The organism is Paenibacillus sp. FJAT-26967 (genome assembly GCF_001541095.1).
Lineage (GTDB): Bacteria > Bacillota > Bacilli > Paenibacillales > NBRC-103111 > Paenibacillus_F.
This window is the reverse complement of the sequence record NZ_LMXH01000006.1, coordinates 57,672-173,014: the sequence shown is the minus strand read 5'-3', so window position 1 is coordinate 173,014 and position 115,343 is coordinate 57,672. Positions and strand designations below refer to the sequence as shown.

Annotated in this window: 102 protein-coding genes and 1 tRNA gene (2 of these 103 cut by a window edge); 68 read left to right on the top strand and 35 right to left on the bottom strand. The window is 51.2% G+C overall.

Annotated elements, in window-relative coordinates; genetic code table 11:
• From AR333_RS19965 to AR333_RS19955, 3 genes are all read left to right on the top strand, one after another.
• A protein-coding gene (locus AR333_RS19965) for a LacI family DNA-binding transcriptional regulator (protein ID WP_068777136.1) crosses the window boundary here: on the top strand, positions 1 to 772 show its 3' portion. It extends 203 nt beyond the left edge of the window; only the last 772 of its 975 coding nucleotides appear in the window; its start codon lies off the left edge, out of view; the stop codon is at positions 770 to 772.
• A gap of 332 nt (positions 773 to 1,104) precedes the next feature.
• The gene (locus AR333_RS19960) at positions 1,105 to 1,677 is read left to right on the top strand and encodes a TetR/AcrR family transcriptional regulator (RefSeq protein ID WP_068777135.1); all 573 of its coding nucleotides are present in this window, start codon (positions 1,105 to 1,107) and stop codon (positions 1,675 to 1,677) included.
• A 76-nt stretch (positions 1,678 to 1,753) separates the two neighbouring features.
• Positions 1,754 to 3,985 (top strand): YhgE/Pip domain-containing protein, encoded by a 2,232-nt coding sequence (locus AR333_RS19955; RefSeq protein WP_068777134.1) that lies wholly within the window; start codon positions 1,754 to 1,756, stop codon positions 3,983 to 3,985.
• A gap of 137 nt (positions 3,986 to 4,122) precedes the next feature.
• On the opposite strand, the gene AR333_RS25660 is transcribed toward AR333_RS19955, so the two are convergent.
• Positions 4,123 to 7,428 carry a S8 family serine peptidase gene (locus tag AR333_RS25660; protein WP_068777133.1) on the bottom strand — a complete coding sequence of 1,102 codons (3,306 nt, stop codon included), beginning with the start codon at positions 7,426 to 7,428 and terminating at the stop codon, positions 4,123 to 4,125.
• Between the two features lie 366 nt (positions 7,429 to 7,794).
• Between AR333_RS25660 and AR333_RS19945 the strand changes: the two genes are divergently transcribed.
• Positions 7,795 to 8,670, top strand: a complete 876-nt coding sequence (locus tag AR333_RS19945; RefSeq protein WP_068777132.1) for a helix-turn-helix domain-containing protein — start codon at positions 7,795 to 7,797, stop codon at positions 8,668 to 8,670.
• Positions 8,671 to 8,835: 165 nt separating this feature from the next.
• Positions 8,836 to 9,324 (top strand): DinB family protein, encoded by a 489-nt coding sequence (locus tag AR333_RS19940; RefSeq protein ID WP_068777231.1) that lies wholly within the window; start codon positions 8,836 to 8,838, stop codon positions 9,322 to 9,324.
• A 101-nt stretch (positions 9,325 to 9,425) separates the two neighbouring features.
• Here AR333_RS19940 and AR333_RS19935 read toward each other — a convergent pair whose 3' ends face one another.
• Entirely contained in the window at positions 9,426 to 11,006 is a 1,581-nt protein-coding gene (locus AR333_RS19935) for a M4 family metallopeptidase (RefSeq protein WP_068777131.1), read from the bottom strand.
• Between the two features lie 360 nt (positions 11,007 to 11,366).
• On the opposite strand from AR333_RS19935, the gene AR333_RS19930 reads away from it, so the two are divergent.
• On the top strand, positions 11,367 to 12,266 hold the full coding sequence (locus tag AR333_RS19930) for an aldo/keto reductase (RefSeq protein ID WP_068777130.1): 900 nt from the start codon (positions 11,367 to 11,369) through the stop codon (positions 12,264 to 12,266).
• 90 nt (positions 12,267 to 12,356) lie between these two features.
• On the opposite strand, the gene AR333_RS19925 is transcribed toward AR333_RS19930, so the two are convergent.
• A complete protein-coding gene (locus AR333_RS19925; RefSeq protein WP_068777129.1) occupies positions 12,357 to 12,764 on the bottom strand; it encodes a hypothetical protein in 408 nt (135 codons plus the stop codon).
• Between the two features lie 240 nt (positions 12,765 to 13,004).
• Between AR333_RS19925 and AR333_RS19920 the strand changes: the two genes are divergently transcribed.
• From AR333_RS19920 to AR333_RS19900, 5 genes are all read left to right on the top strand, one after another.
• Positions 13,005 to 13,967, top strand: coding sequence for a DUF4097 family beta strand repeat-containing protein (locus AR333_RS19920; RefSeq protein ID WP_068777128.1), 963 nt, complete (start codon positions 13,005 to 13,007; stop codon positions 13,965 to 13,967).
• Positions 13,968 to 14,180: 213 nt separating this feature from the next.
• Entirely contained in the window at positions 14,181 to 14,462 is a 282-nt protein-coding gene (locus AR333_RS19915) for a GNAT family N-acetyltransferase (protein ID WP_068777127.1), read from the top strand.
• A 397-nt stretch (positions 14,463 to 14,859) separates the two neighbouring features.
• Entirely contained in the window at positions 14,860 to 16,617 is a 1,758-nt protein-coding gene (locus tag AR333_RS19905) for a glycosyl hydrolase family 18 protein (protein ID WP_068777125.1), read from the top strand.
• A 348-nt stretch (positions 16,618 to 16,965) separates the two neighbouring features.
• Complete coding sequence (locus tag AR333_RS25480) at positions 16,966 to 17,643, top strand: hypothetical protein (RefSeq protein WP_253735917.1); 678 nt, start codon at positions 16,966 to 16,968, stop codon at positions 17,641 to 17,643.
• Positions 17,609 to 18,937, top strand: coding sequence for a glycerophosphodiester phosphodiesterase family protein (locus AR333_RS19900; protein WP_253735916.1), 1,329 nt, complete (start codon positions 17,609 to 17,611; stop codon positions 18,935 to 18,937). The genes AR333_RS25480 and AR333_RS19900 overlap by 35 nt, the downstream gene beginning before the upstream one ends.
• A gap of 155 nt (positions 18,938 to 19,092) precedes the next feature.
• Here AR333_RS19900 and AR333_RS19895 read toward each other — a convergent pair whose 3' ends face one another.
• Positions 19,093 to 20,202, bottom strand: coding sequence for a VanZ family protein (locus AR333_RS19895; RefSeq protein WP_068777124.1), 1,110 nt, complete (start codon positions 20,200 to 20,202; stop codon positions 19,093 to 19,095).
• A gap of 231 nt (positions 20,203 to 20,433) precedes the next feature.
• Between AR333_RS19895 and larB the strand changes: the two genes are divergently transcribed.
• From larB to AR333_RS19865, 6 genes are all read left to right on the top strand, one after another.
• Positions 20,434 to 21,201: a nickel pincer cofactor biosynthesis protein LarB gene (larB, locus tag AR333_RS19890; RefSeq protein WP_068777123.1), complete on the top strand. Its 768-nt coding sequence runs from the start codon at positions 20,434 to 20,436 to the stop codon at positions 21,199 to 21,201.
• 26 nt (positions 21,202 to 21,227) lie between these two features.
• Positions 21,228 to 22,247, top strand: coding sequence for a LarC family nickel insertion protein (gene larC, locus AR333_RS19885; protein WP_084783867.1), 1,020 nt, complete (start codon positions 21,228 to 21,230; stop codon positions 22,245 to 22,247).
• 205 nt (positions 22,248 to 22,452) lie between these two features.
• Complete coding sequence (locus tag AR333_RS19880; protein ID WP_068777122.1) at positions 22,453 to 22,833, top strand: hypothetical protein; 381 nt, start codon at positions 22,453 to 22,455, stop codon at positions 22,831 to 22,833.
• A 325-nt stretch (positions 22,834 to 23,158) separates the two neighbouring features.
• Positions 23,159 to 23,653 carry a cation:proton antiporter regulatory subunit gene (locus tag AR333_RS19875; protein WP_068777121.1) on the top strand — a complete coding sequence of 165 codons (495 nt, stop codon included), beginning with the start codon at positions 23,159 to 23,161 and terminating at the stop codon, positions 23,651 to 23,653.
• Positions 23,654 to 23,657: 4 nt separating this feature from the next.
• Entirely contained in the window at positions 23,658 to 24,893 is a 1,236-nt protein-coding gene (locus tag AR333_RS19870; RefSeq protein WP_068777120.1) for a cation:proton antiporter, read from the top strand.
• An 81-nt stretch (positions 24,894 to 24,974) separates the two neighbouring features.
• Entirely contained in the window at positions 24,975 to 25,922 is a 948-nt protein-coding gene (locus tag AR333_RS19865; RefSeq protein ID WP_068777119.1) for a YitT family protein, read from the top strand.
• Positions 25,923 to 26,107: 185 nt separating this feature from the next.
• Here the strand turns inward: AR333_RS19865 and larC (AR333_RS19860) are convergent, their stop codons facing one another.
• From larC (AR333_RS19860) to AR333_RS19845, 4 genes are all read right to left on the bottom strand, one after another.
• Complete coding sequence (gene larC, locus AR333_RS19860; protein ID WP_068777118.1) at positions 26,108 to 26,596, bottom strand: nickel insertion protein; 489 nt, start codon at positions 26,594 to 26,596, stop codon at positions 26,108 to 26,110.
• A 400-nt stretch (positions 26,597 to 26,996) separates the two neighbouring features.
• Positions 26,997 to 27,845, bottom strand: a complete 849-nt coding sequence (locus tag AR333_RS19855) for a sugar phosphate isomerase/epimerase (protein WP_068777117.1) — start codon at positions 27,843 to 27,845, stop codon at positions 26,997 to 26,999.
• Positions 27,846 to 28,085: 240 nt separating this feature from the next.
• Positions 28,086 to 28,943, bottom strand: a complete 858-nt coding sequence (locus AR333_RS19850) for an AraC family transcriptional regulator (RefSeq protein ID WP_068777116.1) — start codon at positions 28,941 to 28,943, stop codon at positions 28,086 to 28,088.
• A 117-nt stretch (positions 28,944 to 29,060) separates the two neighbouring features.
• Positions 29,061 to 30,212 carry a Gfo/Idh/MocA family protein gene (locus tag AR333_RS19845; RefSeq protein ID WP_068777115.1) on the bottom strand — a complete coding sequence of 384 codons (1,152 nt, stop codon included), beginning with the start codon at positions 30,210 to 30,212 and terminating at the stop codon, positions 29,061 to 29,063.
• A gap of 262 nt (positions 30,213 to 30,474) precedes the next feature.
• Here AR333_RS19845 and larE point away from each other — a divergent pair, with 262 nt between their 5' ends.
• Positions 30,475 to 31,338, top strand: a complete 864-nt coding sequence (gene larE / locus AR333_RS19840) for an ATP-dependent sacrificial sulfur transferase LarE (RefSeq protein WP_068777114.1) — start codon at positions 30,475 to 30,477, stop codon at positions 31,336 to 31,338.
• Positions 31,335 to 32,345 carry a HoxN/HupN/NixA family nickel/cobalt transporter gene (locus AR333_RS19835; protein ID WP_068777113.1) on the top strand — a complete coding sequence of 337 codons (1,011 nt, stop codon included), beginning with the start codon at positions 31,335 to 31,337 and terminating at the stop codon, positions 32,343 to 32,345. Before larE ends, AR333_RS19835 begins: the two co-directional genes overlap by 4 nt.
• Before the next feature lie 282 nt (positions 32,346 to 32,627).
• On the opposite strand, the gene AR333_RS19830 is transcribed toward AR333_RS19835, so the two are convergent.
• Positions 32,628 to 33,623, bottom strand: a complete 996-nt coding sequence (locus AR333_RS19830) for a peptidoglycan-binding protein (RefSeq protein WP_068777112.1) — start codon at positions 33,621 to 33,623, stop codon at positions 32,628 to 32,630.
• A 212-nt stretch (positions 33,624 to 33,835) separates the two neighbouring features.
• Positions 33,836 to 34,867 carry a YrpD family protein gene (locus AR333_RS19825; protein ID WP_253735925.1) on the bottom strand — a complete coding sequence of 344 codons (1,032 nt, stop codon included), beginning with the start codon at positions 34,865 to 34,867 and terminating at the stop codon, positions 33,836 to 33,838.
• Between the two features lie 318 nt (positions 34,868 to 35,185).
• Here AR333_RS19825 and AR333_RS19820 point away from each other — a divergent pair, with 318 nt between their 5' ends.
• Positions 35,186 to 36,469 (top strand): serine/threonine-protein kinase, encoded by a 1,284-nt coding sequence (locus tag AR333_RS19820; RefSeq protein WP_068777110.1) that lies wholly within the window; start codon positions 35,186 to 35,188, stop codon positions 36,467 to 36,469.
• Positions 36,470 to 36,657: 188 nt separating this feature from the next.
• Here the strand turns inward: AR333_RS19820 and AR333_RS19815 are convergent, their stop codons facing one another.
• Positions 36,658 to 38,712: a VWA domain-containing protein gene (locus AR333_RS19815; protein WP_068777109.1), complete on the bottom strand. Its 2,055-nt coding sequence runs from the start codon at positions 38,710 to 38,712 to the stop codon at positions 36,658 to 36,660.
• A 427-nt stretch (positions 38,713 to 39,139) separates the two neighbouring features.
• On the opposite strand from AR333_RS19815, the gene AR333_RS19810 reads away from it, so the two are divergent.
• The 19 genes from AR333_RS19810 (at position 39,140) to AR333_RS19715 (ending at position 60,090) form a co-directional block, all read left to right on the top strand.
• Positions 39,140 to 41,308, top strand: a complete 2,169-nt coding sequence (locus AR333_RS19810) for a transcriptional regulator (RefSeq protein ID WP_068777230.1) — start codon at positions 39,140 to 39,142, stop codon at positions 41,306 to 41,308.
• A 119-nt stretch (positions 41,309 to 41,427) separates the two neighbouring features.
• Positions 41,428 to 41,853 carry a membrane-associated protease 1 gene (locus AR333_RS19805; RefSeq protein WP_068777108.1) on the top strand — a complete coding sequence of 142 codons (426 nt, stop codon included), beginning with the start codon at positions 41,428 to 41,430 and terminating at the stop codon, positions 41,851 to 41,853.
• A 97-nt stretch (positions 41,854 to 41,950) separates the two neighbouring features.
• Complete coding sequence (locus tag AR333_RS19800) at positions 41,951 to 42,376, top strand: J domain-containing protein (RefSeq protein WP_068777107.1); 426 nt, start codon at positions 41,951 to 41,953, stop codon at positions 42,374 to 42,376.
• A 195-nt stretch (positions 42,377 to 42,571) separates the two neighbouring features.
• A complete protein-coding gene (locus AR333_RS19795; protein WP_068777106.1) occupies positions 42,572 to 43,123 on the top strand; it encodes an FHA domain-containing protein in 552 nt (183 codons plus the stop codon).
• Positions 43,124 to 43,192: 69 nt separating this feature from the next.
• Entirely contained in the window at positions 43,193 to 43,726 is a 534-nt protein-coding gene (locus tag AR333_RS19790) for an FHA domain-containing protein (protein ID WP_068777105.1), read from the top strand.
• Positions 43,726 to 44,577, top strand: coding sequence for a PP2C family serine/threonine-protein phosphatase (locus AR333_RS19785; protein ID WP_156430968.1), 852 nt, complete (start codon positions 43,726 to 43,728; stop codon positions 44,575 to 44,577). The genes AR333_RS19790 and AR333_RS19785 overlap by 1 nt, the downstream gene beginning before the upstream one ends.
• 47 nt (positions 44,578 to 44,624) lie before the next feature.
• Complete coding sequence (locus tag AR333_RS19780) at positions 44,625 to 46,421, top strand: PP2C family serine/threonine-protein phosphatase (protein ID WP_068777104.1); 1,797 nt, start codon at positions 44,625 to 44,627, stop codon at positions 46,419 to 46,421.
• Positions 46,418 to 47,731: a normocyte-binding protein gene (locus AR333_RS19775; RefSeq protein WP_068777103.1), complete on the top strand. Its 1,314-nt coding sequence runs from the start codon at positions 46,418 to 46,420 to the stop codon at positions 47,729 to 47,731. The genes AR333_RS19780 and AR333_RS19775 overlap by 4 nt, the downstream gene beginning before the upstream one ends.
• On the top strand, positions 47,722 to 48,417 hold the full coding sequence (locus tag AR333_RS19770; RefSeq protein ID WP_172798904.1) for an iron-dependent peroxidase: 696 nt from the start codon (positions 47,722 to 47,724) through the stop codon (positions 48,415 to 48,417). The genes AR333_RS19775 and AR333_RS19770 overlap by 10 nt, the downstream gene beginning before the upstream one ends.
• A 22-nt stretch (positions 48,418 to 48,439) precedes the next feature.
• The gene (locus tag AR333_RS19765; protein ID WP_068777101.1) at positions 48,440 to 51,091 is read left to right on the top strand and encodes a molecular chaperone; all 2,652 of its coding nucleotides are present in this window, start codon (positions 48,440 to 48,442) and stop codon (positions 51,089 to 51,091) included.
• 45 nt (positions 51,092 to 51,136) lie between these two features.
• Entirely contained in the window at positions 51,137 to 51,913 is a 777-nt protein-coding gene (locus AR333_RS19760; RefSeq protein WP_068777100.1) for a DNA and RNA helicase, read from the top strand.
• Positions 51,914 to 51,937: 24 nt separating this feature from the next.
• Complete coding sequence (locus AR333_RS19755) at positions 51,938 to 52,537, top strand: hypothetical protein (protein WP_068777099.1); 600 nt, start codon at positions 51,938 to 51,940, stop codon at positions 52,535 to 52,537.
• Positions 52,534 to 53,940: a phage baseplate assembly protein V gene (locus AR333_RS19750; RefSeq protein ID WP_068777098.1), complete on the top strand. Its 1,407-nt coding sequence runs from the start codon at positions 52,534 to 52,536 to the stop codon at positions 53,938 to 53,940. Before AR333_RS19755 ends, AR333_RS19750 begins: the two co-directional genes overlap by 4 nt.
• Positions 53,937 to 54,569 carry a hypothetical protein gene (locus AR333_RS19745; protein ID WP_068777097.1) on the top strand — a complete coding sequence of 211 codons (633 nt, stop codon included), beginning with the start codon at positions 53,937 to 53,939 and terminating at the stop codon, positions 54,567 to 54,569. Before AR333_RS19750 ends, AR333_RS19745 begins: the two co-directional genes overlap by 4 nt.
• Positions 54,566 to 55,126: a hypothetical protein gene (locus AR333_RS19740; protein WP_068777096.1), complete on the top strand. Its 561-nt coding sequence runs from the start codon at positions 54,566 to 54,568 to the stop codon at positions 55,124 to 55,126. Before AR333_RS19745 ends, AR333_RS19740 begins: the two co-directional genes overlap by 4 nt.
• A gap of 29 nt (positions 55,127 to 55,155) precedes the next feature.
• Positions 55,156 to 55,692 carry a hypothetical protein gene (locus AR333_RS19735; protein ID WP_068777095.1) on the top strand — a complete coding sequence of 179 codons (537 nt, stop codon included), beginning with the start codon at positions 55,156 to 55,158 and terminating at the stop codon, positions 55,690 to 55,692.
• 41 nt (positions 55,693 to 55,733) lie between these two features.
• A complete protein-coding gene (locus tag AR333_RS19730) occupies positions 55,734 to 56,147 on the top strand; it encodes a DUF4280 domain-containing protein (RefSeq protein WP_068777094.1) in 414 nt (137 codons plus the stop codon).
• Positions 56,148 to 56,809: 662 nt separating this feature from the next.
• Positions 56,810 to 59,560 carry a hypothetical protein gene (locus tag AR333_RS19720; RefSeq protein WP_068777092.1) on the top strand — a complete coding sequence of 917 codons (2,751 nt, stop codon included), beginning with the start codon at positions 56,810 to 56,812 and terminating at the stop codon, positions 59,558 to 59,560.
• A gap of 8 nt (positions 59,561 to 59,568) precedes the next feature.
• Positions 59,569 to 60,090 (top strand): hypothetical protein, encoded by a 522-nt coding sequence (locus tag AR333_RS19715; protein ID WP_068777228.1) that lies wholly within the window; start codon positions 59,569 to 59,571, stop codon positions 60,088 to 60,090.
• A gap of 799 nt (positions 60,091 to 60,889) precedes the next feature.
• Here AR333_RS19715 and nfi read toward each other — a convergent pair.
• On the bottom strand, positions 60,890 to 61,564 hold the full coding sequence (nfi, locus tag AR333_RS19705) for a deoxyribonuclease V (RefSeq protein WP_068777090.1): 675 nt from the start codon (positions 61,562 to 61,564) through the stop codon (positions 60,890 to 60,892).
• Positions 61,565 to 61,752: 188 nt separating this feature from the next.
• On the opposite strand from nfi, the gene AR333_RS19700 reads away from it, so the two are divergent.
• The 8 genes from AR333_RS19700 to AR333_RS19675 all read left to right on the top strand — a co-directional run bounded on the left by AR333_RS19700 (position 61,753) and on the right by AR333_RS19675 (position 68,433).
• The gene (locus tag AR333_RS19700; RefSeq protein ID WP_068777089.1) at positions 61,753 to 62,187 is read left to right on the top strand and encodes a hypothetical protein; all 435 of its coding nucleotides are present in this window, start codon (positions 61,753 to 61,755) and stop codon (positions 62,185 to 62,187) included.
• Positions 62,188 to 62,624: 437 nt separating this feature from the next.
• Positions 62,625 to 64,613, top strand: a complete 1,989-nt coding sequence (locus tag AR333_RS19695; RefSeq protein WP_253735915.1) for a methyl-accepting chemotaxis protein — start codon at positions 62,625 to 62,627, stop codon at positions 64,611 to 64,613.
• Positions 64,614 to 64,835: 222 nt separating this feature from the next.
• Entirely contained in the window at positions 64,836 to 65,627 is a 792-nt protein-coding gene (locus tag AR333_RS19690; RefSeq protein WP_068777088.1) for a formate/nitrite transporter family protein, read from the top strand.
• 272 nt (positions 65,628 to 65,899) lie between these two features.
• The gene (locus AR333_RS25060) at positions 65,900 to 66,073 is read left to right on the top strand and encodes a hypothetical protein (protein ID WP_166542077.1); all 174 of its coding nucleotides are present in this window, start codon (positions 65,900 to 65,902) and stop codon (positions 66,071 to 66,073) included.
• A gap of 289 nt (positions 66,074 to 66,362) precedes the next feature.
• A complete protein-coding gene (locus AR333_RS19685; RefSeq protein WP_068777087.1) occupies positions 66,363 to 66,842 on the top strand; it encodes a hypothetical protein in 480 nt (159 codons plus the stop codon).
• Between the two features lie 296 nt (positions 66,843 to 67,138).
• Entirely contained in the window at positions 67,139 to 67,735 is a 597-nt protein-coding gene (locus AR333_RS19680; protein ID WP_068777086.1) for a DedA family protein, read from the top strand.
• A gap of 74 nt (positions 67,736 to 67,809) precedes the next feature.
• The gene (locus AR333_RS25655) at positions 67,810 to 67,944 is read left to right on the top strand and encodes a hypothetical protein (protein ID WP_301336131.1); all 135 of its coding nucleotides are present in this window, start codon (positions 67,810 to 67,812) and stop codon (positions 67,942 to 67,944) included.
• A 186-nt stretch (positions 67,945 to 68,130) separates the two neighbouring features.
• Positions 68,131 to 68,433 (top strand): hypothetical protein, encoded by a 303-nt coding sequence (locus AR333_RS19675; RefSeq protein ID WP_068777085.1) that lies wholly within the window; start codon positions 68,131 to 68,133, stop codon positions 68,431 to 68,433.
• A gap of 93 nt (positions 68,434 to 68,526) precedes the next feature.
• Here AR333_RS19675 and AR333_RS19670 read toward each other — a convergent pair whose 3' ends face one another.
• The gene (locus tag AR333_RS19670; RefSeq protein WP_068777084.1) at positions 68,527 to 68,823 is read right to left on the bottom strand and encodes a hypothetical protein; all 297 of its coding nucleotides are present in this window, start codon (positions 68,821 to 68,823) and stop codon (positions 68,527 to 68,529) included.
• 18 nt (positions 68,824 to 68,841) lie between these two features.
• Positions 68,842 to 68,964 carry a hypothetical protein gene (locus AR333_RS25650; protein WP_301336130.1) on the bottom strand — a complete coding sequence of 41 codons (123 nt, stop codon included), beginning with the start codon at positions 68,962 to 68,964 and terminating at the stop codon, positions 68,842 to 68,844.
• Positions 68,965 to 69,185: 221 nt separating this feature from the next.
• Between AR333_RS25650 and AR333_RS19665 the strand changes: the two genes are divergently transcribed.
• The 8 genes from AR333_RS19665 (at position 69,186) to AR333_RS19630 (ending at position 80,633) form a co-directional block, all read left to right on the top strand.
• Complete coding sequence (locus AR333_RS19665; RefSeq protein WP_068777083.1) at positions 69,186 to 69,656, top strand: ferritin-like domain-containing protein; 471 nt, start codon at positions 69,186 to 69,188, stop codon at positions 69,654 to 69,656.
• Between the two features lie 476 nt (positions 69,657 to 70,132).
• Positions 70,133 to 71,953 (top strand): sensor histidine kinase, encoded by a 1,821-nt coding sequence (locus AR333_RS19660; RefSeq protein WP_068777082.1) that lies wholly within the window; start codon positions 70,133 to 70,135, stop codon positions 71,951 to 71,953.
• Positions 71,919 to 73,547 (top strand): response regulator, encoded by a 1,629-nt coding sequence (locus tag AR333_RS19655; protein WP_068777081.1) that lies wholly within the window; start codon positions 71,919 to 71,921, stop codon positions 73,545 to 73,547. Before AR333_RS19660 ends, AR333_RS19655 begins: the two co-directional genes overlap by 35 nt.
• A gap of 179 nt (positions 73,548 to 73,726) precedes the next feature.
• Complete coding sequence (locus tag AR333_RS19650; protein WP_068777080.1) at positions 73,727 to 75,088, top strand: carbohydrate ABC transporter substrate-binding protein; 1,362 nt, start codon at positions 73,727 to 73,729, stop codon at positions 75,086 to 75,088.
• 72 nt (positions 75,089 to 75,160) lie between these two features.
• Complete coding sequence (locus AR333_RS19645) at positions 75,161 to 76,057, top strand: carbohydrate ABC transporter permease (protein WP_068777079.1); 897 nt, start codon at positions 75,161 to 75,163, stop codon at positions 76,055 to 76,057.
• Positions 76,058 to 76,070: 13 nt separating this feature from the next.
• A complete protein-coding gene (locus tag AR333_RS19640; protein WP_068777078.1) occupies positions 76,071 to 76,907 on the top strand; it encodes a carbohydrate ABC transporter permease in 837 nt (278 codons plus the stop codon).
• 9 nt (positions 76,908 to 76,916) lie between these two features.
• Positions 76,917 to 78,884: a beta-galactosidase family protein gene (locus AR333_RS19635; RefSeq protein ID WP_068777077.1), complete on the top strand. Its 1,968-nt coding sequence runs from the start codon at positions 76,917 to 76,919 to the stop codon at positions 78,882 to 78,884.
• 255 nt (positions 78,885 to 79,139) lie between these two features.
• Positions 79,140 to 80,633, top strand: coding sequence for an arylsulfatase (locus AR333_RS19630; protein WP_068777076.1), 1,494 nt, complete (start codon positions 79,140 to 79,142; stop codon positions 80,631 to 80,633).
• A gap of 184 nt (positions 80,634 to 80,817) precedes the next feature.
• Here the strand turns inward: AR333_RS19630 and AR333_RS19625 are convergent, their stop codons facing one another.
• Together AR333_RS19625 and AR333_RS24375 are read right to left on the bottom strand one after the other, a co-directional pair.
• A complete protein-coding gene (locus AR333_RS19625; RefSeq protein WP_068777075.1) occupies positions 80,818 to 81,246 on the bottom strand; it encodes a DUF4183 domain-containing protein in 429 nt (142 codons plus the stop codon).
• Positions 81,247 to 81,274: 28 nt separating this feature from the next.
• Positions 81,275 to 81,595 (bottom strand): DUF4183 domain-containing protein, encoded by a 321-nt coding sequence (locus AR333_RS24375; RefSeq protein ID WP_253735924.1) that lies wholly within the window; start codon positions 81,593 to 81,595, stop codon positions 81,275 to 81,277.
• Between the two features lie 263 nt (positions 81,596 to 81,858).
• On the opposite strand from AR333_RS24375, the gene AR333_RS19620 reads away from it, so the two are divergent.
• Complete coding sequence (locus AR333_RS19620) at positions 81,859 to 82,410, top strand: DNA-3-methyladenine glycosylase (protein WP_068777074.1); 552 nt, start codon at positions 81,859 to 81,861, stop codon at positions 82,408 to 82,410.
• A 265-nt stretch (positions 82,411 to 82,675) separates the two neighbouring features.
• Here AR333_RS19620 and AR333_RS19615 read toward each other — a convergent pair whose 3' ends face one another.
• A complete protein-coding gene (locus AR333_RS19615) occupies positions 82,676 to 83,971 on the bottom strand; it encodes an NCS2 family permease (RefSeq protein WP_068777073.1) in 1,296 nt (431 codons plus the stop codon).
• Between the two features lie 304 nt (positions 83,972 to 84,275).
• Between AR333_RS19615 and AR333_RS19610 the strand changes: the two genes are divergently transcribed.
• From AR333_RS19610 to AR333_RS24770, 4 genes are all read left to right on the top strand, one after another.
• Positions 84,276 to 85,082, top strand: coding sequence for a Cof-type HAD-IIB family hydrolase (locus AR333_RS19610; protein WP_068777072.1), 807 nt, complete (start codon positions 84,276 to 84,278; stop codon positions 85,080 to 85,082).
• 119 nt (positions 85,083 to 85,201) lie between these two features.
• Entirely contained in the window at positions 85,202 to 85,801 is a 600-nt protein-coding gene (locus AR333_RS19605; protein ID WP_068777071.1) for a YdcF family protein, read from the top strand.
• A 63-nt stretch (positions 85,802 to 85,864) separates the two neighbouring features.
• Positions 85,865 to 87,031, top strand: coding sequence for an ROK family transcriptional regulator (locus AR333_RS19600; RefSeq protein WP_068777070.1), 1,167 nt, complete (start codon positions 85,865 to 85,867; stop codon positions 87,029 to 87,031).
• 8 nt (positions 87,032 to 87,039) lie between these two features.
• Positions 87,040 to 87,207 (top strand): hypothetical protein, encoded by a 168-nt coding sequence (locus AR333_RS24770; RefSeq protein ID WP_156430967.1) that lies wholly within the window; start codon positions 87,040 to 87,042, stop codon positions 87,205 to 87,207.
• Between the two features lie 20 nt (positions 87,208 to 87,227).
• Here the strand turns inward: AR333_RS24770 and AR333_RS19595 are convergent, their stop codons facing one another.
• The 7 genes from AR333_RS19595 to AR333_RS19565 all read right to left on the bottom strand — a co-directional run bounded on the left by AR333_RS19595 (position 87,228) and on the right by AR333_RS19565 (position 96,520).
• Complete coding sequence (locus AR333_RS19595) at positions 87,228 to 87,671, bottom strand: hypothetical protein (RefSeq protein WP_068777069.1); 444 nt, start codon at positions 87,669 to 87,671, stop codon at positions 87,228 to 87,230.
• A 302-nt stretch (positions 87,672 to 87,973) separates the two neighbouring features.
• The gene (locus AR333_RS19590) at positions 87,974 to 89,734 is read right to left on the bottom strand and encodes a glycoside hydrolase family 36 protein (protein ID WP_084783863.1); all 1,761 of its coding nucleotides are present in this window, start codon (positions 89,732 to 89,734) and stop codon (positions 87,974 to 87,976) included.
• A 171-nt stretch (positions 89,735 to 89,905) separates the two neighbouring features.
• Positions 89,906 to 90,733 carry a carbohydrate ABC transporter permease gene (locus AR333_RS19585; RefSeq protein ID WP_068777068.1) on the bottom strand — a complete coding sequence of 276 codons (828 nt, stop codon included), beginning with the start codon at positions 90,731 to 90,733 and terminating at the stop codon, positions 89,906 to 89,908.
• Between the two features lie 13 nt (positions 90,734 to 90,746).
• The gene (locus AR333_RS19580; protein WP_068777067.1) at positions 90,747 to 91,628 is read right to left on the bottom strand and encodes a carbohydrate ABC transporter permease; all 882 of its coding nucleotides are present in this window, start codon (positions 91,626 to 91,628) and stop codon (positions 90,747 to 90,749) included.
• Between the two features lie 62 nt (positions 91,629 to 91,690).
• Positions 91,691 to 93,004: an ABC transporter substrate-binding protein gene (locus tag AR333_RS19575; RefSeq protein ID WP_068777066.1), complete on the bottom strand. Its 1,314-nt coding sequence runs from the start codon at positions 93,002 to 93,004 to the stop codon at positions 91,691 to 91,693.
• Positions 93,005 to 93,102: 98 nt separating this feature from the next.
• Positions 93,103 to 94,704 (bottom strand): response regulator, encoded by a 1,602-nt coding sequence (locus AR333_RS19570; protein WP_068777065.1) that lies wholly within the window; start codon positions 94,702 to 94,704, stop codon positions 93,103 to 93,105.
• Positions 94,697 to 96,520 (bottom strand): sensor histidine kinase, encoded by a 1,824-nt coding sequence (locus tag AR333_RS19565; protein WP_068777064.1) that lies wholly within the window; start codon positions 96,518 to 96,520, stop codon positions 94,697 to 94,699. Before AR333_RS19565 ends, AR333_RS19570 begins: the two co-directional genes overlap by 8 nt.
• A 339-nt stretch (positions 96,521 to 96,859) precedes the next feature.
• Between AR333_RS19565 and AR333_RS19560 the strand changes: the two genes are divergently transcribed.
• Together AR333_RS19560 and AR333_RS19555 are read left to right on the top strand one after the other, a co-directional pair.
• Entirely contained in the window at positions 96,860 to 97,816 is a 957-nt protein-coding gene (locus AR333_RS19560; RefSeq protein WP_068777063.1) for an alpha/beta hydrolase, read from the top strand.
• A gap of 30 nt (positions 97,817 to 97,846) precedes the next feature.
• Positions 97,847 to 99,115 carry a cytochrome P450 gene (locus AR333_RS19555; RefSeq protein WP_253735914.1) on the top strand — a complete coding sequence of 423 codons (1,269 nt, stop codon included), beginning with the start codon at positions 97,847 to 97,849 and terminating at the stop codon, positions 99,113 to 99,115.
• 223 nt (positions 99,116 to 99,338) lie between these two features.
• Here the strand turns inward: AR333_RS19555 and AR333_RS19550 are convergent, their stop codons facing one another.
• Together AR333_RS19550 and AR333_RS19545 are read right to left on the bottom strand one after the other, a co-directional pair.
• Entirely contained in the window at positions 99,339 to 99,545 is a 207-nt protein-coding gene (locus tag AR333_RS19550) for a cold-shock protein (RefSeq protein ID WP_068777062.1), read from the bottom strand.
• Between the two features lie 126 nt (positions 99,546 to 99,671).
• Positions 99,672 to 99,872, bottom strand: coding sequence for a cold-shock protein (locus AR333_RS19545; RefSeq protein ID WP_068777061.1), 201 nt, complete (start codon positions 99,870 to 99,872; stop codon positions 99,672 to 99,674).
• Positions 99,873 to 100,591: 719 nt separating this feature from the next.
• Here AR333_RS19545 and AR333_RS19535 point away from each other — a divergent pair.
• Together AR333_RS19535 and AR333_RS19530 are read left to right on the top strand one after the other, a co-directional pair.
• The gene (locus tag AR333_RS19535) at positions 100,592 to 101,584 is read left to right on the top strand and encodes a metallophosphoesterase (RefSeq protein WP_068777059.1); all 993 of its coding nucleotides are present in this window, start codon (positions 100,592 to 100,594) and stop codon (positions 101,582 to 101,584) included.
• Between the two features lie 204 nt (positions 101,585 to 101,788).
• Positions 101,789 to 102,115, top strand: a complete 327-nt coding sequence (locus AR333_RS19530; protein ID WP_068777058.1) for a multidrug efflux SMR transporter — start codon at positions 101,789 to 101,791, stop codon at positions 102,113 to 102,115.
• A gap of 383 nt (positions 102,116 to 102,498) precedes the next feature.
• On the opposite strand, the gene AR333_RS19525 is transcribed toward AR333_RS19530, so the two are convergent.
• The 4 genes from AR333_RS19525 to AR333_RS19510 all read right to left on the bottom strand — a co-directional run bounded on the left by AR333_RS19525 (position 102,499) and on the right by AR333_RS19510 (position 106,978).
• Positions 102,499 to 103,980, bottom strand: a complete 1,482-nt coding sequence (locus AR333_RS19525) for a basic amino acid/polyamine antiporter (protein ID WP_068777057.1) — start codon at positions 103,978 to 103,980, stop codon at positions 102,499 to 102,501.
• A 202-nt stretch (positions 103,981 to 104,182) separates the two neighbouring features.
• On the bottom strand, positions 104,183 to 105,082 hold the full coding sequence (locus AR333_RS19520) for an SDR family oxidoreductase (RefSeq protein WP_068777056.1): 900 nt from the start codon (positions 105,080 to 105,082) through the stop codon (positions 104,183 to 104,185).
• A gap of 101 nt (positions 105,083 to 105,183) precedes the next feature.
• On the bottom strand, positions 105,184 to 105,834 hold the full coding sequence (locus AR333_RS19515; protein WP_068777055.1) for an NUDIX domain-containing protein: 651 nt from the start codon (positions 105,832 to 105,834) through the stop codon (positions 105,184 to 105,186).
• Between the two features lie 112 nt (positions 105,835 to 105,946).
• Complete coding sequence (locus AR333_RS19510) at positions 105,947 to 106,978, bottom strand: radical SAM protein (protein ID WP_084783857.1); 1,032 nt, start codon at positions 106,976 to 106,978, stop codon at positions 105,947 to 105,949.
• 256 nt (positions 106,979 to 107,234) lie between these two features.
• Here AR333_RS19510 and AR333_RS19505 point away from each other — a divergent pair.
• Positions 107,235 to 107,306: transfer RNA gene (locus AR333_RS19505), tRNA-Thr, on the top strand.
• Positions 107,307 to 107,423: 117 nt separating this feature from the next.
• Here AR333_RS19505 and AR333_RS19500 read toward each other — a convergent pair.
• From AR333_RS19500 to AR333_RS19490, 3 genes are all read right to left on the bottom strand, one after another.
• On the bottom strand, positions 107,424 to 108,074 hold the full coding sequence (locus tag AR333_RS19500; protein ID WP_068777054.1) for a hypothetical protein: 651 nt from the start codon (positions 108,072 to 108,074) through the stop codon (positions 107,424 to 107,426).
• A 265-nt stretch (positions 108,075 to 108,339) separates the two neighbouring features.
• Entirely contained in the window at positions 108,340 to 109,557 is a 1,218-nt protein-coding gene (locus AR333_RS19495) for a thioredoxin domain-containing protein (RefSeq protein WP_068777053.1), read from the bottom strand.
• Positions 109,558 to 109,866: 309 nt separating this feature from the next.
• Complete coding sequence (locus AR333_RS19490; protein WP_172798909.1) at positions 109,867 to 110,433, bottom strand: cysteine hydrolase family protein; 567 nt, start codon at positions 110,431 to 110,433, stop codon at positions 109,867 to 109,869.
• A gap of 195 nt (positions 110,434 to 110,628) precedes the next feature.
• Here AR333_RS19490 and AR333_RS19485 point away from each other — a divergent pair, with 195 nt between their 5' ends.
• From AR333_RS19485 to AR333_RS19475, 3 genes are all read left to right on the top strand, one after another.
• On the top strand, positions 110,629 to 111,075 hold the full coding sequence (locus AR333_RS19485) for an Lrp/AsnC family transcriptional regulator (protein ID WP_068777051.1): 447 nt from the start codon (positions 110,629 to 110,631) through the stop codon (positions 111,073 to 111,075).
• Positions 111,076 to 111,208: 133 nt separating this feature from the next.
• Positions 111,209 to 111,688: a glutathione peroxidase gene (locus tag AR333_RS19480; RefSeq protein WP_068777050.1), complete on the top strand. Its 480-nt coding sequence runs from the start codon at positions 111,209 to 111,211 to the stop codon at positions 111,686 to 111,688.
• A gap of 54 nt (positions 111,689 to 111,742) precedes the next feature.
• Positions 111,743 to 112,201, top strand: a complete 459-nt coding sequence (locus AR333_RS19475; RefSeq protein ID WP_068777049.1) for a MarR family winged helix-turn-helix transcriptional regulator — start codon at positions 111,743 to 111,745, stop codon at positions 112,199 to 112,201.
• 231 nt (positions 112,202 to 112,432) lie between these two features.
• Here AR333_RS19475 and AR333_RS19470 read toward each other — a convergent pair whose 3' ends face one another.
• Both AR333_RS19470 and AR333_RS19465 read right to left on the bottom strand, forming a co-directional pair.
• On the bottom strand, positions 112,433 to 114,019 hold the full coding sequence (locus AR333_RS19470; RefSeq protein ID WP_068777048.1) for an S-layer homology domain-containing protein: 1,587 nt from the start codon (positions 114,017 to 114,019) through the stop codon (positions 112,433 to 112,435).
• Between the two features lie 290 nt (positions 114,020 to 114,309).
• Positions 114,310 to 115,343, bottom strand: partial view of a nucleobase:cation symporter-2 family protein gene (locus AR333_RS19465; protein WP_068777047.1) — the 3' portion only. The gene runs 289 nt beyond the window's last position; only the last 1,034 of its 1,323 coding nucleotides appear in the window; its start codon lies off the right edge, out of view — the gene reads right to left on this strand; it ends in the stop codon at positions 114,310 to 114,312.

Below are 115,343 nucleotides of genomic sequence, written 5' to 3'. Positions count from 1 at the left end.
TTTTAGCGGCCCGTTCTATGGTCTGCTGCTGCAGGGTATTAAAGAAGGGCTGGACCGTGAAGGCTATGAGCTTATCGTGTGCAGTGGAGAGCAGTCTCATCGTTTCCTTCCGGAGAGGATGATTGACGGCGCTATCGTGCTGGACGCGGCCTTCTCCGATAAGGAACTGCTGCAGCATGCGGACCGGGGGCATAAGATTGTCGTCCTGGACCGGGAACTGGTTCACCCGAATATTAATCAGGTGCTGCTGGATAACAAAGCGGGAGCGACACTGGCGGCCGAACATGCGCTGGATCTTGGCTATCGCAAACTGTATGTCGTAACGGGGCCGCAAGCTTCCTATGACGCCAACAAGCGTCTGCAGGCCGTCAAGCAGGTAATGGACCGGGTCCCGGATGCCGAATATACGGAAATCGAGGGCAACTTCAGTAAATCTTCCGGCGAGAAAGCGGCAGAACGCATCTTGCAGGAATACAAGGAGCCGTCAGCTGTATTGTGCCTTAACGATGAGATGGCTATCGGCGTGTATAATACGGTCATGCAGTCAGAGTACCGGATCGGAGAGCATATCCACATCATCGGCTTTGATAATATTGAATTGTCCGCTTACATGACCCCGCGCCTGGCTACGATTGATTACTCCAAGCACAAGTGGGGGGCCCTGGCTGCCGAACAGCTGCTGAAGATTATCTCCGGCGAAGCCGTAGAGAATGAACGAATCTATGTCACGCTGGTCCCTGGAGAGTCTATTCAGCTTAGAGAAAGGCCGTGAGGATGATTGTGCGGGGCAAGCAAAGGAAGAGAAGGAGCCGCTAATCCAGAGTGATTAGTCGGCTTTTTTGGTTAATCGGATGATCATCAGGAGGGTTTCCGGGGATGTTAAACTTAATAACCGGCTTGCTAATCGCTGTCCTCATAACAATAGCCGCAGAAGATTCAAGCCCGATCGAGCGAGCTTAATTTATAAATGCGATCCAGTTTCGTTTTCTGTATGAAATGTCATTGCATTCGAGTCTTGCAAAAAAGAAATGAGCATGATAGAATAACTTCAGCTTAGAAAATGACCAAATGAACATTTTAGTCATATCGTATTGGGGTGATGAAATGGCAGTTGACCGTCGTGAACTTATTATAGAAGCGGCGTCAAAATCTTTTGCTCTATTCGGGTACAAAGCGACTACAATGGATCAGATTGCCAAAATCGCCAATGTAGGCAAAGGAACCATTTATACTTATTTTATCAACAAGGAAGAATTGTTCCAGGAAATCATGAACCGGCTCATTCAGGAGCTGAAGCATGTGGCCGAAGAGGCTTTGGATCCGAAGCTGCGCTTTTTTGAGAATTTGGGCAGAGTGCTGGATCGAATATTGGATTTTCAGGAAGAGCACGAACTGGCTATCAAGCTTTCCCAAGAGGTCAAAGAGATCAGTACGCAAATGGCGCATGAAGGGATTCAGCAGATAGAGAAGGCGATTGTCGGTTACATTCAGCAGCAGGTTCAGTATGCGGTTGATAAAGGCGAAATCAAGCCCTGCAATCCCGAAATTACAGCGTACGTGATGCTGAAGCTGTTTATAGCATTGACCTCGGACTGGAGAAATACGCATGAACGGCTGGATAAAAAGCAAGTGGCTGAATTGCTCCGGTTTTATTTACAAGAAGGGTTGGCTCCATAAGCGCTGGCCTTTTTTTACGCAAGAAAATGACCGTTTGACGAAAACAGTCAATTAGTAAATTATAGGAGTGGGAAAGATGAAGAAGGGTACTAGACAAAGACAATTCGGGAGTGAATTGGCTTCGATTGTGCGCAACCGCAAGGTGCTGATCCCCGTTATTGCGGTATTGATGGTTCCCGTATTGTACACCGCCATGTTTCTGGTGGCTTTCTGGGACCCTTACGCCAAGATGGCCGAGTTACCGGTAGCGATTGTCAATGCGGATAAAGGCACGGAGTTTAATGGAAAGACGCTGCATATCGGCGATGAATTTGTTCAAAAGCTTAAGGAAGACCCGCAGTTCCGCTGGGAATTCGTATCCAAGGATGTAGCGGCTGCCGGAATGGCGGACAAGAAATATTACATGACGATTGAAATACCGGAGGATTTCTCGGAGAAGACGACAACTTTAACCTCTGACAATCCGACTGCGGCGCGGTTCACCTATCTGCCGAATGAGAGCTTCAACTTCCTGGCTTCCCAAATCGGGGGGACAGCTGTAGAGAAAATGAAGGAATCTCTGAATAAGAACATTACGGAAACCTATGCCCGTACCGTCTTCGATCAAGTCGAGGAGCTGACCGATGGTATCGGCAAAGCTAGCGACGGGGCCGGCAAGCTGGCTGAAGGAACCTCTACAGCTAAAGACGGCGCTATTAAAATCGAAGAAAACCTCGGCAATCTCGTTAACGGCACGTTAACCTTAAAAGAAGGCGCCGTGAAGCTGGAAGCCGGCGGTGCGAAGCTGGATGAAGGCGCCGCGAAGCTTAACAGCGGAGCAAGCAGTCTGGCGGGCGGCTTAGCGCAGCTGCAAGAAGCCCAGAAGCAGCTCGGTTCGGGCGCTGCGGATCTGGGCACGGGCGCCGCATCGCTGGGAACCGGCGCGCAGAACTTAAGCAGCGGCCTCACCCAGCTGGCAGACGGCAGCGGCAAGCTGACCGCCAGCTCCGGGCAGGCTTCGCAGGCCTCCAAGCAGCTCGCGGACGGTCTTGCCGAGTCCGGAGCAGGCGCGGCGAAGCTGGAGAAGAGCGCAGCCGATCTCGCGAAGGGGCTCGAAGGCCTTGCGCAGCAGAATGAGGAGCTTGCGCAGGATGCCGGATTCCAGAAGCTGCTCGCAGGAAGCAAGCAGCTCGCGGCGGGCATGACCAGCTCCAAGGAAGCCCAGGAGCAGTTGGGCCAGGGCGCGGCTCAGCTTAATCAAGGTCTGGGCCAGCTGAATACCGGCCTGGCTGCATTTGACGGCAAGCTGAAGGAAGCCACAGCTGGCGGACAGAAGCTGTCTGCAGGCGGCCAGCAGGTAGCTGAGGGCGCCAAGAAGCTGACTGGCGGGATGGATCAATTCGGAGCCAAGCTCGGCGAAGCCAAAGCTGGAAGCCAAGAACTCGCAACCGGGGCAGCGCAGCTGACCGGCGGTGCTTCTGAACTGCATAAAGGCCTCACTCAGCTTACGACCAATATTAATCCGTTCATCGATGGTTCGCAGCAGCTCAAAGACGGGGCGGATAAGATCGCATCCGGGCTTACTGAGCTGAATGACGGTTCGAATGAGTTGTCCACTAAGCTGAGCGATGCAACGGACAAAACATCCGGACTCCAAGTATCCGATTCGATGTATGATATGTTCGCAGGACCGGTGAAAGCCGATACCGAGAAAATCAACGAAGTTCCGAACTACGGAACAGGTTTCGCGCCATACTTCTTGTCGCTGGGCCTGTATGTAGGTGCTCTTGTACTGACCATTGTGTACTCGGTACGTGAGCCTGCCATTGCTCCAAGAAGCGGCTGGAGCTGGTTCTGGAGTAAAGCACTGACACTGATTACGGCAGGGACTATCCAAGCCATCGTGGCAGACGCCGCACTTCTATGGCTGCTTGATATGGAAGTGAAAAGCATTCCGCTGTTTATGCTGTTCTCGATTATTACGAGTATCTGTTTCATGATGCTGATTCAGTTCCTGGTGACAACGATGCAGAATCCGGGCCGTTTCCTGGCCATCGTGATCCTGATTTTCCAACTCACCAGCTCGGCAGGTACTTTCCCGCTGGAACTGATTCCGAACTGGCTGCAGAAAGTAACGCCTTGGCTGCCGATGACCTATTCGGTTGCAGGTCTTAAGGATGTTATTTCAAGCGGTAATTACGATTCCATGTGGAGTAACTTAGGCATTCTGGGTATCTTCGCCGTCCTGTTCGCCGGAATTACCCTAACCTACTTTATTGTGCTTCACCGTAAAACAAAAGCCCGGAACCTTGAAGCGAATCCCGCCTAACGGTCAATTACGGGCAGCGTAATAAATAAAAGAGTGAGTGAATAAAAAAAGAGAATGAAATGAGCCGTCCCCTAAGCAGCCAAAGCTGTTCGGGAGACGGCTCTTCTTTTACACTGGAACCTTTACTGTGGAACCTTTTACTCTACAGGAATAAGTTCATCCGTGGTTTTGCGATCGGGAACCTTGGACTTGCTCAGAACGACAGGCACTTTGACTGTTGTTTTAATTTTCGGATTTTTGACGGAAGAGATCGTGACAGTCAGTTCGACATTTACGATTCCTTTTGCCGGAACCAGTTTCAAGATGCCCTTGTTATCAATATAAGCTTTGTTGTTGCTGTTCGTCACTTTATAGGAAATACCATCGGTTTTAGGAAGTTTGAGTACAGGCTGGTTGAGCTTCTTGGTGTTCACGATTTCCGTTTTGAACTTATCCTTGGCTTGTGCGACCTTGTCGCTTTCCAGATTGGCAATACGCAGCGAGGTATAGGCCGTGTATGCGATTTGTTCCGGGTTATTGCCGTACTTGTCGAGTTTTTCTGCAATAACCGCCAATTTATAAGTGCCGGAACCGAGTGTTTTCACAATCAGTTCGCCATTCTCATCTGCTTCTCCGTCGACATAAGAACCGTCAATACCTTCAAAAGAGTAGACGCCAGGTTCAATCGGCTTGTACTCGCCCGCGCTGTTGCGCTGCGCGATCTGATCGATGCGGCCGATGAGTTCGTCATCCAGTCCGAAGAGCCACAGTGATAAAGAATTGATATTTTTGGCCGTCAGACGGAAGGAGAGATCGGAAGCTGTCGGGCCGTCCTCGTCATTCTCCGGATAAATGACCGTTTCGGTCAGCTCCAGCTCTTGCAGTCCGAAGCCATTCTCCGGCTTCTCAGCTCCGACGTGAACGGCGAATGGCAGATGCAGCGTAGGCTGGCCTGTCTTCTCCAGTACGACTTCACCTTCGTATACACCCTTCACGGCATTAGCTTTAGGCGTTACGGAGAGGAAGAATGATTTCTCTGCGCCTGCGGCTACCGTGATTTTCCCGCCGCTGCTCAGCCCGAGGAGCTCGGTAGTCAGATTGTTGACATCCGGTGTAGGCGTCGGTGCATTCGGATCGGAAGTCACTTTCGAATGAAGGACGACTTTAGCGGAATAAGTCTGGGATTGCTTGGATGTGTTCTTGAATTGTAATTCTTTCTGGGCATTGCTTCCCGGCGCCACGACACCAAAGGATGCGGAGGAACCGTAATTGGTTACCGGCTGCGGATTCCAGTATTTATCCAGGATGGTGATCGGCTCTACCGTTTCCAGAAGAGCAGGTGTCTGGATCGCGTTCGCCAGATTAGCGCGCCCTGCGCCCTGAGAATATACATCGTACAGCGTTCCGCTCAGATCGCGGATCTTGTCGGATGTGTTGGCAAGCCCGGCGCGGATATCGGCAGGTGTCCAGGCCGGGTGCTGCTGTTTCAGCAGCAGGGCAAGTCCGGCCACATGGGGAGCCGCCATGCTGGTACCGCTGCTGCGGCTGTAGGCGCGGTCATACGAAGCGCCCGGTTTGAACTTGCCGTAGGCCGGCCAGGTGGACAGTACGCTTACGCCCGGAGCGGTGATATCCGGTTTGATGCCCAGATCAGCATCTACGTTCGGCCCGCGGGAGCTGAAGGTTGCCATCGTATCCCCCGGCGTTTCCGTATACGGGTACTCCGGTCCGAAGGCAAGCTTCAGTGCACTGCCCGGAGCGGTGAGTGCCTTGCGTGCCAGCGCGCGCCCCTCGGTTCCTTTCATATCGAAGGTCGGGATATACTCGAACCCGTCACCGAGGAAGGCGGCGGACCCGATATGCCCGTCACGTCCGATTACGGAAGGGGACAGATCGGCAGCATTCGGGTTGCTGCGCTCCGTGTTGCCGTTGAAGATAATGGCGGCTTTGGCGCCTTTACTCTTCGCAGTGGTGATCTTATCCACGAAGGCGATGCCTCCGCGAGAGATTAGGACGACTTTGCCGGCGACATTTTTGCCGTCATAGTCTTCATTCTGTCCGAGATCCACGTAGACGACATCTTGGGCGCCCGTGCCCAGCAGGGCAGCGAAATTCTCCTTGCCGGTCTCCCAAGCCATTACGTTGAGATCGTAAGGCGCGTAAGCTGCCGCGGTAACGGTCGCCGCCTGATTCTGTGCAACAGCGGAGATTGGCGCAGAAGCCGATGCGGAGGCAGCTGCCGTGGCCGCGGCAGAGGCTGCTTCCGTTACGGTAGCCTTGTACTGGTTCGTGGTACTCGTCACGGCACCTACGGAAATGGCAAGCGGGGAGGTTGCCGGGGAACCGAGGGAGTAATAGTAAGGTCCCTTGTCCGCTGCATTCCCGTTGGCAATGACAGTGACGACCCCGCCGAGTACGGCGTTATTAATCGCCACGACATCGGGGGAGTTCGAATCTTTCTCCGAATCGGAGCCCAGGGACAGGTTGATGACGTTCATGCCGTCTTTGACCGCCCGCTCGATCCCGTCAATGACCTGTGCCGACGACCCGGAGGCTCTACCGGTTTCCGTATTGCGGCCGAGTACTTTGTACACATAGAGGTCGGCTTCATAAGCGACGCCCTTCTGCACGATGTCTGAAGTCTTATTAGCCGCCCGCCCGACAATTGTACCGGATACGTGGGTTCCGTGAGAAGTGCCTTCGAACCCGGTCTTGTACGGATCTTCTTCCGGAGTGAGCGGGGGTTCCTCGTAAGGATCATTGTCCTTCTCAAAAGAATCATAGCCGCCCTTGTAGGCGTCTTTGAGATCGGGATGCAGATAATCCACGCCTGTGTCGATCACGCCGACCTTCAGGCCTTTACCGGTAAGCCCTTTGGCCCAGGCGGCATCGGCGCCTATCTGCTTGAGCGGATTGCTGTCATATGTGGGGCTATTGGCATCGAGACCTGCCGGTTCACCGACAGGAATCGGATAATAATTAGCGCTGTGGTGGATGGATTTTACGCCCGGAAGCTTCGCGAGTTCAGGAATCTTATTCGCTGGAACGGTTATTTCGAGACCATTCAGTACCGTGTTGTACTGATAGTTTACGGTCATCGCGATTCCGCTGCTTCTGGCGCTGTTCAGTAAAGTGGTCTGCTCTTGATTAACGGAGGATTCGTTAGCTTCTGCTGCAAGGGAGCTGTTGCCCGTTTTGGCGGCATATTTGCCGACTGCGGCTGGCTGGCCTTTCAATTGTACGATGACTCGGACCGATTCAGTAGTAGTGGTGTTGATCTTCGGTGAAATATACCCTGCTGCTTGATCCGGCAGTGCCTTTGTGCCCGCGCCGGGAGTATTCAGTTTAAAACCGTTGCTCTGGGCGGCTTGGGCCGTTTGAACCTGTGCGAGGCTCGTTCCCGCAATGAACGTAAAGGCGAGTGATACGACAGACAATTGTTTGATCAGGCGGTGATTGTTCAACTAGTTCCCTCTTTTCATCCGGAAATTTGACTTACATCAAGCTAGATGAAACTGCAAGCTCCCTCCTCTTTCTACTAGAAATAGGTGACTATTAAATAAGACAGTTTGACCAACTGGTTAATTACAAGAAAATAAATAATTTTTGGTAAAAAAATTTCTTGAAATCCATACAAGGCTGGTAAAAACAAGACCAGGCTTTTATTGTAAAAAAAGAAGATGACAGGGCGGCGGTGTAGTTGCCTTACTAGATTTATAGAGGTATAGTGATCTCAAATAATGGAAATGAAGCCGACGGAAGAAAGGTTGAGCGATGGGACCCTTCTTCCAGGCGGCTTCCAGTCAGAATGGCAGAATAGGAGGAGTGCGATGGATGCCCGTTTGCATCCTCTGTTTAGCCCGGTTCAGGGCAATGGCAGAGCCTCTAATTATGTGTATCGCGAAATGACCCCCTCGCCTGCACTCAGGCCTTATGTGGCTTGTTATTGGATATCCGAACCGGCTCCGCCGGTGCATGGAGGGCCGCTCAACAGCTCATCGGGTACAAGCGTTGACCGTGTACTGCCGGATGGATGTACGGATATTATTGTTAAGCAGGACCTGTACAGGGATCACTGCGCTGCTATCTACTGCGGCATTTTCGATCATGCTTTTACGATTAAATATGTCGAGCAGCAGCCTGTAAGAAGCTTCGGTGTCCGCTTTTTCCCCGGAGGTGCCTGCCGGTTTATGGGAATCCCGCTGAACGGGTTTGCCAATCAGGCTTTACCGCTGGAATTGCTTTTACCGGATCTGGGAAGCGGTGTGCGGGAACGGATTCTGCAGGCAGCCTCCGTCACGGAACAGGTCCGGGAGATGGAGAGCTATCTGCTGGCCCGTTTGCGTAAGCAAGAAAGAGACGGTGACTCACTGGTACAAAACCTTCTCCACCGCATCTTTATTTCGGGCGGCCAAGAGAACGTACAGAGTATGGCGGCATCGGAGGCAGTCAGTACACGCCAGATGAACCGGAAATTCAGCCAGTGGATAGGAACGAGTCCCAAAAAATTCATGGAGATCGTGCGGTTTCAGTCCGTGCTGCGGGAGATAAAGGCAGGCCGCATTACCGATTGGCGGACGGCTGCACTGGAGAGGGGATTCTATGATCAGGCTCACCTGATCCGGGAATTCAAGCGTTTCTACGGGGATACGCCGGTCATAGCTGCGCAGGAGTACAGGTGCATGTCCGATTTATCCAATTCTTGACCGGAGTTTAGGGTTATACTGGAATTACATGCAGCCTTGCACGCAATTCTGCAGGCAGAGAGCAGCGGGTTGTCGAACGGACCGCCTGCGTCTCGGACCGCGGAACGCAGGCGGCCGCAGCGGACAGGATTTTATATCACGGATGGAAGAAAGGGCGGGAATCACATGAGCGGAGTATTGGAAATCCGGGATCATCTCCTGAGTGAATTGGAACTCGCAGTTCGTACAAGTGAATCACTGATCAATAGAATTAAACCGGAGGAATGGACGTACACGCCGCAGGAAAACATGCGTACGCTGCAGCAGCTGGTTCATCATCTTGTCTCGATTCCGGCATCGGATCTTGCGATTCTTCAGGAAAAAGAGCAGCCAGAGGTGGAAGCTGTCGAGAATCGTGTGCAGGGAATATCCGATCCGGAGCAGTTGTCCAGACAGCTGCGGGAAAATTTCGAGAGCTTCAAGGTGTATATCACGGGACTTACGGAGGAAGAACTGCTGCGCAAATCGACGAAGGCCTTCTATCTGGATCATGGAATGGTTCAAAGTAAGTGGCTGATCGAGGTCGTCACTCATATGTTTCACCACCGGTCCCAACTGTTCAACTATCTGAAGCAGCTGGGGCATGATATCAATTTCTTCCTGCTGTACGCTTAACTTCTCATACAATAGGTTCAGGCAGCGCCTGACAGAACAAAGCAGCCCGCCCGGTAAGGGGAGCTGCTTTTTTTTTTGGCACAAATGAGACAGAGGTCTGATCAATATACGCCTACAGCGTCATAAGCTTTGCCTACAGAGACGGCCTCGCCGGAACCGGCTCCGTATAAATCAACGGCAGATTGAACGGCTGCATCCCGGATATCTGCGAAGGTAGAGTAAGGGGAAAGGTAATAAGTCAGTGCATGATAATAAATTTTGATTGCCTTATCCCGGCTGATGCCGGTTACAGTTACGTTAGAATGAGTGCCGCCCTGGGAGAGAAGATAGAAGGCTTTGTTGTTGATGCCGCTGTTGATGTGCACGCCGCCGTTGTCAGCCGTGCCTGTATATTTGTTGCTGTAGTGGTTGGGCTGGTTGTACAGCTCCGGATTAGAAAGGGAGCGGATGCCGTCACCCGGGGTATTAGGCGTATAAATGTCATCTCCTACAAGCCAGGTCGTACCTTGGATCGTATTGCCGAAAATATCGGAGATGGATTCATTCAGGGCCCCGGACTCTCCATAATATTCAAGACCCGCGGAATACTCGGTGACGGCGTGAGTCAACTCATGCCCGATCACGTCCAGATCTCCGGAGAAAGGCAGGAAAGTCGTTCCGTCGCCGTCCCCGTATACAATCTGTACGCCGTTCCAGAAGGCATTGTTGTATTTTTTACCGTAATGGACGGTTGATTTGATCAGCAGGCCGTTTCCGTCGAGACTGTTGCGGTTGAACTTGTTTTTGTAAAAATCATAGACTTTCTCCGCATAAGCATGAGCATCGACGGCCGCACGATCCGTCCAATTGTTATTATTCGTGGTGGTTACCACGCTGCCGGGAAGGGAGGACAGGTTGTTAGCGGTATAGGTCTGGATTCCTTTCCCGCGAGTCGTGTCCTTGAGCTGATAGCTGCTTCCGCTCTGCGTGGTGATGAACTGCTTCGTATCGCCCAGAACGCCGGTACCGGTGCCTACCGCATGCTGGAGCAGATCATAGCTGCGGATGATCTCACCGTTTACCGCGTCAATAAAATAGCGGGTACGGGCCGGAGAGGGCTCCAACACGTTCACTTCGGTCACATAAGCGAGCAGGTTCTTGCCTTCCAGGGGATAGATCGTCAGTTCCGCCTGAGGAGCTTTCTGCTGTTCGCCGAGTTTACCGAGTTTTTTCTCGGCATCGGCGTTAGCCTTGGCAATGGCTTGGGAAGCATTGATCACGGCTGTCAATCCGTTGGATACATTTTGCTGTGCATCAGGTAAGATGCTGCCGAGGTAGGAAGAAACGTTCCCTTTCTTATCCAGATGCACCGTCTGCTCGGCACCATAGACAGGAATGTCTTGGATGTACTGCTTCAGCCGGTAATGCTCCGTTCCTGAAGCGGCGTCTTTTTGGCGTTTCACGATTTTTAGCTGCTCTTTGGCGGACTTGCCGAGTTGAATGGCGCCTTTCTTGCTATCCAGGAAGCTCCAGACTTTCTCATCATTCGATAAACCTGCCGGCGCATTCCACGTTTCTCCGAGGAACTTGGGCGCGACCGATTGGGGGGTTGCCGCGGCTTCGGTAGAAGCTGCGCCTGCCGGTACGGCGGCCGCTAAGAGCAGAGCTCCTGTCAAAGTGAGCGAAGTGAATGTTTTTCTCATTAATAATCCCTCCAGAATGGTTGATTACCGCTTTGCGGTATGTGGAACGATGAACTCAGATTGATCTGAGCCGCGAACAGGCCGCACAATCCGTTAGACATTCCCCCTTTCAAAAAACAGCAAAAGGCTGCCGTTTATAACGACAGCCTCCGAAGGATCGGTGGGTCCGGTTTTTATCCTACTATTCTTATGGGTTTATATGGATATTATAAAAATCGTGAGCGGATTTGTCAAACAATTTTTGGTAAATTACCTGTTATTAGTAATTTGTGCCCTCCCGTTTTTCAGATATTGATTCAGTCTCGACGTATTCGGGAAAAATAATAGACAGCGGAATACAACGAATTATGAGGTGAGGCAATGACCGTTTTTAAAAAAACTGCAATAGATCACATTCAGCAGGCTATGAACACGAATCCGATCAGACTGGCGGATGGCACGCTGCTGCCCAGGCTGGGCCAGGGAACCTGGCGGATAGGAGATGATCCCTCTAAGCGGCAGGATGAAATTGCAGCACTCAGACTCGGCGTAGAACTGGGCATGAAAGTCATTGATACGGCGGAAATGTATGGGGACGGCAGATCGGAGTCGCTTGTCGGAGAGGCGATTCAGGGGATCAGGGAGGATGTCTTCCTTGTATCCAAGGTTTATCCTCACCATGCCGGGCTGGATCAGCTGGAGAAGAGCTGTGAAGCAAGCTTAAAGCGGCTGAAAACCGATCATCTTGATCTTTACCTGCTTCACTGGCGGGGCAATGTCCCTTTGAGTGAGACGATAGAAGGAATGCAGCGGTTGGTCGAAGCGGGGAAAATAAGCAGATGGGGCGTCTCCAACTTCGATGCAGCGGACATGCTGGAGCTGTCCGGACTGCAGGGCGGAGTAAACTGCGCCACGAACGAGGTTCTCTATCATCTGGGCTCCCGTGGGATTGAATACGATTTGCTGCCTTTGCAGCGTGATTATCGTATGCCGGTCCTGGCATACAGCCCGCTTGCTCAGGCGGGTTCGTTAAGAAGTGAGCTCCTTGAGAGTCCGGCGGTGAAGGATATCGCGGAGCGTCATGAGATTACGCCAATGCAGCTTCTGCTGGCCTGGTGCATCAGAGGAGGAGATGTGCTGGCCATCCCCAAAGCGTCGACGGAAGAACATGTGCTGCAGAATGCCGGCGCTGCGATTATTCAGCTTTCAGAAGATGACTTGGTAAGACTGGATGAAGAATTTCCGCCTCCTGTGAATAAAATACCGCTGGATATCATTTAAGACCGAAAGGCCGCCCGTATATATACCGGGGGCCTTTTTGGCTTTTCTTAACGGCAATGCAGCCGATTCCGAACGTGTACGGTCCCTCTTCTACTGTCCCCATTTTAAAGCCATCGTTAAATGGCAGCAGGGTGTGCCTTCGATATCGGGATCTATTTCCAGGATAATGGAGCTGGGTGTGTACCGGGTCGTAATGATCGAGCTGACCCCGATCGACTTCATCAGGCGGTCTACTTCCAGCTTATTGCCGGCCTGAGCGGCGGACATGACCTGATGGGCGAAGCTATTGTCCGCCAGTCTGGCCAGCACCTGGCTTCCGTCTGCCATTAACTTGCGGAAGGCTAGGATAGACTGGCTGAGCGTGCTCGTATTGACGGGCGGATATTTGCGTTCCGAGTCCGGATTGCCGTACCCATAGGCGGGATAGCCGGAGGCGGTATAGGGATAAGGCGCATAGTCAGTCTGCCTTGGCCATACATAATAAGGATGGGGAAGCATGCGGGCCCTCCTTTCTTGATGAACAGACGCAATTGTTTCAGTATATGAATCCGATGGGCGCTTGTGCAGCCGCTTTCTCTGCAAAGACCCGGAATCCCTCTGGAGGCGGAATAGACCTGGACTTAGGACGGGGAAAAATTACGTTCGGAGGTCTAATGTATAAGGAAAAATGTGGTGTTATAATGAGGTGGCCAAGTAAGTTTCGGCCGTATTTATTGATACAGGAATGGAGAGATAATTTTGAAAAGAAATGTAGGATTCCTCTTGATAGGAGCGGGGTTGCTGTCCTTGCTGTATTTTCTGAATCCGATTGGAGTGTTTTCCTGGACCGGATTGTCTCTCGGAACTGAAGAAATTTATTTAGAGAAATCCGTGGATTCAAGCTCGCTGAATAAACTCGAACTGGATGTCGGCAGTGCGGATGTGAAAGTGACACGTGGAAGCGGCGATCAAGCCAGAGTCACTCTGAGTGGCAGAGCAAGTTCGAATTATGCCGACAAACTGGCTCTGGAAGTAGAAACCAGAGGAGACACACTCGTACTGGGACTGAAACAGGATGTCATCAGCTTCGGGTTTAGAGTGCTGGACATCGAAATGAACGTGGAATTGCCTGAGAAGCAGTGGAAATCAGCCAAGCTTGAGACCGGAAGCGGGAATATTGATTTGGCTGAGCTAAAGGGCGATTCCATCGGGATCAAGGTAGGGAGCGGCAATATCAGCGCGCAGGAAATAGCCTTCCACAAGATCGAATTGAGCGGCGGAAGCGGGAATGCTACATTATCTGGAATCGAGTCGGATCAGATCGATCTGCAGCTTGCATCAGGTAATTTGAATGTGTCGAAGTATACAGCGGATGTATTGAAATTTGATCTGGGAAGCGGCAACGCTGAGTTATTCGACGGACAATCCGCTTTGGAGGGGAATGTCAGCTCCGGCAACGTCAACATAGAGGCGGAAGAGCTGCTTCATAATACCGATTTGAAGCTGGGAAGCGGGAATGTGACCGTTGAACTGACCAGGCAGCCTAAATCTCTCGAAGTTGACTTCCGTGGCGGCTCCGGCACCGGCCGAGTAGACTTTACAGGCATTGAGTATCAGGAGAAGAGTGAAGAGGGCGACGTGCTGAAAGGAACCTTCGGCAGCGGCGATGTTAAGCTGAAAGTCAAAACCAACTCGGGCGATTTCAAGCTGGAAGAAGGCTAGAATACTTATCCTGTACCGGGGCATCGATTCTACCAGAATCGGTGCTCTTTTGGGCTGTTGACTGCGTTTGGCCGTTCTCAGGCGGATTAATGCGCTCTCTTGACGGTTAAGGGTAGAGGAAGCGGTTAGACTAAGAGGGGCTGCCGTTTATACAACTAGCGGATATAGGCAGGCCGTTCGATTGCCATACATACTTAATAAGGAGTGAAAAAAATGAAGGAAATGGTACAGGAAGGTAACGGGTTCGCTATGAAAATAGACGGGCATGTTGTCGCAGAAATTACTTTTGTGCCCCAGGGGGAAGCTCTGGTTATTACACATACCTTCGTATCTGAGGTTCTGCGGGGAAGGAAGATCGGGGAAGAGCTGGTAAGCCGGGTCGTTCAGCATGCGCGTGAAAATAACATGAAAATAGTACCCGCGTGCTCATTTGCCCATGCGCTCTTTAGAAGAAAGAAAGAATATCAGGATTTGTGGGTGCGTGAGGAAGAGTAGAAGCTTCTAAGGTGATAAAATTTTGGGCGGAACCAGAATTGCTTTTTCCATTTCAATGGACTTTTTTTCCAGTTATACGAGTTTATGAGATAGTTCATAAATGACTAACGGGCGATAATCTGCCTGTGTTTGAATAAGAACTGAAGTCCGGCAGCAGAATGCGCCGGGCTTTTGTGATGTATAACCAAATCTTCTCCCTGTATTCAAGCAATTTATCCCTACAGCTGGAAAACGCTGCATGGTTTAATGGAAATAGGGCCGGATTTATCGGCCTGAAGTTCAATATTTGCCTCATTAGGAAATGGAGGTGCGAAAGCAAAGTCGGAGAGATGTCATGTGAATGGATACCAAAGCGGGGCATCTTATTGTACAACCCAATTCTAGGAGGGATCGATTAATGAAAAAAGATTTGACTGGACAAAAGTCGATATTTAAGAAAGCGTCTACATTAGTATTGACGACTACTCTTTTCCTCAGCCTAATTCCGGCGATGGCCTCGGCGGCAGACCGGGGAGCATGGACAGCTTCGACTTCCTATGCATCCGGCGACACGGTAAGCTACGGGGGCAAAACCTATCAGGTTGTACAACCGCATACGTCTTTGAACGGCTGGGAGCCGCCGAACGTGCCCGCATTGTGGAAAGTAGTTACTGGCGGGGGTACGCCGGATACTCAGGCTCCATCTGCTCCATCGAATTTGAGGGTGTCCGGGACGTCGACGACGACAAGCATTGCGCTTGCATGGAACGCAGCCTCGGATAATGTGGGTGTGACAGGCTATGATATCTACCGTGGTACAACCTTAATTGGAAGCGCTTCCGGGACGACGTTGACTTATACGGATACCGGGCTTACCGCGAATACAACGTACACCTACACGGTCAAAGCCAAGGATGCGGCAGGCAATGTATCCGGTGTAAGCAACACGCTCAGCGCGGCGACTCAGCCGGGCAGCAGCGGACCGGACACACAAGCTCCGACAGTCCCGGCGGGACTTGCTTCGACAGGAGCAACAACCTCCAGCGTTTCCTTGTCCTGGAACGCTTCTACGGATAACGTAGGCGTTACACAGTATGAAGTATACCGTAACGGTACGCTGGCCCTGGCAGTGACCGGTACAACTGCCACAGTGACGGGACTGGCTGCGGACACCTCTTACAACTTTACCGTCAAAGCCAAAGACGGTGCCGGCAACGTGTCGGCAGCAAGCGCGGCGATTAGTGCCAAAACCCTGCCTAGCGGCGGAGGCAGCGGTCAGCTGCCTAAGCATATTCTCACCGGGTACTGGCAGAACTTTGTCAACGGTGCCAAGAACTTGAAGCTGCGCGATGTTCCGGCGGAATATGACATTATTGCTGTGTCTTTCGCAGAGATGGACCGTACCAAACCGGGCGGCGTGACTTTTGCGATTGATCCAAGTCTGGCAACGGCTCTCGGCGGTTATACCGAAGCTGAATTTTTAAGCGATATCAAGGCCAAGCAAGCTCAGGGCAAGAAAATCATTCTGTCCATCGGCGGCGAGAAGGGCAACATCGACCTTAGCTCGGCATCCCCGAACGTAAAGAATTTTGTGGACAGCATGTCCGCACTCATTACTCAATATGGTTTTGATGGTCTGGATGTAGATCTGGAGCACGGCTTTAACGTGCCGAATATGACCAGTGCAGCCCGTCAGCTTCAGCAGAAAGTAGGGCCGAATTTCATTCTGACCATGGCTCCTCAAACGATCGATATGCAGAGCAATCAGAGCAGTTATTTGCAGTTCTATGCGAATGTCAAAGATATTACGACGGTCATCAATACGCAGTACTATAACTCCGGTTGTATGCTCGGCCGCGACGGCAAATGCTACTCGCAGGGAACGGTCGATTTCTTGACTGCACTGACTGATCTGACGCTGCAATGGGTACCGGCTTCACAACTCGGCCTCGGTGTACCGGCCACTCCATCTGCTGCGGGCGGCGGTTATGTCTCTGCCGCAGTCGTTAATCAGGCACTGAACTGCCTGGCTACAGGCAACAGCTGCGGCAGCTACAAGCCGGTCGCCAAGTACCCGGATATCCGGGGAGCTATGACCTGGTCGATTAACTGGGACGGTTCGAACGGATACACCTTTGCCAAAACCGTGAAACCACAGCTGAACAGTATGCCTTAAAAACGTAGTTATTCGACAAAAAACATCCCGAAGGGCACAAAACCCTTCGGGATGTTTTTAATTTGTCAGAAAAGTTTGAGGAAAGTTCAACGTTTCTTTATCCGGAATTGATTTCCGGCTCATAAGAAATTGATACAATACAAGTGTACAAATAGATTTATTATACAAGGCAAGGTATAAGGTTGCTCAGTCCCTGGTTCTTAGTGTCTATCAGAGTTAGCGGTTCACTATAATTCAATTGATGTCAGGGGGAGAGCCGTGCAGCATCCTGCAAAATTTTTCAAGTACCTGAAACCTTCCACAGGGAAAGAACGGAAATTGTTGACACGTCGCTGGAGTTTTTTGTGTGTGGGAGTTCTATTGGCTTTGGTTAGTATCGTCATTCCTTTTCAAGCGGGATTGCCGCATGCCCAAATGGCCGATACGGACAGTAAGGTGCTTGAAAGCAGCAGGATACCTGCAGGGCAAATCAGCGCGGGCGCGAGCCCCGACCGTACCCTGGATAAAGCGCAATCCGGCGGACAAGCCAGTCATGCCAAAGGTGAAACAGGGCCGCAGGGCGAAGGCAAGGCAGGCAGCCCCCAGACCGGTGGCAGCGCCGGAACCAAGCCTGTAACAGGTAACAAACTGATACAGGTCATGGAGCCGGATACCCGGATCGCGCTTGCTCCAACCATTGTCACCGAGCTTCAGAGCAAGGAAGAGCTCAGTAAGCTCAAAGCTCCGGCTTTGCCTGCTACAGTGATCCTGCATGTGAACAGCGGACTGGTCGTGACGGACTCCACCGGCAAGACAGAAGTTGGGGATCTGGAAACCGTGCTCAGTACGGTGGACGGGCAGATGATCCCGGCGTTCTATGTGAAGAACAAGGAAACGGTGGACCGGCTGGTCAGTATGCTGAAGAGAAAAGGCATCGAGGATGCCTTTGTCGTCTCGGATCAGGGCGAGCTGGTTAAAAGAGCCCGGACCCAATATCCGGTTGTACGCGGGATTGTCGATTTTAGCGCAGCGGGATCTATCCCGTGAGGGGCTGATGAACATCCGGCGCCAGACAACCAAGAGCCTGGCCAAGATCGCCATTATGCCTGCGGCGGCTTCTTCCAGAGAGGCGGTGAACTATCTCCAGCAGCGCCTGATCGTCGTATGGGCCAAGGAGATTTCGGATGCGCCCCGTACCAATCTGGCGGTTCACACGCTTATCACAGCGGGAGTAAACGGGATTGTCACGGATTCGCCGAAGATCGCGCTGGGAGCTCTCAAGCTGTATTCCCACGAGAAGACACTCGTTCGCAAGCCTTACATCATTGCACACCGCGGAATGCCATCCAAGGCTCCGGAGAATACCATCATAAGCGACCGGCTCGGACTCGAAGCCGGGGCAGATTTTATAGAGAACGATATGTATTTGACCAAAGATGGTCATCTTGTTATTATTCATGATCCCGTTGTAGAAAGCACGACGAACGGAAAAGGCAAGGTGGAGGATTTCACCCTCGCGCAGCTCAAGAAATTGAATGCGAATAAGCTTTTTCCAAGCGGATACCCGAATGTACAAATCCCGACGCTGGAGGAGCAGATTGATCTGGCCCGCAGCAAGGGGAAAATGATCCTGGCGGAAATGAAATCGAAGAATCCGGCCGCGATGGAGAAGCTGGTTCAGGTTATCAGAGACAAAGGTGCCGAAGACCTCATGAACGTGATGTCTTTCGATGCCGATCAGCTAAGAAGGCTGTCCGAGCTGATGCCGGAAATGCCATGCGGGCTGCTGACCGGTGAAATAGCGAATGAATCGAAAGTCGATCAGTCATTATCCGACACACTCAAGCTCATGCAGATGCGGAACACGACGCTTAATACCACCTACTCAGGGCTCGGCCAGAATTTTATGGAGGCCGCCAAGCACAGGGGGCTTATTATTTCTCCGTGGACGTTTAACGACAAAGCGAATTTCATGCGGTACTTCGGTTACGGGGCTTACGGCATTACGACAGACTACGCATTCTGGGCTTCGGACTGGGCCGCATCGGTCACACCGGGCATACAAAAAGTAGTGCTGGACGTGAATGAGAGCACGGATTTGTCCGTTATCGTGGAAACCTTCAAAGGAACGAGGACGGATTCGAAGGCGGAAATTATTGTGCTCGACGGGCAGGACAAGATCGGCGTAAGCGGAGGCAGAGTGACTGCGAAAGAGCAGGGAACCGCTCATGTACTGCTTAGATACACCGCTTCAATCGAAGGCGGAGGCCGCTATGATTTGTACACGCAGCCCGTGACGCTGGAAGTAAGAGAGACAGGCGGGGCGGCGGTTAAGCTCTAGAGCACGCAGGCCCCACAGCTTCAAACCGCCGGTACTAGCGCAAGAGATGCGATGAAGCATCAATAAGAGCATTTGTCCCATGGAACGGTGCGGTTCATATGGTTCATACGGAAAGACCTGGCCTCGGTAAACAGAGCCAGGTCTTTTTTTTATGCTTAAACGCGGGACTTCTTCTCCTCATCCCAGTGGATGACATGCCGTGTTCCGCTTTTCGCCTCGTAGATCAGGCGGCGGCTGCGGTTGAACACACAGCGCAGCAGGTGAATGCCAAGTGTCATATCGGTGAAGAAGAGAACGATGGTGTAGAGGGCTTTGGCCACATTCGGCAGAGAGCTGCTTACAATCTGGAGCATAAGTACATGAAGGCCTCCCAGGAGCAAGTAGAGCAGCCCATACCGGATAAGAAGTTCGCTAAGACGGATTCGTTTTCCTTTTCCCTGCAGACGGATCCGGACGATCCATTTGCCGGCGGTAAATCCGTTCGTAGCATACGGGATGACCATGAAATAGACCAGCACCATAGATACGAAGGGATAGGGAAAGTCGAGTACGCTAAGGAAGGCTAGCAGAGGCAGCGCCAGTAACCAGTCCATCATAAAAGCAAGCCCCCGGCGCGTATAAGTGACCCGCTTAGCCGAAAAATCCACATGTTCATCAAGTTTGTCCATACGCGGCAGTACAGCGGATATCCAAGCTGCTGCAACAAAACCAAGCATACCTCCTGTGGTATTCATCAATAAATCGTCAATATCAAACAGCCGGTAAGGATAATCATAGATGCCGTATAAGCCTGTGACCTGCGTCATTTCGAAAAAGAGAGCCAGGCTGAAAGAAAGCAGCAGGCAGGCGACCCATCTGACCCGGAAATAATAGCGCAGGAAAATTCCGAACGGGACGGTGAGCAAGACATTGAACACGACCTGGAGGAATGCCCTTTCTTTTAAAAGATGAAGATAGGTTACCGGCTGCTGCGGGTCAACGGCTGTTTCTTTCAGAATGTCCAGAACAAAGTGGAAAGGAACCAACTGGACATAGGAGGCTGCCTGCGGAGGCTCATTATGGATGCTGGCCGGCAGCGGCAGAATGATCAGGTAAAGGACGTTCATCATATATAAGAGAAACAAATACAGCAGTAAAGCCCGGTATTTGTTAATATAGCCATGCTTCCGGTACTGAAAGAGCAGGAAGGGCAAGGTGAACAGAACAGCCGCAACCGGAAAGCTGGCGAAAGCGTAAGAGATCGGGAATAAATAAAAGCTAAGCATTGAGAACACCTGCCAGTAAAGTTTTGATGATGGTTATCCGAGTCAAGGTTAGGGAATGAATGGATCTGGGCGGAATGATTCCTTATATGTAGACGATAACCCGGCACCGTACGTTGCGCGCCGGTCGGTGTGATCCTTATTCTGTCCATATCGAAGCACTCCTGAGCGGAAAGATTGTGCTACAATGATTTTGTTACGGATATTCCTAATGAAAGGTGAAGGAAGCCTTTAATGACGGATCTCGAACATATACTCAAGCTCGTTCAGAGCGGGGCACTGAACCCTGCCGAGGCGGAGAAGCAAATTACCGCAGCAATGCACAGCCGTGCAGGAGCGGAGCAGGAGCTGAATCTCGGATTCGCTCAGCTGGATTTGCAGCGGGAGAAGCGGACGGGCTGCCCGGAAGTGATCTTCGGCGAGGGCAAGACGGTGGAGCAGCTGCTGGTTATCTTTCAGAAGCTGTCCGAGCATTCGGATCGCGTGCTTGCCACCCGGATTGATACGGATAAGGCCGCGGCGCTCACCGGCGCTGTGAGCGGGGCGGTCTATCATACAGCTGCCCGGGCCGTTACCTGGTACCGCAGCGGCAGTCAGCCGCCTGTGCTGCATGAAGGGTATGTGGCGGTTGTCTGCGCCGGTACTTCGGATCTGCCTGTAGCGGAAGAAGCCGCTGTAACCGCCGAGTACATGGGCGTGCGCGTAGAGCGCATCTATGATGTGGGCGTGGCAGGAATTCACCGGCTGTTCCGCAGGCTGGAGCTCATCCGCGGGGCCAATTCCATCGTGGTGGTCGCCGGAATGGAGGGGGCGCTTGCCAGCGTGGTTGGCGGACTCGTCTCTAAGCCGATCGTAGCCGTACCGGCTAGCATCGGCTACGGAGCCAACTTTGGCGGTCTCGCTCCGCTGCTCTCCATGCTCAACTCTTGCTCTCCCGGAGTCGCGGTCGTGAATATCGACAATGGTTTCGGCGGCGGTTATTACGCAAGTATGATCCGATAAAATACTCATGAAAGAGGATGAGTCCTATGCGTATTTTGTATCTCGACTGCTTCTCCGGCTTAAGCGGAGATATGATGGTCGCCGCTTTGGTGGATGCCGGGGCGGATCGCTTGTACTTGGAAGAAGAGCTTCAGCGGATTCGACTGGAACCGTTCACACTTGAGTGGAAACGTGTCATTAAGCGGGGCATCTCATCCTTGAAATTCGATGTTGTGCCTGATCCCGGGCACCCGCCTGTTCATCACAGGCATTACTCCGAGATCGTTGCCATGCTGACCCAGGCGGGTTTTAACGAACGTGTTAGTAGCTTAAGTCTGGCGATGTTCGAGAAAATCGGTCTGGCGGAGTCCAAAATTCATGGAATTCCGCTGGAAACCGTTCATTTTCACGAGGTAGGGGCTATTGACTCTATCGTGGACATCGTCGGTATTGCACTTGCTATAGATTCTCTTCAGGTAGATCAAATCTATTCGTCACCGGTACCGCTGGGCTCAGGGACCATCCGGATTGACCACGGTGTCTATCCGGTGCCTGCCCCGGCTACGCTGGAGATGATGCGCGGGCTTCCCGTTGCTTCGACGAAGCTCCGCTACGAATTGACAACACCGACTGGAGCGGGTGTCGTCTCCGGAATCGTCGATGAGTTCTGCGACGGGATTCCGCCGATGATCGTAGAGGCGATTGGCTACGGTGCGGGTACACGCGACCTGCCGGAGCAGCCTAACGTGCTGCGTGTCATAGTCGGAACAGATACGTCCGGCCTGACGCAGCACGCGCATACGCACAGCCATGCGCATACTCACTCTCATGAGCATGAACATGCACACAGCCACGATCATGATCCTGTACATCACCATGGCCACAGCCATGTGCATGATCACAGCCGCGATCATGGGCACAGCCAGGATCACGATCACGGCCACGGCCATATGCAAGATCACAACCGCGATCACGGCCAGAGCCATGTGCATGATCACAGTCACGAACCGGTTCAAGAGTCCGAACCTCCAAATGAACTGGAGCAGAGTCCTAAGCATAATCATTAAAGGGCTGCCATAGTTCCCAGGCTCCAACTGAATTTTACCTTCAAGCAGCTTCCGTATATTAGCGGAAGCTGTTTTTTTGACATGGACGGGTGAATTTATTCATAGGTATGAAGTAATGGATACCTCATAAAATGTAGGCGTTTACTTGGAGATAGGCTCCAAATGTGTTATCATATTAGTAACAGATATCAAAGGGGGAGAGGATTTGAGACATTCATTTGTTAGAATGAACTGGGTTATTTTCCTGATCCTCTCCCTGATTTGCAGCGTCTCCGTTCCCGCCAAAATCAATGATAATGTGTTTACCGAGTTTAGCTTTGATACCTCGATTCCACTTACGGATGGTACTTCGAAAAATACGGTGCGCAAGAGCGCTCCTCATTTCGCTAAAATTTTTAAAAAACTGGTTAATGTGGCCAATACTTTACTGGTCTTGTTTGTTCTGCCTCTGTTCCTTGCCCTCAACGCCTTTATTACGAGTGTCCCCTTCAGACCTTACATATCCCTGTTAAAACGAAGACAACTGCTTGACCCCATTAAATTCACCTCCACGTTCGTGGGCCATACTCCTTCTTGTTTGATTTAACTCCTTATCTATTAACTCACTGAATTATGTGCGGATTTAATTGAAAAAAACGCCGGTTGAGCCGGTTTCTATAAGTACGCCTGTTTGCTTGTTATCGTGATAGCGTAAGTTGATTTTTGTGGCAGAGTTAGTGATTAAACAACGGAATGATACAGGACGTTTCAGATTAATCCGGTCAAAAAAACAGCCGGTAAACCAAGGGACCCGTGTGTCTTCAGCCGGTGAGTCCTTATATCGCTGCGCGGGCAGGAACCAGGCAGAATAACGGCTTTGCTGCTGCAAAGAGTCCGTTATAACTATGAATGATATGGGAGGCAATACGAGTATGTACGTTAGAGAATCGGATTTACCGGGAATCGGGAAGAAGTTTGTGATCGACAGCCGGGGCGGAGATAAGCTGGTCATTATTATTCATGATGACGGAAGGCGTGAAATGTACCATTTTGACCATGAAGATCCCGATGAGAGCATTTCGATGATTACGCTGGATGATGATGAGGCTAGACAAGTCGCGGCTATTGTAGGCGGAATGACGTATAAGCCCAAAGCGCTGGAGACGATCGAAGTCGCCCTTCACGATCTTATTATCGAGTGGTATAAAATCGAATCCCATTACAAGTGTGTGGGACAATCAATCGGGGAGCTGGATGTCCGGCAGAACTCCGGGGCAACGGTGATCGCCATCGTAGAGCGGAATCAGAAGCAGCAGATTAACCCGGGGCCGGAAGTTGTGCTCAAAGCCGAAACGACCTTGATTGTCGCAGGTGAACGGGAACAGCAAAGACTTATCAAACAAATTTTACTGAACGGAAGTGGTTGAATAGATGAATCATCTTGTATTTGAGGTAGGTCTGGCCATTGCACTTATTGCAGGGGCCGGACTGTTGTCTGCCAAACTCCGCTTTTCCGTCATTCCATTCTATATTCTGGTTGGAATGGCGGTAGGCCCCCATGCTTTACAGTGGTGGCATTTTGACTTCCGGTTTATCGAAAGTCAGCCGCTGATTGAATTTATGGGACGGATCGGTGTCCTCTTCCTCTTATTCTATCTGGGGCTTGAGTTCTCCGTGGGCCGGCTGATCAAGTCGGGCCGTTCTATCGCTATCGGGGGAACGATTTATATTCTCATTAACTTTTCACTGGGTGTATTATTTGCCTGGTCCTTATCATTTCCGCTGGAGGAAATTCTGGTGATCGCAGGGATCACAACCATTTCGTCCAGTGCGATTGTGGCTAAAGTGCTTGTTGACTTGAAAAGAACAGCCAATGCAGAAACGGAAATGATTCTGGGTATTATCATGTTCGAAGATGTGTTCCTTGCCGTATATATCTCCATTCTTTCGGGTCTGGTCCTCAGCGGTTCTTCTACGCTCGGCGGCGTCCTAATGTCCGCACTGATAGCGCTCGGCTTCATGCTGGTGCTGCTCGTTGCGGGCAGGAAGGCCGTACCCTTCTTGAACAAAGCACTCAATATCCGCTCGAACGAATTGTTCGCGCTCGTCATTTTTGCCATTCTGTTCCTCATTGCGGGATTCTCGGAGACGATCCATGTCGCGGAAGCTATCGGCGCTCTCCTGGTCGGACTCGTCCTGGCTGAAACGGAGCATGCTAAGCGGATAGAGCACCTCATTCTGCCGTTCCGTGATTTCTTCGGTGCGATCTTTTTCTTCAGCTTCGGCCTTACGATCGATCCCTTCGCGCTTGGCGGGGCGGTATGGCTGTCGCTGGGAGCGGTTCTCATTACGCTGTTGGGTAATTTCGCTGCGGGCATGTTCGCGGGTAAGACGGCAGGACTCTCGCCCAAAGCTTCGTCTAATATCGGTCTGACGATTGTGGCCCGCGGTGAATTCTCCATTATTATGGCCAACATGGCCAAAGCAGGCGGCCTGCTCACGATTATTCAGCCTTTTGCGGCACTCTATGTGCTCATCCTCGCTATTCTGGGGCCGCTTCTGACCAAGGAAAGCAAGCACATTTATAAAGCGCTGGATAAAGTCTTTAAATTCAAACCGCCTTCCAAGGTAATAAAACAGAATCGGCCGAAAGAAGGAGGAAGCTGATCTGTATTCGGATCCAAAGCGCTGTCCGGTAAGAAACCATCCTTGCGGATGGAATTAACCTAGCGAAGAGGAGGAATCGGAATGAAGCTTGTACGTGTTCCTGCAGGACCGGCTAAGCAGCCTGCCTTGGGCAGGCTAACCCGAACACAGTGGGGGCTTAAGCTGTTGATGGTCGTTCTCGGCAGTTTTCTTGCCGCTGTCGGGCTTGAATTGTTTCTTATACCGAACGGGATGATTGTAGGCGGAATGACGGGTGTCTCCGCACTGTTCGCCCATTTTACAGAAATGCGGCTCGGTTTGTTCTTGTTTGTGCTGAATCTGCCGCTTATCTTATTGTCTTACCGCCGTGTACGCAGGGAATGGATACTCGTCACTTTCCTGGGATTGCTGGTCTTCTCGGTCAGCACTCTCTTTCTGCATCCCGTACCGGCCCTCCTTGAGAACGGACTTCCTGCCGCATTAGGGGGAGGATTGGCTTTAGGTCTGGGGATAGGTCTTGTGGTCAGGTACGGAGGTACGCTCGATACTCTGGAAATGACGAACGGCACCTGGAAATTAAAAGATGCGGGGGCCGCGTACCACGGAGTGATGCTGCTCAATCTCATGATCTTAACCGGCGCGGGTTTTATTTACGGCTGGGAACAGGCCATGTATTCGATTCTTGCCTATTTGCTGGCTTATGAAATGGTTCACTTTGCGATGAGAGGATTTACCGTTCATCGGCGGGTGAATATTATTAGCTTATGGCCTGAGGATATTGAGCAGGAGGTGGAGAGGCGCCTCGGACGCATTGCCCAATACCCACAGCAGCCGGCTGATGAATTTGAAGACAATAGGGGGGCACTGACCGGAGAAGAAGATGCAGGGGGAGCAAGGCACAGAAGCCGCCGCACACCGCATTCATTCTCTTATGTCGTTCATTTCATGGAGATGCCGAAGTTTAAAGCGATCGTCGGGGCTGCCGACCCGCTTGCTGTGATTACAGTGGAAGAGCAGGGAGTCAGAAGAGACGGACGACCTGTGAATTAATGCGAAGCTGACAAAGCATGAGGGCTGCCGAATGGAGCCTGCCGCAAAGGCAGTCCAAGTGAGGCAGTCCTAACAGATAAGCACAAGCACCTTGGGAACCGCTCTAACAGTGGGCCCGAAGGTGCTTGTGCTATTTGCATTGAGCCGCTCGGCCCCTGCCACCATCCATTCACCGATAAAACGGATTACTCCGGCGCAGGCGCGGACTTGAGCTTGCTAAATTGCATCCGTACTTCATCGTACACGGATTTGAGCGGAATTCCGTGCTTCCGTGCGATTTCGGAGCACTCTGCAAATTCGGGCGCATACTGGACCAGCTTACCTCTGTGGTAGCCAGCTTTGACCGTCAGAAGACCCCAGGAAGTCTCGACCGAATGGAATTCCCTGGATAACCGGTGGCATACAGCGGGGGCATAACGGATCCCGAGCGTAGTCGTTTCGCGGAAAATAACCGTTTCTACCGCCTCCAGCCGGGTCTCCTCCACGAGGACATTGAGCATGATGCCAGGGCGGCCTTTTTTCATCAGAATCGGAATCCAATAGACGTCGTTGGCCCCTTCTTCAAACAGCCGGTCGGACACGTAAGAGGTCCATTCGGGGTTCATATCATCCAGATTGGCTTGAACCATTAGCATGGCAGGATCTCGATGCTCTTCCCTGTGATCAAAGCTCATTGGTATACCTCCGGTTATAGGATATTACAAGTGAAAAGGATGCAAGTGTAAGTCCCTCTGAAGCATATATGCCGCCAAATTGTCCGTCTGACAAAGAGCGCGCCTAATCATCATCGGGAAGATCGCGCGTGACCTGGGCGATCCGCTCAACGACAGCTTCTGGCGGTTCGAGCGGTGGCCGAAATAAGCAGAGCTAGCAGAACTAGTGGAGCAGCAGAGCTAGCAGAACTAGTAGAACTAGCGGAACTAGCAGAAGTAGCAGAATTAGCGAAACTAGCAGAACAAGCGGAACAAGTGGAACAAGTGGAACTAGCGGAACTAGCTAGAACTAGCAGAGCACAGAACTAGCTGAACAGGCCCGCCGCCACTAACGGATGGCAGCCGGCTTACCAGATCTAGGCTACTTCAACAGGGAGTTCATGAACTGGCCGTACTGCCGGAGCATTTCGCGTCCGGACAACTCTCCGCTGAAGTCCTCGGCACCAAGCCAGCCCTGGTAACCGACGGCCTGGAGGTCACTGATGACCTGCCGCCAGTCGACCATGCCCGAACGAAAAGAACATCCGCCTGAGGTCCAGCGGACGATGCCGTTTTCTTCGGGGCCAGGCTCCCAGCCGGCATTTTTAACATGTACATGAGCCAGGTAAGGGCCCAAGAGCTCCATGCCCATGCGGTAATTCTCGAAGCCTTCATAGACCATGTTGCCCGGGTCATAGAGCACTCCGATGTGATCAGGGCTTAAGCCTTCTACCAGCCGGTAAGCTGCTGAGGCGCTGGGAGCAATGGTGACATGGTGGGTCTCGACGAGCCCTTTGACACCATACTGGGCACACAGGCTTTCGGCTGCCTTCAGATAAGCCAGCTGTTCCTCGAACAAGCCGCCGTAGCGGCGTGAGCGGTCATACCGGTGGACGCCGAGCCGGATGAAGGAAGCACCGAGCTTGCGCGCTGCCTCCAGCACGCGCCTCGTGCCTTCCAGATCACCGCAGGTAAGGTAGGGCGTCACACTTACCGTGATCATGCCGTTTGCTTCCACCGCCTGTCTGAACCGGATGAGCTCTGCTTCGTCCCAGTCGGAGGAGATGGAACAGAGGTTATTGCGCCAGTAAGAAGGAGTTTCGTGAGCCATTTCAGGCGGCACGTCCTTGTATCTCCACTCGACGCCCGTGATTCCGGCATCCCGTGCGGCTGAGACAAGTTCCTCCGGCGTCAGATCAGGCGTAGCGGCAGTGAATACGGAAAGTTTCATGAAGTGGGAGACCTCCCAATAAACTAGAGTGGATAAGCATGTAAAGGTGTAGAAAGAAGCTGGAATATGCATGCACATCTTGCCCATACAATTCCCCGGATTCTTCGCTTTATTTTCTGAGTATGGCGTGATAGCCGGTTTCCCAACAAGCCGTTCCTGCGCGCAGCTATCCAAAGATCCAGGATTTTACTATCTGTGCATGTAACGGCGTAGTGGATGAATAAGCTTAAGTAGACAGATTCAAGTAGACAGGGAGTCCCGGATGATTTTCTTGTATTTCTCAGGTGTCAGACCGATTTGCTGCTTGAACAAACGGCTGAAATGGGCGAGATGTTTGAATCCGACCTGCAGACATACTTCTGTAACCGACTGAGTCGGATCATGCATGAACAAGGTCTTGGCTTCATTAATGCGGCGCCGGTAAATAAAATGAAAGATCGTGAGACCTGTAATTTCCTTGAATATTTTGGAAAGATAAAATTTACTGAAATTCAGATGCTTCTGAAGGTGCTCGAGCTGCAGGTCTTCCGCATAATGCTCCTCAAGAAAGCTGACGATCCGCTGTACGTGCTTCTCTTTCTCCGACGTAAACTCGCGCCGGGTCCGCTGCGTCCGAAGACACTGCTCATGAATGAAGTAAAGCAGATCGACGAAAGCCAGATGCAGCCTGTTATAGCCGATAATGCCGCCTGAGGTATGATGCGTATGCATTTCAAGCAGAATGCGCTCCGCTTCTTCCTTTTCCCGGCCGCGCAAAGACAGCTTGAAATTCTTGAGTTCCTGAAAAGGCTGCAGCATGTTGACGGCATGGGGCAGTTCAAGAAACGGCTTCAGAACAGCCGGTTCAAAGTGGACAGTCGTCCGGATGTAAGGAACGGATGTATCTACCTTCGGACAGTGGAGGGTCATCCCGTTCATCAGGATCAGATCTCCCGGCTGAAGCATATAGATACTGCCGCCGATCAGATAGTTGCAGCTCCCGCTGTGAAAATAATACACCTCATAGTAGGTGTGGGAATGAAAGGCGGAGCCCACCGGATTGTCGTTGCGGTATGTAATTCCGAGCGTATCCTCGTGAACGGAGAAATTGGAGAACATAGGCGTTATGCACCGCGTTTCATCTGGATATGAGCAGATTCGGATGCAGCTTGTCAGGAAATCTGCTCCATCCAGTGTACCATGCCGTTTTTTGTTCACCAAGCGGAGTTGGAGCGGTTACACCCGCCGGGTACCGGCTGATGCCTCAGTTTTGGCGGTGCCGGAATTACGGATCTGTTCCTGGAGCAATTCATAGAACCGGTCTTCGTCGAGCGGGAAGTCCACCCACTCGTCAGTCCATGTGGACATCAGCATGGCGTTCGAAAGCGAAAGGCCGTGAATTCCTTCTTCACCGGGGGAAAGCAGAGGCGTGCCCTGGAGAATTCCGTTGATCCAGTCCTGGGTGATCAGATAATGTTCTCCGCGCGGTTCTGCTACGGGAATGTCGATTTTCCAGAACTCCGGCTGTCCGAACATACCTGTGAAGGCGGCATTGAATTCAGTCTCGGACTGGCGTGAACGGTAGAGGGTCAGCCGGTCGTCTTCTACTACGATCTTGCCGCGATCGCCAATGATCTCCAGCCGGTTCGTACCCGGTGTCTCGCAGGCTGAAGTGATGAACACGCCGGTGGCGCCGTTTGGATATTCGACATAAGCCGTAACTTCATTCTCTACTTCAATCGTCCGGTATTTGCCGAAGGAGCAGAAAGCGCGCATGCGGGTGGGCATCATGCCGACGACCCACTGCCACAGATCGAGTTGGTGCGGGGACTGGTTGATCAGCACGCCGCCGCCTTCCCCGGCCCAAGTGGCGCGCCAGCCGCCGGAGTTGTAATAGCTCTGGGCCCGGTACCAGAGGGTGATGATCCAGTTCGTTCTGCGGATCTCACCGATCTCGCCTTCGGCAATGAGATCTTTCACCTTCCGGTAGAGAGGCTGTGTCCGCTGGTTGTACATGATGCCGAACACTTTACCGGAATCCTTGGCTGCCTGGTTCATGTCACGCACTTGTTTGGTGTAGACACCGGCCGGCTTCTCGGTAAGTACGTGCAGACCGTGCCCGAAGGCCGCGATGGCTTCCGATGGGTGAGCATAGTGAGGTGTACAAATGATCACTCCGTCAATTGCACCCGAGGCATACATGTCTTCTACATTTGTAAAAATAGCGAGCTGATTTCCCAGCGCCTGCCTGGCCCATTCCAGACGTTCCGGGTTCTGGTCGCATACCGCCGTTAATACGGCTCCGCTGACTTTGTTCTGGATTAAATGTCTGGCATGTCCTGTACCCATGTTGCCTAAACCAACGATACCAATACGGACTTGATTCATGATCGTTACCATCCTCTCCGGCTGTAATCTTGGGATTGTCTTGTGACTAGTGTAGCATGTGGATAATGAAAGCGTTTTACTGGGGTTTGCCTGTTCCGTCTGTAATTTGATTGAAATTGTCCTGTGTGCAGGCATGCAGGAAAGTTTGGAGGCTTATCCAGGGCAGGGCTTCTAGAGGGCTTATGCAAGGAAACTCTAGTAGTTTGGCGTTCGTTAAGATAGCGGTGAGCTTTGCAAAGATGACGACTGGGAGGAAGCGGTGATGGGTATAAAAGAATCAACCCGCAAGAAAGATCGGAAGCTGGGTGAAATTCTCCGCAGTATGGAACGTGTGATGGTGGCCTTCTCGGGAGGCGTTGACAGTACTTTTGTCCTCAAGCGGGCTCAGCAGGAGCTTGGAAGCCAGGTGCTCGCCGTGACAGCCGCTTCTGAAACGTTTCCGTCCCGTGAATTTGATGCTGCTGTATGTCTGGCAGAAGAGATGGGCGTGAAGCTCTGGGCAACCGAAGTGAAGGAATTGGACAACGCAGAGTTTGCAGCTAACAATCCCGACCGCTGCTATCACTGTAAGACAGGACTGTATACTCACCTGCGGGAGATAGCTGCCGAGAAGGGTTATCCTTACGTGCTGGACGGATCCAATGTGGATGATCTGGGCGATTACCGTCCGGGGCTCCAGGCTAAGAACGAGCAGGGAGTAAGGAGTACCCTGCAGGAAGCCGGACTGACCAAGGAGGAGATCCGTCAGCTTTCCAGGGAACTGGGGCTTCCGACGTGGAATAAGCCGTCTTTTGCCTGCTTATCCTCCAGAATTCCGTATGGCACCCGGATTGAGAAATGGAAAATCGATCAGCTGGACGAAGGGGAGTATTTCCTGTCTCGTCTCGGGCTTTACCAGGTGCGGGTGCGCCATCACGATAAGCTGGCCCGGATCGAAGTGATGCCGGAGGAGATGGCTCTCGTGATTGAGAACCGGGACGCCGTCTATAAGAAGTTTAAGGAACTCGGGTTCGCTTACGTCACCCTGGATTTGCAAGGGTACCGGACTGGGAGCATGAACGAAGTGTTGACGAAGGAGACGAAAGCACTCGGCACTTACAGTCAGGCGGAAGGAAGATTGTTATGAATTATTATCGGCGTAACCGTAAGTGGCTGCTTTACATGATTCCCGTACTTATCCTGCATGTGATCGGGCTGTTGTTCCTCCTAATTGCGGCAGACGGCCGCCCGTCCTTGTGGGGACTGGGGCTGCTTGCTTATACACTTGGCCTGCGTCATGCATTTGATGCGGACCATATCACCGTCATTGATAATACGGTCCGCAAGCTCGTCCAGCAGAAGAGCAATTCCGCAGGCGTGGGCTTTTACTTCTCGTTAGGCCATTCCTCTGTCGTGTTCGTTGCAGTGGTCATCATGGTTCTGTCCATGCACTGGATGAATACGAATCTGGATGTTCTTCAGGAAGTCGGCGGGATCTTCGGGCCGTCGATATCGGGCCTGTTCCTGCTTTTCATCGGATTTTTGAATTTGTGGGTTTTGCTGGATCTCGTCCGGTTGTTCCGGCGCTTGCACGGCAGCGCTTATAAAGAGGAAGAGTCCGGGGAGCTCATGTATCAACGAGGGTTATTATCCAGATGGATCCGGCCGCTTTACAAATTAGTGAATCGCAGTTGGCATATCTACCCGCTCGGCTTCCTGTTTGGTCTCGGACTTGATACGGCCAGCGAAATTTTGCTGCTCGTCGTATCAGGCAGTGCGATATCGGGCGGTGTGCCGGCCGTAGGGATTTTCGCTTTGCCGATTCTATTCGCAGCAGGGATGGTACTGATGGACACGGCAGACGGGATCTTCATGACCAGCGCTTACCGCTGGGCGTTGAATACCCCGCAGCGTAAGCTGTACTACAATATTTTCGTAACCGGGCTGGGCGTGACTGCAGCATTCATTATAGGCACCGTGCAGCTGGCTCAGGTCTTTTCCACCGAAATGAATTGGCGGGGAGCGATCTGGATGTGGTTCCAAGCTATTGATTTTGGAATTCTGGGCTACGCGCTTGTGGCGCTTTTCCTGCTCAGCTGGGCAGTGTCAAGGGGGATTTGGCGTAGGAAGAAGGTGAAGAGTTCGGTGATTTAAGGCCAATCGTTCGACATATGAATGAGTGGAATTTGCCGTTACTCACACCGAATAACCGCCCGCAGAGGAATATGACTTTACTATACTGAACGGCGGGAGAGGCCGGGTCTTCGGCGGGGCCGTAACCTGATCGGTTAGTATTAGGAAGGCCGACGGCAGGAAACCAAACAAGAAAAGCACCCGGGAACCGTGAGGAACCCGGGTGCTTATTAGTTCGATTAATAGGATCGATCTCGTGCAAGCTAATCATAATAGAAGATAAGGCCGGATTGGCGGATTCCATTAAGATCTTAGTTTACTCCAGGTTGCAGAGCCGACAATACCGTCGGAAGTCAGCGAACTGGCTGTCTGGAACTTCTTCACGGCAGTCTCTGTGCCGCTGCCGAAGGCACCATCGGCAGTGACGCTGTAGCCCTTCTTCGTCAACAGACGCTGGAGTACCTTCACTGCGTCTCCGGAGCTTCCGTTACGCAGAACGGCCGTTGTGGTCGCAAGCGCGTCCAGCTTGTCGGATGTCGCCGGACCGACAATCCCGTCTGCCGTCAATCCGTGTGCGGATTGGAACTGCTTGACGATGGTTTCGGTGCCGCTGCCGAAGATCCCATCGGCACTCAGCGTGTAGCCGACTTTATTCAGCTGCTGCTGCATGGACCTTACCTGCTCGCCGGAATCGCCTACCTTCAGGACGCCATCGTCCGGCTCTTCGCCGCCGCCACCGCTTGCCAGGACGTGATGCACGCCGTCCGTAGTTGGAAGCGGGAGGCTGAGTCCGGCCTGCTGCGCGACAGCCTTAAGCTGGCTGTTAACGAAGGTTTTGCCGTTAAGCGCATTTCCGGCAGCATCCCGGACGGTCGCATCGAAGGCGATTCCCCGCGTATGCGGTGCGGTGCTGCTCGGCTTGGCTACGACAGAGCCGAGGCCGTGAGCCGCCTTCTCGTTGGCGACACAGGTTGATTTCGATGCATTTTCTACAATCTCATATAAGTGACGCTGATATTGAAAAGGCCGGTAGGCGGAATTAAAAGTAATCGTCCAGTTCTTCTGTTTAAGTAAATTGACATAGGTGTCTCTTTTTTTAATCAGATCCGGATCGACATTATCCCAGATCACTTTCTGTCCGTTTTCCATTTTGATAGCGAGCGGGTCCGTCATGTTTGTTAAATACCCTCCGCATGTTTCCGATGCGAATGCTGAGCCTGCGAGTGAAAGGGAGGAGAACATCAGCCCCGTACAGGTTACCGCGATCATCGACTTTTTGCCTAGTTTTTTTAACATCATAATTTCCCTCCGTTACCATAAATTTTGGTTATGGAACCAATTATTATTAAACTAGTTGCCAGATAACTAACCTATTAATTCCAAATAAAACCGGAATAATGTCCGTATGCAGGGTAGATAAACCGTGATATATCATGGGTTCAGCGGACGTAATAAAAAAAGTAAAGCTGCCTAAACATAAGACAGCTTTACTATTCATACAAAGGCAGATATCAGTTCATTTTGATATTGACGGTTTCTTCACCTGCGTTTACAAAGCTTGTGCTTACTTGCGTGGAATTCGGATAAGAACAGTATCCGCCTGTATCCGCTGCCAGCCATTGATGATTGCTCGTAGAGCTGGTACCGATCATGGAGGCGGACCATTTAACATTCTTCAAGTACGAACCGGTGTCGTAAGGCTGCGGGTCGTTGCTCGCAATGGCCGTTATTCTTTTGATCTCATTTCCTGCTCCGCTTTTTTTCCAGCCTGCGGCATTCGTTACAACGGTGTAATTGTCCGCCGCATTATTATCATAGCGGACCCCGGCTGCATAAAGTGCAACCTGTCCATCGGCAGGCACATAATATTTAAAAGTCAAAGTTTGTCCGGCCTTAAACCGGAACGAAGTGTTGTGGTAATATTGACCGCCGGTAAATATAGAATGCGCCCAGTTATTATAAGTTTTGCTGTACTGGAAACCGGCATCTACTTCAGAGGCCCCATTGCTTGCATGCCCGCCGGTATAAATATAAGGAGTATCATTGGAATTCGTGTTATTTACGTATACTTCATTATTGGTACTAGAAGGGAGATAAACCTTGCCTGACCACCACGAGTAACCGGGTTGTGAGAATACGCGTCTGTACGGACCGCCCGCATTTCCGCAAGCATAGCCCGCGAGTGGAGTAATAGCGGAGGGAGCTGCCTGCTGTCTGACTTTAGTAGATTCGTTTAATAGGGTAAATTTCTCTCCGCCGTTGACCGTTACCGTATGATCGGCAGAAGGGTCGGTTTTGACGAATACGTCTTTTAACTCAGGTTTATTAGCATATACTTGTCCGTTATCATCAATATAAATAACATTTTCCCGCTCATCTTCAGGAATGTTCTTCATAACATCCATCATGAGCTGACGCTCGTTTCCTGCAATTCCGGCAGCAATGTCGGCTTCGAGATCCTTGCTGTCAGACGCAGCTGTAATCGGGTTTAAAGAGACTACAAGGGATAGTAGAGCAAGACTGGAGGCAACGGTAACATTCATTTTCTTCAATCGATACACATCCTTTATAGTTTTTTTATTACATATAAAGTGTATACAAGTTCCATAAATTTGTAAAGTAATTGTTTTATTATTATAAAATGGAAAAATAAATAGTGTAATTATTTGTGGTTTATTTTTCCAGATCACCCACTACTCTTTAAACGCCACAGAACAATCTTAAACAATATCGAATTCAGGAGATTACATATTACCCAGAACATTGGCGATATGGTAATATTAAACTATCATTTTGTGCCTTTGCTGCTCTAATAGTCCGATTGAACGGGGCATTCAGCAAGGCCGGAGAACGAGGTCATAATGGTCATGTCGGTAAGCACTCATTCCGGACTTCAGGCTAATACTATGCTAGACGGAGAACGGTACCGGATCGTCCGGGTTATTGCTTCCAGTGAGTTGTCTATTGTGTACTCCGCGAGAGAAACAAGAACCGGAATTCATCGGATCGTCAAAGAATTTTTCCCGCAGGCTCTGGTGATGCGAGATTTGGATGGGAGAACTGTTCTTCCCAGGATGCCTTCTTTGAAGACCAAGTTCGATTCCATAACGGGTTCCTTTCAGAATGAAGCTCTTCTTCTGGGCTCACTTGAACATCCGAATATCGTAAAGCTAGTGGGGCACATTGGGGAGAACGGGACCTTCTATACCATTCTTGAGAAGTGCCGGGGAATTTCGCTGGAACGGGCAATCCGGAAGAAACTTATTCGTTCTAAAGCGGTTTTTTATGAGAAAACCATCCCATCTATTATTGGAGCTCTGGCGTACCTCCACGATCAGGGCATCCTGCACAGGGACATCAAGCCAGCTAATCTGATCGTAGCATCAGACGGTCAGGTGAAGCTGATTGACTTCGGCTCGGCTGTTCATCAATCGGATACGGATCGGCCTATCTTTACATCAGCGGGCTATTCACCGTTAGAGTTTTATTCCGCTTCTTCCAGCCAAGGGCCTGTATCCGATCTATACAGTTTGGGAGCCACTTTGTACTACTGTTTGTGCGGTGAAGCGCCGGTCGAGGTCAGCCGGAGGTTTTTTAATGATCCGCTTGAGACGGTTTTCCGTAAGAAACGCGGCAAGGTGACCCCGAAGTTGTCCCATGCAATCAGGGGCTGTTTATCAGTAAAAGCCGAGCAGAGATGGACTTCTCTACAAAAAGTCTCAGACGCCGTCAAAGCCGAGGCGCTGTTGTGGAAAATAGCAGAGAGTCTATGGTACGGCCTGCGGGCCAAGAGACACCCTTACCGGAACGGGATGCCGCAAAGGAAGGTAAGCCTGCTGTCCTTGGAGACAGCCGAAGATTCCATGGCTGCTCTATCCGGCGTGCAGTCCGCGTGGAGGGAGACTGCCGCAGCAATCGGAGAAGTAAGTACAAGTGCAGGTCCAGATCCAGCTGCTGCGGGGGAGAAGGCAAGCTCCGGATTGAACCCCAATTCCAAGGGGACCCCGAAGATGAGCGTCGAAGTAAACTCCGAAGCGGGGTCCGAAGTGGAGTTAAGGACAAATACAAAGTCAAAACCAAACAAAAAGACAAATACAAAGCGGGAACCTAAGAGGAAGTCAAAGGCGGCAGATGCCAAGCCATAAAAGCGAGGACTGCCGCATCAAACACATGGGATTGAATACAAACTGGCAACAACAAGAAAACCGCCTGGAAGACTTAGCTGCGAAGCTAATCTCAAGGTGGTTTTCTTTGAAAGGCTCGCGAATTCTCCAGCAGCCTGTTCAGTCGCAGAGCTTCTGAACTGCAAGACTTAAAGCGCAAACCGTCCGGGTTAAGTCCCGGCGGTTTGCGCTTTTTGTGTTTGCGGCTGGAGACTGGTTTTGGCTGCTTTGTACCGCAGCTCAATTTCCGTGACTCCATCCTCAAACGTAATGTACAGCTTATCGTTATACGCCAGTGTTTCTTTGGGCGTTTTCCCCAGAATGAGGGTGCCTTTCTGCACGAGGCACTTGGTGCTGTGCCGGAATAGTAAGGTTCCGTTCTTGCCGGCTTCGAAGATAATGTTGTTGCTCTCCGGCAGCAACTCATGAACATCGAGACTGGTGAACAGGTCCTGGAGGGAAATGCTCCTAGAGCCGAATGAAGTCAGCGGCCAGTATTTCACCGGAATGTCGTTGCCGCTCGCCGTATGAAGGAAGTACCCTTCCAGCCTTCCCGTAAATTTAGGCCTTGGCCGGAATGCCAGGTAAAGAACCAACCCCAGCACGGCTGCAGCAAGTACGGCCAGCAAAACTTTGATGATGAGCGTCCACACGGACACAACCGTGAAGGAAAGTTCGGAAATTGCGCTGGCACCCTCGCCGTCTACCGCAGTGATGCGGACGCTGCCGCTGCCGGTTGTCAGCGGATTGAGAAGAAGGAAGCCTTCTTCTACAATCTGCGCGCTTACAAGCTGGTCATCGTCCGCAGGACTCACAGCATACGTAAGTTTCTCCCGGTTGGCATCCTGGAAATATTCATTCAAGTCGATCCGCGCCTTGCCCTCTTCCATGCTGAGCTGTAACGTGCCCGCTTGTGCCACGGGCGGCGCATTAACGGCTTTGATCTCGGAGGAGGCGGTCTCGCGGTTGAAATCCGGTGCAGTCAGGATGATTTTCCAGTTGTACGTCCCTACAGACGGGAACACATGACCGAGTCCGAAACTGTTTCCTTCCGGTTTGAGTGCAATGCGCTCCTCCGCTTTCTTGGCGGGGTCGTATACAACCAGTTCGGCCTTCATGGCTGCGTACACATCCGCATCTTCAAGCGGTTTACCGTCAGGTTTGTACAGTCGTGCTGTAAAAGGAGATTGGGCTCCCTTCATCGCCTCCGCCGGTGAATCCGCGCCTGCCTGAAGTTTATAATTGCCGAGCAGGTTTACCTTTACAAGATCGCCCGGTTTCCCCCGGAAAATAACGCGCATGCTGCCTTTTTGCGGTTCAATTACTTTCATGAGGGTGTAATTGTCCGACTTGTAGAGCCTGACGTTCTTAGATGTCGAATAGACTTGCGCTTCCGTAACCGGACTCTGGGACAAAAGGATGATATTCGCTTCATTCATGCTTGAGTTTGGAATTGGAACGGTTACTTCCTGGAGTTCTCCTGTTGCGGACACCGCAGATACAGAAATCAGTGCCGACTGAAGCTGCTTGGCGAAAATGAGATTGAAGATTTCCGGCAGGTCATCCGCATTGCCGGCCAGATACGAAGCTCCGCCGGTCGCTGCAGCTATGCGCTCCAGTTCATCTTTCCGGGCTGATCCGTCCCGGTTAAGTCCGACTGTATAGATCGGATATCCTAATTTCTTCGCTATACCGATCGAATCTTCGACATCCCGGCTCGAAATATCAGGGTTTCTGCCGCCCGGCTGTTTGCCGAAATCTGTACCCCCATCGGACAACAGGATGAGAAAGGGCTTGCGCGAGGCATCGTAACCGCTCTCCATCAATTCAGCCGCCTTACGAAGGCCTAATCCCATATCGGAATACCCGCGGCGTCTGAGTCCATCGAGCGTCGACTTCCACGTATTCCGGTCGCCTGAAGTAAGCTCTGAGAGCGGCAGTGAAGAGACGATCTTATCGTTATACGCTACATAACCTGCGCGCGAATTACCCGTTCCCTGCAGGTCCATAAACATTTTGACAACTTCCGACGCGATGCCGTCTTTATCCGTTTGATTCATGGAGAAGCTCGTGTCGAGCACAAACATCGCATCGAGTCCTTGTTCAGGCGGAACGTTAGCAGCCCATAGTCCTGTAGGAAAAGCCAATAGTCCTGCAACCAAGGTCACGAAGAGTGTCCCAATGATCCCTTTTGTATGCCTGATACATTTCAAAATCCCGGTCATAACATCACCTTTTACACTTGATATCGTTAAAATAAAATAAATTACCAAGATATTGGTAATTTTACTTACTATTCCTTAAACCTTACATCGGCATATCCCAATGAAAAATGAACATACGATATAAAAAAAGTAAAATTTTATTTTTAAAGCGTAAATCTACTGATATAAAAGGTCATCAAACCCTTAATTATTAAATATTGACAAATCAAGACGGGCGTCATTATGATAAAACCCAAAGAGAAGTCACAAATCGGTTTTTCTTCCAAAGTCGATTTGTTTAGGTACATTTTTACATATTAGTTCCTTATAACTACAAAATTAATAACTAACTAGTTCTAAACTCACAGGAAGGAGGAAGCGGAAAGTTACTCTATAGTATGGAAGTCCTGATAAGGACTTTTGGAGGGTGAACTTCCCGCTGACCATTATGGACATTATCAATCAAACCAACCGAACTATGCTTTTTGAGGAGATTAACCCTGAGAAATTAGACCTAGTCACCATCGTAGGAGATGTCAAAGGAATCGACAGTCTGAGTGATGACAAAATCAAAGAAATTAACAAGCATCTGCTTGTCCGGAATTTCGATGAGTTTCTAGACAAATTCTCGCCCACTGTATATTCATTCTTCAATGCTGCTAATCAGAAGGTCATGTATACGCTCAAAAAACCGGAGGGTCTGGCGGACGATGCCATCTCCGAGATCAGAATCGATCAGAGCAATGATTTTCTTAAAATGCTGTTCACGCTGATTGACACCAAGCGCAGCCAGGGCATCCCGAATGTTGATTTTAAATTCGAGAATCTGCTCGATATGATCTCTCCCAAGAAAGTCATGGACGACATCCGTCAGGTCCGCAAAGAAATTCATTACTTGTATGGCCAGTACGAGAAGCTTGACGAAGGGGACCCGAAAAAATTCGATCTGGGCGACAAGCTGAACGGGATGTTTGAGGACGCCAGCAAGAATTACAACAACGTGATGGCGATGCTTCCGCTTGCTATCGAGGATATCAAAACCCGCCTTCTGCTCGGTAATGCCCAGGAAGAGAATACGTCCGAGGCATTCCAGATCGGCATGCTGACTATCGGAAGCAGCGGCGAGCTCAAAATTATCGAGGCGCCGAAGAGTGAGAGCACGGAGCTGATGCTTCTCGATGATAACAGTTCCACGGAGCTCGTATCTGTGTTCGAGGAAGATTACGATTCGATTACAGAAACGCCTTCCGGCTACGTAAAGGATCTCGTGGTCCGCACGTTCTGTCCGCTGCCTGCAACGCAGAGCTCCGTGGACGTCGGGACGGAAGTTCAGAATTACAACACATATCTGGAGTTCTACAAAAACGCAAAAGACGATTTCGTCAAAACGGTGAAGCCGCTTGTTGAGAAAATTCTGGGTATCAAAATGTATTTTGACCAGTATGCAACTAAGAACAAGGGCATGCAGCCTACCCTGGTAGTAACGAACAGCAAGCTGGACATGACCGTTAAGAGCGGCAATATTCCGCGTCTGGAAACTTACCTGAATACAGTCAACGCCAAGAACGATTTCAGCGACACGATCTGGTTCGGCATTGTACCCTCCGTCGAGCTCGAAACGGCGGGCAAAGTCAAAGTCAGCCGTGAGCGCTTCAAAGGCAACGAGAAGGTTATCAAACCGGACGGCAATACGATGGAGGCCGTGTCTATGCTGCTTCAGGTACTGAAGGACTACAAAGTGCAGCTCTTCTTCAGCTTCGAATCAGGTGAAGAGACCACGTTCAACAGCATGGCGACGGCAGGTATCGACAAATACATCGACAAATGCAGCCCGCTTGTACGCAAAGAATACAGCGAATTTGCCGTACCTTGCGTACCGAACTTCACAATTATTCCGAAGGACAAGTCGGGTGTGGTGATCGACAGCCGGATGCTGCATACCGAAGATGGAGCCAGGCTCTCCCAGGAGAAGGAAGATATCCTGAAGCTGTGGATTGAAGGCGTATATATCGGCGCGGGTTATGTTGCTGCGGGTCTAGTTGCGGCCTACCAGTGTCCTGAATATTTGCGGGAGCAGTTTAAGAGTGTCAGCCGGGATTATCCGGGCGTCCGCTTCGATATCGAAGCCGGTGATCATGGTCTGCGGGCCGTATCCACGATGGCCAAGGAAATTTCAGGATTTACCAACAATATCAAGGATGCGATTAACCGCAAGAACTTCGGATTTATTTTCTCCTCGGAGAATGCCCAGCTTCAAGACCGGGATATCAAACGAATCACCGTCTACAAAGCACGCAGCCTGGCTATGGCCGAAGACGGATTCGATTCCATATATAAAACACTGGTCAGTACCTATATCGAGCGTATTCTCCGCTTCCAGACCGGTGATTTCAAGCATGAGAATATCGTCAAATTCTTCAGTAACAATCCTAGCAGCCAGAAAAGCAAATGGCTCGGTACCCGGGGCTTCGTGAACTCGATCATCCAGGATGGAGACGATATGAGCTACATTATCGATGACAAGAGCAATCTGTGCCATATCGATCTCGTCTTTAACGGCAACGTGAAGAATCTCGAAGTGACCATTACGAAGGGTACCTCGCCGGTCAAAGTATGATCCGCTGGCTAAAGCGTATGTTAAAGGCGTGGTTTCCCAAACCTGCCTTCCAACATAAATCCCGGGAGCGGCTGCCGCAGCCGGGAACACTATCCAACAAATTCAAGGAGGTAATACACATGGGTTTCAGACTTAAAATCGAAGGTGCAGAAACATTTGAACTTGGCATGGACAACATCCAAACAGTCGCATACGACACGGACACGCCAGACGATTCCAATGCAAGATCAACTGACGTTGGTGCAACGCTCCGCATTTCCGGCAAAATCATCACCGCTACCGATGGCGACAGCGCGGATGACACGCTGAAGCTCGGTCTGTGGTCACTGGTTCCTGCTGAGAAAGCAGATTGCTACAGAAAAGTGACGCTGGAAGTGATTGCGGCTGATCAAGTTGTCCGCAAAATTTACTTCCCGAACGCATTCGTAGTGGACTACAACGAGAAATTCGGTGATACCGAAGGCGTGGGTACATTCAGCCTCTTGATCAAGCAAAAGAAAGACAAAACCGAATTGGCAAAAATCGAAGGCGGATACGCCGTATAATTTCTGCCGTGCTTCGCACAGTAAGTTCTTATCCAACCATTTTAAGAGGCTTTATGCCTCTTAAAATCTATTTTTATAGACGCAGGGATTGAAGAGAATGAACTATTACGATGTGCTTGGAGTAAATTCCGGTGCTTCTCAAGCGGAAATAAAGAAAGCGTACAGACAGCTTGCAAAGCGGTATCATCCCGATCTGAATCCCGGCAATCCGGAAGCGGAGAAACGGTTCAAACAGATCTATGAAGCGTATCAGACGCTGGAAGATGAAGCATCGCGCCAAGCTTACGATGGGAATTTAAAGAACAATAGTCATTCAAAGCGGCCCGGTACGGACAAACGGCACAATACGGCAGGCGGTTCTACAAAGGAACAACCCGATTTCAATCCAAGTGATGTTAGAAAGAATTTTGAAAAATTTTTTGGTTTCGCCGGCAAAGCAGGCGGGGAGGCTAAACAAGCTTCAAAAAATCCGATCGATACAACAGACCTCTTTCAGCGGTTCTTCGATGCCAAGAAGAAATAGTCTGCTGCGGCAATCGCGCATAAGCAAGGTCCGCTTGCGAGGCGTCCCTTCTATTGTCTTATCCGGCAGGGCGCTGATGAAGCAAGGCGTTCCACTTCTTCGGTGGCTGATGTGTCGGCACATCTTGCCGTCAGGAAGGGAACTTTTTTTGCGTTTAACTGGTAACGCAGTCCGTATCGTAATCCTGCAAATGACATGGAGGTAAACGACGTGAAAGGCAGAAAATCCGGATGGATTATCGGAATAGACATCTCCATTGGGGTGCTTGCGGCAGCAGCTCTGCTGTATGTCTTTTTTATTAATACAGATAACACGCTGAAAATGTATACCAGCCTTGTCTGCGCCATTGTACTATCCGTTATCGGTTTTATATACTACCGCATCCCTGTAGACCAACCGGAACGGGAGGCTATCGCCAAGCTTATCCTGCTTAATGAGGACGGGGAGAGCATCAAGGAGTGGTATATCCAGGGGGAAACTTCCTTGTTGATTGGAAAAAGCTCCGGTCAAGGCGAGGTTGATATAGATCTGACCGATGCGGAATATGCATCGCTGATTAACAGGGAGCACGCCGTATTAAACCGGAATGAAACCGGATGGTTTATTGAAGATATCGACTCGGGCAGCGGTGTAGGGATTCAGAAAAGCGGACGGGGACCCAGAGGCAGACAAGAAGTCGAGGAGCCGCACAGACTGGATATCGGAGATATCGTATATATAGCCAATACGAGGCTTCTTGTGAAATAGCCAATAGCCGGACAGCATGCTAGGCCTAGCGACAGATAAGTCCATACGACAAACGGAGGAATGAACAGGATGAGTTTGACAAGATGCGCCAACGGACACATGTTCAGCACCAGGAAGCACGGCAATATTTGCCCCTACTGCAGTATCGCAGTGGAGCCGGCTGCCAAAGCGGAGGAAGTAAGGGCGTCCAGGGTTCAGGAAGACGACAAAACGATGCCGTACCTGGGTGAGACAAGTAGTATTGAGGCCGTTACAGGCTGGCTGGTATGTATCGAGGGGCCTCAGCTTGGTCAAGATTACCGGATCATGGCGGAGAAGAATTTTATCGGGCGTTCCGAAGAAATGCATATTCGGATTATCGGCGATAACACCATATCAAGACGCAATCATGCTGTCATTGTATACGACCCCAAAAAACGGAATTTCTACTTGCTTCCAGGAGACGCATCCGGGCTTGCCTATCACAACAATGAAGCCGTTTATTCGCCGGTAGAACTGACTGCGTATGATCTGCTCCAGCTCGGACGCAGCAAATTTATTTTTATCCCGCTCTGCGGAGCCCATTTTGAGTGGGATAATACGGCAGCTGCAGGTCTCGCCTGATGAAAATGCTGGTGGGAGAAGAGGGGGCGCCTTATCTCATAGTAGGGACTGCCGTTCTCCTGATTCTGCTGTTGGTGTATTTGCGGAACAGGCTGAACAAATGGCAGCCGGAACTACCTGCCGTAAGGATAGGCAACGGGCAGACGATTGGGGCAAGAAGCGAGCAGGATGATTATTTTGCCAGCGCCACGACATCGGTAGGTACGCTGGCTGTACTTGCGGATGGAATCAGCGGGCTTGCGAACGGAAGAATGTGCAGCACGATGGCAGTATCCATGTTTGTGAAGGAATATCTGAACGTAGGGCATGTCCGGCATATTCCGAATTTTTTGACCGAAACGGCACGGAAGGCCAATTCTGAGATGCTCCGGCAGCTAAAAGGGTCCCCGGGTGGAACGACTCTTGTAGCAGGCATTATCGATGGAGATAACCTTCACTGGGGAGCGGTTGGGGACAGTGTCATTCTCGTTTTCCGAAACGGTGAATTCTTGTCAGTGAACCCCAAACATACCTATGAGACCGTGCTGGAGCAGCGATATTTGGCTGGAGAAATCAGTAAAGAAGATGTGATCGTAAATCCCCAGCGCAGGCAGTTGATCAATTACCTCGGCTATGAGCAATTTCAGAAGATGGAGATCGGCGATGAACCCTTCGCGCTTAAGCCGGGGGACAAAGTCATTCTGTGCAGTGATGGTGTCTACAATGCTCTGACCGAGGTAGAGATGGAGAAGATCCTGAGAAGCAGCACTTCACCGGAAGATTCGGCTCAAGGCATGATTGATGCTATTGAAGTGAAAAACCTGGGCTACCAGGACAATGCAACGGTCATTATTTTGGAGAAAAGCGGGTAGATCGGACTGCGGAATACCGTGTTGGGCTAAAGGGAGCGGGTGGACGAATGAGAAAAGAGAACAGTGATTTCAAGACGGGTTTCGTTACCGAAGCGGGGACCTTTGTGCAGAACAGGGATTACTTTGCTTTCGTGGAGCTGGAAGATATGGCCTGCTGGGTGCTTGCCGACGGGCTTGATTCAGATAGCGAGGTTAACAGTGCGGAGATGGTGGTCCGCAGTATTTTGTCTCGCTTTCTGAACAGGCCTTCCATGTCGGCCGCCAGGCTCAAACGGTATATGCAAGAAGCGAGCGAATGGCTGAACGAGGAGAGCAGACGCGTCCGGCTGAAGGCGAGTGTGCTGATCGTTGTGACGGATTACACCAGAATGGTGTGGGCGGTTGCCGGACATGCGAGGCTGTACGTGGTTCGCGAAGGACGGCTGGTGGAGCGGAGCCGGGATCAGAGTCTGGCCCAGTCCTGGGCGGATGAGGAGCGGATTCCCCAGGAATCGGTAGACCGGCATGAGGAGCGGCACAATCTGCTTAACTACGTAGGTAAGCCGGATGTATTCGAGCCGTACGTTTCCCCGAAGGTGCTTCTGGAGGATGGGGATATCCTGCTTATGAATACGCCGGGCATGTGGGAGAATGTGCCTTCCGCCGAGATGATTGATGCTGCCCAGGAAGCGAAAGGGCCGGTTGAGCTGGCTGATTTACTGGAAGAAGTGCTGCTGAGCAGGCAGAAGAGGGACATCCCGAACTATACGTCTGCGGCCATTTATGCCAATAAGGTATACAAGGAAGTGAAGGGCAAGAAGCGCAAGTGGGCCAAACGAATCGCGTTGATTCTGATTCCGCTGCTGCTTGTGGGCGGCGGCGCATACGTGTATATGGCCAAAGAAGCCGCACGTAAGGCAGAGGCGGCCGCAGGTATGCTGGATCACGGTAAAAGCGGCGACGATTATGCGGCTGAAGGCGATTATGCCAAAGCCCTCAAAGAATACAGTGAAGCCCGCAGCGATTCCCAGAAAATAAAGGATAAAGTTCACACGATCCTCTTCACCAAAAAGCAGCGCGCCGCCCAATATATCGTGGACGGAGATATTTTCCTCAAGGAAAGGGAATATGACAAGGCCATCACCAGCTTCACCAAAGCGCAGTCCGAGATTAAGAACCAGGATGACTTTGATCCCAAGCATCTGGAGCAGCGGATCGGGCAGGCGCAGGCTTATTCGGCTGTGATGGAGGTTGTCAAAGAAGGCGATCAGAAATTTACCGCACTCGACTATATAGGAGCCCTGGAAATTTACCAGAAGGCCAAGCAGGCTTCGGCAGAAGCTTCCTTCGCGGACGGCGATAAACTCATCAAAGAGAAACTGGATGAGACTCATGAGAAGATCGCCGGTCTGGAGAAGGAGACGAAGCTTCTGGAAGCGGACAAGCTGGACAAGAAGGGGGACAGGAGCATGGCCGCTCAGGATTATGCCTCCGCCATTTCAGCCTTCGCCTCCGCGCAGGAGATTTACCAGGAGATCAAGATGCTTGAGCGAGTGCTCGGGATGGAACGGAAAATAACCAAGGCGGAAGAAAAGCTGAATCCGGTTCCCGCCGCTCCGTCTGCAGCGCCTGCACTGCCTGCACCGCAAGGAGAGCAGACTCTTCCGGGACAGGGACAGGGACAGGGGGCGGGCGGACAGCAGACTGCGCCTTCTGCGCAGCAGCAGGGGCAGGCTCAGCTTATTCCGCCGGCAGCGGGTAGTCCTGCCAGCGCAGCGCCCGCCGCTCCGGGGCCTTCCAAGCCGCCGGTTACCGAAGGCCAATCACAGCCAGCTAAGGAAGAAGGAGGGGGCCCGCCCGCATGAAAGAGCTGATTCTGGAACGTCTGGGCAAAATCGAAGATTTGGAGCAGCGCCGGATGCTCAAACAGCTGATGTCGGGTTTATTTCTGAACCTGGTGGATTACCAGGAGCAGATGAGCCGGCAGCTGGAGCAGCGCGTTTTTGATGAGATAGAAGATTGGGAAGGCCGATGTGATATTTATGTCAGTCTATGCTCCAGGGATGAATGGGACCCTATTCATGAGTTTCTGTACCCGATGCGGCCGGAGGACTTGGAGAACACGGCAATCGATATATCCTCTATCGTAGAGGGGCTGCGGGACCAGAGGGAAGCTCGTCTGACGTCGCTTTTCCTGGAATGTGACTCCATGCGCATCAAGGGTCTGATCGAGAGCGGCAGGCAATTCGGCGGACAAATCAAGACTGCAGCAGGCGCTTACCGGATTAAGGTCGAGCTGCGTCCCTGTGACAAATACCTTCAAGAGATTGAAAATCTGTATCATGTGTTTCTGAAAAACGGCCTCCCGTGGCGCACCATCAACCACCCGTTCGCTTATAAATTCGTGGATATCGTCCTGACAGGTTGTGAAGGCACTCCGGATCTCAAGGATATCGTGACCGAAATTTCGGTTGATCTGGAAGAGTACGAGGCATTCAAACGGACGGACCGGATTCCGCTCTGGAACATTGAAAGGCTCTATATCAAGAACAGCGGGTTTCCTGTACCGGCTTCGGACCGCGTGAACTTCGAGCATGTTCTTTCGCTGAGAAAAACAGGTACTGAGCATGGTTATCTGGTAGACGGACATGCAGCGGACATCCGTTATATTAAACGCTCCGAGGAAGAGCTGACGATTGTTTCTCCGCAGGAGAGGGCAGGAATCTGGAGTGTGCTTAAGGTTGTCCAGCCGGTCGATATCCAGATTGGCCGTCTGGAGTATCCGCTTGTCTCCAACCGCTGTACGGAGAGCTTCGTGGGCAAATACACACGCAAGCAGGCGATGGTCGTCCGCTCCAAAGGAGAGATAGCGCGGATTGTGCATTCGCTGGAAGCTTCCGAATATTTGGTGCTCGAGGACACTCGGGTCATAGAGGACCCAGGAAGAGAAGTGTCTGCCCGCCGCTCCGGAACAGAAGCCCAGACGTATGAAATGAACCCGTTCATCAGTGATCAGGTCCGAGCAGCTATCGGCAGGGCTGTATTGCGCCTGAGTTTCCGGCCGGGGAAGACGTTCGGCCGGGACGATTTTATGAGGAATGATTTTATGAGCTTCGTGGTCTCCGAGGTTCAAATGTACCTGCCCGAATATAAATGTGAAGGGGTATGGGTTTGAATTACATTTGGGATCTGCTGATCAGGGCCGAACGAAGCGGGATCAGCAAGCGGGAGATTCAATTCTCCGCTGCTGCCGTGTACTCCCCTTATATGGAACTGAGCATGGAGGATATGAATGCGAGCCTGGTCGAGAAAACCGTAGAAATCAATCCGTTCTACCGGTTTGACGAGATGTTCCGCGGCATGCTTGATATTAACTACACGGAAGATGCCGAGTTCCGGGCCGCTTTGTTTGACATTCTGATTCACTTCCTGGCGGATATTGATCTGATGCAGGGGATGAACAAGCGGGAATTCCAAATCCGTTTTGTGAAGCGGGACCTGGAAGCGGGAATATTCGGAGACAAGGTGCGGAGGAATTTCGTTCAGTGCAGCCGAGACGAACAGGATACTATTGCGGCAGGTGTGCTGCAAATGTACGAAACAGGGGATGCCTTGTTTACGCTGAAAAGGACGGTCCGCTCCTTATTTCCGGGCTCTACCATATACGCAAACTGCGAGGAGAAGAATGAACTGCTCCTCTACATTGATAAGGAGGAGAGTGAGTCCGGTTGGATCCGAATGAATTTGCTGCTGGACTTGCTCCTTCCTGTTCGTTTTCAAACGGAACTGTATTGGAACCGGCATTTCGGCATATTAGGCGTGGAAGAGACGATGCGGCTCGACCGCATTGCGATGTATTGACCGGCCGTGAAGGAGGACAACGATGAACGGATATTCATACAGGCTGTATCAGCATCCGGAAGATAGAATCACCGAACCGGGCGTCGTACGCTACAGCCGTGACGAGCTTACGGATATGACGACGTACCAGCTCCGCGTGATTTGCAGCAAAGAGAAGCTAATCGAAGGTTTGGTGAACACGCTGGACCGTGACGGGTTAATCGGAACGATTCTCAAGTTCCGCGGGTCGGAAGAGCGGCTTATGATCGGCAGTCCGGTTCCGGGCGGAGAAGATCGTGTGCAGACCGCGCTCCGGCGGTATTTGCGTACACCGCTCGGAGACCGGGGCACGAAGGTGCCTGCGCGGATCACTCTCTACGAGGGACTCTGCCTGGATGAGCGGGACGGCTATCGCCTGGAGGGGGCTGCGAGCTTCGAAGGAACGAATGTCCTGCTGGTGAACGAGCAGATGGAGCTGTGCGGCATTCTAGGAGTGGTCAAGGATGCAGTGAGGCCCGGCACCTATTATTTGACGAGGGACCGGCATGCTTATTTGAGGCGCACATCCAACCGGAAGTATAGTCTCCTCTTCTTCAGTCCGCAGGACTCGGATTATCTCTACAGGATCTACCATCAGAATAAGCCCTTGCCTCCTGTCAATCTGCATTACTGCCGCATACCGGCGGCCGACCTGGAGATCCGGGAGCCGGAGCATACGGAAGCCGTGCTCGCTGTAGACTTCGGCACCTCCAATACAACAGCCGGAGTCTATCTGGATGCGGGCTATATCCAGACACCCTGCAGCCAGGACCTGCTTCACGGCAACGTAAGGCTGGATGCGATCAACTATGTAGCTTTCCCGGACCCGGCTGATCCGCAGGGCGAATGGATTGAGCTGCTGCCGACGGTCGTCCGCGTGGCGGACTGTTCCGATCCTTCGGACATCCGGTACCAGTTCGGACACGAGGCGCTTTTGTACCGGAAGAAGCTCGGATCCGGCACGCAGGCGACTGTATTTCACGGAATTAAGCGGTGGGTGAACGACTATGTGAGAAGCGAGGAAGTGACGGATGCAAACGGCAATAGCGCTCATGTGAGCAGAAGTGAAATTATCCGCGCTTACCTCACTTACATTATCCGGACGGCGGAGCACCAGTTCAAATGTCAGTTCCGGAATCTTCATATGACCAGCCCGGTCAAACTCAAGGCGCAGTTCCAAGATATGTTCGCAGAGATTCTGCCGGCATACAAGCTGGAGACGGAGAATGCTCTCGATGAGGGAATGGCGGTGCTGTATAACACCATTGCCGACCGTCTGGAGCAGAACCGGTTCGAGGATGGGGAGACCTACAAAGCTCTCGTCATCGATTGCGGCGGAGGTACGACCGACCTGTCCTCGTGCCGGTTCCGGATTGAGGATGGGCATATGGCCTACCGGCTCGATGTTCAGACGACCTATGAGAACGGAGACACGAACTTCGGAGGCAATAATCTGACGCACCGCATTATGCAGTATATGAAAATCGTGTTCGCCGAGTATTACAGCTGCGGGCAATCCGTTACCGGTATGGACAGCCTCATCGGAATTTCGAGCGGGGATGTATTCCGGTATGTAGACGAATACGGAATCGGTTCTCTCTACGAACGGCTGGAAGCGCGGTACCGGGAAGCGGAGCTGCTGATTCCAACGCGCTACCGGGAGTATGGGAACCATACCCGTGAAGATTACAACCGGGTGCGCAACAATTACCATTTCTTATGGGAAATGGCGGAGAGCATGAAGACGGAGTTTTTTCGCAAAACAGGCGTTCTCCGTAATCGGTTCCATGCCGGAAACGGAGATGTGCGGGAACACGATCTGAAGATTACCGGAGTAGACAAATGGTATTTGTCCATACGTGAACAGGGCGGGTTTAAAGACCGTTATGAATTTCCGGATGCGGTATTCACTATTCAAGAGATCAATCATCTCATTAAAGCGGATATCTATGAAATTGTCCGCAAGTTCCTGGAAGATTTCTACCAGAGCGGCGAGCTGCAAACATACTCCATCATCAAGCTGACGGGTCAGTCCTGCCGCATAGATGTGTTCCGGGAAGCGCTCAAAGAGTTCGTGCCGGGCAGGACCATACAGTTCACGCAAAAAGTAGACGAGAACGAAAAGGTGCCGGATTTGAAGCTGGCTTGTTTAAAAGGAGCGATCCGTTATTTGAGGGATAAAAAGGCGGGCGTGATCGAGACGAATATGACGCACCAGTCAGCCGTTATTCCTTATTCCGTGACCGCTTACACGCACAGCCGAATTGAAAGAATACTGATCAGCACGCTTGACCGGGATAACGCCGCGCAGGGCTGCATATCCAGACCTTGGGGAGCGGCGGAGATTGAGTTCTATCTCAAGGATATGAACGGTAAACTCCGGCAGAGATATATATACCCGAGCCGTCCGGCGGGTTTCAAACCGGTGCTCTATGAAGACATCATGGCAACCTACGGCGGCAAAATTCCTCAGGATGACACGGATTCCATCGTGAATGAAGAAGTGAAGTTCTTCGTGTTCGGCGGAGGCCAGAACTGGGGATTCCATGTCGTACCCGTAGCGCGCCGCAAGGAACAGCTGTATCTGGGAGCCAAGCGGTTCTTCGCCTTCGAGAACGATTTGTCGGAGATTGACTTCTTTGACGGCTTGAAGTGAGCAGCGAAGGCGTAATAAGCAGCGGCCAAGAAAGGGGGGACTCTTCTGTTTACCCATACATATCCGAATTTCGCCAAAGGGCGGATTCTGAGAACAGATATGCTCGAAAGTCTGAGAGATTATCCTCATGAGTTGTCCGACCTGTATTTCCGGGAGTATTCGGACGGCATTCTGGCCGGAGTGTCCGTGCAGGTCCGTGAGAACAGCCTGATTGTCGGTGCAGGCATCGTGAAGCACGGGGGCCGCATTTATACGCTGATGCGCGAATGTGAGCTTCCCTATGAGGCTTGCGGCCAGGAAATCGCACTGAAGCTGCGGTTCTATCCCGCCGAGAAAGACGGAGATTTCACCGTGTACCGCACGGAATTGCTGCTCGTTGAGGCGGATGAGGCGGCTCCGGACGAAATGGAGCTTGCCCGCTTCAAGCTGAAGGAGGGCGCCAAGCTGCGCCGGGACTACCGGAGCTTCACGGATTTCGCGACGGAATACAACACGCTCAATCTGCTTCATGCCGAGTATGCCGGTTTCCGTCAGAGCACGCTGCATCCGGAGCTTCTGCGTTATTTTGCTGCGGAGATGATGAAAAGCCGCACGGCCAATCCGCATGATCTCGTGTTCGCGATGCACTGCCTGAACACGCAGGCGGTAGACCGGGAAGCCATTCTTCATTATGTGGCGGCACGATCGGGCCGGGATTACAAGGCCTATACGAATGTTCAAATCCATACGCAGTTGTGCCGGATCCTGGAGGATGCAGGGAGCGGGGGCAGGCAGGTGCCGGGCGGAAGATTCGGGGCACCACAGCGTATGATCGTCGATTAGAGCTTAGAGAGGGCGGTGAGTGCAGTGTCATTTTCGGACGAGAAAATTATTGCCATGCTGAGCAAGATGGAGGATTTACAGCACGCCAAACGTATCGGGGAAGGGCCGATCCATATCGGGCAGCGCTCGTATGATTTTGAGCAGCAGGCTTTTTATGAGGACAAGCTGCTGGTTTATATTCCGAAGGATTTTACAGATATGCCGGATCATATGAGTGCGATTAAGTATCCTCATACCCAGCGTCCCCAGATTATCAAAATGAATGAAGACGGCAGCATTAACATTACGCTGAGCCGGATCGATCAGGATTTGGAGGATGACTGGGTTCAGGAATTAACGGAAGGCATGATGGCGATCCTCCGGAAGGTCAATCCGTCTAATGTGTTTTTTACCAATGGAATAGAGGAAATTCACGGGAAAACTGCCGGGTACTTCGAGTTCAAAAGTCCGGCGCTGGATACGTTTCTGTACAATCTGATGTTCTTTATGGAACTGGACGGCAAGACTTTGATGGGGACATTCAGCTGTAAATATAGCGATTATGAGGCTTGGCGGGATACCGCCTTTGAGATGATGAGGGCCGTGCGTGTAATTCAGGAGGAGGAAGGCGGGGAGCAGGAATGAGTCCATCTATTTATACGTTTACCGACATTTCGGTCGCGCCTTACAAGTTCGAGAGAATTACGGACTTGAAGCTGGTCAAAGAAGTGAACGAGCATACGAAGCTCACGATCAGCGGAATCGTACCCGAAGACATGCTGGACCGTTATGTGGAGCAGGCCGATGAGAATGAACATATTGCGGTGTCGGTACAGGATGAGGGGCGTACGCTGGTTATTTTTCAGGGAATCGTGACGAATATGGCGGTCCAGGCGGTGCAGAATGTCCGCACGATTACGATTGAAGCTCAGAGCTCGACCTTGTTAATGGATATCAAGAAGAAAACCCGCTCCTTCCAGAACAGCCAGCAAACCTATAACGGCCTCTTCGATCGTATTACTGGCTCGTATGCGAATTCGGATGTGGTGGTGGAGGCTTCAGGCGGAACAAGCGTCGGCGGGCTGCTCGTCCAGTACAAGGAAACCGACTGGGAATTCGCGAGGCGTCTGGCTTCCCGTCTGCATATGCCGCTGCTGCCTCTAAGTTCGCAAAAGGGCATGAAATGCTACGTGGGCGTACCGGATCTGGGCGAACCGTATAAGCTGGACGAGTTTAACTACAGCATCCGCAAAGACCTGAAGGACTACAAACGGAAGTCGGAGAACGGCATCAGCGGTCTGGATGAGCAGGACAGCATCAGCTATGAGGTCAGCAGCGGCAAAATTCTGGAGCTGGGCAGTCCGGTGAATTTTCAGCGCAGGAAGCTGTACGTATACCGTGCTCAGACGCAGATGGAAGGCGGCATTCTGGTCAGTCGGTATGTACTGAGGGACAAACAGGGTTTCAGCTGTCCTACGATTTATGCATATGCGCTTGCGGGAACCTCGCTGTTCGGCTCCATCCGGGATGTATCGAAGGATAAGGTGAAGGTACGGCTCCAGATTGACGGAGCTTCCAGCGAATCGATGTGGTTCCCCTATTCCACCGTGTACTCATCTCCGGACGGAAGCGGCTGGTACTGTATGCCGGAGGTCGGGGATGAGGTGCGGCTGTATTTTCCGGATGAGCAGGAAAAGAACGCTTTTGCGGCCAGTTCAGTCGACACGGATTCTTCCGACCCCCAGAAACGCAGCGATCCCTCTGTCAAAAGCATCAGCACGAAGTACGGCAAGCAGATCGTCTTCAAGCCGGGCTCTGTTGAGATTATCGGCGGCGGCAACCTCTTGATGCGACTGACGGACGACGGTGGAATTGAAATTAATTCTCACAAGAAAATCGCCATCTCGGCAGCAGAGGATATCGAAATTACCGGCGGCGCCAAAGTGATTATCCAGGGGGATGAAGGGATCGATCTGGTGCAGGCGGCTGCGCGCCTCATTATCCAGGATGAAGTGAAAATTACCGGCGGCAAGGTGAATATCGAATGATCCTATTCCCGGATAAAGTGTCGGCATTGGAGGACTTCCTGGAGAAGCATGTTTTTCACCGGTGGCAGGATGACCTGATGACGATTGACCATACATACAAAGAACAGCAGGCGGATATAGAGGCGGGTTTCGTCTCGGTTTTCGATACGGTGTGCAGGCAAGCTGCGGGGTTTCAGGATCAGGGGGGCAAGGGCGGGATCCGGTATCTCTACTTCTCTTTCATGCGGACGAGCCTCCTGGATAACAGGCCCTGTTACCGGATTGAAGCCTATGACGAGAACTGGTTTATGGATACGGCGGACTGCATGGCAGAGTGGCAGCCGGATTTTATTTTTGATCCCCTGCTTCTCCGGATGGCCGCTCTGGAGGAGACGAGGAAGCCTTATGCAAGACGGATCACTTCGGCTGATCTGGACCGGATCAAGCAGATTGAGGCAGTGAAATATCACCTGCTGACAGCCGAGTTCATACGCAATATGCTGCCTCGGCTTCTTGCATGCGGCGGTTACGAGCGGATGAGCAAATCGCCTAAGATTGCTTTCCTGGCGGGAGAATATAGAGATCAATGCGAGCTGCTGCATGGCTCACTGGATGAGGACAGCAGCGCTACTGGAGCGGATAACCGATGATGGATTACTTCGTGTTACAACAAGACCGGCGGTACGCGGATGTTCCCGTGCTTCTGGATGTGCGGAGCCAGATTGACGTCCGGGACATTCATCCGATGAGGGCAGGCAATATCCCCGGCACCGTGGTGATGCACGTGAAGTCGACGAAGGAAACGGAATACCCGGATGTGCTGGATGGACAGCTGTATTTAATGTCAGACCGGCTTAGACAAATAGTAAGCCTATACGAACCGCGCCTATTGTTTAAGCTGATTCCTCTCATTGACCGGGTTCAGCGCAAACAGAGCAACTACCATCTCCCGGTCTTTGAAGATGCGGATGTGCTGAGTCCGGCCAGCGAATTTAATCTCGATGGTTCGGTCATTAAGCGGCTGGTTCTGCAAAGAGACAAGTTAGCGGGGCGTAGGATATTCAAGATCAAAGAAAGCTTGAAGCCGCTGATCGTGGTTCGTCTGGATGTGGCCGAAAGCCTGCTGCGGCGGGATTTTGAAGGCATCTGCCTGGAGCGGGTTGCGGTAGATGAAGGAAGCGTAGCGGGTGCAGCTGTCCGAATATAAAGAGTTGTTAAAGGAGTAGAAATTTCGAGATGTCCATTGTATTAGTGAGACAACTGACCAGAAAAATAATAATGCCGATGTACGGGCCTGCCAAAAGAAATGCGGAGGGAGATATGAAACTGACCCGTCTAGCCACGTTCCGCTGGTTTATTAGTATAGGATTTCTGTTTGCCCTGCTTGTTCTGATTATGAGTCCCTATATAGAAATGAGCCCGGAGGAAAGCAGGCAGTTTTTGCTTGTTATCGGGGGGTGTTCGGTAGTTTTGGGTATGTGTACCCTGATTGTCCTAGTGTCCAAAACGGTTGTAACGGATAGCTCGGTACGAACCTATCTGGTGATCGGGAGCAAGTCCGTAGACTTTGAAGAGATCCAAAGCGTAGGTTTCACCCGTTTTTTCGGCGGGCAGGTCATTCTGCAAGGTGCGCGCAGCACCGTCCGGGTTCCGCTCATGAGCACGGGAGCAGCAGAATTTGTAGAGAAATTAACGGAGAAGCTGGGCAGAGAACGGAACGGGGCGGCGGTACAAGCCCTGGCCGAGCAGAAACGGCAGTTCGACAGACTGTAACCGGCCGGTCGTAAACCAGTAAACGGAGGAGGTCGACTAAGATGGAAGCATCCGAGGGCGGAGTGTCAGCGGAACCCCGCTATGTGGTAAGAGGGGCGTGTATTAAATGCAGTTTCGGTTCACATAAGAGGCACATCAACCTGCCCAATAGCCACGGGTCCTATGTCAACGGGAAGCCGATGTTGAATGAAGATGACTTCTCGCCAGGAAATATATCCCACTTCGGTGTGTGCAGCAGCCCGTTTAATCCAAGTAGAGGTAACGTATGCTTCATCGGTGAAGACGGGACAACCCTGCATACAGGGAAACCGTGCCTGCCTTCTATCCTGTGGAAATGGACATATCCCAAAGAGACGACCAAAGTAGACGGCAAGCCGGCTTTGACGACTAAGTCGGAGATATACTGCGAGTTTAAGGGAATTATCAAATTCTTGAACGACGGGCAGCATGATTGAGGCTTTATTCACTTTTATAAACGAAAGGAATTAACCGTAGTGTCTTATACAGATCCGTTAACTACCATTAACAATAAAATAACCCATGCTGTTGTAGCAGGCATGTTGTGCTCTCTTATTACAGTAATCCAATTATATGCGGTATTAGACAGCCCCGAATATTCGGAATCAATTTGGACGTATTTGTCGGATCCTATCCTTGCAGTCGGATTAACCGTGGGTGTGTACAAAAAAAGTCGTATTTGTGCGGTTCTGCTATTTACTTACTATCTGGTATCGAAGTTAATCCTTATAGCTTCCACGAATGACGTAAACACCTTTGGTATAATCATGACTTTCTTTTTCCTCTATTATTTGGGACAGGGAATTACAGGGACATTCGCGTATCACAAATACCGCAAGAACAAACGAAAGCAAGCGGAAACCACCGGACCGATAGAGCCGGCAGGTCATTAAGCTTCTAACTGACTTTAATGATGGTGTGAATTTGCCGGTGACCTACAAGCGGCCAACTGGAACTGCTACATACATACGTTACCCAAGTACGGACCGGTGATGAACCTATGGTTGAGGTTTTTAGCCGGTTTTTATGAAAAAGGCAAGAATACTCACAACTAGAGGCGGACAGCAGGATCAATAATCCGAGCGGAGGCTGACGGGGTATGATAGGTTACGACCAGATACGAGTAATATCTCCCTACCGGATGAAGCGGACCGAACACATGGAGATCACATGGAAGCCGGGTGAGCATGGGCGGATGGTTCTGCGCGGGATTGTAGACGATGCGGACCATATCGGCGCGGTACTCGAAGCTTCCTCTACCGATGAAATACAAGTCTTAGAAAGCAGCGGGGATGGGGACAAACCGATCTTCAAGGGCTGGATTACAGGAATTGGGACCACGAATGCTAGTGGCGTCTATAGCCTGGAGATCGAAGCGATGACGGGCAGCTACCTGCTGGATATTACCCGGAAAAAGCGTTCGTTTCAGCAGATCCGTATGGATTATCCGGCGCTGGTTGAGCAGATTCTGAAGGAGTATCCCGGTCAGGATGTTCTGTTCAGTGTCGGGGCAGGGGAGTCCATCGGCGCACCCGTGATCCAGTATGATGAGACGGACTGGGAGCTGCTGAAACGGCTGGCGAGCAGGTTCAACGCCGTGCTTCTTAGCCATTTGTGGCACAGCGAGCCCAAGATCTGCTTCGGCGTGCCTCAGTGCGCCAGCAGTACGCTGCCTGCCGATACGTCCTACACCGCTTTTAAAGACTTGTATGCTTATCAAAAAGCAGGGGGCAGCAGCGCAGGTCTGCATGATACGGATTTCTTCGGATACGAATTCGAAAGCGGCCACCGCTATGCGCTGGGGGACGAGCTGAAATTCCGGGACAAAGCGATGCGGGTCAGCGAAATGTCCGCCCGGATGGAAGCGGGGCAGCTCAAGTATACGTACCGCCTCTCCCGGCTGGAGGGGATGTACCAGCCTGCGCTGCATAACGACAAGCTGACCGGAATCTCGCTTCAGGGCAAAGTGCTGGACTCCAAAGGCGAGCTTGTGAAGCTGCACTTGGCGATTGACCCAGAGCAGCCCAAAAGCACCGCGCACTGGTTTCCGTTTGCGCCCGCGACGGGCAGCGCCATGTACTGCATGCCCAAAGTCGGCACAGACGCGAGTCTGTATGTGCCGGACGACAGCGGCAGCAGCGCCAAGGTGCTGGAGTGCGTGCGCACCAACGGCGACAGCTGCGCGAAGACGGGCAACCCGAGCAACCGCTACTTCGGCACGGAGCACGGGAGCGAGGTCGAGCTGACGCCTACGGCGGTTAATGTGGTCAGCGGCTGCAAAGAACCGCTGAAGCTGAGCTTCGACGACGCCACGGGCGTCACGATCACCAGCCACAAGAAGCTGACGATGAAGGCAGGCGAGGACATCTCGCTGTATACGCCCAAGCGGATTGTGATCCAGGCGACCAGCCAGCTGATGGTGAAGAAGCTGACGGCGCAGAGCGGCTTCGCGATCGAGGGGGAGTACCACTTTCTCAGCGAGAATGTGCTTAAGGAAGGATCGGACCGGACAGCGTATGCGCCTTACCAAGATGAGCCGGCTGTGGGTACGCCTCCGCCTCCGCCCGATCCGCCGAAGGAAAAAAAGAAGTTTAGCTGGGGGAAACTGATTGCGGCAGCAGTAGCGGTAGTTGCTGTCGTGGCCGTAGTGGTTCTGGTTGTAGGAACGGCCGGGGTTGGCGGGGCCATTCTAGGCGGGGCACTTATGGGGGCCGCTATTGGCGCAACTGGAGCAGTAGCTGCAACCGCAATTTCGGATAAGATGAATGGAACGAAGAGCAGTTTTGAAGAGTATCTGTATAATGCGGTTAAAGGAGGAACAATAGGAGCTTTGTGCGGAGCCATATTCGGACCATTTGGTATGGGCGCAACAACAAGCTCACTATTGCCACAGACAACCAGTCAATTAGCGCAAAAACTTGGCGGCATGATGTTTGTTGGTGGGGTAGATAGTTATACAGGTTATGCCGTATCCGAACTTATAGAAGGGCGGACGGGTACTTTAAGTGGAGGCATGAGTGCGTTTAAAGATGGTGTATTATTCGGTGGTATTTTTGCCGCTGCTGCTCCGGTAGCTAAATTCCTTAAAGATGGGGCCCTGTCAGTAGGAAAGAACCTTCAAACTAAGATAGGCAGGTTAGCAGGAGAGGGAAGCAAACTAGGAAAAACATACACGCAGGAAGCTAAACAGAACTTAGATGAGTTGAGTAATGCTCTCAGACAAGAGAAATTAGCTCTGGCAAATGGACCTGATCATGTGAGGATGTCCAATCCAACTGATGATGTAGGAGAGTTAAAGAAAACACCTACTCAAGAAAATTACATAAAGGGAATGGAAGAGAACGCGGCGAAGAGAGTTAAGAGCAAAGGGGAGTCTGAGGGGACGGGCGATGCTAAACCAAAGTTACCTTCTGATGAGGAGTTACTTAATGCTGTTACTGAGTGGTCAAACATGCAGAAAAAACTAGCACCATCAAAAAGAAAATTGGATAACTTTAATACAGCTGCCGTAGTTTATGACTTGAGAACAGATAAATACTATTACGGAATGAATAAAGGTGTACAATTGAGTGGTGATGCTAAACACCCAATATTATTTGGTGGGAAAGACCAGGCAGGGTTACTACCAGAAAACTCTTTGAATAAATACGCTTTGGGGAATTGTGCAGAGGTAGATGGAGTTAATCAAGCTTTAAATCAAGGTGCTAAAATAAGTGATTTGTACTTATACACTGTTGAGACGACTCCGAGTGCGTTTGGAAAAGCAAAAGAAGCCTGTAAAAATTGTTCCTTTACCTTTAAAGGAAATGTAGCGGATGCACTGACTGGATGGTATAAAGGAGGAGAGTGAAATTGAATATGAATATGGATAGATTTAAACTAATTTCATTCAGAGGTAGAGTTGCATATGGGATTAGTTGTTTTGAGAATGCACTAATATCATTAAAATACAATTCAGATGACTGGAAAATTGTTTTGAGATATCTATGGGAGTTCACAAGTTCAAATAACTTAGAAGACTGTAACTCAGCAACAGCTGAATTAATTCCTGAAAATTTAATGGAAACTAAAACATATGATGAAGATTTTGAGCGGATAAGTGAAGATGAATACCTATGTTTATATAATCTATATCAAAATATTGACGAATCAATACATACCTTACTGCGAGATATTCATGAACTTGGAGTTAGTCATGCTTATACTAATATTAGTGGATATGGAAAAAGAAGTCTGGATTCATTAGAAACACTTATCTGTCATATGATGAATAACGGATTTCCATTACCTGATATTGAACCATTCTTGAAATCTTCTATAAAGGAAGACGAAGGATGGGGGGATGAGTTTGATGGTATAAAATTATCTAAAATTCTGTAACAATCGAAATTATGGGTTCCTAAAATTACAATTGAAGTAGTTCATAATGAAAAAATTACTGCAAGAAGAATTGCTGCTTGATGATAGAATCCCCTTCCAAGATAGGTGTATCAAGTATTACAGATAGCGTTTATAGCGAAACTATTTGACTTCAGTTTTTTAAAGAGTATATTGGCTCTGGAAGAGTGGCTATTAAGAATAAAGAGTTACACAAATCCTAGGTTTACATAGTTTTAGTTGAAATTTTACAACAACCAAACACCTAACTGATTCAAACACTTGATAAACTTTCAAAAGCTCTTTCCCACTTGAATCATGAGTAGGAATGAGCTTTTTGGCATGCCTAAAATCAATGGAGAACGAATAGAATGGCAAACGTGAACAGGTTAGTTGCAGAAGAGTTGAAGAAACAGCAACCAGCACAGGAAGCGGGGCGGCGGTACTCGAAGCTTCCTCTACCGATGAAATACAAGTCTTCGAAAGCAGTCCGGAATTTCGTTTCAGGGCAAAGTGCTGGACTCCCAACGCGAGCTTGTGAAGCTGCACTTGGCGATTGACCAAGAGCAGCCCAAAGGCACCGCGCACTGGTGAGGGATGGTTGATTCCAATGGGATCGAGTCCTATCGGGGGGGGGGGGAATCATTATGCGGCGGATCGAACAGATCCTGCCCCCATTTGGCCCGGCTGCACGGAGCATGTGTGAGGATTATATGAAAAGATTTGAGAATAGATAAAGTAGAACATATGCGATCTTGAACATAGGCCTTGAACGTACGAGAAGCAAAGGGCTGTATTTTGTTCAAATTTGAGCCAAGGCTCTTCTCACCAGCTGATCCGCTTGCCGCGTTGTTTCGGGCAGCCGATATTGCGGACATAGGTTCAATATCCATTCTTGGGCTGTGGGCAGCGAGATTCTATGACCGATAGATACATAGATAGGCTTGACGTTATCCTGTGTTCTTAGAGCTGCGCCTACTATCTGCTCACCCGCTTGCAGAGGAGAATACGATCCTCTCGTAAGACCGGGCTCCGAATACTCGCCGATCAATCTGGTTTTCCCGCAGCCAATGGCAGGGATATCGAATAAAACGCCCAAGTGGCTGGCTAATCCAAATCGTCTGGGATGAGCAATTCCTTGAGCGTCACAGACGACCAATTCAGGCAAGCTCCCGAGCTTCTCGAAGGCTTGGACTACAGGAGGCAGTTCGCGGAATGAAAACAGGCCTGGAATATAGGAGAACTGAGTCATATCTTCCATTACGACGGTCTCGATTACATGAAGGGAGACTGCTTCTAGAATAACAACAGCTGCAATGAGTTTGTTTGAAAGCTCGCTATAAGCGACATCAACTCCGGCGATATAATGAATAGGGTTTAATTGATCGTGTAGGGTAACTTGCAAAGCTAATTGCTTTTGAAGTGCGGTTGCTTCGGTTTCCGTTAAGTTCCAGGAATGCTGGATGACGGGTTTCACAGCGGCGGAGCCTCCTGCATGCCAGAATACGAGTCTTTATTAGGATTATATAACCCTATTTGCGAAGGGCAAAATGTTAAACTTTTCATTATATGATGGGAATTATTCATGCGGGCTCGCTGCAAGGGTCGGAAGACGGGGGAAGAGCACATGAATGAAGCGGACAGCTGTTTTCAGGGGGGCGGAAAATGTTTGGTTCTTTTTATTTCGGAGGCTGCTCTGAATGGAGTGAATTTAAAGAAACAATTCTAAGACTCCTGGAGGATGCCGGGTTCACAGATTCTGAAGATGAGTTCACCGTATCAACGAACGGTTTTACACTGTTTTTTCAAGAGGGTGGACATGGTGTGGTGTTTGCAAGCGAAGATTACGGAGTGGAGTTAAAATATAACGGGTACATCGACATCATCGTTTCTTATCCGGAGTGGGCATTCGAATTGATGGAATTTACCGGCAGGCTCCTTACAAGGTTGGATGGAGATTGTGTCTTGGAGCTGAATGATAAGCCGATTCTTTTGCGAAAAGATAAGGTTGTATGCGTGGACGATAAGAAATTGAGCGGGACAGCAAGATTTCCTTTTCACGGGTTGAATCTGGATTATGTGGAAGGGGACCTAAGTTGAGTGAGGGTTCCAGAGATTTCGATCCTGTGACGGCGACGATGGCAGCGATCTCGGAACGGTTTGGCGCTTTTATCAGGATGTTAAAGGAATAAAAGAATAGATATAAATAGATTAGCCTGCGAATTAGAGCCGTTTCTAATTATTTAGTTAAAACTGGAAACGGTTTTTTTATATGTATAGATTTAGATTTTTATCACGAATGAATTAATCTAAAACACCATGATTCAACAAATAACTACAATATTTATCGTGAAATGTCGAAATTAGGCATAAAGAAGTATCGAAAAAAGCCGATATAAACAAAGGGACCTAATGGACAAGTTTGGAAAAACCTACAAATGCGGAAACAACAATCTGCGTGGACAGCCGGCTGAGAGCCCGCTTGTTATGCCATAAGCAGATAGTATGACAGAACGGATCAGGAGAGGGAATGGTGTATGAAGGGTCTAATGATTTTCGACAGTTTGAAAAAGAAATTGATTGTGCTTATGTGCCTTATTCTTGTCACTAGTTTAGGTACCGTGTATGCGGCAAGTTATCTAACGGCTTCCGCCATGTTGACGAATTCACTGGACCAGGAATCCGCCTTGCAGTCGAAGCAGCTGGCTATGAAGCTGGATAAGTTCTTTGAGAGCAAAATTGCTATTGCGGAGACCGTTACGAAGCTGCTTTCCAAAGACTCGAATTATAATCAGGATTTGAAGATGATTCAACAGGCTCAGGAGCAGTACCCCGAATTTGAGACATTCTTCTTTTCCCATGATTTGAGCGGCAAAAAAGTAATCAGTTTCCAAGGGGAATCCAAAGACCTCAGCGACCGTCCGCATTACCAGGAAGCGGGCAAAGGGACCGGCAAAATAGTCGTTTCCGAGCCCAATGTTTCCATAAGGACGGGGAATAACGTGGTGACCCTGATCGTACCGATCATGAAGGGCTCAACTCAAACCGGCTATGCAGGTGCAACGATTCAGATTAACGAAATTCAGCGGTATGTGTCCGAGGAGAAATTCGGCGAAAGCGGTTACGCTTATCTGGTCACTAAGAGCGGTATGTTCCTATGGCATCCCGATAACGAGATGATTCTGAAATCCAACCTGAAGGACGTCAACGTGCCCGAGCTGCAGCAGGCATTCAGTAAAATTACAGCCGGCGAAAGCGGTACGGCTGAGTACAAATCAGACGGAGAGATGAAGTACGTCTCCTACGCTCCTACAGGTTTGAATTGGGGGATCTTCATCACGGCTCCTACCGCCGAACTGTATGCACCGGTTGACCGGCTGTCGCTTATCCTTGTGTTAATATCGGTTGTTACTCTGCTAATTGCCGGCGGATTGATTTATCTGTTCGCCACAAGGCTCATACAGCCTATTATTCGTCTTAATAAGGCGGTAAAACTCGTAGCGGCAGGAAACCTGTCCAACTCCGTCGAGGTTGCGGGGAATGATGAAATCGCTACGCTTTCGCAAGATTTCAATCTGACTGTCGGTCATTTGAAGCATCTGATCGAAGGCGTCTCGAAATCTTCGAACGAAGTTCTTCAACTGGGGAGCGAGCTTGGACAGCGGATCGACAGCGCGGCAGACTCCAGCCGCCTGACGAACAAGGCTATCGCCGGTATTGCGGTAGGCGCGCAGTCTCAGGCATACGCTTCGGAAGAGATGGCCATCTCGATGAACGAGATGTCGCGCGGCATCGTGCGGATCGCCGAAACGTCCGCGATGGTTGCCGAATCGGCTACTGAAGCGGCACGCGAAGCGGAAGAAGGAGCGGAAGTCGTCGAGCATACCGTCCGCCAGATGGGCGAGATCAGCAGCGGTACCTCGAATGCGCTGCATGCAGCGGAGCAGTGGCATGAGCGCTCCGGCGAAATCTCCGGTATCGTTGATACGATTACGGAACTGGCCGGGCAGATCAACCTGCTCTCACTGAACGCTTCTATTGAAGCGGCCCGTGCCGGTGAGCACGGACGCGGATTTGCAGTGGTGGCCGGAGAGGTGAAGAAACTGGCCGAGGCGTCCAAATATTCCGCGGGCAAAATCTCGGATCTGCTCAGCGATATCCGCAGCCAGACCGACCGCGTCGTCGAAGCCATGTCTGACGGCAACCGGAATGTGCAGGAAGGACTGAAGCTGATCGAGGAAGTACGCGATAAGTTCAGTCATATTCTCCGCTCATCCCGCCACGTGGCCGCCAACATCCAAGAAGTATCGGCAGCTTCCGAAGAAATGTCCGCAGGTGCAGAGGAGGTCTCGGCGTCTCTGGAAGAAATGCAGGGGATTGCCAAGCATACGTCGCAGGATTCGGATAAGGTGGCTGCCGCTACACAGGAACAGCTCGGTGCAATGGAAGAGATGAAGGAATCGATGCACTCGCTGGACAGCACGATGAAGCAGCTGCAAGAAGAGCTGAGCAAGTTTAAAGTGTAGAGAGCTGCTCGAATGATAGTAGGACTTTCCCATGTGGGAAGTCCTTTTTTATATGTTCATGAATACCAGTCGCGTTCAAAAATATTTATTGATAGAGCGGTTACCTTGAATTCAATGATCTCTGTCCTTTAAAAAAAGCTCAAATCATTGTAAGCTACTTGATAATGGAAAATAAAACAAGGTAATGGCGGATTGTCCGCCGGGAGGGTGGTAGATCGGAGCATGGAAGTACAGCCGCTGCTGCAGGTAGAGAAGCTGGCTATGAAGAAGATGAAGATTTTCAGGCAGAGCAAACTGCGTTACTTGTCCCGTTCAGCGCTGGCAAGTATGTTTATTGGTTTTGGTGTTATTGTGGCTTTCAAGACAGGAAGTTTTTTCTATCTGGAACATTCGCCGTTCACTTATCCGATGGCTGCGCTGACCTTTGGTGCCGCGATTATTCTAATCTCTTACGGCGGCGGGGACCTGTTCACGGGTAATACGTTCTATTACACGTTCGCGGCGCTGCGCAAGAGGCTCCGCTGGCCGGAGGTCATCCGCTTGTGGCTGACAAGCTACGGGGGCAACATTCTCGGGGCGGCGGCTTTCGCGCTGCTTATTCTTGCGACGGGCTTGTTCCGGGAACATGAGGTCAATGCGTTCTTGCTCAGTGTGGCGGAGAAAAAGATGAATGCCCCTTCGATGGAGCTGTTCTTCCGGGCAATTCTATGTAATTGGCTGGTGTGTCTGGCGTTCTTCATTCCCATGTCTCTAAAAGGGGACGGAGCAAAGCTGTTCGCGATGATGCTGTTCGTCTTCTGCTTCTTCATCTCCGGTTATGAGCACAGCATTGCCAATATGTGCACGTTTGCAATTGCGCTGGTGGTCGACCATCCGAAGACGATCTCCTGGGGCGGAGTTGTTCATAATCTGATTCCGGTCACTTTAGGCAACTTGATCGGCGGGTCTATTTTCATGGGCGTCATGTATCATTATGTGAATAAACCGTTCATGGACGAGCATGAGGAAGCATAAGGACAATATTTCACAAGAAGACGCAAGAAGGCCTGATTATGTTCGATAACTAGACGGCCATTGCTCCCAACAAGCTATTATTACCATTTTCTATAGGATACCGGAGGATTTGGCAGGATGTTTTTGAACGCCAGCCGCTGACTTCCCCTCACCCCGGCTCACCCCGGCTCAGCTGGAGTGAGCCATTATCAGCGCGTTTTCCATAAAAGCGATCTTTCCCTATACTTATAAGAGAGCAAAATGAAACTAAAACAACCGGGAGTTGAATCGTTTTGACGTATGCTGAAATGTTGGGAAGACGCAGTGAGATTCTAAAACGCACCATCGGAGAAATGATCCTCAAAGAAAATCAAAAAGGGCTCGGCATGCAGGAAAGCAGTTTCCTCCGAAGCATGATTAAGGAGCTCCACCAGAATGAATATGAACTGAGTTCAGGCAGAAGATAAGGCAGAAGATAATGCAGAGCCTGTCCTCTAATCCAACTAATCAATCTAACCAGACAAAACTAACTATGTATATGTTTATGTACAAAAGGCGTTCGCACTTTCGGTGTGGACGTCTTTTAATATACGTAAATCCTTAAACTACCGATCGTTTAACCGGGTAAAAGGTTCAAGGGCGGTAGATTTCTCTGCACCCTCTCCTCACTGCTTGACGGAACACAGCCGGAGGCGTAGAATAATCTCCAGTCTTCTAAGCGATTAACCCATCTCGGAGAAAAGGATATAACTTATAATGAACGTTAAAGTAATAGGTGTAGCATTTTATATCATGCTGATATACGGGGTCTCCAAGCATTTTCCGGCTATGCACAGTCTCTTTTTTCCGGCACTTGGGGCTTTCAGTTTCTTGTTTATTTCCCGCAAATTCACGGTCAAAGATATTGGCTCGATTTCATTAGGTGCTGTGCTGGCCTCGGTGATCGGAACCGCTATTTATTATCTGATTCCGGGTATTTTTGCCATGTTTATTAACACACTCATTATCATTTGGCTTAATAAGCTGAAATGGAACGCTCCTCCCATTCTGGCTGTTTCATTTATTCCGTTCTTTACGGTTACGGCAAATTTTTGGGACATTCCCCTGGCAATCAGTGCCTCTTTGCTCGGTCTGATGGGTACGCTGCTGTTAGTGGAGATCATTGAGACAAAAATTCCTTTTGCTTTCGGGATGAAGAATAAGCTTGCACCGGATACGGAGAAAATTGCAAGTTAACCACTGTAAGGGCCAGCATGGTGAAGGGAAATATTCCAGAACTTTACGGTGCATGAGGTGCGGATATGCTGGGACGTAAATAAGTCGGGTCCGAACTGGATCTGGCTTATTCGTATTTCTTTTTCATAGCTTGCGTTCAAACTATTTTACTTCCTTTCATGCATGATTCTGGAATATAAATTTCAAAAATTCCGTTTCTTAAGATTTTCTTCAGAATTACCGACCGGAGATAGTAAGATTTTTAGATTAGGATAAGGGTTGAAAAGGTACATATATAGATAAGGAGGCGAGGGGCGATGAATGACACCATCCTTCAACTTGTGGACCAGTACGGTTATTTCATCTTTTTCCTGGCTTTGGCGCTGGGGCCTTTCGGCATTCCTGTACCGAACGAAGTAACGGTGATGACTGCAGGTATGACCGGAGACAGCGGACTGCTGAATCCGTGGCTCGTATATATAAGCACGTTGTCCGGACTGCTGATTGCATTGACGGCCGGATACGGATTAGGCAAATATTTCGGACCGCCTTTGCTCAGAAGACTGCGCCGCAATGAGCGGTTCAGCGGTTATTATTCAACGGCTGAAAGCTTGCTGGACAAGTACGGGAGCGCGGCGCTATGTATCAGCACGTTCATCCCGATCGTCCGTTATTTACTCCCGGTATTTATGGGTGCGGCAGGCAAGCCTTATAAGAAATTTGCCATATACGCATATTCAGGCGCTCTTGTGTGGACGCTGCTTGTATTCGGGCTTGGCGTGCTGTGGGGTGAAAGGTTGACGGAACTGCTGGCCATGACCGAAATAAAATCCGCTCTCATTATTGCGATTCTTGCTTCAGGAGTCTTTGTGATCTGGAAAAAGGGAATAAGAAAATCTCAGTCGGGTATATGACAGAAAATAGTTTCTTTGCTGATAACGGACAACGTAGACGATGAAATCATCATACAAATTCGGGAGGAATTATAATGGATGAAATGTATATGACCGTAGATTATGTGGGGGTCCATCTGAGCTGGCTTATTTTCGTATCGGCGGCTGTCATGGGTATTATGAAATCGGCGAAGGGCCGCAGGAAACAGGATGACAGAGGAGGGATCTGAAGGAGGTTGTCCATCATACGGCAAGCAGAACCTTCCTTTGAATCCCTTGTTCGTAAGCGGCAGCGTCTTCCACTCTTTGCCGGTATAGCAACATAGAGCGGCCGCCTTTTTTGTCAGGCGGCTTTTCGGCGTTATAATGAACTAATCTCATAAATATGACGCATCTAAAAGGAGGACGAGCAGCAGATGGCTTTCGGCATCAAGAGAGAAGAACTGCAGCAGTGGAAAGAAGCAGTCTCCCGGGGAGAAATTGCTTACTTGACGCACTACTGGCTGGAGCCCAGATTTCCGGGTGTAACCACCGTTACGAAGGTCGGCTGTGCAGATCTGGACCGCTTGTCCAAGTGGTGTATACAGAACGGCTTAAGTCCGCGCTACATTCATAACCGCTCATCTTTCCCGCATTTTGACCTGATTGGTCCTAAGCAGGTAGAAATTTTGCGGAAAGAGGGGCTGCGGGAACAGTTGGAGCGGTTTCGTATGCTCTGAAGGCGGCCGCCGGGAAGCGCAGAAACATTCCCGTCTGCATGTCCCCCGGGTGGACGAGTCCGGTCCGGAGCTTGTGACTGAAGTGACCCGGAGTTATTTTCGTATAAATGCTTCGATCAGATCCCCGACACTGACCTCATCAAGCTCCTCGGCAAGCCGGTCCGCTTTGGTTTTCTTGCGGATGGAGCCCTGCAGGACAACTTGAATGTTCTGATCTTTGTCGATCAAGACGGAAAGAACTTCGAGAGCATTCGTCAGCAGTCCGACGACGACCGCGATTTGCTGGGGGGTGAGCTGGGCGGACGAGGCTTTCTTTTTGCCTTTTTTACCATTGCCGTTACCATTGCCATTGCCGCTGCCATTCCCATTCCCATTCCCTTTTTTTATCATGGGTCGTCACCATCCATATCAAACTATAACGGTTTCACTGTCACCGCCTTCGCCATCCGTCCCAATCCCCGCAATGAATCCGAAAACAATTACAAACAAGATAATTAAATTGATCAGATACTTGCCGTCATCGTCGCTCATATAGCCCACCCTTGATTTCATAGTTGTGTTCTACATCATATGATAAAGCGGACTAAGGGTTCCTGATTTACACTTCCGGCAAAGATGACGTGTTTGGAATAAAATGGTTAAATCCCTCTCGGGCATTATAAGCATGCGTTCACGTAATAGGCATTTAGGGAATAGACTGCTTTTAAAGGAGAATAGCTTCTGGAGATTCTTGATAAGAAAGGTGGTTCCCTATGTATTACGCGAGCCCTTATACGACTTCATCTGCACCATTCCAGGCATGGATGAGAACAGGAAGCAAGGAAGAAGAGGTGATTGCCCTCATTCTGGAATCCGTTCAAGGCGAGCGGAATGATGAGCTTTTTTATGATTATCTGATTAAAATCGCACCTGCGCAGAAGGATAAGGATATTATTGCAGGAATTCGCGACGATGAGAGAAAGCACAGGAAGCTGTTCAGAAGCATGTATTATTATTTAACCGGCCAAATGCCGCCGCAAGTCTCTGATCAAGAGGAGCCGCTGCCTTCGAGTTATATAGAAGGGATTGAAACGGCGCTTATGGGTGAGTTAAAAGCATTTGAGAAGTACAGAGGCATCTACTTGAATATTAAACCTGAATTCAGGAACTGGATGTTCGAAATTATGACAGATGAGATGAAGCATGCGGCCTATTATAATTATCTATACGCCAAAAATAAATAAGACTGGAGAGGAGCAGATCGTTTTTTATAATCGAGCTGCTCTTTTATTGCAGTGCATAGTTAATTTTCCGATTGCACGCCAAGAGTTATCCGACTCCGCCGCTAACTGATTGTCTGTCTCCGGGCAATTGGATTTCTCTCCTCGCATACGCGCAGGTTGTCGGCAGATTGAAGAATATATTACATATATGCTCGAACGGAGAAAAAGCAAGGAATGTGCAGGGATTGGACAATTCTGTTCATGTTCTTTTGGCTGCATGTTGAATATCGTTAGAATAGGGGGCGCTCTATTCATTAACCGGTAAAACGTAAGCGCTCCCATAAGGACGGATCTATCCCGCATGCCGGGCTTACCCAGCCGCAAGGTAGACCTGACTGGATAATTAGACCAGAGGATATAAATGCGCCTATGAAGAAGTGTATCTAGAGAAGCAACAATAATACGGACTACTAGACCGGACTGTAAGGGGATTCTCTATGAAATTTATGAAAAAGCTGCTGCCTGCCCGTCTTCTGAGGGGTTCTAAAATTCCCAATCGGCTCCTCTTGTCTTTCCTGCTCTTGTCTCTGATCCCGTTAACGGTAACCGGCTATTTCTCTTACAAACAATCATCGGATGCAATTGAGTCTAAAATCGGAACCTATTCCTCTGAGATCATGAAGCTGCTTCAGCAGACTATCCGCGTAGAGGTACAGAAGGTAGATCTGCTGAGCAATCAGGTGGTCTATCAGAATTTCGTGCAGAAGGCGCTGCATAATTATTCGGACCTTGACGAATGGTCGAAATGGTCGCTCGCTATGGATATCAATGCTCTGCTGAGCGATAAATCTACGCTGATCGAGCACATCAAAACGATGAAAATTTATACAAAATCTGGCGACCTTCTATATGATCTAGGCTACGAGCTGCTGCGGGATGAAGATACCTCCAGATGGATGCAAGAAATCGATCAGGATATCGGCAAAGATATCTGGACCTACGCGAGAACGGTCAAGGGAACGAACTGCATTCTGTTCGGCCGTATGATTTACTCGCAATCCGTTCCCGACACGCCGCTGGGATATGTGATGATTGCTCTGGATGAAGCTTTCTTCTATAAGATATACCGGGATACCGATATGGGTACCGGCTCAGCGGTCTCCATGCTTGATGCAGACGGCACGGTGCTTTCCAGCATGAATCCCGATCTCGTCGTCGGTAGAAAGCCTGAAGATCCTGAGCTGGCTGTGCAGCTTAGTGCCCTTAAAAATACAGAGACATCTTCTTTTCCCGTCGGTCCTGAAGAGAACCGGAAGCTGGCTGCTTTCACTTATGATCCGGTGACGGACTGGTATGTAGTCAGTCTGATCCCGTTCTCCTACCTGAATATGGAATCGGATCAATTCCTGAAAGTGATTTCGATCGTGGGCCTGATCCTGTTTATCTGCTGTCTCATTCTGGCGCTGCTTATTTCACGAAGTATTTCTCAACCGCTTAACCGGCTTGTCGGCAAAATGAGGCTGGTTATGAAAGGTGATTTCGATGTGGTGATTCACGACAATTACCAGGATGAGCTGGGATATTTGTCCCGGATGTTCAACCTGATGCTCAAGCAGATCCGGCGTTTAATCCAGCAGGTCAAGGATGAGCAGGAGCAGAAGAGGGAGACCGAGATCCAGATGCTGCAGGCGCAAATCAATCCGCACTTCTTGTTCAACACCTTGAATTCGCTGAAGTGGACCGCGATGCTGAGCCAAGCGGACAGTGTCAGCCGCGGTCTGGGCGCACTGGCGGAGCTTCTGCGTAATACGATTGTCGATAAGAAGGAACTTGTTACATTGTGGACCGAAATCCGCAACATTGAGAACTATGTGATTATTCAGCGGGTCCGTTATGGAACGTCTTTTACCGTGGCATATGATATTCCCGAGGAGCTGTATGAATGCCGGATGCTGAAGTTCCTGCTTCAGCCGATTGTGGAGAATTCCATTATTCACGGATTGGAAGGGCAGGAGGCTGTCGGCCATATCCTGATTGAGTGCCGCAAGTCCGCGGACGAGCTTAGGATCCGCATCCGGGATGACGGGCAGGGTATGGACCCCGGCACGGTCCGCGAGCTGCTCGGACAAGGCCCGGACCGCCGATTCGCAGGAATAGGCGTTACGAATGTGGCGGAGCGGATCAGACTTAATTTTGGCGAGTCTTACGGCTTGAAGGTTCACAGTGAAGTAGGTCAAGGTACGGAAGTTACGCTAACTCTCCCGTACATCACGGAGGTGGAAGATGAGCATGAGAAGGATGAGCGTATTGGTCGTTGATGATGAAGCGATTGTCCGTATCGCCCTCAAAACGATCATTCCTTGGGAAGAGAACGGATTCGAACTGATCGGAACGGCCCAGGATGCTGCCCAGGCACTGGAACTGATCGGGCATCATCAGCCGGACATCCTTATTACGGATTTGAAAATGCCCGGCATGGACGGCCTGGAGCTGCTGAGGCTCCTCCAGGAACGCCGCTATGACGGCAAGTTCATCGTGCTGAGCAACTATGGCGAATACGAGCTGGTCCGCGAGGCGATGAAGCTCGGCGCGATGGATTACCTGCTGAAGGTCACTCTTCAGCCGGAAGAGCTGCTGGAGCTGCTGATGAAGGCGTCCGCCCAGCTCCGCGATGTCCGCGAGCAGCAGGAGCAGCAGTACCGGATCCGTTCCGAGTGGAACGAGAACCGGTATCTGCTGCGCACCCAGTTCTACCGGGAGCTGCTGCTCGAAGAAACAAGCCTGGCGGCGCTGCGGCGCCAGGCGGAGAAGCTGGGCATCGCCGCGGTGATGCAGCCGGGATTCGTGCTCTGCCTGCGCATCGAGTCTTACGAGGAGGCGCTACAGAGCGGCAAGATCAAGGACAAGAAGCTGCTGGGCTTCTCGGTCCATAATATCGTCGGCGAAGCGGCGAGGGAGCGAGCGGCGGTGGATGTAGCGGAGCTGAGTCCGGACACCTATGCCGTAATCGCGTCCTCGGAAGGCGGCTGCACCGGGAAGGAGAAGCAGCTTCAGTTCGCCGGGCATATCGCGAGCGTGCTGAAGATGTACCTGAATCTGGAAGTAGGCATTACCGTCGGAGGCCAGTTTGACAGGTATGAGGAGGTCCGGGAGGCTTACCTGATGACGGCGCACGCGATGGACATGCTGTTCTATGGGGGAAGCCCGATTCTTCATATCGGGGAGGTCGAACACACGGAGACACTCGAAGCCGAAGCCTTCACCTTCCTCAGCCGGGAGCTGAAGCAGGCGGTCGACCGCAATGAGACCGGCACCATCTTATCGCTGCTGGCCCCTGTACTGAAGCGGGCGGAAGAGGAACGTCTGAGTCCCGAGCCTCTTAAGCGGTGGGGAATGCTTGTTCTCAGCGAGCTGGAGAAGCAGCTGATCGGGTGGGGGAATACGACGATTTCCCCGCTGGAAGAATACGGGATGCGACTTCAGGGAGCGTCCTCATTCACTGAGTATAAAGAGGCTCTTGCGGGGGCCGTCACAGAGACGGGACGTTTGCTGGCAGTACTCAAGGATGTCCTCTACCGCAAGGAGACGACGGCGGTTATCGATTACATCCGGCGCAACCTCGATAAGAAGATTACCCTGGGACAAATTGCAGCGGAAGTCAACATGAGCGAGAATTATTTGTCCCGTTTTTTTAAGCAGGAGACGGGTAAGACCGTTGTGGAGTTCATTCACCAGACGAGGATGGAGCAGGCGCAGGAGCTGCTGAAGGACCCGGATTGTACGGTCAAGAGCGTAGCGCTGGCGGTCGGGGTGGAGGATCCTTTCTACTTCAACCGCCTGTTCAAGAAACACGCCGGAATAAATCCCACCGAATATAAGCGGAGGGTGCTCGGCAAGCGGGTACAAGAATAGCAGGTTCTCAAGGAGGGGGCGCATCGTTCATGCGCTCTCTTTTATATGGAATTTATCTGGAAGTAAGAATTGTCCATGTTTCCGATAATTGCGTTCATGTGAGCGAAGGTCCAGATCTTATATGCTAGGAATGTAAGCAATTACACAATCTAAATTCATATAAAAAGTGGGGGTCAGATATGAACAAGACAAAATGGATGGCTAATGCTGTGGTTCTTTCTTTACTCGTCGGTGCAGCATCGGCTTGCGGCTCTGCCGGAAATGAGAACGAAGATGGCGCGGTCAAGGGCGAGGCGTCCAAAGAACTGAGCATCGCCGTGTTCGAGGGCGGATACGGTAAAGCTTACTGGGAAGAAGTCATTAAGAGCTTCGAGAAGGATCATCCCGGCGTAAAAGTAAAGCTGACCTCCAATCCTAAGGTCATGGATGTTATCAAGCCGCAGATCGTCGCAGGAAATCCGCCGGATTTCATCTATGCTCCGCTGAGTGAGCCGTCCGGTACGATCCGCTCCATGATTTCGGAGAAGGCGTTCCTGGATGTAACGGATGTTTTTGAAGGCAAGGCGCCGGACCAGGAAGGTGCGCTCAAGGATCAGATGCTGGACGGAATTCTAGACTATGCCAAGCCTTATGGAGACGGCAAAATCTATATGGCGCCTAACTATATCTCTACCCTGGGCCTTTGGTATAACAAAACGCTGTTCAAACAGAAGGGCTGGGAAGCCCCGAAGACTTGGGATGAGTTTATGGCGCTCGGCGAGAAAGCGAAAGCGGACGGCCGTGCCCTCTTTACATATCCGGGTATCAATCCTGCATATAACGAGGGAGTGCTGTGGCCGGCTGTCGCTTCCGCCGGCGGCACGGAGCTCATCAAGAAAATCGAGAATTACGAAGAAGGGGCCTACAAGGAAGAAGGTGTCCGTCAAGCTTTCTCCGTCTACGATGCCATTGCCCAGAAAGGCTACCTCCTCAAAGGTACCGTAGCACTGAACCATACCCAGTCGCAGACGGAATTCCTGAAGGGCAAAGCGCTCTTCGTACCCAACGGCAACTGGTTTGAAGGCGAGATGAAGGATGCTCCGCGCGAAGAAGGCTTCGAGTTCGGCTTCCTGGCTCCTCCCGTGTTCAAGGAAGGCGAGCAGAGATACGCAATGACCTCTTTCGAGGGATTGTTTATCCCGGCTAAAGCCAAGAACCCGGACCTTGCCAAGGAATTTATGAAATACCAGTATAAAGAAGAGAACGTGAGACTCAGCGCTAAACTGTCGGGTGCGGTTATGGCAGTGAAGAACGGTGCGGAAATCGCCAAGGAGTTCGTACCGGCATCCGTGTATGAATCCGTTAAAGTGCTGGAGCAGGACGTTAAACCGCTCATGTTCCAGTGGAAGGTCACTCCCAAAACCGAAGTGAAGATCAAGGATGACGTATTCCAGCCAATCGGCCGGGTTATGAACAAAGAGATGACTGTGGACCAATGGATCGACCGTCTGGAGCAATCCGATGCGAAGCTCCGTGACGTCATTGCCAAAGCTGCCAAGTAAATAATAAACAGAGAACTCCGGTGAGGGCCTGGCCTTCATCGGAAATCTTTTCTCGGAGTGGGAAGTGGACGAATGAAAGACAAGAAAAAACTGATGCTGTTTCTGTGGGCCTGCACCTTGCCTGCACTTGCTCTATTCGCTGTATTCGATCTGTATCCGTTCCTGCGGGCCATTATCATGGCTTTCTATAGCTGGAGCGGCACTTCGGAGGATCAGACGTTTGTCGGTCTGGACAACTTCCGAACACTTATGCAGGACGGGGTTGTCTGGGTTGCGCTCAAAAATAATCTGTTCCTGCTCATTGTAGTTCCGGCCGTAACCATGGGCCTCTCCCTGTTGTTTGCCGTTCTTCTCACACGCAAGAACAACAAGCTCAAAGAGAGCGGTTTTTACCGCACCATCTTTTTCTTCCCGAATGTACTCGCGCTTGTCGTGATCTCGATCTTATGGTCGTTTATTTACCACCCTACTTTCGGTATTCTGAATGCTCTGCTGAATTCACTGGGCTTCGAAAGTCTTGTGCATGCTTGGCTGGGTGAGACAGGGACGGTGATGTGGGCTCTTGTCGCACCGATGGTGTGGCAGGCAATCGGCTATTACATGATTATTTATATTGCTGCAATCGAGGGCATACCGCCCGATTTGTATGAAGTTGCTCATCTGGAAGGCGCCTCCAGCATCAAGCAGTTCCGTATGATTACGCTGCCTCTCATTTGGAATGTGATGAGGATTACGGTTATTTTCTTCCTGATCAACGTATTTAACCAAAGCTTTGTTTATGTGAATGTAATGACTGCAGGGGGGCCGGATAATTCCTCCCAGGTCTTGATGACTTATTTGTACGGCCAGGCTTTCGGTAACGGCAATTTCGGTTATGCGATGGCAATCGGGGTATTTATGCTGCTAATTACAGTCGCGCTGTCGTTAATTAGCGATAAACTGATGAGCCGCGATTCGGTCCAATATTAAGGAGGGCGGCTGTATGAAGCTCAAATCATTTCTTTCCAATCTGCCCGCACGGGTGATATTGTTGATTTACAGTGTCATCGTCTTATATCCGCTTCTGTGGACGGTGACGACCTCATTCAAAACGACGAATGAATTCTATGAGAATCCTTGGTCTATGCCCAAGAGTTTTCAATGGACGAATTATATCAATGCGTTCAAGGAAGCGAGTATCGGCTCTTATTTTGTTAATTCGGTCCTGGTTACACTGCTTTCGATGGCTATTTGTATGATACTCTCCTTCATGGCGGCGTATGTCATCTCAAGGTATGATTTCAAGGCTTTTCGCTGGATGAAAAAAATGTACCTGGTTGCGCTGTTCTTCCCGGTAGCGTTCAAAATCGTTCCGCTGTTCCAACTGCTGGGTGATATGCACCTGCTCGACAGTTTGTTCGGTCTTGTGCTGGCCTACTCGGCGACGACCATTCCGTTTACGATTTTCCTGATGGCCGGCTTCCTGGAGAGCATCTCCAAAGAATACGAAGAAGCGGCGATGATTGACGGCTGTTCGCGTTTCGGTGTGCTGTTCCGCATTATTGCGCCGATGGCCCGCTCCGGCATGATTACGGTCGCCATCTTCAACTTCATGAGTTACTGGAATGAATACATCATGGCACTTTCGTTCATTACGACCGAGAGCAAGCGGACGCTGACGCTAGGGATCGCATACCTGATGGAAGTTCAGCGCTATGCGACCGACTGGGGGGCTCTGTTCGCGGGCCTGGTTATCGTAATGATTCCTACGCTCGTGCTGTACGCGCTGCTGCAGCGCAAAATAACCGCCGGTATCAATGTAGGCGGACTGAAAGGATAAGAGCAGGCGATGACGACGGTGAACTTTGGCGTTCAAGGAAAAGAATTCGTGCTGGATGGACAGCCTATTCAGCTTATATCCGGGGCCATTCATTATTTCCGGGTAGTGCCGGAATACTGGCGCGACCGGCTGATGAAACTGCAAGCAGGCGGGTGCAATACCGTCGAAACTTATGTCGCATGGAATGTTCACGAGCCGGAGGAAGGGAAGTTCGATTTCTCAGGGATAGCCGATGTGGTCCGGTTTGTGGAAATTGCCGGCGAACTGGGGCTTCATGTGATCGTGCGCCCGAGTCCTTATATCTGCGCGGAGTGGGAGTTCGGCGGACTTCCGGCATGGCTGCTGAAATACCCGGACATGTTGCTGCGCTGCTCGGACCCGCTCTTCCTCGCCAAGGTGGACGCTTATTACGACGAGCTGCTGCCTAAGTTCAAGCCGCTGCTCTGCACCAATGGCGGCCCGATCATTGCGATGCAGGTCGAGAATGAGTACGGCAGCTACGGCAATGACAAGGACTATCTGCGGCATATTAAGGAAGGCATGATTTCACGCGGCATGGATGTGCTGTTGTTCACTTCGGACGGCCCGTCCGATGAAATGCTGCAGGGAGGTACATTACCGGAAGTGCTGGCGACGGTGAACTTCGGTTCCCGCGTTCAGGAATCGTTCGCGAAGTTCCGCGAATACCGGCCGGATGAACCGCTTATGTGTATGGAGTACTGGAACGGCTGGTTCGATCATTGGATGGAGGACCACCATACGCGTGACGCGGAAGATGCGGCTCAAGTGCTGGATGAGATGCTCGGTATGGGGGCGTCCGTTAATTTCTATATGTTCCACGGCGGAACGAATTTCGGCTTCTACAGCGGAGCGAATCACATCAAGACGTTCGAGCCGACGGTAACGAGCTACGATTATGATGCCGCACTGACGGAGCGTGGAGATCCTACCGTGAAGTTCGAGTCTTTCCGTGAGGTTATCCGTAAATATGCCCCAGGGACGGCAGGCAACCTATCTGCAGTTGGGCAGACATATGCGGAAGAAATCCGCGCCGATGCAGCAGGAGTCAAGGACGATGCGGGCACTGCTCCGGGAAGCGGGACCGTTTCCTTCCCCGAGCTGCCGGAATCCGTCCCGGCGCGAAGTTATGGAGAGGTCCGGATGACGGCACGGGCCGACCTGCTGGACCAGCTGCTCACGCTGTCGCAGCCGGTGCGCCGTGCAGCCCCGGAACCGATGGAGAAGCTCGGGCAGAATTACGGCTACATCCTGTACTCGGCCAGGGTGTCAGGACCGCGCAGCGGACAAGAACTGCACATCCAGGACGTGCGCGACCGAGCGCAGGTTTTCCTGGATGGCACGTATATCGGCGTAGTTGAGCGATGGGACGCGAAGCCGCTGAAGATCAGCATCCCGGCAGGCGGAGCGCGCCTGGATATTCTCGTCGAGAATATGGGCCGTGTCAATTACGGTCCGCTGCTGCGGGATCACAAGGGCATTACCGAGGGTGTACGGATTGATAATCAGTTTCAGTACGGCTGGGACATCTATACGCTTCCGCTGTTGTCGCTGGATGGGCTGGAGTATTCGCCACTTGAAGAATGGGATTCGGGAACTTCGGCTCAACCGGACGCCTCGCAAGAAGCAATTGAAGGAATTGAAGGAGCAGCCGACCGGCCTGCTTTTTACCGGGGCTATTTTGAAGCCGAGGAAACGGCCGACACATTCCTTCGTCTGGATGGCTGGAACAAGGGCGCAGCGTTCATCAACGGCTTCAATCTGGGCCGTTACTGGAAGCGCGGTCCGCAGAACGCTTTGTACCTGCCCGGTCCTCTGCTGCGCAACGGCCGTAACGAGCTTGTGATCTTCGAGCTGCATGCAGCAGCCGGCCGGCCGGTGGTCACGCTGGATGACAAGCCGGATCTCGGCATCGAGGCTGCCGTCGATCAGAGCATTCTGAATTTCACGGGAGAGTAACTGCGATACGCGATGTTGCCTATTGTTCGTTCGTTAGACCATCCATGGGCATATACCGATCCGCAGCTGCCGTCAGCAGTCTCTAAGCATTAACCGCGAATCGGGATCGGCCCATGTAGCCCGGACTGGGCGGCAGGGTCATCCTTCCCGTCTTACCTACAGGTGTGACTGAAACTAAACCAACGAGAACCGAAGCCACGAGCAGATCCGGCTTACCTGCTTCGGCTTCGGTTTTTTGATCAGGAGGAGATTATAATGAGTACGCAGCAGCCTAATCTGTTATTCATCACGGTGGATCAGATGCGCGCCGATTGTCTCAGCATTCTGGGTCATCCGGTTGTGGAGACCCCTAACCTGGATCAGCTGGCGCGGAGCGGAGCGCTGTTCACCAGCGCGTATACGGCGACACCCAGCTGCATTCCGGCCCGGACGGCTATCATGACAGGCAAAAGCCAGACCTCGCACGGCCGTGTCGGCTATCAGGAAGGGGTGCCGCTGGACGACGAGCACACGATAGCCGGTGAACTGGCCAAGGCCGGCTACCATACGCAGTGCGTCGGCAAAATGCACATGTATCCCGCCCGCAACTTGTGCGGGTTCCACAATGTCGTGCTGCACGACGGCTACCTTCACCACAGCCGGTTCAAGGACCGCAATACTGTGGTGGAGTCGCAGGACCACTGCGATGATTATCTGCCTTGGCTGCGCCAGAGAGCCGGTGCCGATGCAGACCTGACCGATCTGGGGCTGGACTGTAACGCTTCCACAGTCGCCCGGCCGTGGCATCTGCCGGAAGCCCTGCATCCGACGAACTGGGTCGTGACCCAGTCGATTGATTTCCTGCGCAGGCGCGACCCGCGCAAGCCTTACTTCCTGTGGATGTCGTTCGTAAGGCCGCATCCGCCGTTCGATCCCCCGCAGGCTTATCTTGATCTCTATGCCGATGCGGACATCCCGGACCCGGTTGTCGGGGACTGGGCCGAGCAGGAGGATACGGACCGGAGCGGCCTCAATCCGGTCACCTCCACGGGTCAGGTGCCCGCCAGACGCCTCAGGCATGCCAGAGCCGCCTATTATGCGCTCATCACGCATATCGATCACCAGATCGGGCGCTTCCTCGGCGCGATGGATGAGTACGGAGTGCGCAGCAACACAATCATTGTATTCACCTCGGATCACGGCGAGCTGCTCGGCGATCATCATTTGTTCCGCAAGACGTTTCCGTACGAGGGCAGCGCGAAGGTGCCGCTGATTGTGTCCGATCCCGGCGGATTCACGGGCATTAAGCCTCACAGCCGGGTCGGCGGAGTTGTCGAGCTGCGCGACATTATGCCGACGCTGCTTGATGCCGCAGGCGCGGCCGTTCCGCGCAGTGTAGACGGCTCCAGCGTTCTTCCGCTCGCGCGCGGCGAGAGAGTCCCGTGGCGCGATGCCCTCCACGGGGAGCATGAGGCCGGCCCTCTGTCCGTCCAGTACATGACGGACGGCCGGGAGAAATACATCTGGTTCTCCCAGTCCGGGAGGGAGCAGCTGTTTGATCTTACGTCCGATCCGCAGGAGCTGACCGACCTTGCTGGAGACCCCCGGTACGGGGAGCGTCTCGGTTACTGGCGGGACCGTCTTGCCAGGGAACTGGATGGCAGGGAAGAAGGCTACAGCATGGACGGCAGGCTAATCACGGGCCGTAAGCCGCAGACGGTGCTCAGTCATGTAAGCCGGCAGACACATGCAGAGACAGACCCAAAGTAAGTCTGGTGGCCGGATGCCCTTCACTTGATTACAATTTACTGAAGAAAGCGCCTGCCCGCGCAAAAAAACAAAGGAGTTAAGCACATACAAATCGCTTAGCTCCTTTATTTATTCAAAATTTTAAATTTCTTTAAATTCAGATTGTCTCATCTCGACTTCGGCACAGCAACAATCAACTCCCCTTTTACGTGTTCATGGTTGTGGTAACCGTCAAAGCAGGAGTAGATGCGGAGGCTGAGGTCGTGCCGGAGTAATCGTGGGTTTCGATAATGACTGGGGTCCCCGGCAGAAGCGCGGCGGAAACGATGACCAGTTCGGTAGTCGAAAGCGCAGACAGATCGCCTTCTTGCAGAACACCGTTTATATAGAGACTGTAATAACCGCCGGCGGGCAGGACGGGCAGGGCTCCGGCCGCTACCGCTGTACCCGAATCATCTAGGAAGCTGGTATCGGGGATCGTTGTGGTGCCTGCTGTGCCATTGATCATTCCAAGCGTTACAACGGCATGATATCTTCTTACATTGTCATCTACAGTTGTTGTCGTGACAGTGGTTACGGTTCCGGCTACTACGCTGCTTGCGGTAACGAAGAGCTTGATTAAAGACGGGGGCATAAGCGATCACCTCTTTGGCTTGTTTACTTTACTGTATGCACCTTGAGCGGGAATGTCGTGGTCTTCTAACCTTACGGCAGCGGCAGTCTGCACCCAATATTGAAACGAATTGGAGGATAATCGGAACGCCTTTCTCGGGAATCTCCCGGCTGAGGAGTGTAAGCCTCCCCAAGCTAACCTTGTATACGCTGGTGGGCTGCAGAACCCCATTAACGAATAAGTTCGTGTAGGATACGCTGCGGGATGAAGGGATACGGATTTTTCCGTATGAGGGATCTTGGTCCCGGTTTCGGAACGACCGTTTGATTCCATCTGAGAAGGTAACAAACAGAGTGGCTTTAGCCTTCATCACGCGAAGCGGGCGGCGCTTTTTCGTGCCGGGTTTCTTTGCTCGCATCCTGAGCCCTCTCCTTTGGTTCTTGCTTATAATGTATCTATATGCACAGCAGAAGAGGTCGGTAAACGGGACATTTGGACCGCTTTTTTCGTGAAAAGAAGGATGCGGCCGTTTAATCGAGCTGCTGCCGGAAGTCTTACCGTTTTTTACTATAGCGGTCGGTAAAATTTTGGGTAAGGTATGTGAAGGGAATACTGCCGAAAGGGGGAAGAACGATGGATAAAGCATTTTTAGAGCGGGATCCGGTGGTGGTTGCCCGGGAATTAATCGGCTGTCAACTGGTCAGAGAGACCGACAATGGGCTTATCCGTGTAGTTCTTACAGAAACGGAAGCTTACAAAGGAGCGGAAGACACTGCCAGTCATGCCTGCCGGGCCGTAACGCCGCGTAATAAACTGATGTTCGGCGAAGCAGGAATGCTCTATGTCTACCTTATTTACGGCATACACCGGTGTATCAACGTAGTGGCTCATGAACCCGGCGGAGTAGGGGCTGTACTGCTGCGCGGGGCCAGGCCGCTGGAAGGATTGGATCTTATCCGTGCTAACAGGGGCAATGTGCCGGAACGTAATTTGTTAAGCGGACCTGGGAAATTGGCTCAAGGTCTTGGCATCGGTCTGGATCTGAACGGGCATGATCTGCTCCGGAATCCGGACAAGGCATTGTCTTTGGAGACAGGCAAGCTGGATACCGGCATCATTAGGGCCACGCCGAGAATCGGTATCAGCAAAGCTGTTGATCTGCCGTGGCGGTTTGTAGCGGAATGATGTCTTATTCCTTCAGGCGAACTCCGCTGAGGTAGTGATGCCTGTTTTTCGCTTATCTTTTATGGTGATATTATGTCGTTGTCGCGGTGATGGTTCATTTTTAACGCGGGAGATCATTTCCCAAGCTAAAAACTTACGGTGCCAATGATTAACGAGCGGGGGAATAGTTCATGCACTTAAAAAAAGCTGCTCCCATGTAGACAGGAGCAACTTTAGGAATGGAGATAGAAGTCATGAGCGAACGATCTTCATTCAATTGATCTCGTCACGCTATAAAAATAAGCTGAAGCAGGAACAGCACCGCGAACACATACACGAGCGGATGCACCTCACGGAACTTGCGCCTCGCGATCTTCATCACGGGGTAGGCGATGAAGCCCAGCGCGATCCCGTTCGCAATGCTGGATGTGAGCGGCATGCCGACGATGATCAGGAAGGAGGGGAACGCTTCTTCGAAGTCGTTCCACTCGATCTCGGAGATGCTGCGGATCATCAGGCAGCCGACAATGATCAGGCTCGGCGCTGTAATCGCGGACACCCCGGCGAGCGTGTTGATCAGCGGGCCGAAGAAGGATGCGGCCGCGAACAGCACGACGACCGTCAGTGCCGTCAAGCCGGTCTTGCCGCCCGCGCCTACGCCGGCGGAAGACTCGACGGTGGCCGCTGTCGGACTCGTGCCTGTCATCGCCCCGGCGATGGTACCCACCGAGTCGGCGGTGAAAGCCCGTCCGGCGCGTTCGAGCTTGCCGTCCTTCAGCAGTCCGGCCTGGCGGGTGATCGCCAGCAAAGCGCCGGTCGTGTCGAACAGCATCACGAATAAGAAGGAGAACACAACCCCGTACAATCCATATTCGACAATATCCTGAATGGATTGAATCGGATTCACGGCAACCAGGCCTTCGGGCAAGTGAGGAAGAGATACGATTCCTTCGCTAAACTGCAGCTGCCCGGTCGCATAAGCGATAATACCGGTAATCACCATACCGATGAAGAGCGCACCGTTGATATTCAGCGCCATGAGCACAATCGTGATTGCTATCCCGATGAGGGTAAGGGCTACGCCTGGAGAACCGAAGTCCCCGAGGGTCACCAGATTAGTCGGATGATCCGTGACGATGCCCGAGAGCCGGAGCCCGATAAAAGCGATGAATAAGCCGATTCCTGCCGCTATGGCATGCTTCAGATTATTCGGAATCGCTTCAATGAGCTTGGAGCGGAATTTGGTCAGGGAGAGCAGCAGGAACAGCAGGCCTGTTATGAAAACAGCCGAGAAGCCCACGCTGAGAGGCAGCTGGTGATTCACGATCACCGAGTAAGTGAAATAAGCATTGAGTCCCATAGCGGGAGCAATGACGATCGGGTAGTTGGCCAGAAGCGCCATGAAAAGCGTGCCGACGACCGTTGCCACAATCGTGGCGGTGAAGCCCTGCTCGAACGGAACCCCGGCGTCGGACAAGATTTTGGGATTCACGATAATAATGTAAGCCAGTGTGAGGAAGGTGGTTAGTCCCGCCAGTACCTCTGTTTTAACATTTGTTGATCTTTCTTTGAGCTGAAACATGATGTTCTCCTTCCGTTACAACAAAAAAAATCCCTGCGGAAGCAAGCGTCCGAGGGGTTCGAAGCTCTTGGTTGTACGTAATCAATGTTCTTATTTTACAGGAAAATAGAAAAAGAGCCAAGGGAAGCTTTGAAAAATAAGCGCCTTGTTATTGTATCCAGAAAAACATTGCTTAATTAGAAAGGGTCTTATAAGATAAACTTAATCATTTGTTTTGATTAAGTTTGGTTAATTTTTAGAGGATCATATTTTTATCAGGAACAGCTTGTTAAATACTTTTTTACCAAGATAGGAGATTGGCATAATGACGTCATACAAATTAGTGGCCCTGGATTTAGACGGCACGACTCTGACCGAAGACAAACGTATTAGTGATGAAACCCGGTACTGGATTAAGCGCGCAATGGAAGCGGGTGTCACGGTTATTTTCTCGACGGGGCGGGGAATGCAGACGGCAAGTATGTATTGGGATGACCTGCGGCTGGAGGTTCCGATGGTCATGCTCAATGGGGCAGAAATTTGGAAAGGCCCGGGCCAGCTGTGGGAGCGACATTATTTATCCCGCCAGGAAATCCGCAAACTGCATAACCTCGCGGTCGATGCGGGAGCATGGTTCTGGGGGTACAGTGTAGAGAGCTTGACCGGAGCTGGTGAATGGACAGAGGAGATGTTCGAGCGTGACTGGCTCAAATTCGGGATCCGGCATGACGATCTGTCTACAATTGCTAAGCTGCGTGAAGATGCGGCTGCATTCGGCAATCTGGAGATTACCCGCTCTGCGGATATTAATATGGAAGTTACCCGTCAGGGAGTAAGCAAAGAGTACGGGGTACGCAAGGTGTGCGAGCTGCTCGGAATAGGCATGCACGAAGTGATGGCAATCGGGGACCATCATAATGACATGCTGATGATTCAGGCTGCCGGGTGGGGCGTAGCGATGGGCAACGCCGAGGAGGAGCTCAAGCGTGCGGCGGATGCTGTCACGGATACCAATGAGCAGGATGGGGTGGCACGGGCGATTCAGCGGTATGTTTTCGGCTTGGAGCCGCAGACGCTGACACCTGACAAGACGGGTACGTATCAGCGCGGGGATGCGCGTTCGATCACCTGATGGAGTAAGCGCTTTACCCTACAGCGGCAGCATTCCTCGGCCATACAATCTGTCAACCTGCTCAGAATGTCCTGGTGATTTCCGCAAAGCTTAATATATAGGTAGAATAGGATGAGAATATGTTTATCTTTGTGTGGGCGGTTATGGCGGCAGCCGGGTTATACCTGGCCTACTTTATCTGGATGCATTCTTCCAGAATGTCCGGCAGGGACGCGGATGCACTCATTGTGCTGGGCTTCAAATGCGAAGGGGATTCTTTGCATCCGCTTCTGAAGGATCGTCTGGATACGGCGCTTTATTTGTTCGATAAACACAGCTACCAAACCGTTATATTGTCGGGCGGTGCGGTAGCTTCGGTCCTTAGTGAAGCTGAGATCATGAAGCGGTATCTGGTTCGGAACGGGATGCCGGAAGGCAGAATCCGGCTGGAAACGTTATCCCGCAATACCGTTCAGAATATGGTGAACTGCGGGATCATGATGGCAGAGGAGGGACTGGGCACGTGCCTGGTAGTCTCTAATTCTTTTCACATCAGACGCATGAAGTACATTACGGATTCCTTGGGGATGAAGGCCCTGTTCTATGCGAGCAGACGCCCTTTGTTTGTGCTGTATCAGTGGGGAATGACCTGGCAGGAAATTAAGGCCTTCCGGCTGACACTGCCCTGGCTTAAGAAGGTCGCGCAGATGGAGAACCGGCAGATGATGGGAAAAAGATAGAAGGTCATATGCGTAATGAAGCGGCTCATTTATAATTTAAAATAAGAAGGGGGGAGGTTATTGATGCAGATCGAAAAATTCGGCAGTCACCAGCTTTTAAAATCCATTAACCAGCAAAAAGTGGTCCATCTGATCTTTACGGAAGGACCGATTTCGCGGGTTGAATTAGCGGAGAAAACGGGTCTGACCCAGCAGACCGTAACCAATATAGTGAATCGTCTTCTGGAAGAAAAGCTCGTGCAGGAGGGGGAGCCGGTATCCAGTACCGGAGGCCGCAAACCCGTCCCCTTGACTATCAAAGGCTCTCACCTGCACGGAATCGGCATTGTGGTCGCGGGCAAGTATGTGCGCGGTTCTCTCCTGGACTTCAGCTTCAACCGGCTCGGCAGTTTTGAGCGGGAGGTAGTCAAGTATGAGAGCGAGCAGCATCTGCTGGATATTATCTGCGCCTGTATGGATGATCTTCTTCAGCACGTTCCGGACCGGAGTACCTTGAAGGGTGTGGGGCTGAGCGTCCAGGGTCTTGTGGACTCCAGGCATGGGGTTGTTCTGCGTTCTCCGGGACTCCGGTGGGTGCGAATACCGATGAAAGAGCTGCTGGAGGATAAATACGGCATTCCCATCTTCATTGAGAATGACGTGAACCTTCTGTCGCTGAAGGAGAACGTTAACGGCGTCTTGAGCGGTTCCAGAGACAATCTGACGATCAAGTTCGACTACGGCATCGGGGGCGCGATTATATCGGATAATAAGCTGGTTGCGGGAGCTTCGTTCGTAGCGGGAGAAGTCGGGCACTATAAGGCTTTCTTCGGACCGGACGCTCACCGGTGCTTCTGCGGAGGTACGGGATGCCTGACTACGCTGGCTTCGATCAGCGGGCTTCAAGGGAACACCGGTCAGACATTCGAGGAATTCAGGCAAAAGTTACGGGAAGGCAGACCGGAGTCATTGGAGCTCAGAGAACAAATTATGACTGCGATCGGTGTGACAGTGGCGAATCTGATTACCATTCTCAATCCCGATCAGGTTCTGCTGACAGGGAGAATCACGGAAGCATTTAGTGATCAGCTGCTGCCGAGGCTCCGTGATCTTCTTAAGACGGATATCCCGGAGACATGCAGAAATGTGGAGATCAGGCAGTTAGCTTCCTCTCCGGATGAGACGGCGCTTGCGGTCGGTTTTGTGATGAAGAACCTGTTTGACGTGCCTGTGGATAGTTTGTCGTTATAGGATCCCGGTTGTACGAACCCGGATATGAGCCTAATGCCGAATGGTCCGCCGGTTGGGCGAAACCGCCGGCTATCGGCGCTGAAGCGAAGATGAGCACTCCGACTCCGGGTGACCCGGACAACCGCAAGCAAAAAAACTCCCTTACGGCAGAGCAGCCGGGGGAGTTTTTGGTATAGGATGCAAGAATATTATCGATTCAGGGCTGTGAAGTATTGATCATTGGAGGCTGCGGGGCTTGAAGCTCGTAGCCTTTGGCAATAGAGCTCTGCTTGTGAAGCTTGGCGATCAGGAAACCTATCAAACCGCCGACAGCAGAAGCCGGGATGCCGATGGTACCCATTCCGAACATGCTGGCAAACAGGACTTCGAAGAGTGTGAGCCCGGACTCAGGCAGCGCATAAGCGACAAGCCAGGATATGGGATGAATCAGAAGAGCGATGGATACGCCTGCCCAGATGCCTTTTTCTACCGTAATTTGCTTGACCTTATGAAGGACAGATGTCCATACGACGAGCGCAACGACAAAGCTTGAGACGGTGACAACGACAGTAAAAGAGAAACTGAATTTCAAACCGACCGATAAGAGCCAGGCCAGTAAGGAATAGGTGCAACTGTACAGCAAGCTTTTGAATACGTTCATGTGTGATCACCCTGTCGTTTTTAATGGGTTGCAAGCGGTCTCTTCCGAGATAAGGCAAGGCGTCTACTAACTTGGGCGACATACGACTTTACGAGATAAGTATACATCAGAAAAGGCAGATTCGGAACTAGGGAATGTGGAGATTATTATTATTTTTTTGTGAAAGGAAGGGCCTTTGTACCTATCTCATATTCGGCGATGCGCAAATCAAAAACTCCCGCGCTCTGAATGTTAACAGAAGGCGGGAGCATATAGAACCAGGGGGACTGGTTAATCAAGCCGGGTACAGTTAATTATCGTAATTAAAGCAGAATAATCAGTCCGCCGGGAGGCACTGGCAAAGAATGCAGGCCCTGCGTGAACGAAACCAACTGATAAGCCGCTACATTGCCCTTGCAATCGAGAACGGTCATATTCCGCTCACCCGAATCCACGGTGAAATCAGCGACAATCCGGTTCTGCAGGGTTCCGTTTACGAAGATGAAGGAATCCCTCGGGAGCTCGCCGACTTTCACGATATGTTCGGCGTACACGGCTGTAATGGATTTGTGTTCAGCAGCCGCCGTTACGACTGGATACAGCATATCCGGCGATAACGGTGTGAGCTTGCCGCCGAGCAGCACATCCCGGTTGGTCATCCAGAAGCGGAGCCAGAAGCTGACCATCTGCTGGTGATCCTCCGGGAGACGGTCCAGCAGCATGGAGATCTGCGGCACCGAGAACAAGGAGTTGATAAGCTGCAGCGCAGCGCTCTCAACGGGTTCATCGGGGTTCCACATCAGCATGTCCGAGTGAACCGCGGTATCTCCGCTCAGCAGCCGGATGTCGATGGAACCGATCCGGTTCTGGCTGGAGTTGTTCGGGCAATCCGCCACGCGGAACATGTTGCCGTACTTCCTCATCAGCGGACCGATGTACTTCTGCCGGAACTCGATGATGATATCCGGCTTGATACTGCGCAGGCGCGTCATGGTGTCAGTCAGCAGGCGGTCGACCGCTTCCGGTACGGAATCGTAATCTCTTCCGCCGCCGAGAGAGTCCTTCATCTCCTCCGACAGGTTGAAGGAGTCGACGAAATCAAGTTTGAAGCCGTCGAGATCCCAGTCTCGCAGAGCCTGCTCGTAAGTGCCGATGAGGTACTCGCGGACTTCCGGGAAGCGCGGATCGACCACGGCTGTGCCATCGGTACCGTACGTATCGATGAACTTGTTCTCGAACTTCTTGTAAGCGCCGGAATAAGGGCCTACGAACGGTACGGAGTACCATAGGATGTATTTCAGTCCGGCTTCGTGCACCTTGAATACATGAGCTTTCATGTCGGGGATGCGCTCCGGCGACACTTGCCAGTCGCCGCAGTAGGCGTAGCCGCGTTCATTGCTCGTCGTCTGCCAGCCGTCGTCGACAATGACGGCCTCGCAGCCGAGCTGTTTGGCGAGGCGGCACTGCTCTTCGACCTGTCCGGGTACCAGCTCCTGATGGAAGCTGTACCAGGTCGAGTACATCGGCATCCGGGCCGCAGCCGGAACAGGTGAGGGCTCGTATCCGGGCATCGCGGCCCACCACTCGCCGACTTCGCGTAGGCAGTCCGCGTAGAACAGCTCGCGGGTGTCGAGCCGGATGACGGCTTCGTACTCGGTCATCGGGGGGCTCGGCTCCGTGAAGAGCTGCAGCAGGCACTCGAACTCGGCGGTTTCCTCATGGATGCCTGCGCGCATCTTGTGCGGGCGCAGCGCATCGGAGTAGGCGACGGTCAGACGGTTCAGACCGTTTAAGTTGTACAGGCTGTACACGGGCGCAAGCGAGGTGGCTTTCGAATCGAAAGCCGGGCTGAAGTCGATGCGCAGCCCTTTGTCGCGGTTTGCGCCCGGGTCCCAGTACCCCTGGATATCGACTGCGGGATGATTCCAGCGGATCTGGATATCGCGCGGGGCCAGGGGAGTGTCCGATTCCATGCGGAGCCGGACAAGCTCGATTCCCCCTTCGCTGGAAAGGGAAGTCAGGGAGATGCGGAAGCCTTCTCCTCCCTTGACGTTCATGGCGTAAGTTCCGGTAGCGTATGTCATGAATGTTCCTCCATGGTGCATGTGATGGTAAGGCTGCCTGGAGAGCTTGCCAGTCCATGCAGCGTGTTTTCCATATTTACAAAAGTAATCCCAATATTTGGGGTGGGCTTTGCGGCGCTATCCAATCGCCGTTCTTCACAGGCTGTATCTTACAGGCTTCATTTGACTGCCTTATCCTTTGACAGCCGAGCTGACCGTCAGTGCTTTCTCTACTTGTTCGGAGAACACCAGGTAGATGAGCAGTGTCGGAATCGTTGCAATCATCATTACAGCGCCCATTGCGCCCCAATCGGAGCTGAACTGGGTCTGGAAGTACAAGAGTCCGAGCGGCAGCGTCTTGAGTGTTTCTTCACTGATCATGACGAGTGCCATCAGGAATTCGTTCCAGGCGAACAGGAAGACGAAGATACTGACCGATGCGATCGCAGGAATTACGAGCGGCACCATGATTTTGAAGAAGATCGTATAGATGCTGGCTCCGTCGATCTCGGCCGATTCTTCGATTTCGTGCGGAAGCGAACGGAAGAACGCATAGAAGATAATCGTAGCAAAAGAAAGCTGGAACGCCACATATGGCACAACGACCGCCAGGTAGCTGTTCTGCAGATGCAGCGTGCGCTCGATAATAAGCAGCGGAATCAGGATGATCTGCATCGGGATGAACATGCCGATCGTCACATAGGTGCGTGCCGCACCCGCGAATCTCCATTTCATACGGGCCGTTGCATAGGAGAACATGAGCGCGAGTACTACGGTACAGATCACGGTGGCAATGGAGACGATCAGACTGTTTTTAAAATATAGGACGAGATCGAACATTTTGAACGCATTTACATAGTTTTCAAAGCGCCATACTTGGGGCAATCCATATACGTTCGTTGAGAAAATTTCCTCATTGTTTTTAAAGGAATAGAACAGCAGCCAGACCAGAGGATACAAGCTCACCACGACAAAAGCGGAGAGGGCTGCATAAACGGCAGTTTTCTTAAAAGTTTTCATGATGGCCTCCCACCTAATAGCTGATTTTTTCTCTGGCGATAAAACGGTTGATCAGAATCGTGAACAGCAGGCATTCGAGTACGAGAATGGTCGCCGATGCGGCCCCGTAACCGTATTCGTTCGCGCGGAACGCGGCTTTGTACATCATGAAGGTCAAGGTGTAGGAAATATTGCCCGGGCCTCCGTTGGTCATGACGAACATGTTCTGGAACGCATTCAGACCGCCGGTGATGGCGATGATGAGACAGAACTTGTACGTCTCGCTGAGCAGAGGGATCGTGATGCGCGTATGTTTGATCCAGGATGTAGCGCCGTCAATCGCGGCGGCTTCATACAAATGTTCGGGAATCGCCTTGATCGCGGTATAGATCAGAATCAATTGAATCCCGAGGTTCTGCCAGGCATTCGTAAAGGCAATCGCCCAGATGGACGTGTGCTCTCCGGCCAGCCAGGATTGCTGATAATCCAGTCCGAGTGAAGCGAAAATGTTATTGAGAAGTCCGCCGTCCGCATTATAAATGGCAATCCAGAGCTGCGAGACGACGACACCGGACAGAACGACCGGCACGAAGTAGGCTGTTTTGAAGAACTTGCGGCCTTTCAGTCTGGCATTGGACAGGGCAATCGCCAGGATGGTTCCGAGCCCGATCTGATAGACGACCAGAACGAGTGCGAAGATCAGTCCGTTTTTGACGGATACGAAGAAATCAGGGTCATCCATCAGACGGATGTAGTTATCGAGACCGTTAAAGATCGGGGTGCTTAAGCCGTCCCAATCGTAGAAGCTTTTCTGGATCGTTTGAAGAATGGGAATGAAGACAATCACGGTAAATACCAGCAGGGTGGGAACCGTGAAAACCAGCAGCGCCAGATTATTTTTGAATTTTGTGCTCATGGTTTCCTCCTTTTAAAAACAGGTTATCCTCTGCAGGATAACCTGTTTTTATTTCTACCGAATTATTTGCGGGCTAACTCAAGCGCTTTGTTCATGTCATTGATATAAGCGTCTGTTTTACGGTCGACCAGGAACTTCTGGGTGTTGTCTTCTACGGAAGTCTTGAACTTCGCATTGGACAATCCCCAAGGGAAGGTGGTCATCGTCTTGAAGTTAGCGGAATCTGCTACGTATTTCTTCTGAAGAGCACCGTGCGGTGTGTTAGGCTGCGGAGCATCTTTCAGAATCGGGTTTGGATCGCCGAGCAGCAGGATTCTTTGCTTTGCAAATTCAATGGAGAACAAGGCTGCGTATTTAGCTGCGATATCTTTGTTCTTGGAGTTTGCCGATACCGCAAATCCCTGGTTGAACCCGCCGCCGCTGACATTCCATTTCACGGCTTCCGCTTTGTCTTTATCAGCGAAAGGAGCATAGATGATGTCTACATTGTCGCCCATAGCTTTGGTGATATCGTTCATCGCCCAGGCGCCGTTCAGGGTCATAGCCGCTTTACCGGAAGTGAACTGCGCAAGCGCATCTTCCCAGTTGGTGTTGAACGCGCCGCTGCTCAGCAGGCCGGCTGCCGTCAGCTTGGACAATTTGTCCGCTGCTTTGGTGTAAGCGGCATCGGAGAAAGTGCCTTGTCCGCTTTCAAGCTTCTTCAGGCCGCCTGGTTCTTCGCTGACAATAGCCATATCCATCAGCTGTACGCCGGGCCATTTTTCTTTAGCAAAGAGGGAAAGCGGAGTAATGTTTTTGGATTTGAACGTTTGTACGGCTGTCAGGAACTCATCGTAGTTAGCAGGAACTTTGACGCCGTTATCTTCAAACACCTTTTTATTGATGAAAATAAGCGATGCCCACTGGCCCACGTTAGGTACTGCATAGGAGTGGCCGTCTTGGTCCCAGAGAAGAGTCTTGGACGTTTCGTTCAGCTTCTCTTCGATTTTGTTTTCCTTGATTACGTTGTCGAGCGCAAGAATGTTGTTGGATTTCTTGAATACGTCAATCAAACCGCTGGATGCGAAGAAAATGTCAGGCAGATTGCCTGCCGCCGCATACGTTTTGATTTTCTGCTCATCGTCTTGAGCCGCTACTTCAAAATCAACATCAACTTCAGGCATAACTTTCTTCAGTTCGGCTTTTGCCGCGTCATAGACTGGAATGTTTTCTCCACTGTATTGGGCATAGAACTTCAGTTTAACCGCTTCGCCTGCTTTGCCGTCTGTTCCCGTACCGCCAGAAGACTTGTCATCGCCGTTTCCGCACGCTGCAAGCATCAGCACAAGTGCCATGGCAAGCAGGAGGCTCATTCCTTTAACTGCTGTCTTTCTCATCCCTAATCCCCCTTAGGTGTAAGTTCATCTGTTGGTGCAACACTTATTCTATAGGAAATGGGTCTTTTACAGCATGGACAAAACGGCACTCATTTGTACTATTCGGACAGTCTGCTCTTGCGGGTCTCATATTCGCTGGGCGAAAGACCTACATGCTTCTTGAAGGTCTTGCTGAAATAACCGGGGTCGCTGTAACCGACCATCTCGGAAATATCGGACAACCGGATATTATTTCCCGAACTGAGCAAATCTTTGGCCTTCTGCATGCGGACTTCTGTGATGTAATCGTTAACGCTGAGGCCAAGCTCGTTTTTGAAAATTTTTCTCAAATACCGGGAATTGATATACAGATGATTGGAGACCTCTTCCACCTTCAGCTCGTTATTCTTGTAATGCTCGTCAATATAACTGCGGGCAAGAGAGAGCAGCTTGGCTGCTTTGGACAGCTTGCCGCTGCCGGATGCATTCATCGTCGCCAGGTACATGCCGGAAAGCCATTCGAATGTGGATTCGAGAGACGGTTTGTTGCGGATTTCGCGGTAGGGAAGGAAATCGCTGCCGAATACTTCGTCGACCGTTTTTTCCACCTCATAGATATGAGTCAGACACAAGGAAACAAGTCCGGCGAGGATCATGTACGTGTAGTCCCCCGACAGGTGCCGCTCCCGGATGTAATCGTAAATTTCCTTCAGATCGGCCTGTATGCCGTCCCAGTCATGCAGCCGGAGGTGAAGGAGCAAATTCTCGTTAATTTCACTTGGATAAAAGCCGATGTTGGCCGTTCGGGACTCGACGGCTGAATAATCAATCACTTCATCCCCGCTCAGAGCCATCCGGTTCTGCAGAGCCACGATGGACTCCATATACGATTTGCGGATGGAGGCGCAGCCGGCTCCGGGATTGCCCAGGCCCACTGTCACATTAAACCCGAAATGCCGTTTGATAAAATGGTACAGCTTCCGGAACGGATCACGCATCTGCGCGGGCATCTGTTCTTCGGATTCCGTCATCATGATCGAGATGACTCTGCCCTCGGGGCCGTTAAAAACCAGATGACTGCCTTCTAACTCGATGAGATCACTAAGCAGATTGGCGATAATGTATTTACGGAAGCGCAGTTCGTTGGCATCAGGCAGCTGGTCCTGCGTGTGTACGATTTCAACGGAGGCTACCCGGAAATAATTCAGCTGTGCCGGAATGCCGAACAGCGCAAAGTTCTTGTGCAGCTCTTCTCCGCTGCTATATTCGTCGCTAATCAGTGAGTTGAGGAAGCTCTCGCGAATCAGGAGATGGTCCGCCTGTTCCCGGTTTTCGCGGTGTTTCCTCTTATCGAGCGACTCCTTTACTTTGAGCAGGGTCACCAGCAGCTCCTCTTCGGTAAAGGGCTTCAGGATGTAATCAACCACCCCGATCCGGATCGCCCTGCGGGCATACTCGAATTCGCTGTGTCCCGTTACAAGAATAACGGCCAGATGGGGGTGGATTTCCCGGACCCGCTCTGCAAACGTCAGACCGTCCATGAACGGCATATTAATATCTGCGAAGATAATATCGGGAGAGTGGGTCTCCACGAGTTCTAGGGCTTCCAGGCCATTCTTAGCTTCCCCGCATATTTCAAATTCATAGGAATCCCAATGGATCGCATGCCGCAGGTACTTGCGGAATACGGCTTCATCATCAGCAATAATTACCTTATACATCTGAGCTGCCTCCTCTTTTGACAGGTGAGGGAATCGTGACGATCACGTCAGTCCCTATGCCAGGCTCACTTGTGACTGTGATTCCGTACTGCTCTCCGAAATATAATTGAATCCTTTCGTCTACACTCGCCAGACCGAACGAGATTTTCTCTTCCTGAGGCCGGTTTAATAAGGCAGCCAGACGCTCCGGCGCAATCCCGACTCCGTCATCTTTAATCTCGATAATAGCCAGCTGGCCTTCCAGGCGGCCCTGAAGAATAAGCTTGCCGAAGGTGCCCTTCTCCTTCAGGCCGTGGTAGATCGAATTCTCAACCAGCGGCTGAAACGTGAGCTTGGGGATTAAATAGTCCATCAACTCTTCGGGCACATCGATCTGGAAATCAAACGTATCGGAATAGCGTGTCCGCTGGATAAGCAAATAATTGTAAACATTCCGGATTTCTTCACGCACGGTTATGATTTCTTTGCCGTTGCTTAGCGCGATCCTGTAGAAATCGGCCAACGCCTTGGTGGCTCTGCTGGCCTCATCCGGTTCCCCGGATTTGCAGAGCACATAGATCAAATCGAGTGTGTTATAGAAGAAATGCGGCTTGATCTGCTCCTGCATCAGAGCCAGCTCCAGCTCCCGCTTCTTCTTCTGCTCGATCTCTACTTTGGCGAGCAGATCCTTCACCCGTCCGATCATGAGATTGAAGCCGGAGCCAAGCATACCGACCTCATCGGAGGTTTTGACCTCGATCGGCCCTTCGAAATTGCCGTCCCGAATCCGGCTCATGTTCTTGGTGAGCTTGATGACGGGACCCGCAATAACGCGGGACAGGATAAGCGCGCCCGCCAATGCCAGCAGAACACAGACCAGGCCGATGATGATAATCGCGGCGGATACTTTACGCGTATCTTCGGTCAAAGCTTTGAGCGGGGTTTCGTTAAACAGTTTCCAGTCCAGCTTTTGAAAATTCATCGCGGTGACAAGCCTGTCCTGATTGCCGACTGTTCTAATCTCCGCAACGGTCTGTTCAGACTTGGCGAGAGCTGCAATATTCTCATCCTCAATCGGCTGAAGGATATTCTTCTTATCGAGGGAGGAGACGATCACTCCTTCCCGGTCGGCGATGTAATAATCGCTTTGTTTCACGGGGCCGATTGTGTTATAGACCGAGGAGAGAGCCTGTTCCTTAATATTGAGGACAAGGACGCCCAGGCTATCCATCGATTCGGTGTCCAGAATATTTTTGCCGAGAGTAAGGACGGGTTGGGTCTTATCCGAGACCAGGAAATCTCTCACCTGCAGCGGGAACCATAAATGCTTGCCGTTTGATCCCCCGATTTCGCGGATCAGCCGGCTTTCGAGTGCCTTATCCAGCCCGGCCTCCATCTGGCTCTGGGTGCTGTAGATCTGGTTGCTTTTATCAATGAAGGCCGCCGATTCTATATCGGGGAAAGTCATCAGAGCGAACTTCAGCTTGTCCTCAATCTGCTGACGGTACACGAGCTCATCGGCCTCCTGCGGGCCCTGGCTTTCCGGCTGGTCCGGGTTAGGCTGTCTGGGCGTGCGGATGACGCTTTTATTCAATTCCATCATAATCATATTTGCGGAGCTCTCCGCATTGGTCAGGATCATATCGATCCGGGTGACGATCAGCTTGGATTCGTCCAGTACGTTCTTTTTGGTTTTTTCCACAATGCTCTGGGTATACACGTAGTAAGAAATTAGACCAAGTAAGAATAGCGGGATGACGACAAGCGGGATAAAAATAGTCATAATTTTATTTTTAATGCGCTGTTTACGGAACCAGCCCGTTAATTTGGCTTTCATGAGGTTTAGATCTCCTTGTTTTGCTGTCGTGAGGCCTGCGAACATGCAGGAAGGCTTATAACCTGCCATGTCGTGTTATTTTAGTATAGTTGATTTGGTTGGCTTCATGCGACCTATATCGTCATTAATCGAGTTTTTTCAACAAAATTCTTACAAATTTAGATCGCGTTGATTTTTATGATGCTTGCATAGGATAAGACGGTTTATAAGACTGCATTATAATGGATAATTTCAGAAAATTTGACTTTGTCTCCAGGCTCTTTTACGATTAAAACAGGATAAAGTTAGGTGATTAAACTATTCGATAATGGAACTATTTAGAGGAGAGAAGGTAAACCGATGCCAGTAGAACCGCGAATCGGATTTATGCTGAGGCAAATGAATGCGGCTCCACAACCCGATTATGAGCAGTTGTCTGCGGATGAACTCCGCCGGAGTAAGAATCCGGTCTATGTGTCTGAAGAGGGAAGAGAGGAAGTACAGCAGGTCGCGGACCGCGCAATTCCTCTTGAAGGCCGTGACGTGACCGTCCGGGTCTATACACCGGAAGGAGAGGCGCCTTATCCTGCGCTGGTTTACTACCATGGTGGAGGCTTCGTGCTGGGCAGTCTCGATTCACACGATTCGATCTGCCGCAACTTGGCCAACTCTGTCCATGCCGTTGTCATTTCCGTCGACTACAGGCTCGCTCCAGAGCATAAATTTCCGGCTGCGGTTGAGGACGCTTACGAAGCCCTGCAGTGGATTGCGGAGCATCCGGACGTATTCGGCATCGACTCGGCACGCATGGCTGTGGGGGGCGACAGTGCCGGAGGCACGCTCGCGGCAGTGACCTCTATCAAGGCGAGGGACGCGGGCAAGCCAGCCCTTCTTTATCAGCTGCTCTGCTATCCGGCCGCAGGTTTTGAAGAGGAAGATCCGGCCTCACTGCGTGAGAACGGGGAGGGTTATATTCTAACTGCCGGCATGATGGAATGGTTCTCGAAGCAGTATTTGAACAAGGAAGAAGAAATCCGGAACCCGTATGCGTATCCGATTCATTTTCAAACGGAGGATTTGACGGGGTTGCCGCCTGCAATGGTTGTGACGGCCCAGTATGACCCGCTGCGCGACAGCGGACAAGCTTATGCGGAGAAACTGATGAACGCCGGAGTAGAGGTCGTTTATAAAAACTATGAGGATCTCGTGCACGGATTTATGAATATGCACCAGCTTGTGCCGCGCACTCAGGAAGCGCTGAATGAAATGTCTTCCCAACTCCGGCTGGCTTTAGGAACAAACGGGGAAATCAATTGATTTATGCTCTAGCGACGAGGATGCCGGTCTGTGCGGAAGGTTACTTTCAAGAAGAAAACGGAGGCGATCGAGATGAATGAATTGTTTTCCATTGAGTTTCTGAGGAATCCTTACCCGACTTATGCTTATTTACGGAGCAATCAGCCCGTTATGTATATGGAACCTTTGCAGACATGGTCTGTATTTCAGTACGATCATGTCAAAAGTGTGCTGTTCGATCACGCGAATTTCTCCTCCGAACACCGGCTGAAGCCTAAGGACCCCGATCCGGCTTCAGTCGCCGATCATGCAGACAATACGGACAGCAGTGCAGGAGGCTTCAGTCTCATTACGCTGGACCCGCCGCGGCATACCCAGCTCCGCTCGCTTGTCAGCAAAGCGTTCACGCCCAAGGCCATAGCTGCGCTGGAGCCCCGGATCGCCGAACTGACCCATGAGCTGCTGGACAAAGTCAGTGCCAGCGGTGAAATGGATCTCATCGGAGATTTCTCCTACCCGCTCCCGGTTATAGTGATTGCAGAGATGCTCGGTATTCCGAGCGGGGACCGTGAGCAGTTCAAGCACTGGTCGGACGAAGTGGTGGCCTCTGCAGACAACTTCGCGGGAGAGCAGAGCAGCGAAGCGGCGGATGCGCGCTCGGCTATGGATGATTACTTCCGCAGCATCATCGCACAGCGCCGTCTGAACCCGCAGGATGATCTGATCAGCGCGCTGATTGCTGCGGAGGACGCGCAGCATCACTTGTCGGAGAAGGACATCCTGTCGTTCTGCGCCCTGCTGTTGGTTGCCGGGAATGAGACGACGACCAATCTGATCGGCAACGCGGTACGGTCGCTGCTGGATCATCCCGAACAGCTGCAGAAGCTGAGAGAGCAGCCGGAGCTTCTCCCATCTGCGATAGAGGAAGTGCTCCGCTACCGCTCTCCTCTGCAGGCGATGTTCCGTACGGCAGCGCGCGATGTCGAGATTGGCGGCCAGAAGATCCGTGCCGGCAGCCGGGTCGTGGCGTGGATGGGGGCCGCCAATCACGATGAGCAGAAGTTCGAAGATGCGGGCACCTTCGACATTACGCGCAGCCCGAACCCGCATATCGCGTTCGGGCATGGGCTTCACTTCTGCCTCGGCGCGCCGCTTGCCCGCCTGGAGGCGAAGGTCGCGCTTGAGGCGATCCTGGAGCGCCTGCCGGATCTTGCCCGCGCGAACCAGGAGCCGCTAACGCCGGCTCGCGGGTTCATCGTGCATGGCGTCAGCAGCCTGCCGCTGACGTTCACTAAGACGCCAGCGCGGGGCGGCAGCTAGGGCGGGTATAAGCTCGCACAGCGCGGCGAGCAGCGCTGGTTCTGATTATTCTTCAGTCTGCTGCAAGAATTGGGATGCCGGCTGTTAGCAGGGTTGTCGCGATTTTCATAACCGTTCGTTCCGGTCAGACAGGACAGACGGGAATAAACAGACGATAGAAGCACAAAAACGGAGGCCGGTTGGCCTCCGTTTTTGTGCGGCATTAAAGAAAGACGGCCCGGCTTTACGCCGACCCGTTGTGATTATGATTCGTAAGAATAGGAAGCATTTTGACCTGCTTCACCATCTCAGATTTACAGATCGGACAGAGGGGGACTTCATTAAACGAGAAGTTTTCCCGCATCCAGCACACACAGCTTTCTTGGCTGCAGGCCCAAACGGCAATTTCTTCTTCTGGAACAGGTTCCATGTTCTTTTTGGAATAATGCATAGTGACCCTCCTTCATTTCGTCGGCCTACTTCTATAGTACGCAAGACCGTACGTGAACTTGACTGCCATGAAAAAGAACTGCCTAATCCCAGGACAGGCAGTTCCTTCTATAGATTGTGTAGTTGCTTATAGTTTAACAACGTTCTCAGCTTGCGGTCCGCGGTTGCCTTGAACGATGTCGAATTGTACGCGTTGTCCTTCGTCGAGTGATTTGAAGCCCTCACCAGTAATTGCGCTGAAGTGTACGAATACGTCTTTGCCGCCTTCAACTTCGATGAAGCCAAAACCTTTCTCTGCGTTAAACCATTTTACTGTTCCTGTTTCCATTCTTGGAAAACCTCCTAGAAATTTAAAGATTCATTCGTATCGATTTAGGAAAAAAGTTCACACATTACAAAGTGTACCCATTCCTGCGTGATATCCTTTGTAATATGTGAACTGATTTCTAAACTTATACGAATAACTCATTTTACCATATATTTTGTGTTAAAGCAACTTGCCGGGGTATCCCCGAAGATAATCCTTATAACCCGGAAGAAGGGCTATGTATGCCATAAACCCTTGATATAAAAGGATTTAAGGCGTGTTCTCCTTGAGTGGAAATGGTCGTATCCTATGAAACATTTTGAAAATGCTGGTATACGGTGGAAAAGAGCAGCTGGTAAAAATCAAGAGTAAATTTAACCAGCTTCTTATCTCCGCATAGGAACGAATCGGCATGAGAAAATAAGGAACAGCGGACAAACGGCTGCTGTCCGTAGCGGCGGATTTGGTTCGTACATAGCACTGCCGTATAAGCGGTACCGAACAGGCGGCGATTCATTGAAACGGTTTCAATTCTTTCTTAAACGTTTCTCCTTTGTATAGAGCGGGTACTTGTACTTCTAAGGAATTTTCCATTTTAGAGGGAGAAAAGGTCGTTTGCATTCAAGGTGCATCTAAAGCCTTTGTGCGGCGGACGCCCGTCGTTTGTATAAACCCTTCATCACTTTAAAGGCCTTGAATGATACGACGCTTTCTTCCGCCATAACGAGGAGGGAATGTGTATGAAGAAAAAAGCAAGTTTATCACTGCTGATGTCAGTCAGTTTGCTTCTCTTGACCGCCGTTCCCGCAAGCGCGAAACAGGAAATGATAGAAGAGCCGAAACTGTCCTTCCCGGTTATCAGCGATATTCACGTATCGGTTGACCGCCCGGAATCTCAAAGTAAATTTAAAGCGGCTGTGGAGGATCTGTACCGGATTGATCCGAACGCGGATGCGCTGGTTATCAACGGGGATTTGACCAATGGAACAGCTAAGGATTATAAACTGCTGAGCGAAATATGGAAGCAGGTACCGCTTCCGCCCCGGACCTTCGCCAATATCGGGAACCATGAGTTTTACTCGTCTTGGCTGAATAAGGATGGCGACTGGAGTCCGGATTCTTTTCCGAATAAAGTGTCGGATTCCGATTCCATTCAAAGCTTCCTTAAATTTGCGGGAGAACAGAAAGTTTACCGGGAGGAAATGGTTGGCGGTTATCCGTTTCTCTTCCTGGGCTCGGAAAAATACCGGCAATCGGATCCCAGTATCGCGGAAGATGCTTTCTTATCGGATAAACAGCTGGACTGGCTGAAAGAACGGCTAGCGAAGCATGGCAAATCAGCCAAGCCGATTTTCGTTTTCCTTCACCAGCCCCTGCCGGATACAGTAGCGGGTTCATCCGTCAAGTCTAACCAAAGAGCCGTTGTACAGCATAAGGAACTGAAAAGTATATTGTCTGAATATCCCCAGGTTATCTTCTTTACGGGCCATTCTCACTGGGAACTGAATCAGCCGAATACGCTGGTGAATGACGGATTCACAATGGTGAATTCCTCTTCAGTTGAGCGGCCGTGGTCTTCTGATGGCAACGGTGGAGAGAAGCAGCTCGGTGAGGAAGAAAGTGAAGGTCTCTATGTAGAGGTGTATGAAGACTCGGTTTCTATTAGAGGCCGCGATTTCAAGGAAAAGAAATGGATTACCGAAGCGCAGTATACGGTGCCCATCCGGAAATAATTTCGGCCTATAGGGAAATCGGTCGTTAGACGTGACAGGGAGAAGACAGCGGCTTTTTTAATGGAAAGATCGGGACAAGCTTGCCCCTATGAGATACTTAAGGCATCGGCCAACGGCCGGTGCCTTAGCTTTTTTAAGCGTGCGGGTGATTCGCTTTGTGCAGTATAATGAGGACAATAATAGAGGGACAGGAGGATCGGACGAATGGGATATCTGTATTTAGCCATTGCAATTGCTGGAGAGATTCTAGGCACGACTATGCTGAAATATTCGCAAGGATTTACAAAACTGCTGCCCAGCGCCGGGGTGGTCCTGGGATACGGATTCGCCTTTTATTGTCTTTCGCTTGCGCTTAAAACCATGCCGCTGGGTGTGAGTTACGCCATTTGGTCAGGAGTCGGAACCGCTTTAACAGCGATTATCGGGTTCCTTCTATGGAAGGAAAAACTAAGTGCCGCGGGAGTGGCGGGGATTGTGTTCATTATTTTGGGTGTTGCGCTGCTCAATATTTCCAGTAATACACACGCGTAATAAGGGGGACAGCCGTATCTGAGGCGAGTGGGCCTGCGGTTATTTTTGTATATATGCTTAGTCTGCAGGCTGAACAGTCCGGGAATCCCCGAGAACCCTATCTGAAATTGCTCGGCAAACGTATTTGCTGGCGCTGATGCTTCTTCATCCGATGAGCAATATTGCAGCTGCTGCCGACTCTCGCAGCCAGATGCGGTAAAGATGCAGCACCGGGTCTCGGCATTCCGGATTTAGTAGTCCCTGCCGGTGATCCCGGCTTACCAAGCGGTTACAGCTGCGCAATGCCTGATTACGCCATAAAGGGGCTGCTCCCAAGTCATCCTATGACTTAGGGAACAGCCCCTTTATGCATCGTTGCAGCTCGTTCGCTTTATCTCGGCGGCTCATGCATTTCCTGTGATAAACAGGTAGGCGGAGTAGAGGGCAAGAACCACGATCGCAGAAGCGACGAAGGCTTCCGCCGGCCGGTACATGGAGATAGGGCCGCCTCTATTTGTACCGGAGAATGAATAGAAGAGCAGGCCAAACGCGTACAGCATACAAACGTAGAGCAAATTATTTATACCCGCCGCATAGAGCAGGAACAGGGAGTAGAGAAAAGCCGTGCAGCCGAATAGCAGCTCGCGCGTACGCACGGATGACCATGTGGCGGAGGCTGCATCCGGCAGCTTATCCGCAGAGTGTCCGTAAGCTTTACCGCTCAAGGCCATTTTAACCAGAAAGAGAGCGGAGAGAAGGTACGGCATCAGGGCAGCGGTAGTCGCTACCAGGTAGAGCGCGCGGTAAGTTGAGGATGCCAGGACCACGAGCAGCAGGAACAGCTGCACCGTCCCCGTCGTCATCCATAAAGCGGCAGAGGGAGCTCCCCTGCCGTTCTCACGGGACAGCCAGCGCGGCATAATGTGCCGCTTGGAGGCTACGAACAATGTCTCCGCCGACAAGAGTGACATGCCGAGCAGCAGCCCCAGCAGGGAGACGATCAGCCCTGCGTTGATCAGCAGAGCCCCCCATGGACCTGCCGCGGCTTCGAGCACATAAGCGGCAGACGGGGTCTGCAGTCCCGCCAGCTCTTCTCTGCTCATCACTCCGTAGGAAAGCAGAGAGAGCAGCATGTACAGGACGAGTGTGCCGATCAGCCCGATAACGGTTGCTTTGCCGACATCGGACTTGCGCTTGGCGCGTCCTGACAGGACGACGGCACCTTCTACGCCGAGGAAGGCCCAGACGGTTACGAACATGGCCTGCTTAATCTGGCCTCCCACATCGGTCAGTCTGACCGGTTCGTATGGAGAGGATACGGCAGTCGTCCACAGATCCGCCAGGAATGTCGGAGAATGGAAGAATACAGCCGTAATCGCGATGAAGACAAGCACAGGGATGAGCTTCGCCATGGTCACCACGATATGGACGGAAGTCGCCTCTCTCATACCGGCTAACTGCAGGGCATGAAGGAGCCAAATGAGAATGGAAGCCAGAAGAATGGCAAGGAGATTGTTGCCTCCGTCAAAGATAGGGACAAAATAATCGAGCGCCCCGAAAAGCAGCACAGAGCTTGCGACTATCGTAAGCATGTTAGCAAGCCAATACCCCCAGGCGCTTATAAAACCGACAAAACGGCCGAACCCCGTCTCGGCATAACGGACAATTCCATTATCCAGATGAGGCAGCCGATTAGCTAGACTTTGAAAAGTAAGGGCGAGCATGATGACTCCGAGACCGGTAAGCACCCATCCGATCAGGGCCGCGCCGCTTCCCGCATCCTGCGCCATATCGGCGGGCATGCTGAAGATTCCGCCCCCGATCATTGAACCGACGACAAGAGAAATGAGCGGAAGCAAACCGAGTTTGCGCGGTTCGTTAGACATTTAGAAGGACTCCTTTATTGCACCTTTTGTATACCTATGTTGAGTACAGGGATGTATTATAGAGGGTTTAATCGGATAAAGCAATGAAGGATAAATGGCATTTATGAACCTGCAAGATACGATCAAAAAAGAGCGCGGGAGCTGTCCCGCACTCTTTTGCTTAAGTGGACTGCTGAGTATGCAGGTATGCAAGCATGCAAGTCTAAGTAGTGATCATTCCGCCGCCGTTGACGTGGATAGTCTGACCGGTCACATAGCTGGAATCATCGCTGGCCAGATACACATAAGCGGGGGCCAATTCAAAAGGCTGACCGGCACGCTTCATTGGCACATCCGTCCCGAATGTGCTCACCGTCTCCGCCGAATAGCTGGAAGGGATAAGCGGTGTCCAGATCGGACCCGGCGCGACTGCATTCACCCGAATGCCCTGCTCGACCAGGGAGAGAGCGAGTGAGCGGGTAAAGGAGACAATGGCGCCTTTGGTCGATGAATAGTCAATGAGATCCTTCTTACCCTGATAAGCGGTAATAGAGGCGGTGTTAATAATAGCGGATCCGCACGGCAGATGAGGCAGCGCAGCCTGGGTCATGAAGAAGAAAGGGAATACGTTGGTTCTGTACGTGTCCAGCAGCTGCTCCTCCGATATGGCCAGAATACCCAGCTGCGGGAACTGGACCGCATGATTGTTAACGAGTATATTCAATTTGCCGTAAGCCGCCAGCGTCCGTTCAACAGCTTCGCAGCTGGCCTCTTTACAGCGCAAGTCCGCTTGGATGAGGAGGCAGCGGCGTCCCAGCTGTTCGATTCGGGCTTTGGTTTCTTCGGCATCGCTCCACTCATAGAGGAACACGATAGCCAGATCAGCGCCTTCTTTGGCGAAGGAAATCGCAGCCGCGCGTCCGATACCGCTGTCGCCGCCTGTAATCAGGGCGACCTTATCCCGAAGTTTGCCGCTGCCGTTGTAATAAGGATTCTCCGAGATGGGTCTTGGGGACATGATGGATTCTATCCCCGGCTGGCGGGCCTGGTGCTGCGCGGGAAAGGAGATCGGCTGCTCTTTACAGACGGTTTCTTTGCCTACATAAGGATAAATGGGATACATGACAAACCTCCTGGAACACATTGTTGGAACTTACTTATGCAACAATGTATTCCGCCCGCCCAGAAGGGTGCGTAATCCGCCGGTGTCCCGGCCCGGCTGCATTAGAGCTTCCGTAGCATATCCAGGACGCGAAGGTAGTAATCGTCCGGATGGGGAACGAAGTCCTCTTTGCGCACGATACGGGCGGTAAGGACGGGGAGCGGGGCAGCCGCTGCGCCAGCGGCAGATGGTTCGGCTGACACCCCGCGGATCTCGATTGAGCCCGCCTTGCCCTCGAAAAGCGCCGTCAGCTGCTCTAAATCCGCTTCATACAGGCCGGCGACTTCTTCCTGCTGAAGCTTATACGCCGTTAGCGGAAGATCGCTTGAATAACCGAAGACATGGCAGATTTCCCGGTCGATAAAAGGCTTGCCTGACACGGTACCCCGCGCTTCATAGCGGGTCGTGAACAAGAGTGACAGAACATCGAAGTTTGCGGAAAGCCCGAGCTCCTCTTCGAGCTCGCGTGCCGCTTCACGGATCGTTTCACCCGCAGTCATGTGGCCGGCGGCCGTTATATCATACAGATCCGGGAACGTGTCTTTGGTAGACTGGCGCTGCTGGAACAAGACCATCCGCCGGTCGCCTTCCGGCCGTACGAGCCAGCAGTGAAATGTCTGGTGCCAGTACCCCTTGGCATGTACCTCTGCCCGGGGGGCTGTGCCGATGTGGTTGGTTTCTTCGTCATAGATATCGAATATTTCCTGGTGCATGGAAAATCCCTTCCTTCTAACGTTGCTGGAATCTAAACGAAATATATCATATAAATCCGAAGAAGGACCACTCCGGGCGCATGATGGAGCGGATTCATCCAGGGGGGTACATTCAGAATGCAAAATAGAGCTGAGTCGGCGGTTCATCCGCTTGCCGTTCTTCCCCGGCATGATTAGGCTCTTGCTCTAGCGGCAGCCATGGCACCTCCAGCGGGAACGGACCGGTTTCACGGACTGAGTCGGAGGGGAGAGCGTCTTGGGTGTCCGCCCCATCTTCCTCTTCCGCATCGCCAAGCCCATACCGCTCCCTGAGCCCGTCGATATAGTGCTGGACGGGGGCGCGGTATTCCCTGGGCGCATAGGCCGAACGCTCGTAGAGCTTGGCGTATGCGCCCGTGAGATGAGGATAGTGCCGCCGGATAGACTCGAAGAACCATACCTTCACATCGGAGGCGCTGAGCCTGAGGTACGAGGTCATCACAAACTTCGCGCCGCTCTCGGCAGCGGCTGCGAAAAGGGCTTCAAGCTCTTGCCGCCCATCCGTTATATATGGGAGCAGGGGAGCCGCGAAGATGCCGACGGGAATGCCGGCATCTGCAAGCCTGCGGACGGTCTCCAGCCGTTTGGCAGGGGATGGCGCCCCCGGTTCAAAATTCCGCCAAACGGCTGTATTTAGCGTATTCAGGCTGATATTCACAGAAGTAATCCGCATCCGCCGGAGCAGATCCAGGTCCCGCAGAATCAGCGGGGAGCGGGTCGTGATGGAGACGGGCACCGGATAATCCGCCAGCACCTCCAGGCATCCGCGCGTCAGCTTCGCTCTGCCTTCGGCCTGCTGGTAAGGATCGGTTGCCGTGCCGATCGCTATGCGGCCTATGCCCGCCAACCCTTTGCGCGAGCGTTCCGCTTTGCGGAGCTGTTCCCGCAGCGCTTCGGGGGCGTTGGTCTTCATCAGAATTTGACGCTGGAACGTATCGTCTCCGTTCATCCCGAGAAACGAATGCATAGCACGGGCATAACAGAAGCTGCAGCCGTGCTGGCATCCGCGGTAAGGATTGATCGAGTGCTCAAACGGCATGGAGGGTTCTTTAACCGGATTAAGGACTTGCTTGGCTTTTACTTCTTCATATTGGACTGGATTCATGGATTCAGGAGCCTCCCGTTGGTCGTCGAAACTCAAATAGGAACATATGTTTCCTTTTAGTGTATCATAAATATGGCTGCCTTGAATACCGTCTGTACGAGAAGAGACTTCCCCAATAAAATCCATAGTCGTGAAAAGCTTGTCCGATCCTGTAAACTGGAGAGGAAACAGGTCGGTTTGGCGCTTGACAAAATACGCAGACGCATTGTATTCTAATACAGGTCGGTTTTGACCGGCATTATTTGTAGCGGAATATGCTGGTGTAGCTCAGGGGTAGAGCAACGCACTCGTAATGCGTAGGCCGGGGGTTCAATTCCCTTCACCAGCATTTTTATAAACATATGAACTTGACACTAACGCGGTTTCTCGATTAACGAGGAGTCGCGTTTTTTAACTGTGCGATCCTATACCAAATGCCCTGCCGGAGAGACCGGCAGGGCATTTTTTATTTGGACCCGTATTTAGAGAGCACTTCTTTCTTCAGGTTATTAAATTGGCCGACTTCTCTTCCGACATAATCAAGCTTGTCGAACTCCTGCAGCGTATACTTTGTCGTTTTATAATCGCTTTCCTTAGCAGGCTGGCTAATCGTTAAATCGAATTTCCCCTGGTACAGACCTCTAATGGCGTAGACCCCTTCGGGTGATTTAGCTAAGAAGAGCATATATTTCCCGCTTGCGGTCATGTTTTTGTACCCTTCCGTATTTACATACATCCCATCCTCCATATAGCCCGGTTCATACACGGTAATGATGTCACCGGGATTAAGATCTCCTTTAAAGGACTGGTTTACTTTCACATCGACTTTACCTGCCGCATCAATCTTATGGCCATTCTGAGTGAATTCTTCTACTTTAGCCGTGGATACAACTTGGGCTTCTACAATTACTTTTGAAAAAGACTCCAGTTCTTTAAGATCTTTATATACCTTATAGTCGGCTTGAGAAGTGGATAATAGAAATCCCTCCTGATTAACGGATTTTTCAGATTGCATACGGGTTGGCGGGTATTGGTTTACCGATGCATAACTTCCGGCTAGAAGCAGGAGCAAGCCGGTTACATACAGCCGTTTTCTATTAAATAAAATCGAGTTCATCCCCTCTTATGTTAGACAAATTAAAAATTCTACGTCTTAAGAACTAGAGCGTTTACCGCCTACTGTCCGATTGAGGTTGTTCTACATGCCATAACGAATCATTTGATCGAAATGTTACATAATTTTCCTGAATGATTTATTTGAACACCTGACAGAAATAGAGGTCCGTTATTTTTCAGTAACGCGCAGGAGAACGGACAAAAAACGTCTGCGGGATCCACAGACGTTCCGTTCTTTTGGAATAGGAGTTAAAAATTAGCAGCAGTCAAAAGGAACTCTTACCGAGCGCCTCATTAATCACAGCCTGGATCTCCTTACTGATCTCTTCCTTGCTTTTATCCGCCGTAACATCAGGCAGTTTGCGTCCATTCACAAAAAACGCCGGTGTCTCTTCAGCCCCCATTAACAACGCTTCATTATGATCGCGCGATACCGCATTGTAGACACTGACGGTATTCAGTTCCCGCATGACCCGGTCAGCATCAATCCCCGGCAGACGGGTCTGGATAAGTGTCGCGAGGTTGGCGGAGGTCCAGCTCGCCCCCCGCCGAGAAGCGATTTCCCGGAAATATTTCTGGAAGGAGAGAGGGTTCTGTCTGAATATGGCTTCTCCTGCGTAAGCAGCCGTTTCCGAGTCCTCCAGAACGGGATAATGAATGAAACGGAAGCGTATCTCGTTATTCATGACGGAATCTTTGAACGCTTCATATATTTCGTCATGAAGCTTGAGGCATTCGTTATCCGTAACGGCGCACACTTGCGCAATTTCTACCTTGGCTTTCGTGCTACCCATGATCGGACGTCCTGCGGAGGGGGCAGGGTCTTTCAAGTCCAGGAGTTCCAAAACCGCATTACGGTTGTCTTCTTTATACCGGTTAATTGCTCTGGCCTCCGCAAGATCCATAGGACGGACTGTAACCGGGATTTTTTGTGCTTGAATTTTCTTTTTAGCGGTACTGATTTCTCTTTTATCGACCCATATAAGGGTAAAAGCCTCTGCTTCTTTGGAGAAGAATGTGGATCGTATTTGCAGATGATTGGTTTTGCCGCCCGACATTCGCGGCTCGAATGCAACTTGGCTGACAGAAGACCAGGGCGTGAGCTTCTCTCCGCTCCAGAATCTGTTTACGTGTATGCCATCCTTATCCAGGTACTGGTAGGTGAGCAGGCTGAGTACAGATATTGCAGCGACTGCTGCATAAGTACCAAGCAGGATTGCTTTACTTCTGCGTGAGCTTCCCATCCACCAGCCCAGCATGACCAGAAAAGCAATCAGAAATGCGGGCAGGATATTAACGGTTGAATAAAATGCCCACCCGTCTTGAGGGAAAAAGAGCCGTCTTTGCAGCCAATCCAGTATGTAGTGAAGCACGGCTAAACCAGCCATGAATAGAAGGACCTTTAATAACTGGGCCCAGAAGCCGGGTTCTTTTATTTTTTTGTACCCGGCCGGAAGTTTCTTTCTTTGCCGTTTTTTCCCCATCTTGCCTCCCCCTTTTTTGGAGCCTAGGTTTTTCCGGGCTTCCTTACAGGTATTGTTACGATTCATTCATGTACAGGTTTCTGCTGTTAGTATTTCTTGCTTTAAAAGATCAGCAGGATTGAAGATATGCTCTAGCAATCATAAACCTCCTAAATGATTTTGTAACAGCCGATATAGGAAAAAAATGGGGAGAACGAAGATTTAAAACCGACATGTTTCGAACATTTCGTGTGAGGTCTTATAAAAGAAAGGCAATCATCCGATAAACGGGTAGAATGATGCAAGCAGCAGACAAGCGTAAACCGGATATTAGATTCCCGTCACATTTGCCGCTTGGATAACGGCAGCCGTATCCGCGATTACAGCGAACTCTTCGTGAAGATTCGCAAGCGTCATTGCATGAATATCCTCGGCCGTATAAAGTTTACCGTCCGGACCGATCCGGTCAAAAGTTGCGGCGGCATCGGATACAAGGATGGTAGGAAAGCCCAGATTGCCTGACATGCGTGTGGTTGTCTCGACGCAGTGATTCGTGGTAAGTCCGGCCGTAACAACACAGTCGCAGCCCAGACGGCGGAGCCGCTCTTCGAGATCTGTGCCGATGAAGCCGCTGTTCACGGATTTGCGGAGCACCAGCTCATCCGGCAGCGGCAGCGCTTGCTGCTTAGGCAGGACGGCTTCGGAATATTCGCGGAACAGGGAGTCCGGGGATACACCGATATGGTGGATATGAATGACGGTCCGTCCTGTCCGGCGCCACGTCTCGAGAAGCCGTGCGATATTGGCTTCCGCCTGAGGATTGTTTCTGCGGCCGTAACGCGGATGGTCGAAAGCCCTTTGAACGTCGATAAGGAGAAGGACGGCGTTGCTGCTGATTAGCATACTAAACAGCTCCTTTCATTTCTGCTTATATTTTACGTGGCAAAGCAGGGATGGAACAGATTATACTGAAAGGAAATGAACGCCTCATCCATTTCTTTGTAAGTCGCTTGCGATAATAACTTAAAATTTGAAGGTCAGGGAAAACTAGCAGAAAATTTCATAGCAGATAAAGAAAAGGGGGAGCTAGTTTTGGATCACACAGATCACAATATATTAGTCATTCTTCAGGAGAACGGACGCATCAGTATGACGGAGCTGGGGAAAAAGGTGGGGCTGACTTCACCGGCCGCAGCGGAACGTGTCCGTCGTCTGGAGGATCGGGGGGTTCTGACCGGGTATCGCGCTTCTGTATCGCCTGATGCCTTGGGTAAGACCGTCGTAGCCTACATCCTGATGGAGACGGAGCATTGCAAAAGATACGTCGAGTTCGTGCGGACGGTTCCGGAAGTGGCGGAGTGCCACAGGATTGCGGGTCCATACAGTTATTTGACCAAAATCATCACGAGTACTGTGCGGGATCTCGAACTATTCATCGACGCATCCATGCAGTACGGCAAACCGACAACGCTTGTCGCTTTGTCATCGCCATTGGCGCATGCGCCCATACTGCCCAAGCTGGAACAATCGGTTTTATAAATGATCCATACAAAGGGTTCAAGAACTCACCTTAATTTGACTTCCTCCCGTTATAAACGTATATTAATTTTAGACATTTTAATTTTGTGCAATTTAAATTGGTTCTAAATGGATAATTCGGGAGGTTAAGAAGATGGGTGTATACGAATACAAGGCTCAGCGGATTAACGGAGAAGAACAGTCACTTGCGGATTACGAAGGAAAAGTCCTGCTGATCGTCAACACAGCGAGTAAATGCGGATTTACGCCCCAGTATAAAGGACTTCAGGAACTTTATGACCAATATAAAGACCGGGGTTTTGAAGTGCTCGGCTTCCCCAGTAATCAGTTTATGGAGCAGGAGCCGGGGACAGAGGAAGAAATCGAGCAGTTCTGCCAAGTTAATTACGGCGTATCCTTTCCCATGTTTGCCAAAGTTGATGTAAAAGGAAAGGATGCCCATCCTTTGTTTGAATATCTGACGAGCCGCACCAAGGGGATTTTATCCAAAGAAGTGAAGTGGAACTTTGCCAAATTCCTCGTTAACCGCTCCGGAGAAGTGGTAGAACGGTTCGCGCCGACCACGGTCCCTGCCAAAATTGCGGATGACATTGAGAAGCTTCTTGCTGAATAAAGAAACAAGTTGCGATAGAGCTTCACTTGACCTGTAAAGTAAGGATGATCTCAAATGAATTCAGAATCCAGACATAAGCTGGAGAATCAGCTTTGTTTTGCTCTTTACGCTTGTTCGCGCGAAATTACGCGGATGTATACACCGCTGCTGGACGAGCTGGGCGTCACATACCCGCAGTACCTCGTTCTGCTGGTGTTGTGGGAGGAAGGGGAGGCGACGGTTAAGGAGCTCGGAGAACGGCTCTTCCTCGACTCCGGCACCTTGACGCCGATGCTGAAGCGGATGGAGGCGTCCGGTATTCTTACCCGGACGCGGTCGAGCCTGGATGAGCGCAGCGTCGTCATCCAGCTGACAGATCAGGGCCGGAAGCTGGAGAAGCGCGGCGCCTGCATACCGGACCAGCTGCTCACCCGTGTTGACGGCGATCAAGAGGAGGCGGACCTGCTGCTCAGGCAGGTCCGCGGTCTCCTCATGACCGTCAACAAGCTGAACCGCAGCGCCAAAGACTCTTGATTTGGCGAAAGACCCGCCGCAAGTGCCTCTTCTTCGAGCCTTTCGCTTGAGGGCTGCGTCGCCGCCGCAGCAAGCATCTCCTTAGCGGATGTATGATGCAAGCGTGCATGGAGCAAGCGGCTGATCAAGCGCGCTAATCCCCAAAGAAGCCATGAATTCCGTTAAGACGGATTTCATGGCTTCTTTTCATGCTGTCGCGGAAGAATGAAGGAGCATATCCGCATTCGAGTTTTATTGATTGGTAAACGTTACGTAAAGATGTGCATTGTAAGACTGCTGACTGGTACGCTTCTCCGGGTTCCGGCTCTGGGTTCGGATGGTCACGGAAGAATTGCCGTCCATTTTGAGCTTCACGGGAAGTTCTTCCTGCCGCAAGAAGGCGGTGCCGCTGCTCAGTTGTACATATAAATCGACCTTATCCTGAGAAATCAACTGGATAGTCACATATTTAGATCCGTTGTTAGGGAAAGTCTGCTTGAGCTCTCCCTCTCTCTTGAGATCACGGATCGCGCTGGCTCCCGGCGGAGCGATCAGGTTGTTCGTTTCACTGCCGCTGCCTGTGCCCTTACCGGGCTTGGTTGTTGGCGGAATCTCATCGTGGAACGAAACGTGCAGGGAGGCCGGGTACGTGCTCAGCGGCGATCTTTTCTCCGGGTTGCGGCTTTGCGATTTGATGCCGATTTGCGCCACCCGGTCCACTTGAATATACCGGGGCAGTTCTTCCTGTCTCAGAAAAGCAATATCTCCGTTCATGTAGAGGTACAGATCGACCGCATCCTTGGAGGTGAGCTCCAGTTTCATATATTTCTTACCGCCCGGATAAACAATCGTATTGAATTCTCCTTCCCGCTGAAGATCGCGGCTGTACGGCCCGGTTCCCTCGGCAGCTTCGCCAGGCTTCGGTGCGGGCATGGGAACAGGCCGCAGGATATCGGAAGGAGTGATGCTGGAATACTCGTGCAGGACGCCTTCGGTTTTGAGATGATCGAGTAGGCGATGAAGAACCGTTACGGCTTCTGCACGTGTCAGCTTCGCGGAAGGATAGAATTTACCGCTTGTGTCCTCCGCTGTAAGGATGCCCGAAGTATGGACATTTAACAGGGCGTCTGCATTCAGAGCGCTGTAATCGTCGTGGCTGGAAGAGCACGTGCCGCCGGGCTCTTTGAGCAGGAGAATAGGGAAGACTCCTCCGGGAATTCCGGATTCGTACCGGTCTGTCTTTTCATTATTGCGGAAAGACTCTAAATCTGAATCGGCCGTGAAGGTCCGGGTTTCAATATCTTTGAGCTGTCCGAGCTGGGTGCATACATCACTCCGGGTCTCCGTCCATTCTTCAATTCCGTAATAGCCGTGCAGCATAGAGGCCAGGTTAAACCGGCTGAATGTATACTCCGGGTTATACAAATCCTGATTACCGGAACGTGTGACGGTATTGTCGGCTATACTGACGAAGGAATCGGAGATTTCCCGGTAAGCCCAGTGGGAAGCGGGGACATCCGCATAGGCGTCAATAAAATTGTAGCCTTTGAGCTCCGGACGCAGGCTGGGGCGGTATTTATCGAACAGCCGGTATGTCATAACGGCCCATTCTGCTTTCGTTACGTAACGTCCGGGCTTGAAAGTGCCGTCGGGGTAGCCCTGCAGAATGCCTTTCTGCGCCATGAGTTTAATGGACTGGACGGCCCAGCCGTATTGGGCGCTGTCTACGTCCGGAAAAGGGGTCTCCGTCAATCCGGCTCTTGCAGGCCCGGCATATAACCCTGAGAATGCTGCGAGCAGGACTAATGTTATCGTTAAACGGTGCGTAAACTTCTTCATTCCAAGCTCCTTCCGTGTATGAATTCAGGGCAAGCTAAGAAGCTGCCGGCTTATATCTAACCGTGCAGGATCTACATTAAGGATATTATCGGCTTCCATCCGCCTAAATTTTAGTAAATGACCCGAAGGCTCCTGAATGGGAAGGTGACCACGCACCGGATAAAGAAGTATGAAATGAAGCAGAGTCAATAATGAATGCTTGGGCGGCAAAAGAAAAACAACGCCCGGATTCCGGACGCTGTTTATTTTTTATCGTATAGGATGCAAGGATGAGAAAAGATTGTCCTGATCTATACCCCGAGTTCAGGGGTTTCTTTGGCGACAGCTGGCTGGACTTGAACATCATGCTTACGTTTCTTGCCTAAGGTGAAAACAACATTGAGCAGAATAGCCGTGAAGCTCCCGGCAACGATTCCGTTGTCTACGAGAATCTGAATGCTCTCCGGCAGTTGGTCGAACAGTGTCGGCGCGACCGTTACGCCAAGCCCCATGCCTACCGAGCAAGCCACGATAAGCAGATTCTCATGCTGGTTAAGATCCACGGTTCCGAGCATTTTGATGCCGGAGGCTACGACCATTCCGAACATCGCGATTGTCGCTCCGCCGAGTACGGCCGTAGGAACAAGCATGGTCAGTGCGGCGATCTTGGGCACAGATCCGAGCAGAATGAGCATAATGCCCGCGACCGCAATCACGCTTCTCTTCTTCACTTTTGTGAGCTGGACGAGACCGACATTCTGAGAATAGGTGGTGTAAGGGAACGAGTTGAAAAACCCGCCGATGATGCTTGCAAGACCTTCCGCACGGTATCCGCGGGCCAGGTCACGTTCGGTTAACTCTCTGTCACAAATTTTGCTGAGGGCCATGAATACACCTGTAGACTCCATCACACTGACAATGGCAACGAGGGTCATCGTCAGAATTGCCGGCAGGTGGAAGGTCGGAGCGCCGAAATACAGCGGCTGGACCATATGGAACCACGAAGCGTCGAAGACGCCCTGGAAGCTAACTTTTCCCATAAAAGCGGCTGCTATCGTACCGGCTATGAGTCCGATGAGGATAGAGACGGCACGCAGGAAACCGGTGAAGAAGCGGTTCATGATAATAATGAAAGCAAGGACGCCGAATGATAGAGCGAGGTTCTGCAGGCTGCCGAAATCTTCACTGCCGGGACCGCCTCCCATATCTTGTATCGCGACCGGAATAAGCGTAAGTCCGATGATGGTAACGACGGAGCCTGTAACCACCGGAGGGAAGAACCGGGCCAGTTTGCCGAATAATCCGCCGAGCAGCAGGATAATAATGCCGGAGGCGATGATCGAGC

Bases quoted from the DNA above. Each gene is read 5' to 3' on its own strand.
- larC (WP_068777118.1), bottom strand. From the start codon at position 26,596: ATGAGCTTTGATCACAGGGAAGAGCATCGAGATCCTGCCATGCTAATG.
- AR333_RS19665 (WP_068777083.1), top strand. From the start codon at position 69,186: ATGTATTACGCGAGCCCTTATACGACTTCATCTGCACCATTCCAGGCA.
- AR333_RS19865 (WP_068777119.1), top strand. From the start codon at position 24,975: ATGAAGCTTGTACGTGTTCCTGCAGGACCGGCTAAGCAGCCTGCCTTG.
- AR333_RS24375 (WP_253735924.1), bottom strand. From the start codon at position 81,595: ATGAAGGCTAAAGCCACTCTGTTTGTTACCTTCTCAGATGGAATCAAA.
- AR333_RS19660 (WP_068777082.1), top strand. From the start codon at position 70,133: ATGAAATTTATGAAAAAGCTGCTGCCTGCCCGTCTTCTGAGGGGTTCT.
- AR333_RS19565 (WP_068777064.1), bottom strand. From the start codon at position 96,520: ATGAAAGCCAAATTAACGGGCTGGTTCCGTAAACAGCGCATTAAAAAT.
- AR333_RS19685 (WP_068777087.1), top strand. From the start codon at position 66,363: ATGAACGTTAAAGTAATAGGTGTAGCATTTTATATCATGCTGATATAC.
- AR333_RS19800 (WP_068777107.1), top strand. From the start codon at position 41,951: ATGAACTATTACGATGTGCTTGGAGTAAATTCCGGTGCTTCTCAAGCG.
- AR333_RS19495 (WP_068777053.1), bottom strand. From the start codon at position 109,557: ATGGGGAAAAAACGGCAAAGAAAGAAACTTCCGGCCGGGTACAAAAAA.
- AR333_RS19630 (WP_068777076.1), top strand. From the start codon at position 79,140: ATGAGTACGCAGCAGCCTAATCTGTTATTCATCACGGTGGATCAGATG.
- AR333_RS19955 (WP_068777134.1), top strand. From the start codon at position 1,754: ATGAAGAAGGGTACTAGACAAAGACAATTCGGGAGTGAATTGGCTTCG.
- AR333_RS19635 (WP_068777077.1), top strand. From the start codon at position 76,917: ATGACGACGGTGAACTTTGGCGTTCAAGGAAAAGAATTCGTGCTGGAT.
- AR333_RS19795 (WP_068777106.1), top strand. From the start codon at position 42,572: ATGGAGGTAAACGACGTGAAAGGCAGAAAATCCGGATGGATTATCGGA.
- AR333_RS25655 (WP_301336131.1), top strand. From the start codon at position 67,810: ATGGATGAAATGTATATGACCGTAGATTATGTGGGGGTCCATCTGAGC.
- AR333_RS19575 (WP_068777066.1), bottom strand. From the start codon at position 93,004: ATGAGAAAGACAGCAGTTAAAGGAATGAGCCTCCTGCTTGCCATGGCA.
- AR333_RS19470 (WP_068777048.1), bottom strand. From the start codon at position 114,019: ATGAAGAAGTTTACGCACCGTTTAACGATAACATTAGTCCTGCTCGCA.
- AR333_RS19735 (WP_068777095.1), top strand. From the start codon at position 55,156: ATGTCCATTGTATTAGTGAGACAACTGACCAGAAAAATAATAATGCCG.
- AR333_RS19745 (WP_068777097.1), top strand. From the start codon at position 53,937: ATGATCCTATTCCCGGATAAAGTGTCGGCATTGGAGGACTTCCTGGAG.
- AR333_RS19620 (WP_068777074.1), top strand. From the start codon at position 81,859: ATGGATAAAGCATTTTTAGAGCGGGATCCGGTGGTGGTTGCCCGGGAA.
- AR333_RS19530 (WP_068777058.1), top strand. From the start codon at position 101,789: ATGGGATATCTGTATTTAGCCATTGCAATTGCTGGAGAGATTCTAGGC.
- AR333_RS19580 (WP_068777067.1), bottom strand. From the start codon at position 91,628: ATGAGCACAAAATTCAAAAATAATCTGGCGCTGCTGGTTTTCACGGTT.
- AR333_RS19870 (WP_068777120.1), top strand. From the start codon at position 23,658: ATGAATCATCTTGTATTTGAGGTAGGTCTGGCCATTGCACTTATTGCA.
- AR333_RS19600 (WP_068777070.1), top strand. From the start codon at position 85,865: ATGCAGATCGAAAAATTCGGCAGTCACCAGCTTTTAAAATCCATTAAC.
- AR333_RS19670 (WP_068777084.1), bottom strand. From the start codon at position 68,823: ATGATAAAAAAAGGGAATGGGAATGGGAATGGCAGCGGCAATGGCAAT.
- AR333_RS19770 (WP_172798904.1), top strand. From the start codon at position 47,722: ATGGGTTTGAATTACATTTGGGATCTGCTGATCAGGGCCGAACGAAGC.
- AR333_RS19610 (WP_068777072.1), top strand. From the start codon at position 84,276: ATGACGTCATACAAATTAGTGGCCCTGGATTTAGACGGCACGACTCTG.
- AR333_RS19775 (WP_068777103.1), top strand. From the start codon at position 46,418: ATGAAAGAGCTGATTCTGGAACGTCTGGGCAAAATCGAAGATTTGGAG.
- AR333_RS19690 (WP_068777088.1), top strand. From the start codon at position 64,836: ATGGAAGTACAGCCGCTGCTGCAGGTAGAGAAGCTGGCTATGAAGAAG.
- AR333_RS19790 (WP_068777105.1), top strand. From the start codon at position 43,193: ATGAGTTTGACAAGATGCGCCAACGGACACATGTTCAGCACCAGGAAG.
- AR333_RS19550 (WP_068777062.1), bottom strand. From the start codon at position 99,545: ATGCATTATTCCAAAAAGAACATGGAACCTGTTCCAGAAGAAGAAATT.
- AR333_RS19740 (WP_068777096.1), top strand. From the start codon at position 54,566: ATGATGGATTACTTCGTGTTACAACAAGACCGGCGGTACGCGGATGTT.
- AR333_RS19625 (WP_068777075.1), bottom strand. From the start codon at position 81,246: ATGCCCCCGTCTTTAATCAAGCTCTTCGTTACCGCAAGCAGCGTAGTA.
- AR333_RS19960 (WP_068777135.1), top strand. From the start codon at position 1,105: ATGGCAGTTGACCGTCGTGAACTTATTATAGAAGCGGCGTCAAAATCT.
- AR333_RS19720 (WP_068777092.1), top strand. From the start codon at position 56,810: ATGATAGGTTACGACCAGATACGAGTAATATCTCCCTACCGGATGAAG.
- AR333_RS19915 (WP_068777127.1), top strand. From the start codon at position 14,181: ATGAAGGAAATGGTACAGGAAGGTAACGGGTTCGCTATGAAAATAGAC.
- AR333_RS19925 (WP_068777129.1), bottom strand. From the start codon at position 12,764: ATGCTTCCCCATCCTTATTATGTATGGCCAAGGCAGACTGACTATGCG.
- larB (WP_068777123.1), top strand. From the start codon at position 20,434: ATGACGGATCTCGAACATATACTCAAGCTCGTTCAGAGCGGGGCACTG.
- AR333_RS19785 (WP_156430968.1), top strand. From the start codon at position 43,726: ATGAAAATGCTGGTGGGAGAAGAGGGGGCGCCTTATCTCATAGTAGGG.
- AR333_RS19535 (WP_068777059.1), top strand. From the start codon at position 100,592: ATGAAGAAAAAAGCAAGTTTATCACTGCTGATGTCAGTCAGTTTGCTT.
- AR333_RS19570 (WP_068777065.1), bottom strand. From the start codon at position 94,704: ATGTATAAGGTAATTATTGCTGATGATGAAGCCGTATTCCGCAAGTAC.
- AR333_RS19510 (WP_084783857.1), bottom strand. From the start codon at position 106,978: ATGAATCCAGTCCAATATGAAGAAGTAAAAGCCAAGCAAGTCCTTAAT.
- AR333_RS19930 (WP_068777130.1), top strand. From the start codon at position 11,367: ATGACCGTTTTTAAAAAAACTGCAATAGATCACATTCAGCAGGCTATG.
- AR333_RS19500 (WP_068777054.1), bottom strand. From the start codon at position 108,074: ATGAACTCGATTTTATTTAATAGAAAACGGCTGTATGTAACCGGCTTG.
- AR333_RS19545 (WP_068777061.1), bottom strand. From the start codon at position 99,872: ATGGAAACAGGAACAGTAAAATGGTTTAACGCAGAGAAAGGTTTTGGC.
- AR333_RS19595 (WP_068777069.1), bottom strand. From the start codon at position 87,671: ATGAACGTATTCAAAAGCTTGCTGTACAGTTGCACCTATTCCTTACTG.
- AR333_RS19945 (WP_068777132.1), top strand. From the start codon at position 7,795: ATGGATGCCCGTTTGCATCCTCTGTTTAGCCCGGTTCAGGGCAATGGC.
- AR333_RS19855 (WP_068777117.1), bottom strand. From the start codon at position 27,845: ATGAAACTTTCCGTATTCACTGCCGCTACGCCTGATCTGACGCCGGAG.
- AR333_RS25650 (WP_301336130.1), bottom strand. From the start codon at position 68,964: ATGAGCGACGATGACGGCAAGTATCTGATCAATTTAATTATCTTGTTT.
- AR333_RS19810 (WP_068777230.1), top strand. From the start codon at position 39,140: ATGGACATTATCAATCAAACCAACCGAACTATGCTTTTTGAGGAGATT.
- AR333_RS19700 (WP_068777089.1), top strand. From the start codon at position 61,753: ATGTTTGGTTCTTTTTATTTCGGAGGCTGCTCTGAATGGAGTGAATTT.
- AR333_RS19850 (WP_068777116.1), bottom strand. From the start codon at position 28,943: ATGTTCTCCAATTTCTCCGTTCACGAGGATACGCTCGGAATTACATAC.
- AR333_RS19525 (WP_068777057.1), bottom strand. From the start codon at position 103,980: ATGTCTAACGAACCGCGCAAACTCGGTTTGCTTCCGCTCATTTCTCTT.
- AR333_RS19480 (WP_068777050.1), top strand. From the start codon at position 111,209: ATGGGTGTATACGAATACAAGGCTCAGCGGATTAACGGAGAAGAACAG.
- AR333_RS19750 (WP_068777098.1), top strand. From the start codon at position 52,534: ATGAGTCCATCTATTTATACGTTTACCGACATTTCGGTCGCGCCTTAC.
- AR333_RS19780 (WP_068777104.1), top strand. From the start codon at position 44,625: ATGAGAAAAGAGAACAGTGATTTCAAGACGGGTTTCGTTACCGAAGCG.
- AR333_RS19560 (WP_068777063.1), top strand. From the start codon at position 96,860: ATGCCAGTAGAACCGCGAATCGGATTTATGCTGAGGCAAATGAATGCG.
- AR333_RS19615 (WP_068777073.1), bottom strand. From the start codon at position 83,971: ATGTTTCAGCTCAAAGAAAGATCAACAAATGTTAAAACAGAGGTACTG.
- AR333_RS19825 (WP_253735925.1), bottom strand. From the start codon at position 34,867: ATGAATGTTACCGTTGCCTCCAGTCTTGCTCTACTATCCCTTGTAGTC.
- AR333_RS19585 (WP_068777068.1), bottom strand. From the start codon at position 90,733: ATGAAAACTTTTAAGAAAACTGCCGTTTATGCAGCCCTCTCCGCTTTT.
- AR333_RS19520 (WP_068777056.1), bottom strand. From the start codon at position 105,082: ATGTATCCCATTTATCCTTATGTAGGCAAAGAAACCGTCTGTAAAGAG.
- AR333_RS19590 (WP_084783863.1), bottom strand. From the start codon at position 89,734: ATGACATACGCTACCGGAACTTACGCCATGAACGTCAAGGGAGGAGAA.
- larC (WP_084783867.1), top strand. From the start codon at position 21,228: ATGCGTATTTTGTATCTCGACTGCTTCTCCGGCTTAAGCGGAGATATG.
- AR333_RS19680 (WP_068777086.1), top strand. From the start codon at position 67,139: ATGAATGACACCATCCTTCAACTTGTGGACCAGTACGGTTATTTCATC.
- larE (WP_068777114.1), top strand. From the start codon at position 30,475: ATGGGTATAAAAGAATCAACCCGCAAGAAAGATCGGAAGCTGGGTGAA.
- AR333_RS19650 (WP_068777080.1), top strand. From the start codon at position 73,727: ATGAACAAGACAAAATGGATGGCTAATGCTGTGGTTCTTTCTTTACTC.
- AR333_RS19715 (WP_068777228.1), top strand. From the start codon at position 59,569: ATGAATATGGATAGATTTAAACTAATTTCATTCAGAGGTAGAGTTGCA.
- AR333_RS19835 (WP_068777113.1), top strand. From the start codon at position 31,335: ATGAATTATTATCGGCGTAACCGTAAGTGGCTGCTTTACATGATTCCC.
- AR333_RS19820 (WP_068777110.1), top strand. From the start codon at position 35,186: ATGGTCATGTCGGTAAGCACTCATTCCGGACTTCAGGCTAATACTATG.
- AR333_RS19475 (WP_068777049.1), top strand. From the start codon at position 111,743: ATGAATTCAGAATCCAGACATAAGCTGGAGAATCAGCTTTGTTTTGCT.
- AR333_RS19515 (WP_068777055.1), bottom strand. From the start codon at position 105,834: ATGCACCAGGAAATATTCGATATCTATGACGAAGAAACCAACCACATC.
- AR333_RS19655 (WP_068777081.1), top strand. From the start codon at position 71,919: ATGAGCATGAGAAGGATGAGCGTATTGGTCGTTGATGATGAAGCGATT.
- AR333_RS19895 (WP_068777124.1), bottom strand. From the start codon at position 20,202: ATGCTTAGCTTTTATTTATTCCCGATCTCTTACGCTTTCGCCAGCTTT.
- AR333_RS19730 (WP_068777094.1), top strand. From the start codon at position 55,734: ATGGAAGCATCCGAGGGCGGAGTGTCAGCGGAACCCCGCTATGTGGTA.
- AR333_RS19905 (WP_068777125.1), top strand. From the start codon at position 14,860: ATGAAAAAAGATTTGACTGGACAAAAGTCGATATTTAAGAAAGCGTCT.
- AR333_RS19875 (WP_068777121.1), top strand. From the start codon at position 23,159: ATGTACGTTAGAGAATCGGATTTACCGGGAATCGGGAAGAAGTTTGTG.
- AR333_RS19640 (WP_068777078.1), top strand. From the start codon at position 76,071: ATGAAGCTCAAATCATTTCTTTCCAATCTGCCCGCACGGGTGATATTG.
- AR333_RS19605 (WP_068777071.1), top strand. From the start codon at position 85,202: ATGTTTATCTTTGTGTGGGCGGTTATGGCGGCAGCCGGGTTATACCTG.
- AR333_RS19830 (WP_068777112.1), bottom strand. From the start codon at position 33,623: ATGATGTTAAAAAAACTAGGCAAAAAGTCGATGATCGCGGTAACCTGT.
- AR333_RS19805 (WP_068777108.1), top strand. From the start codon at position 41,428: ATGGGTTTCAGACTTAAAATCGAAGGTGCAGAAACATTTGAACTTGGC.
- AR333_RS19645 (WP_068777079.1), top strand. From the start codon at position 75,161: ATGAAAGACAAGAAAAAACTGATGCTGTTTCTGTGGGCCTGCACCTTG.
- AR333_RS19845 (WP_068777115.1), bottom strand. From the start codon at position 30,212: ATGAATCAAGTCCGTATTGGTATCGTTGGTTTAGGCAACATGGGTACA.
- AR333_RS19695 (WP_253735915.1), top strand. From the start codon at position 62,625: ATGAAGGGTCTAATGATTTTCGACAGTTTGAAAAAGAAATTGATTGTG.
- AR333_RS19675 (WP_068777085.1), top strand. From the start codon at position 68,131: ATGGCTTTCGGCATCAAGAGAGAAGAACTGCAGCAGTGGAAAGAAGCA.
- AR333_RS19940 (WP_068777231.1), top strand. From the start codon at position 8,836: ATGAGCGGAGTATTGGAAATCCGGGATCATCTCCTGAGTGAATTGGAA.
- AR333_RS19815 (WP_068777109.1), bottom strand. From the start codon at position 38,712: ATGACCGGGATTTTGAAATGTATCAGGCATACAAAAGGGATCATTGGG.
- AR333_RS19765 (WP_068777101.1), top strand. From the start codon at position 48,440: ATGAACGGATATTCATACAGGCTGTATCAGCATCCGGAAGATAGAATC.
- AR333_RS19935 (WP_068777131.1), bottom strand. From the start codon at position 11,006: ATGAGAAAAACATTCACTTCGCTCACTTTGACAGGAGCTCTGCTCTTA.